General features: G+C 71.9%; 85 protein-coding genes, 2 tRNA genes and 2 riboswitches. Of the genes, 57 read left to right on the forward strand and 30 right to left on the reverse strand.

Annotated elements, in window-relative coordinates; genetic code table 11:
• The 3 genes from KUF83_RS32975 to KUF83_RS32980 all read right to left on the reverse strand — a co-directional run.
• Window positions 1-2,240 (reverse strand): Tex family protein (locus KUF83_RS32975; RefSeq protein ID WP_308403235.1); only part of this gene is annotated, 2,240 nt, incomplete at its 3' end.
• A gap of 155 nt (window positions 2,241-2,395) precedes the next feature.
• Window positions 2,396-2,539, reverse strand: a complete 144-nt coding sequence (locus tag KUF83_RS42205; protein ID WP_308403237.1) for an LPFR motif small protein — start codon at window positions 2,537-2,539, stop codon at window positions 2,396-2,398.
• A 108-nt stretch (window positions 2,540-2,647) separates the two neighbouring features.
• Window positions 2,648-3,514, reverse strand: a complete 867-nt coding sequence (locus KUF83_RS32980; RefSeq protein ID WP_217458687.1) for a hypothetical protein — start codon at window positions 3,512-3,514, stop codon at window positions 2,648-2,650.
• Between the two features lie 175 nt (window positions 3,515-3,689).
• On the opposite strand from KUF83_RS32980, the gene KUF83_RS32985 reads away from it, so the two are divergent.
• Window positions 3,690-4,688: a GlxA family transcriptional regulator gene (locus KUF83_RS32985; RefSeq protein ID WP_217458688.1), complete on the forward strand. Its 999-nt coding sequence runs from the start codon at window positions 3,690-3,692 to the stop codon at window positions 4,686-4,688.
• Window positions 4,689-4,825: 137 nt separating this feature from the next.
• Window positions 4,826-5,461 (forward strand): DJ-1/PfpI family protein, encoded by a 636-nt coding sequence (locus tag KUF83_RS32990; RefSeq protein WP_217458689.1) that lies wholly within the window; start codon window positions 4,826-4,828, stop codon window positions 5,459-5,461.
• Here the strand turns inward: KUF83_RS32990 and KUF83_RS32995 are convergent.
• Complete coding sequence (locus KUF83_RS32995) at window positions 5,448-6,221, reverse strand: enoyl-CoA hydratase/isomerase family protein (protein WP_217458690.1); 774 nt, start codon at window positions 6,219-6,221, stop codon at window positions 5,448-5,450. The two genes, KUF83_RS32990 and KUF83_RS32995, sit on opposite strands and share 14 nt — an antisense overlap.
• An 88-nt stretch (window positions 6,222-6,309) precedes the next feature.
• Between KUF83_RS32995 and KUF83_RS33000 the strand changes: the two genes are divergently transcribed.
• Together KUF83_RS33000 and KUF83_RS33005 are read left to right on the forward strand one after the other, a co-directional pair.
• On the forward strand, window positions 6,310-6,981 hold the full coding sequence (locus tag KUF83_RS33000; protein WP_217458691.1) for an HdeD family acid-resistance protein: 672 nt from the start codon (window positions 6,310-6,312) through the stop codon (window positions 6,979-6,981).
• Between the two features lie 129 nt (window positions 6,982-7,110).
• Entirely contained in the window at window positions 7,111-7,620 is a 510-nt protein-coding gene (locus KUF83_RS33005; protein WP_217458841.1) for an ATP-binding protein, read from the forward strand.
• A gap of 110 nt (window positions 7,621-7,730) precedes the next feature.
• Here the strand turns inward: KUF83_RS33005 and idi are convergent, their stop codons facing one another.
• The 3 genes from idi to galE all read right to left on the reverse strand — a co-directional run bounded on the left by idi (window position 7,731) and on the right by galE (window position 10,730).
• Window positions 7,731-8,324, reverse strand: coding sequence for an isopentenyl-diphosphate Delta-isomerase (gene idi / locus KUF83_RS33010; RefSeq protein WP_217458692.1), 594 nt, complete (start codon window positions 8,322-8,324; stop codon window positions 7,731-7,733).
• Between the two features lie 349 nt (window positions 8,325-8,673).
• Entirely contained in the window at window positions 8,674-9,612 is a 939-nt protein-coding gene (locus tag KUF83_RS33015) for a cation diffusion facilitator family transporter (protein ID WP_217458693.1), read from the reverse strand.
• Window positions 9,613-9,761: 149 nt separating this feature from the next.
• Window positions 9,762-10,730: a UDP-glucose 4-epimerase GalE gene (gene galE, locus KUF83_RS33020; protein WP_217458694.1), complete on the reverse strand. Its 969-nt coding sequence runs from the start codon at window positions 10,728-10,730 to the stop codon at window positions 9,762-9,764.
• A gap of 292 nt (window positions 10,731-11,022) precedes the next feature.
• Here galE and KUF83_RS33025 point away from each other — a divergent pair, with 292 nt between their 5' ends.
• From KUF83_RS33025 to KUF83_RS33115, 20 genes are all read left to right on the forward strand, one after another.
• Window positions 11,023-12,819, forward strand: a complete 1,797-nt coding sequence (locus KUF83_RS33025) for a DUF5941 domain-containing protein (protein WP_217458842.1) — start codon at window positions 11,023-11,025, stop codon at window positions 12,817-12,819.
• Window positions 12,816-13,568: a sugar phosphate nucleotidyltransferase gene (locus KUF83_RS33030; RefSeq protein ID WP_217458695.1), complete on the forward strand. Its 753-nt coding sequence runs from the start codon at window positions 12,816-12,818 to the stop codon at window positions 13,566-13,568. Before KUF83_RS33025 ends, KUF83_RS33030 begins: the two co-directional genes overlap by 4 nt.
• Complete coding sequence (locus KUF83_RS33035; protein ID WP_217458696.1) at window positions 13,556-14,617, forward strand: iron-containing alcohol dehydrogenase family protein; 1,062 nt, start codon at window positions 13,556-13,558, stop codon at window positions 14,615-14,617. Before KUF83_RS33030 ends, KUF83_RS33035 begins: the two co-directional genes overlap by 13 nt.
• On the forward strand, window positions 14,595-15,374 hold the full coding sequence (locus KUF83_RS33040; RefSeq protein ID WP_217458697.1) for a CDP-alcohol phosphatidyltransferase family protein: 780 nt from the start codon (window positions 14,595-14,597) through the stop codon (window positions 15,372-15,374). Before KUF83_RS33035 ends, KUF83_RS33040 begins: the two co-directional genes overlap by 23 nt.
• On the forward strand, window positions 15,371-16,264 hold the full coding sequence (locus tag KUF83_RS33045; RefSeq protein WP_217458698.1) for a glycosyltransferase family 2 protein: 894 nt from the start codon (window positions 15,371-15,373) through the stop codon (window positions 16,262-16,264). Before KUF83_RS33040 ends, KUF83_RS33045 begins: the two co-directional genes overlap by 4 nt.
• Before the next feature lie 98 nt (window positions 16,265-16,362).
• The gene (locus tag KUF83_RS33050) at window positions 16,363-17,298 is read left to right on the forward strand and encodes an ABC transporter permease (protein WP_217458699.1); all 936 of its coding nucleotides are present in this window, start codon (window positions 16,363-16,365) and stop codon (window positions 17,296-17,298) included.
• Window positions 17,291-18,070 carry an ABC transporter ATP-binding protein gene (locus KUF83_RS33055; protein ID WP_217458700.1) on the forward strand — a complete coding sequence of 260 codons (780 nt, stop codon included), beginning with the start codon at window positions 17,291-17,293 and terminating at the stop codon, window positions 18,068-18,070. The genes KUF83_RS33050 and KUF83_RS33055 overlap by 8 nt, the downstream gene beginning before the upstream one ends.
• A gap of 369 nt (window positions 18,071-18,439) precedes the next feature.
• The gene (hpnC, locus tag KUF83_RS33060) at window positions 18,440-19,342 is read left to right on the forward strand and encodes a squalene synthase HpnC (RefSeq protein WP_217458701.1); all 903 of its coding nucleotides are present in this window, start codon (window positions 18,440-18,442) and stop codon (window positions 19,340-19,342) included.
• On the forward strand, window positions 19,339-20,289 hold the full coding sequence (hpnD, locus tag KUF83_RS33065; protein WP_217458702.1) for a presqualene diphosphate synthase HpnD: 951 nt from the start codon (window positions 19,339-19,341) through the stop codon (window positions 20,287-20,289). The genes hpnC and hpnD overlap by 4 nt, the downstream gene beginning before the upstream one ends.
• Window positions 20,289-20,429 carry a DUF6380 family protein gene (locus KUF83_RS43095; protein WP_374106221.1) on the forward strand — a complete coding sequence of 47 codons (141 nt, stop codon included), beginning with the start codon at window positions 20,289-20,291 and terminating at the stop codon, window positions 20,427-20,429. The genes hpnD and KUF83_RS43095 overlap by 1 nt, the downstream gene beginning before the upstream one ends.
• On the forward strand, window positions 20,426-21,850 hold the full coding sequence (gene hpnE / locus KUF83_RS33070) for a hydroxysqualene dehydroxylase HpnE (RefSeq protein ID WP_217458703.1): 1,425 nt from the start codon (window positions 20,426-20,428) through the stop codon (window positions 21,848-21,850). Before KUF83_RS43095 ends, hpnE begins: the two co-directional genes overlap by 4 nt.
• 59 nt (window positions 21,851-21,909) lie before the next feature.
• Complete coding sequence (locus KUF83_RS33075) at window positions 21,910-22,977, forward strand: polyprenyl synthetase family protein (protein ID WP_308403240.1); 1,068 nt, start codon at window positions 21,910-21,912, stop codon at window positions 22,975-22,977.
• Between the two features lie 113 nt (window positions 22,978-23,090).
• Window positions 23,091-25,112, forward strand: a complete 2,022-nt coding sequence (shc, locus tag KUF83_RS33080; RefSeq protein WP_217458704.1) for a squalene--hopene cyclase — start codon at window positions 23,091-23,093, stop codon at window positions 25,110-25,112.
• The gene (locus tag KUF83_RS33085; protein ID WP_217458705.1) at window positions 25,109-25,753 is read left to right on the forward strand and encodes a 1-hydroxy-2-methyl-2-butenyl 4-diphosphate reductase; all 645 of its coding nucleotides are present in this window, start codon (window positions 25,109-25,111) and stop codon (window positions 25,751-25,753) included. Before shc ends, KUF83_RS33085 begins: the two co-directional genes overlap by 4 nt.
• Window positions 25,754-25,758: 5 nt before the next feature.
• Window positions 25,759-26,781: an adenosyl-hopene transferase HpnH gene (gene hpnH, locus KUF83_RS33090; RefSeq protein ID WP_217458706.1), complete on the forward strand. Its 1,023-nt coding sequence runs from the start codon at window positions 25,759-25,761 to the stop codon at window positions 26,779-26,781.
• A gap of 4 nt (window positions 26,782-26,785) precedes the next feature.
• Window positions 26,786-27,970 carry a flavodoxin-dependent (E)-4-hydroxy-3-methylbut-2-enyl-diphosphate synthase gene (ispG, locus tag KUF83_RS33095; RefSeq protein WP_217458707.1) on the forward strand — a complete coding sequence of 395 codons (1,185 nt, stop codon included), beginning with the start codon at window positions 26,786-26,788 and terminating at the stop codon, window positions 27,968-27,970.
• Between the two features lie 27 nt (window positions 27,971-27,997).
• Window positions 27,998-30,040 carry a 1-deoxy-D-xylulose-5-phosphate synthase gene (dxs, locus tag KUF83_RS33100; RefSeq protein WP_217458708.1) on the forward strand — a complete coding sequence of 681 codons (2,043 nt, stop codon included), beginning with the start codon at window positions 27,998-28,000 and terminating at the stop codon, window positions 30,038-30,040.
• Window positions 30,037-31,434 carry an aspartate aminotransferase family protein gene (locus KUF83_RS33105; RefSeq protein WP_217458709.1) on the forward strand — a complete coding sequence of 466 codons (1,398 nt, stop codon included), beginning with the start codon at window positions 30,037-30,039 and terminating at the stop codon, window positions 31,432-31,434. The genes dxs and KUF83_RS33105 overlap by 4 nt, the downstream gene beginning before the upstream one ends.
• 122 nt (window positions 31,435-31,556) lie before the next feature.
• The gene (locus KUF83_RS33110; protein ID WP_217458710.1) at window positions 31,557-32,192 is read left to right on the forward strand and encodes a helix-turn-helix domain-containing protein; all 636 of its coding nucleotides are present in this window, start codon (window positions 31,557-31,559) and stop codon (window positions 32,190-32,192) included.
• Window positions 32,192-32,317 carry a DUF6126 family protein gene (locus tag KUF83_RS33115; protein WP_217458711.1) on the forward strand — a complete coding sequence of 42 codons (126 nt, stop codon included), beginning with the start codon at window positions 32,192-32,194 and terminating at the stop codon, window positions 32,315-32,317. Before KUF83_RS33110 ends, KUF83_RS33115 begins: the two co-directional genes overlap by 1 nt.
• Window positions 32,318-32,345: 28 nt before the next feature.
• Here the strand turns inward: KUF83_RS33115 and KUF83_RS33120 are convergent, their stop codons facing one another.
• A complete protein-coding gene (locus KUF83_RS33120) occupies window positions 32,346-33,143 on the reverse strand; it encodes a tyrosine-protein phosphatase (protein WP_217458712.1) in 798 nt (265 codons plus the stop codon).
• Window positions 33,144-33,311: 168 nt separating this feature from the next.
• Between KUF83_RS33120 and KUF83_RS33125 the strand changes: the two genes are divergently transcribed.
• The 4 genes from KUF83_RS33125 to KUF83_RS33140 all read left to right on the forward strand — a co-directional run bounded on the left by KUF83_RS33125 (window position 33,312) and on the right by KUF83_RS33140 (window position 38,653).
• Window positions 33,312-35,402: an alpha-galactosidase gene (locus KUF83_RS33125; protein ID WP_217458844.1), complete on the forward strand. Its 2,091-nt coding sequence runs from the start codon at window positions 33,312-33,314 to the stop codon at window positions 35,400-35,402.
• Window positions 35,403-35,697: 295 nt separating this feature from the next.
• Window positions 35,698-35,862: riboswitch (cyclic di-AMP (ydaO/yuaA leader) on the forward strand.
• 4 nt (window positions 35,863-35,866) lie between these two features.
• Window positions 35,867-36,784, forward strand: coding sequence for a LysM peptidoglycan-binding domain-containing M23 family metallopeptidase (locus KUF83_RS33130; RefSeq protein ID WP_217458713.1), 918 nt, complete (start codon window positions 35,867-35,869; stop codon window positions 36,782-36,784).
• A gap of 217 nt (window positions 36,785-37,001) precedes the next feature.
• Window positions 37,002-37,721, forward strand: coding sequence for a DUF6250 domain-containing protein (locus KUF83_RS33135; RefSeq protein WP_217458714.1), 720 nt, complete (start codon window positions 37,002-37,004; stop codon window positions 37,719-37,721).
• Between the two features lie 146 nt (window positions 37,722-37,867).
• Complete coding sequence (locus KUF83_RS33140; RefSeq protein ID WP_217458845.1) at window positions 37,868-38,653, forward strand: SGNH/GDSL hydrolase family protein; 786 nt, start codon at window positions 37,868-37,870, stop codon at window positions 38,651-38,653.
• 280 nt (window positions 38,654-38,933) lie between these two features.
• Here KUF83_RS33140 and KUF83_RS33145 read toward each other — a convergent pair whose 3' ends face one another.
• Together KUF83_RS33145 and KUF83_RS33150 are read right to left on the reverse strand one after the other, a co-directional pair.
• Complete coding sequence (locus tag KUF83_RS33145; RefSeq protein WP_217458715.1) at window positions 38,934-39,554, reverse strand: TetR/AcrR family transcriptional regulator; 621 nt, start codon at window positions 39,552-39,554, stop codon at window positions 38,934-38,936.
• A gap of 68 nt (window positions 39,555-39,622) precedes the next feature.
• Complete coding sequence (locus tag KUF83_RS33150) at window positions 39,623-40,786, reverse strand: glutamate dehydrogenase (protein ID WP_217458846.1); 1,164 nt, start codon at window positions 40,784-40,786, stop codon at window positions 39,623-39,625.
• Between the two features lie 314 nt (window positions 40,787-41,100).
• Between KUF83_RS33150 and KUF83_RS33155 the strand changes: the two genes are divergently transcribed.
• The 6 genes from KUF83_RS33155 (at window position 41,101) to KUF83_RS33180 (ending at window position 47,432) form a co-directional block, all read left to right on the forward strand.
• Window positions 41,101-42,315 (forward strand): MBL fold metallo-hydrolase, encoded by a 1,215-nt coding sequence (locus tag KUF83_RS33155; RefSeq protein WP_217458716.1) that lies wholly within the window; start codon window positions 41,101-41,103, stop codon window positions 42,313-42,315.
• A 373-nt stretch (window positions 42,316-42,688) separates the two neighbouring features.
• Window positions 42,689-45,328 carry a sensor histidine kinase KdpD gene (locus KUF83_RS33160; protein ID WP_217458717.1) on the forward strand — a complete coding sequence of 880 codons (2,640 nt, stop codon included), beginning with the start codon at window positions 42,689-42,691 and terminating at the stop codon, window positions 45,326-45,328.
• Between the two features lie 65 nt (window positions 45,329-45,393).
• A complete protein-coding gene (locus tag KUF83_RS33165) occupies window positions 45,394-45,828 on the forward strand; it encodes a roadblock/LC7 domain-containing protein (protein WP_217458718.1) in 435 nt (144 codons plus the stop codon).
• Window positions 45,829-45,830: 2 nt separating this feature from the next.
• Window positions 45,831-46,202, forward strand: a complete 372-nt coding sequence (locus tag KUF83_RS33170) for a DUF742 domain-containing protein (protein ID WP_217458719.1) — start codon at window positions 45,831-45,833, stop codon at window positions 46,200-46,202.
• On the forward strand, window positions 46,180-46,779 hold the full coding sequence (locus KUF83_RS33175) for an ATP/GTP-binding protein (RefSeq protein WP_217458720.1): 600 nt from the start codon (window positions 46,180-46,182) through the stop codon (window positions 46,777-46,779). Before KUF83_RS33170 ends, KUF83_RS33175 begins: the two co-directional genes overlap by 23 nt.
• Window positions 46,776-47,432, forward strand: a complete 657-nt coding sequence (locus KUF83_RS33180; RefSeq protein ID WP_217458721.1) for a GAF domain-containing protein — start codon at window positions 46,776-46,778, stop codon at window positions 47,430-47,432. The genes KUF83_RS33175 and KUF83_RS33180 overlap by 4 nt, the downstream gene beginning before the upstream one ends.
• 90 nt (window positions 47,433-47,522) lie before the next feature.
• On the opposite strand, the gene KUF83_RS33185 is transcribed toward KUF83_RS33180, so the two are convergent.
• Window positions 47,523-49,406 (reverse strand): DUF2264 domain-containing protein, encoded by a 1,884-nt coding sequence (locus tag KUF83_RS33185; RefSeq protein WP_217458722.1) that lies wholly within the window; start codon window positions 49,404-49,406, stop codon window positions 47,523-47,525.
• Between the two features lie 308 nt (window positions 49,407-49,714).
• Between KUF83_RS33185 and tdh the strand changes: the two genes are divergently transcribed.
• The 6 genes from tdh to KUF83_RS33215 all read left to right on the forward strand — a co-directional run bounded on the left by tdh (window position 49,715) and on the right by KUF83_RS33215 (window position 57,264).
• Window positions 49,715-50,743, forward strand: a complete 1,029-nt coding sequence (tdh, locus tag KUF83_RS33190; RefSeq protein ID WP_217458723.1) for an L-threonine 3-dehydrogenase — start codon at window positions 49,715-49,717, stop codon at window positions 50,741-50,743.
• Between the two features lie 10 nt (window positions 50,744-50,753).
• Window positions 50,754-51,953 (forward strand): glycine C-acetyltransferase, encoded by a 1,200-nt coding sequence (locus tag KUF83_RS33195; RefSeq protein WP_217458847.1) that lies wholly within the window; start codon window positions 50,754-50,756, stop codon window positions 51,951-51,953.
• A 96-nt stretch (window positions 51,954-52,049) separates the two neighbouring features.
• On the forward strand, window positions 52,050-52,955 hold the full coding sequence (locus tag KUF83_RS33200) for a LysR family transcriptional regulator (RefSeq protein WP_217458724.1): 906 nt from the start codon (window positions 52,050-52,052) through the stop codon (window positions 52,953-52,955).
• A 210-nt stretch (window positions 52,956-53,165) separates the two neighbouring features.
• Complete coding sequence (locus tag KUF83_RS33205) at window positions 53,166-53,525, forward strand: MmcQ/YjbR family DNA-binding protein (protein WP_217458725.1); 360 nt, start codon at window positions 53,166-53,168, stop codon at window positions 53,523-53,525.
• 120 nt (window positions 53,526-53,645) lie between these two features.
• Window positions 53,646-53,722, forward strand: a tRNA-Pro gene (locus tag KUF83_RS33210).
• Between the two features lie 350 nt (window positions 53,723-54,072).
• Entirely contained in the window at window positions 54,073-57,264 is a 3,192-nt protein-coding gene (locus tag KUF83_RS33215) for a glycoside hydrolase N-terminal domain-containing protein (RefSeq protein WP_217458726.1), read from the forward strand.
• Between the two features lie 147 nt (window positions 57,265-57,411).
• Here the strand turns inward: KUF83_RS33215 and KUF83_RS33220 are convergent, their stop codons facing one another.
• The 5 genes from KUF83_RS33220 to KUF83_RS33240 all read right to left on the reverse strand — a co-directional run bounded on the left by KUF83_RS33220 (window position 57,412) and on the right by KUF83_RS33240 (window position 64,193).
• Window positions 57,412-57,939 (reverse strand): NUDIX hydrolase family protein, encoded by a 528-nt coding sequence (locus KUF83_RS33220; protein WP_217458848.1) that lies wholly within the window; start codon window positions 57,937-57,939, stop codon window positions 57,412-57,414.
• A 139-nt stretch (window positions 57,940-58,078) separates the two neighbouring features.
• Window positions 58,079-59,140, reverse strand: a complete 1,062-nt coding sequence (locus KUF83_RS33225) for an iron-siderophore ABC transporter substrate-binding protein (protein WP_217458727.1) — start codon at window positions 59,138-59,140, stop codon at window positions 58,079-58,081.
• Window positions 59,140-61,011: an ABC transporter ATP-binding protein gene (locus tag KUF83_RS33230; protein WP_217458728.1), complete on the reverse strand. Its 1,872-nt coding sequence runs from the start codon at window positions 61,009-61,011 to the stop codon at window positions 59,140-59,142. The genes KUF83_RS33225 and KUF83_RS33230 overlap by 1 nt, the downstream gene beginning before the upstream one ends.
• Window positions 61,008-62,702, reverse strand: a complete 1,695-nt coding sequence (locus KUF83_RS33235; protein WP_217458729.1) for an ABC transporter ATP-binding protein — start codon at window positions 62,700-62,702, stop codon at window positions 61,008-61,010. Before KUF83_RS33235 ends, KUF83_RS33230 begins: the two co-directional genes overlap by 4 nt.
• Before the next feature lie 153 nt (window positions 62,703-62,855).
• Window positions 62,856-64,193 (reverse strand): lysine N(6)-hydroxylase/L-ornithine N(5)-oxygenase family protein, encoded by a 1,338-nt coding sequence (locus tag KUF83_RS33240; protein ID WP_217458730.1) that lies wholly within the window; start codon window positions 64,191-64,193, stop codon window positions 62,856-62,858.
• A gap of 86 nt (window positions 64,194-64,279) precedes the next feature.
• On the opposite strand from KUF83_RS33240, the gene KUF83_RS33245 reads away from it, so the two are divergent.
• Entirely contained in the window at window positions 64,280-65,227 is a 948-nt protein-coding gene (locus KUF83_RS33245; protein WP_217458731.1) for a methionyl-tRNA formyltransferase, read from the forward strand.
• A gap of 74 nt (window positions 65,228-65,301) precedes the next feature.
• Entirely contained in the window at window positions 65,302-66,129 is an 828-nt protein-coding gene (argB, locus tag KUF83_RS33250; RefSeq protein ID WP_302828576.1) for an acetylglutamate kinase, read from the forward strand.
• Between the two features lie 108 nt (window positions 66,130-66,237).
• Here the strand turns inward: argB and KUF83_RS33255 are convergent, their stop codons facing one another.
• The 3 genes from KUF83_RS33255 to KUF83_RS33265 all read right to left on the reverse strand — a co-directional run bounded on the left by KUF83_RS33255 (window position 66,238) and on the right by KUF83_RS33265 (window position 69,249).
• Window positions 66,238-67,074 (reverse strand): ABC transporter ATP-binding protein, encoded by an 837-nt coding sequence (locus tag KUF83_RS33255; RefSeq protein WP_217458850.1) that lies wholly within the window; start codon window positions 67,072-67,074, stop codon window positions 66,238-66,240.
• A gap of 64 nt (window positions 67,075-67,138) precedes the next feature.
• Entirely contained in the window at window positions 67,139-68,239 is a 1,101-nt protein-coding gene (locus KUF83_RS33260; RefSeq protein WP_374106223.1) for a FecCD family ABC transporter permease, read from the reverse strand.
• Between the two features lie 2 nt (window positions 68,240-68,241).
• Window positions 68,242-69,249: an iron chelate uptake ABC transporter family permease subunit gene (locus KUF83_RS33265; protein ID WP_308403242.1), complete on the reverse strand. Its 1,008-nt coding sequence runs from the start codon at window positions 69,247-69,249 to the stop codon at window positions 68,242-68,244.
• A 125-nt stretch (window positions 69,250-69,374) separates the two neighbouring features.
• Between KUF83_RS33265 and KUF83_RS33270 the strand changes: the two genes are divergently transcribed.
• Genes KUF83_RS33270 through KUF83_RS33285 form a run of 4 tightly spaced genes read left to right on the forward strand, consistent with a single transcriptional unit; the run spans window position 69,375 to window position 90,386 of the window.
• The gene (locus KUF83_RS33270) at window positions 69,375-88,328 is read left to right on the forward strand and encodes a non-ribosomal peptide synthetase (RefSeq protein ID WP_217458732.1); all 18,954 of its coding nucleotides are present in this window, start codon (window positions 69,375-69,377) and stop codon (window positions 88,326-88,328) included.
• A gap of 24 nt (window positions 88,329-88,352) precedes the next feature.
• Window positions 88,353-88,574 carry an MbtH family protein gene (locus KUF83_RS33275; RefSeq protein ID WP_217458733.1) on the forward strand — a complete coding sequence of 74 codons (222 nt, stop codon included), beginning with the start codon at window positions 88,353-88,355 and terminating at the stop codon, window positions 88,572-88,574.
• 10 nt (window positions 88,575-88,584) lie between these two features.
• A complete protein-coding gene (locus KUF83_RS33280) occupies window positions 88,585-90,159 on the forward strand; it encodes an amidohydrolase (RefSeq protein WP_217458734.1) in 1,575 nt (524 codons plus the stop codon).
• On the forward strand, window positions 90,156-90,386 hold the full coding sequence (locus KUF83_RS33285) for a hypothetical protein (protein ID WP_217458735.1): 231 nt from the start codon (window positions 90,156-90,158) through the stop codon (window positions 90,384-90,386). Before KUF83_RS33280 ends, KUF83_RS33285 begins: the two co-directional genes overlap by 4 nt.
• A gap of 65 nt (window positions 90,387-90,451) precedes the next feature.
• Here KUF83_RS33285 and KUF83_RS33290 read toward each other — a convergent pair whose 3' ends face one another.
• The 7 genes from KUF83_RS33290 to KUF83_RS33320 form a co-directional block, all read right to left on the reverse strand.
• A complete protein-coding gene (locus tag KUF83_RS33290) occupies window positions 90,452-91,108 on the reverse strand; it encodes an isochorismatase family protein (protein ID WP_254644727.1) in 657 nt (218 codons plus the stop codon).
• Between the two features lie 260 nt (window positions 91,109-91,368).
• On the reverse strand, window positions 91,369-92,187 hold the full coding sequence (locus KUF83_RS33295) for an SAM-dependent methyltransferase (protein WP_217458736.1): 819 nt from the start codon (window positions 92,185-92,187) through the stop codon (window positions 91,369-91,371).
• Window positions 92,188-92,232: 45 nt separating this feature from the next.
• Window positions 92,233-92,904, reverse strand: a complete 672-nt coding sequence (locus KUF83_RS33300) for an endonuclease (protein ID WP_217458737.1) — start codon at window positions 92,902-92,904, stop codon at window positions 92,233-92,235.
• A complete protein-coding gene (locus KUF83_RS33305; RefSeq protein ID WP_217458738.1) occupies window positions 92,901-93,239 on the reverse strand; it encodes a DUF3140 domain-containing protein in 339 nt (112 codons plus the stop codon). Before KUF83_RS33305 ends, KUF83_RS33300 begins: the two co-directional genes overlap by 4 nt.
• An 88-nt stretch (window positions 93,240-93,327) precedes the next feature.
• Window positions 93,328-93,807: a Dps family protein gene (locus KUF83_RS33310; RefSeq protein WP_217458739.1), complete on the reverse strand. Its 480-nt coding sequence runs from the start codon at window positions 93,805-93,807 to the stop codon at window positions 93,328-93,330.
• The gene (locus tag KUF83_RS33315) at window positions 93,804-94,064 is read right to left on the reverse strand and encodes a WhiB family transcriptional regulator (RefSeq protein WP_217458740.1); all 261 of its coding nucleotides are present in this window, start codon (window positions 94,062-94,064) and stop codon (window positions 93,804-93,806) included. The genes KUF83_RS33310 and KUF83_RS33315 overlap by 4 nt, the downstream gene beginning before the upstream one ends.
• Window positions 94,065-94,108: 44 nt before the next feature.
• Entirely contained in the window at window positions 94,109-94,918 is an 810-nt protein-coding gene (locus KUF83_RS33320) for an alpha/beta hydrolase (protein WP_217458741.1), read from the reverse strand.
• Between the two features lie 152 nt (window positions 94,919-95,070).
• Between KUF83_RS33320 and KUF83_RS33325 the strand changes: the two genes are divergently transcribed.
• The 3 genes from KUF83_RS33325 (at window position 95,071) to KUF83_RS33335 (ending at window position 98,629) form a co-directional block, all read left to right on the forward strand.
• Window positions 95,071-95,844 (forward strand): sulfite exporter TauE/SafE family protein, encoded by a 774-nt coding sequence (locus KUF83_RS33325; RefSeq protein WP_217458742.1) that lies wholly within the window; start codon window positions 95,071-95,073, stop codon window positions 95,842-95,844.
• 136 nt (window positions 95,845-95,980) lie between these two features.
• Window positions 95,981-97,816 carry a glycoside hydrolase family 15 protein gene (locus KUF83_RS33330; protein WP_217458743.1) on the forward strand — a complete coding sequence of 612 codons (1,836 nt, stop codon included), beginning with the start codon at window positions 95,981-95,983 and terminating at the stop codon, window positions 97,814-97,816.
• Between the two features lie 66 nt (window positions 97,817-97,882).
• On the forward strand, window positions 97,883-98,629 hold the full coding sequence (locus KUF83_RS33335; protein WP_217458744.1) for a cobalt-precorrin-6A reductase: 747 nt from the start codon (window positions 97,883-97,885) through the stop codon (window positions 98,627-98,629).
• Between the two features lie 10 nt (window positions 98,630-98,639).
• Here the strand turns inward: KUF83_RS33335 and KUF83_RS33340 are convergent, their stop codons facing one another.
• The 3 genes from KUF83_RS33340 to KUF83_RS33350 all read right to left on the reverse strand — a co-directional run bounded on the left by KUF83_RS33340 (window position 98,640) and on the right by KUF83_RS33350 (window position 102,271).
• The gene (locus KUF83_RS33340; RefSeq protein WP_217458854.1) at window positions 98,640-100,742 is read right to left on the reverse strand and encodes an MDR family MFS transporter; all 2,103 of its coding nucleotides are present in this window, start codon (window positions 100,740-100,742) and stop codon (window positions 98,640-98,642) included.
• Window positions 100,743-100,871: 129 nt separating this feature from the next.
• Window positions 100,872-101,669: a precorrin-6A synthase (deacetylating) gene (gene cobF / locus KUF83_RS33345; protein WP_217458745.1), complete on the reverse strand. Its 798-nt coding sequence runs from the start codon at window positions 101,667-101,669 to the stop codon at window positions 100,872-100,874.
• 86 nt (window positions 101,670-101,755) lie between these two features.
• Window positions 101,756-102,271, reverse strand: a complete 516-nt coding sequence (locus tag KUF83_RS33350) for a DUF309 domain-containing protein (RefSeq protein ID WP_217458746.1) — start codon at window positions 102,269-102,271, stop codon at window positions 101,756-101,758.
• 100 nt (window positions 102,272-102,371) lie between these two features.
• On the opposite strand from KUF83_RS33350, the gene KUF83_RS33355 reads away from it, so the two are divergent.
• Window positions 102,372-102,445 (forward strand) — tRNA-Pro (locus KUF83_RS33355).
• Between the two features lie 56 nt (window positions 102,446-102,501).
• On the opposite strand, the gene KUF83_RS33360 is transcribed toward KUF83_RS33355, so the two are convergent.
• Window positions 102,502-102,867 carry an ankyrin repeat domain-containing protein gene (locus tag KUF83_RS33360; protein WP_217458747.1) on the reverse strand — a complete coding sequence of 122 codons (366 nt, stop codon included), beginning with the start codon at window positions 102,865-102,867 and terminating at the stop codon, window positions 102,502-102,504.
• Between the two features lie 500 nt (window positions 102,868-103,367).
• On the opposite strand from KUF83_RS33360, the gene KUF83_RS33365 reads away from it, so the two are divergent.
• From KUF83_RS33365 to KUF83_RS43100, 7 genes are all read left to right on the forward strand, one after another.
• Window positions 103,368-105,230, forward strand: coding sequence for a hypothetical protein (locus tag KUF83_RS33365; protein WP_217458748.1), 1,863 nt, complete (start codon window positions 103,368-103,370; stop codon window positions 105,228-105,230).
• A gap of 97 nt (window positions 105,231-105,327) precedes the next feature.
• Window positions 105,328-106,725 carry a hypothetical protein gene (locus KUF83_RS33370; protein ID WP_217458749.1) on the forward strand — a complete coding sequence of 466 codons (1,398 nt, stop codon included), beginning with the start codon at window positions 105,328-105,330 and terminating at the stop codon, window positions 106,723-106,725.
• A 36-nt stretch (window positions 106,726-106,761) separates the two neighbouring features.
• Window positions 106,762-109,362 (forward strand): hypothetical protein, encoded by a 2,601-nt coding sequence (locus tag KUF83_RS33375; protein WP_217458750.1) that lies wholly within the window; start codon window positions 106,762-106,764, stop codon window positions 109,360-109,362.
• A 29-nt stretch (window positions 109,363-109,391) separates the two neighbouring features.
• Window positions 109,392-110,969 (forward strand): vWA domain-containing protein, encoded by a 1,578-nt coding sequence (locus tag KUF83_RS33380; protein WP_217458751.1) that lies wholly within the window; start codon window positions 109,392-109,394, stop codon window positions 110,967-110,969.
• 25 nt (window positions 110,970-110,994) lie between these two features.
• The gene (locus KUF83_RS33385) at window positions 110,995-112,965 is read left to right on the forward strand and encodes a PQQ-binding-like beta-propeller repeat protein (protein ID WP_217458752.1); all 1,971 of its coding nucleotides are present in this window, start codon (window positions 110,995-110,997) and stop codon (window positions 112,963-112,965) included.
• A gap of 312 nt (window positions 112,966-113,277) precedes the next feature.
• A riboswitch (cyclic di-AMP (ydaO/yuaA leader) is annotated at window positions 113,278-113,430 on the forward strand.
• A 7-nt stretch (window positions 113,431-113,437) separates the two neighbouring features.
• The gene (locus KUF83_RS42210; RefSeq protein WP_254644728.1) at window positions 113,438-115,024 is read left to right on the forward strand and encodes a C40 family peptidase; all 1,587 of its coding nucleotides are present in this window, start codon (window positions 113,438-113,440) and stop codon (window positions 115,022-115,024) included.
• 201 nt (window positions 115,025-115,225) lie between these two features.
• Entirely contained in the window at window positions 115,226-115,333 is a 108-nt protein-coding gene (locus KUF83_RS43100) for a putative leader peptide (RefSeq protein WP_374106226.1), read from the forward strand.
• Window positions 115,334-115,343 lie beyond the last annotated feature (10 nt).

Below are 115,343 nucleotides of genomic sequence, written 5' to 3' on the forward strand. Positions count from 1 at the left end.
CCGCGCTGGGGGCGCCCGCCGCCGGCCGGCTGGTCCTGCGGAACGGCCTCGTCGTCCAGCCGCAGCGTCAGCGAGATCCGCTTGCGCGGAATGTCGACCTCCATCACCTTCACCTTGACGATGTCGCCGGACTTGACCACGTCCCGGGGGTCCTTGACGAACGTCCTGGACATCGCCGAGACGTGCACCAGACCGTCCTGGTGCACGCCGACGTCCACGAAGGCACCGAAGGCTGCCACGTTCGTGACGACTCCTTCGAGGACCATGCCCGGGGCCAGGTCGGCGATCTTCTCCACGCCGTCCTTGAAGGTCGCCGTCTTGAAGGCGGGCCGCGGGTCGCGCCCCGGCTTCTCCAGCTCCCGCAGGATGTCCGTGACCGTCGGCAGGCCGAACGTCTCGTCCACGAAATCGGTCGGCCTCAGCGAGCGCAGCACCCCGGTGTTCCCGATCAGCGAGGCGACCTCGTTGCCCGCCGTCTTCACCATCCGGCGGACCACGGGGTACGCCTCGGGGTGCACGCTCGACGCGTCCAGCGGGTCCTCGCCGCCGCGGATCCGCAGGAAGCCCGCGCACTGCTCGTACGCCTTGGGCCCGAGCCTGGCCACCTTCTTCAGCGCCGTACGCGACGTGAACGGTCCGTTCGCGTCGCGGTGCGCCACGATGTTCTCGGCGAGCCCGGAGGTGATGCCGGAAACCCGCGAGAGCAGGGGCGCCGAAGCCGTGTTCACGTCCACGCCGACGCCGTTCACACAGTCCTCGACGACCGCGTCGAGGGAGCGCGAGAGCTTCACCTCGGACAGGTCGTGCTGGTACTGGCCGACACCGATCGACTTCGGGTCGATCTTCACCAGCTCGGCGAGCGGGTCCTGGAGGCGGCGCGCGATGGAGACCGCGCCGCGCAGCGACACGTCCATGCCGGGCAGCTCCGCCGACGCGAACGCCGACGCCGAGTACACGGACGCGCCCGCCTCCGACACCATCACCTTCGTGAGCTGCAACTCCGGGTGCTTGGCGATCAGTTCACCGGCGAGCTTGTCCGTCTCGCGGGACGCCGTGCCGTTGCCGATCGCGACCAGCTCGACCGCGTGCTCCTTGGCGAGCCGGGCGAGCTTGGCGACGGCCTCGTCCCACCTGTTCGCCGGGACGTGCGGGTGGATGACGTCCGTGGCGACGACCTTGCCGGTCGCGTCGACCACGGCCACCTTCACACCCGTACGGAAGCCGGGGTCGAGCCCCAGGGTGGCGCGGGTGCCCGCCGGTGCGGCCAGCAGCAGGTCGCGCAGGTTCGTCGCGAAGACGTTGACCGCCTCGTCCTCGGCGGCCGTGCGCAGGCGCAGCCGCAGGTCGATGCCGAGGTGGACGAGCAGGCGGGTGCGCCAGGCCCAACGGACCGTGTCCGTCAGCCACTTGTCCGCCGGACGGCCGCGGTCGGCGATGCCGAAGCGATGCGCGACGATCGCCTCGTACGAGGACGGGCCGGGCTGCTCGGACGGCTCCTCCGGCTCCAGGACGAGGTCGAGGACGTCCTCCTTCTCACCGCGCAGCATCGCGAGGACGCGGTGCGAGGGCAGCTCCTTGAAGGGCTCGGCGAAGTCGAAGTAGTCGGCGAACTTGGCGCCCGCCTCCTCCTTGCCGGCCTTCACCCTGGCGGCCAGCCGGCCGCGCGTCCACATGCGCTCGCGCAGCTCGCCGATCAGGTCGGCGTCCTCCGAGAACCGCTCGGTGAGGATGGCGCGGGCGCCGTCCAGGGCGGCCTGCGGGTCGGCGACGCCCTTGTCCGCGTCGACGAAGGCAGCGGCCGCGGCGAGCGGGTCGACGGAGGCGTCGCCGAGGAGGCCCTCGGCGAGCGGCGCGAGGCCCGCCTCCCGGGCGATCTGCGCCTTCGTGCGCCGCTTCGGCTTGAACGGCAGATAGATGTCCTCCAGCCGCGCCTTGGTCTCCGCGCCGCGGATCGTCGCCGCCAGCTCCTCGGTGAGCTTGCCCTGCTCACGCACCGAGTCGAGGATCGCCGAGCGCCGCTCCTCCAGCTCCCGCAGATAGCGCAGCCGCTCCTCGAGCGTGCGCAGCTGCGCGTCGTCGAGCATCTCGGTCGCTTCCTTGCGGTAGCGGGCGATGAAGGGCACCGTCGAACCGCCGTCGAGCAAGTCGACGGCGGCCTTGACCTGCCGCTCCCGCACGCCGAGCTCCTCGGCGATCCTGCCTTCGATGGACCCTGCGAGGGCTGGCAGCTCTGTCGTCACGATTTCCGTACCGCCTTCTCCACTGAGGTTGCGCGGCAATTGTGGCAGGTGGCACCGACAACGGGGGATCAAGGTCGGCCCGCACCTGCGGAGAGCCGGACACGCGGAGAGCCGGACACGCCCTCGGCGTGTCCGGCTCCCTCAACGGTCTTCGGTCAGGCCCTGCGCGTCCGGCCGCCCCCGCGCGTCGAGCTCGAGGCGCCGCCGAACAGTCGGGCCAGTGCACGGAACGGAAGCGTCACCACTGTGGCGACGGCCCCGCCGATCTGCCGCAACACGTCTGCGATGGCACGGAACACGAGTTACCCCTTTCGTCTCCCGGTCAGTTCGGCCGGGAGACTCACGGGTACCTCGGATCGGCGTTCCGAACCCTGCGGAGTTGTCAGGGTCATTGCGTGAAGGGGCGCTCAGCTCTTGCCGATCATGTCCTCGGGGAACGCTCCGGCGGCCAGTGCCGCCATGACGAGCCCCATGGCCAGCTCGGTGAGGCGCTCGACGCCGGCGGCGCCCAGATGCTCGTAGGGAGCCGCGTCGAGACGGTCCGTGCGCGTCTCGATCTCCTTGCGGAGGGCGAGGCCGGACTCCGTCAACTCGCCCTCGGTGTCGAGCAGTCCGCGCTCCTTGAGGCGGCGGGTGGCCGCGTCCCAGTCCTCGCGGTGCCAGCCGCGGGTGGAGAGGACCCACTTCGGCGCCATGCCCTTTCCGGTGGCGGTGTGGCTCACCAGCGCCTCCAGGGGGTCGAGTTCCGCGTCGAGCAGCACCGCGAGGTGACCGTCGCCGCGGTGCTCGCGCAGCAGGGTGGCAGCGTGCCAGAGCGCGAGGTGCGGCTCGGACGGCACCGGCAGGTCCGCGTGGGCGGCGTACAGCGGGCGGGCGGTCCTGGTGCACGCCTCGGTGGCGCGCAGCGCCAGCTCCGCCGCCTCGGCGACCTCCGCGGAGGCGATCGCCTCGTCGCCGAGCAGCCGCCGCAGGGTCGAGTCCACGACGCGCGCGCGTGCCGCCAGCACCACCTCCGGCGAGGCGGTCCGCCACACCGCGGGCACATGCCGCGCCACCAGTTCGTGGCGGAAGTTGTAGAAGGTGGCCGTCACCGTGCCCGCGCCCACCGGTCCCATGGCCGCCGCGCGCACCGCGAAGTACGCGGCGTTCGGGTCCGTCACGCCGACCTCCGCGAGCTCCTTGCCGAGCTCGGGCGAGAAGTAGTGGGCCGAGTGCAGCGGGTTGAGGACGTTGTGGCATCGGCGTCCGGCACGCTCCGGCAGGGCTGTGGTCATGCCTGCACGTTACCGACTGGTTGGTTTGCGGGGAACCGTCGGGTGCCGACCCGTTCCGGCGCGCGCCCGTGCGGGGCGCGGGTGCCCCCGTACAGCGGGAACCCGGGCGGTGCATGGCAGGAAAGGAGGGTTACTCGTCATTGCGGCCATCACCGCACCCGCGAAGAATCGGCACATGGCGCACCGAACCGTCCTCGTCGTCCTCTTCGACGGCGTCCAGAGCCTTGATGTCACCGGTCCCGTGGAGGTCTTCGTGGGCGCCGACGCCCAGGTCGGCGACCCCGGAGGGACGTACCGCATCCACACCGCCTCCCCGGACGGCACGCCGGTGCGCACCTCCAGCGGCCTCACCCTGGTCCCGGACCACACCCTCGCCGACGCACCGGCGCCGCACACCCTGCTCGTCCCCGGCGGGCCGGGCGCGCGCGATCCCGATCCGCGGGTCGTCGACTGGCTGCGCGAGCACGGCCCGCGCGCCGACCGCCTCGTCTCCGTCTGCACCGGCGCGACCCTGCTCGCCGAGGCGGGCCTCCTGGACGGGCGCCGGGTGACGACCCACTGGGCGTACTGCGCCCGGCTGGCCCGCGACCACCCGGCCGTCGAGGTGGACCCGGACCCCATCTACGTACGCGACGGCCGGGTCGCCACCTCGGCCGGGGTCACCGCCGGAATCGACCTCGCCCTCGCGCTCGTCGAGGAGGACGTCGGCCGCGAGGCCGCCCTCACCGTCGCCCGCCACCTCGTCGTCTTCCTCCGGCGCCCGGGGAACCAGGCCCAGTTCAGCGTCCAGCTGTCCGCGCAGACGGCCCGGCGCGAGCCGCTGCGCGAGGTCCAGCACTGGATCGCCGAGCACCCCGGCGACGACCTGTGCGTCGAGTCCCTGGCGGTTCGCGCCCGCCTGTCGCCCCGCCACTTCGCCCGCGCCTTCCAGGCCGAGACGGGCACGACCCCGGGCCGCTACGTCGACGCCGTCCGGCTCGAACACGCCCGCCGGCTCCTGGAGGACACCACGGACGGCATCGAGCAGATCGCCCGCGCCAGCGGCTACGGCACCCCGGAGGCGATGCGCCGGGCCTTCGTCAAGGCCCTGGGCTCCGCCCCGACGGAGTACCGCCGCCGCTTCCGAACGGCGCCGCTCGGGGAGGCGGACGCCGCCCCACGGACGCCCCGATAGCGCGCGGGGCGCCGACCCGCGCGCCCGCGCCTCACGAACAGCCGCCCGCGCCCCGCGCACAGCCCTCCGAGCACCCGTACGGCACCCACGGACCCGCACACCAGCTGACCCGCTGACCCGCAGAACGAAAGGCACCCATGCGTATCGCCATCGTCCTCTTCGACCGCTTCACAGCCCTTGACGCGGTGGGCCCCTACGAGACCCTCGGCCGTCTCCCCGACTCGGAGACGGTCTTCGTCGCCGAGCAGCGGGGGCCCGTCCGCACCGACACGGGCAACCTCGCCGTCACGGCCGACCGGACCTTCGCCGAGCTCCCGGACCCGGACATCGTGGTGGTACCGGGAGGCCCCGGCCAGACCCCGCAGATGGAGAACGAGGCACTCCTCGACTGGCTGCGCGCGGCCGACGCCACGAGCACCTGGACGACGTCGGTGTGCACCGGCTCGCTGCTGCTCGCGGCGGCCGGACTCCTGGAGGGCCGCCGCGCCACCTCCCACTGGCTGGCCCTCGACCACCTGAAGCACTTCGGCGTCCGGCCGACGGGGGAGCGGGTCGTGACCGACGGCAAGTACGTCACGGCGGCCGGCGTCTCGGCCGGCATCGACATGGGCCTCACCCTGCTCGGCAGGATCGCGGGTGACGAACAGGCCCAGACCGTACAGCTGTTGACGGAGTACGACCCGCAGCCGCCCTACGACGCGGGCTCCCCGGAGAAGGCCCCCGCCCACATTGTCGAGCGGTTCCGCAGGGAGAGCCGCTTCAGCGCGAAGTAGAACCGGGCCCGGACGCGGGCGTGTTCCAGGTGAAGTCGGGACTGCGGCGCTCCAGGAAGGCGGCGACCCCCTCGGCGGTGTCGCCGCCGTCCCGCGCCTGGCGCGCCCAGTACGCGTCCCGGTCGGTACGTCCGTCGGCGAACTCCTTCGCCGCGGCCTGCGTCAGCTGTGAGCGGGAGACGAGAATCCGCGCGAACTCCGCGACCCGCTTGTCCAGTTCACCGCCGGGCAGCACCTCGTCCACCAAGCCGGTGCGCAGTGCGCGCCCCGCGTCGATCAACTCACCCGAGAACAGCAGGTACTTGGCGGTGGCGGGCCCCACCAGGGACACCAGCCGCCGTGTGGAGGAGGCCGCGTAGACGATTCCCAGCTTCGCCGGGGTGATCCCGAACGACGCCTGCTCGTCCGCGAACCGCAGATCGCATGCCGCCGCGAGCTGGCACCCCCCGCCCACGCAGTAGCCGCGTACGGCGGCGAGCGTCGGCTTGGGGAACGCGGCGAGCGCCTCCTCCGCGGCCACGGCCAGCCCCTGCGCCCGGCCTGCCGAACTCCGCAGCGAGGAGATGTCGGCCCCGGCACAGAAGGTCCCGCCCTCACCGGTGAGCACGAGGACCCGTACGGTCCGGTCGGCGGCCAGCGTGTCGAGCAGGGGCGGCAGCGCCCGCCACATGTCCGCCGTCATGGCGTTGCGCTTGGCCGGATGGTGGATGACAACGGTGGCGACCCCGTCGTCGACGCTGTGCAGCAGCTGCGGCTCCATGGCCGGATGCTATCCCTCCATCCCGAACGTACGATCAAGAAGGAGGCGGGTACCCGTGAGGGCGGGGGACAGGTCCGAGGAGGCGCCGATGCCCAAGCCCAGACTCAGGTCCGCACCCGAGTCCGCACCCGAGAACTCCGTACCCGGGAACGACGAGACCGCGAAGCTCAGCCGCAGCTTCGGCTGGCTCGCCGCGCTTGGCGTGATCCTGGTGCTCGCGGGGCTGGTCGGCCTCGTCTACACCGGGGTCGCCACCCTGACGTCGATGCTGCTGTTCGGCTGGCTCCTGCTGATCGGCGGCGTGGTCGGCCTGCTGCACGCGGTGCAGGCCCGTGCCTCCAACTTCTTCTGGCTCGGTGTCGTGGTCGCGGCCCTGAACATCGCGGCCGGCGTCGTGATCATCAGCGAGCCCGAGGCGGCCGCCGAGGCACTGACGATGTTCGCCGCGCTGCTGTTCCTGACCGGCGGTGTCTTCCGTCTGGTCGGCAGCCTGGTGGTACGAGGGCCGCAGTTCGGCTGGTTGCTCGTCCAGGGGGCCTTCGGCCTCCTGCTCGGCATCCTCGTGCTCGCCTCGTGGCCGAGCAGCAGCGAGTACGTCATCGGTACGTTCTTCTCGCTCGCGCTGCTCTTCGACGGTCTCGGCCTGGTGGCGACCGGGTACGGTGGCCGGCGCATCGTCAGTCTCGTCTCGGAGCAAACCCGTACAACCCGAATAGTTCCGGATCCGGCACAGGACGGACAGGAGCAGTCCCACAGCTGACGAGGTCATGCATCCGCGATCAGGAATCGCCGATACTCGCTGACTTCTGTTCAGTTATCCGGTACGAACCAGCGCGTTACCAACACTCGACGTGTGGTGACAATCGAGCGCGAGGGCGGCGACCGGACGATGGACGACCCCGGGCGGGGGCCCGGCCCGGGCCCTGAAGGCGGCGGGGAGAGGCCCCCCGACGGGAGACCACCCGGCCCGCTGCCGTACGAGGGAGTCTGGCGGTTCACCGCTCCCGCCGTCGACGCCTCGGTGCCGCAGGCGCGGCACGCGGTCCGCGACCTGCTGGTCCGCCAGGGCGTACCCGTCTCGGACGACCTCGTCCAGGGACTTCTGCTGATCGTCTCCGAGCTGGTCACCAACGCGGTCCGGCACGCGGCGCTGCTCTCGCCGACGCTCGCCGTCGAGATCGCCGTCGGGGCCGAGTGGGTGCGGATCTCCGTCGAGGACAACCACCCCTACCGCCCGACGGCCCTGGAGGCGGACCACGGCCAGACCGGCGGCCGCGGTCTCCTCCTGGTGCGCGAGGTGACGCGGGAGGCGGGCGGCGTGTGCGACGTGGAACACACGGCGACGGGCGGCAAGGTGATCTGGTCGGCGCTGCCCCTCACCCGCGCACGGATGATCTGAGAGGCCACGAAGGCCTGAGCCGCGCCCCGGCAGGGGCGCGGGACCGCCTCGTAGGGCTCCGCCGCCGGGGTGCGACCGGCCACGACCAGTTCAAGATCACGAACAGGCGTTCACCAGCCCGCGGCGTCCCCGGTCAGCTCCCTGATCGCCGGCCGGGCCGAGTCCAGCACGGTCATGAACCACGCCGAGAACGGGTCCTTCGCGTGCCGCTCCGCCAGCTCGGCCGCGCTCACGAAGGCCGTCGACCCGACCTCCTCGGGGTCCGGCCGCAGAGCCGACTGCACCATCCCGACGAAGAGGTGGTTGAACTCCTGTTCCACCAGCCCCGACTCCGGATCGGGGTGGTTGTACCTGACGGTCCCCGCCTCCGCGAGCAGCGAGGGCGAGACGCCCAGCTCCTCGTACGTCCGGCGCGCGGCCGCCGCGAAGGGCGCCTCGCCGGGATACGGGTGACCGCAGCACGTGTTGGACCAGACCCCGGGGGAGTGGTACTTGCCCAGCGCCCGCTGCTGCAGCAGCAGCCGGCCCCGCTCGTCGAAGAGGAAGACGGAGAACGCCCGGTGCAGCTGCCCGGGCGGCTGATGGGCCGTGAGCTTCTCCGCTGTGCCGATCGTGGTGCCGTCCTCGTCGACCAGTTCGAGCAAGATGGCTTCGGCGGTGCCGTTCGACGAACTGTGCGTCGCGGTGGCAGGAGTGATCGGCATACCCATCCTTCGCATCGGTCTTCGAGCCCCAAGTCTGCCGTACGAAACCGGCACTCCCGGCATCACGCGGAGTCCCGCATGTCCGGTTCCGCCGCGCGGCGGAGCCCGGCAGCACCGCCCCCGTCGGCCCGGTGCCGAAGGGGGACGGACACCCGGTGGTCCCCGCCGTCCCCGGCGCGGGGCCGCCCGGAACAGGGGCTGGGGCCGCCTCGCCCGCCGCACGGAACCGCAGTGGAGAACGGGCCGGACGCCGTAGCCCGACATCGGTGCCCCGCGTCCGCCGACCGGCCTCCCCTGTGCGTGGGGTCTCCACCACCGGGCGTACGCCGCCCCGTCGCCGTCACCCGTCTCAGTGGCAGAGCCGCGCCTCGTGCGCCGCGTGCCCGGCCGGCTCCAGCTGGAAGGTGCAGTGCTCCACGTCGAAGTGGTCGTGCAGGCAGGACCGCAGTTCGTGCAGCACCCGCTCGTGCCCCGCGGTGTCCAGCGCCCCCGGGCCGACGACCACGTGCGCGGAGAGGACCGGCAGGCCCGAGGTGATCGTCCAGGCGTGCAGGTCGTGTACACCCTCGACGCCCGGCACCGCACGGATGTGGGACCGTACCGCCGCCATGTCGACGTCCTTCGGCGCCGCCTCCAGGAGCACCTCCAGCGTCTCCCGCAGCAGCTTCCACGTACGGGGCACGATCATCAGGCCGATGACGATCGAGGCGACCGGGTCGGCGGCCCGCCAGCCGGTGGCCAGCACGACGACCGCGGACACCAGCACCGCCAGGGAACCGAGCGCGTCCGCGGCGACCTCCAGGAATGCGCCGCGCACGTTCAGGCTCTGCTTCTGCCCCCGCACCAGCAGGGAGAGCGAGATCATGTTCGCGACCAGACCGATCAGGCCGAACGCGACCGTCAGCCCGCCCTCGGTCTGCGCCGGGGTCACGAAGCGCTGGAGGGCCTCGTACAGGACGTATCCGCCGACGCCGAGCAGCAGCAGACAGTTCGCCAGAGCGGCGAGGACCTCGGCGCGCGCGTGGCCGAAGGTGCGGTTCGCGGTCGGCGGGCGGCCCGCGAAGCGGATCGCCAGCAGTGCCAGGCCGAGGCCGAGCGCGTCCGTCGCCATGTGCGCCGCGTCCGCGATGAGCGCGAGCGAATTCGCGGCGATCCCGCCGACGGTCTCCACCACCATGACGGTGAGCGTGATCGACAGGGCGACGCGCAGTCTCCCGCGGTACGCCGAGGCCGCCGTGCCCCCGCCGGCGGCGCCGTGCGTGTGTCCGTGACCATGACCGGCCCCCATGAAAACCGCCCTCCGAAACCGCCCCGACCCACTGTCGGCGATCTCCAGTGAACTACGGGTAGGGGGTATACGCAACGCGGTACTGAACACCGTTGTCATGCCATCTGACCTGCGTAAACGATCCGCAGGTCAGAGAGTCGACGCGAGGGTCACGAGTGGTGCAGCCGCCAGCCCTGCCACGCCGAATCGACCATCTCCCGCATCCCGCGCCGGGCGCTCCAGCCGAGCTTCTCGGCGGCCAGCGCGGCCGAGGCGACCGCACGCGGGGCGTCGCCGGGGCGGCGCGGTTCCACGAGTACGGGGCGGGTGTCACCGGTGACCTCGCCGATGAGCGTCAGGAGTTCGCGCACCGAAACGCCCTCACCGCGGCCGATGTTCACCGTCAGGTCGCCCGGGGTGTCCGCCGTGGCCAGCAGGCGGGCCGCCGCGAGATGCGCCTCGGCCAGGTCGGCGACATGGATGTAGTCGCGTACGCACGTGCCGTCCGGCGTCGGATAGTCGTTGCCGAAGATCCGGGGGGCCTCGTCGCGCGTGAGCCGGTCGAAGACCATCGGGACCACGTTGAAGACCCCGGTGTCCGCCAGCTCCGGCGCGGCGGCGCCCGCCACGTTGAAGTAGCGCAGGCACACGGTCCTGATGCCGTGCGCGCGCCCCGCGGCCCGCACCAGCCACTCACCCGCGAGCTTCGTCTCGCCGTAGGGGCTCATCGGGGCGCACGGGGTGTTTTCCGTGATGAGATCCACATCCGGGTTGCCGTAGACGGCCGCGGACGAGGAGAAGACGAACCGCTCGACACCCGCCCCGGCGACCGCGTCGAGGAGCGTGGCGAGTCCGCCGACGTTCTCCTGGTAGTAGCGCGTGGGCTGGGCCACGGACTCGCCGACCTGCTTGCGCGCGGCCAGGTGCACCACACCCGTCACCGCGTGCTCGGCGAGGACCCGCTTCAGCAACTCCCCGTCCAGCGCCGAACCCTGGACGAGCGGGATGCCGCCGGGCAGCCGCGCGGGGACCCCGGCCGAGAGGTCGTCGAGCGCGAGCACGCGCTCCCCGGCCTCGGCCATGGCCCGTGCCACGTGCGCCCCGATGTATCCAGCCCCGCCTGTGATCAGCCATGTCATGGACGCTCACCCTATGCCGGTCCGCCCGCTTCCGAGGGCGCGGGAACTATGCCGTGAATTGCGCCGGAATAGGCCGTGGTTTGTGGGCCGGGCCCCGAATCCACGATGATGATCGCGGCGGACGCGCCGATCAGAACGGGTTGATCGGGCCGTGAACGGGCGGTGAACGGCCGCTTCCCATCATCCGATAGCCTCTGCCGACATGCCGCCCGGCCTTACCAGGCCCGGGGCGTACCCCCACCACGCACATGCCCGGCGTCGCGCACGCCGGAACCCAGAGGAGTGAGTTCGTCTGTCGACCGCCATCCTCACCGGTCAGCCGGTCCCCGGATCGTCGCTCGAGGGCGATCTGCGGTCGCTCGGCTTCGACGTGCGGGTCGCCACCGACGCGGCCGACGCCGAGACGCTCCTCGCCGCCGTCCCCGCGAACCAGCGGGTCGCCGTCGTCGACTCCCGCTTCGTGGGCCACGTCCACGCGCTGCGGCTCGGCCTGACCGACCCCCGCTTCGACGCGGCCGCGATCCCCGGCGCCGTCACCGCCCGCCCCGCGGCCCGGCCGGAGCTGGCCCGGGCGCTGCGCACCGCCTCCGACGACGCGTCGAACGGTTCCGTGGTGGTGGGCATCGTCGCCGACCGCGTCGCGGACGCCCTCGGCACCGATCTGCACCGGCCCGAGCTGGGTGAACTCGTCGCCGAGGTCCCGAGGGACCCACAGGCGCGCAACGAGGCCCGGCAGGCCCTCGCCACCGTCGACGACGAGGCGATCCGGCTGCGCACGGCCGTGAAGTCCCGCGACGGCTTCTTCACCACGTACTGCATCAGCCCGTACTCCCGTTATCTCGCCCGCTGGTGCGCCCGTCGCGGACTCACGCCGAACCAGGTCACCACGGCGTCGCTGATCACCGCGCTGATCGCGGCCGGCTGTGCGGCGACCGGCACCCGGGCCGGCTTCGTCGCCGCGGGCCTGCTGCTCCTCTTCTCCTTCGTCCTCGACTGCACGGACGGCCAGGTCGCCCGCTACTCCCTGCAGTACTCCACGCTCGGAGCCTGGCTCGACGCGACCTTCGACCGCGCCAAGGAGTACGCCTACTACGCGGGCCTCGCCCTCGGCGCGGCCCGGGGCGGCGACGACGTATGGGCGCTGGCCCTCGGCGCGATGGTCCTGCAGACCTGCCGCCACGTCGTCGACTTCTCCTTCAACGAGGCGAACCACGACGCCACCGCCAACACCAGCCCCACCGCCGCGCTCTCCGACAGGCTCGACAGCGTCGGCTGGACGGTCTGGCTGCGCCGGATGATCGTCCTGCCCATCGGTGAGCGCTGGGCGATGATCGCCGTGCTCACCGCGCTGACGACACCCCGCATCACCTTCTACGCCCTGCTCGTCGGATGCGCGCTCGCCGCGACGTACACGACGGCGGGCCGGGTCCTCAGGTCGCTGACCCGCAAGGCGCAGCGCACCGACCGGGCCGCGCAGGCCCTCGCCGACCTGACCGACTCGGGTCCGCTCGCCGAGCTCCTGGCACGCCTCGGACGCGGTGTGCGTCTCGGCGGCCCGGCCGTCGTCGCCCTGGTCGCCGGAGTCCTCGTCGTCCTTGCGTCCTGGCTTTCCCCGTACGGCAGTTGGTGGCCCGTCCTGGGCGCCGGTGTCTACGTCCTGCTGTCGCCCGTGGCCCTCCAGCGGCCGCTGAAGGGCGCCCTGGACTGGCTGGTTCCGCCGTTCTTCCGGGCGGCCGAGTACGGGACCGTCCTGGTACTGGCGGCCAAAGCCGATGTGAACGGCGCCCTTCCAGCGGCTTTCGGCCTGGTGGGTGCGGTCGCCTACCATCATTACGACACGGTGTACCGCATCCGCGGCAACGCCGGCGCGCCTCCGCACTGGCTGGTGCGGGCGATCGGCGGGCACGAAGGCAGGACGCTGCTGGTCACCGTCCTGGCCGCGCTGCTCGCCGCCACAGATTTCAAGGTCGCGCTCACGGCTGTCGCCGTGGCCGTGGCACTGCTGGTGCTCGTCGAGAGCATCAGCTTCTGGGTGACCGCCCACAGGCGCGGCGCACCCGCCGTACACGATGAAGGAGAACCCGCATGATCGGCCTCGTGCTGGCTGCCGGCGCCGGACGGCGTCTGCGCCCCTACACCGACACCCTGCCCAAGGCTCTGGTGCCGGTGGGACCCGAGGGCAACGAGGACAGCATCACCGTGCTCGACCTCACCCTCGGCAACTTCGCCGAGATCGGCCTGACCGAGGTCGCCATCATCGTCGGGTACCGCAAGGAAGCCGTCTACGAGCGCCGCGAGGCGCTGGAGCAGAAGTACGGCGTCAAGATCACCCTGATCGACAACGACAAGGCCGAGGAGTGGAACAACGCCTACTCCCTGTGGTGCGGCCGTGACGCCATCAAGCACTCGGTGATCCTCGCCAACGGCGACACCGTGCACCCGGTCTCCGTCGAGAAGACCCTGCTCGCCGCCCGCGGCGACGGCAAGAAGATCATCCTCGCCCTCGACACGGTGAAGTCCCTCGCCGACGAGGAGATGAAGGTCGTCGTCGGCCCCGAGGGCGGCATGACCAAGATCACCAAGCTGATGGACCCGGCCGAGGCGACCGGTGAGTACATCGGCGTCACCCTGATCGAGGGCGACGCGGCCGACGAGCTCGCCGACGCGCTCAAGACGGTCTTCGAGACCGACCCGCAGCAGTTCTACGAGCACGGCTACCAGGAGCTCGTGAACCGCGGCTTCCGTATCGACGTGGCCCCCATCGGTGACGTCAAGTGGGTCGAGATCGACAACCACGAGGACCTCGCCAAGGGACGTGAGATCGCGTGCCAGTACTGACGAGGCTCATCCCCTCGCCGGTCGTCGTCGACATCCGTCCGGGCGCCCTGGACGACCTCGCGGCGGTCCTCGCGGACCAGCGCATCTCGCACTCGGGCAAGCTGGCCGTCGCGATCAGCGGCGGTTCCGGTGCCAAGCTGCGCGACCGGCTGACCCCGGCGATGCCGGGCGCCGACTGGTTCGAGGTCGGCGGCGGCACCCTGGACGACGCGATCAAGCTCGCCGACGCCATGAAGAAGGGGCGCTACGACGCGGTCGTGGGCCTCGGCGGCGGCAAGATCATCGACTGCGCGAAGTTCGCCGCGGCCCGTATCGGCCTCCCGCTGGTCGCCGTCGCCACGAACCTCTCGCACGACGGTCTGTGCTCGCCTGTCGCGACCCTCGACAACGACGCGGGCCGCGGTTCGTACGGTGTGCCGAACCCGATCGCCGTCGTCATCGACCTCGACGTGATCCGTGAGGCCCCGGTCCGCTTCGTGCGCTCCGGCATCGGCGACGCCCTGTCCAACATCTCCGCGGTCGCGGACTGGGAGCTGGCCAACCGCGAGAAGGGCGAGCAGATCGACGGTCTCGCCGCCGCGATGGCCCGCCAGGCCGGCGAGGCCGTGCTGCGGCACCCGGGCGGCGTCGGCGACGACGGCTTCCTCCAAGTGCTCGCCGAGGGCCTGGTCCTCACCGGCATCTCCATGTCCGTCGCGGGCGACTCCCGCCCGGCGTCCGGCGCCTGCCACGAGATCAACCACGCCTTCGACCTGCTCTTCCCCAAGCGCGCGGCCAGCCACGGCGAGCAGTGCGGCCTGGGCGCGGCCTTCGCGATGCACCTGCGCGGGGCACGCGAGGAGTCGGCGTACATGGCCGAGGTCCTGCGACGCCACGGCCTGCCCGTACTGCCCGAGGAGATCGGCTTCACCGTGGACGAGTTCGTCCAGGTCGTGGAGTTCGCTCCGACGACCCGACCGGGCCGCTACACGATCCTCGAACACCTCGACCTCTCCACCGACCAGATCAGGGACGCATACGCCGACTATGCAAAAGCCATCGGTAGCTGAGCTCCGCCCGGTCGTGCACCCTCCGGGTGTGAAGGACCGGCGGAGCGGCGAGCACTGGGGAGGCCGGCTCTACATGCGCGAGATCTCGCTGCGCATCGACCGGCACCTGGTGAACACGCGGGTCACGCCCAACCAGCTGACCTACGTGATGACCGTCTTCGGCGTGCTCGCCGCGCCGGCCCTGCTGGTGCCGGGGATCCCCGGCGCCCTGCTCGGCGTGCTGATGGTCCAGCTGTACCTGCTCTTCGACTGCGTCGACGGCGAGATCGCCCGCTGGCGCAAGCAGTACTCGATGACCGGCGTGTACGTCGACCGCGTCGCCGCCTACCTGTGCGACGCGGCGGTCCTGGTCGGCTTCGGCCTGCGCGCCGCGGACCTGTGGGGCACCGGGCGGATCGACTGGCTGTGGGCCTTCCTCGGCACCCTGGCCGCCCTCGGCGCCATCCTGATCAAGTCCGAGACGGACCTCGTCGGGGTCGCCCGGCACCAGACCGGCAAGGCGCCCGTCCAGGAGTCGGCGTCCGAGCCGCGCTCCTCCGGCATGGCGCTGGCCCGCCGGGCCGCGGGCGCGCTCAAGTTCCACCGGCTCGTCCTCGGCATCGAGGCGTCCCTGCTGATCCTGGTCCTCGCGGTCCTGGACACGGTCAGGGACGACCTCTTCTTCTCGCGGCTCGGCGTCGCGGTCCTGGCCGGTATCGCCATGCTGCAGACCCTGCTGCACCTCGTGTCCATCCTCGCCTCGAGCAGGCTGAAGTGAGCACGGCCCCGAAGGTCGGCGCGGTGATCATCACCATGGGCAACCGCCCCGACGAACTCCGCGCCCTCCTCGACTCGGTCGCCAAGCAGGACGGCGCCCCGGTCGAGGTGGTCGTGGTCGGCAACGGCTCGCCCGTCCCGGACGTCACCGGGTCCATACCGGGCGTCCGCACGGTCGAACTGCCCGAGAACCTCGGCATCCCCGGCGGCCGCAACGTCGGCATCGAGGCGTTCGGCCCCGGTGGCACCGACGTGGACGTCCTGCTCTTCCTGGACGACGACGGTCTCCTCGCGCACCACGACACCGCCGAGCTCTGCCGGCAGGCGTTCACGGACGACCCGGAGCTCGGCATCATCAGCTTCCGCATCGCCGACCCCGAGACGGGGATCACCCAGCGCCGCCACGTGCCACGGCTGCGCGCCTCCGACCCGATGCGCAGCTCCCGCGTCACCACCTTCCTCGGCGGCGCCAACGCGGTCCGTACGAAGGTGCTCGCCGAGGTCGGCGGACTGCCCGACGAGTTCTTCTACGCCCACGAGGAGACCGACCTCGCCTGGCGGGCCCTCGACGCGGGCTGGATGATCGACTACCGCTCGGACATGGTGCTGTACCACCCCACGACCGCCCCCTCGCGGCACGCGATCTACCACCGGATGGTCGCCCGCAACCGCGTCTGGCTCGCCCGTCGCAACCTGCCCGCCCCGCTGGTCCCCGTCTACCTCGGCGTGTGGATGCTGCTCACCCTCGCCCGCCGCCCTTCCCGCCCCGCCCTGCGGGCCTGGTTCGGCGGTTTCAAGGAGGGCTGGACCAGCCCGTGCGGGCCCCGGCGCCCCATGAAGTGGCGTACGGTATGGCGCCTGACCCGTCTGGGCCGACCACCCGTCATCTGACAAGCTCGATATCTGAGAGCATTCGGGCCGTACCCCGGTCCCTGTCTTTGGCCTACGCCCGACCAGGCCGCGCATCTTGAGGACGAAAGTTTCCACTTGTGAGTGAGACAACGCATGACGGTGGTGTCGCGGTGAGCGCCCGTCCGTCGCCCGATGAAGGGCTCTCCGCGGCGGACCTCGCCGCCAAGTACGGGCTTGCCGTGAGCGGCGCCCGGCCCGGGCTCGTCGAGTACGTCCGCCAGCTCTGGGGACGGCGTCACTTCATCCTCGCCTTCTCGCAGGCGAAGCTCACCGCCCAGTACAGCCAGGCCAAGCTCGGCCAGCTGTGGCAGGTGGCCACGCCGCTGCTGAACGCGGCCGTGTACTTCCTGATCTTCGGCCTCATCCTGAAGGCCGACCGTGGCATGTCCCGAGAGGTCTACATCCCGTTCCTGGTGACGGGTGTGTTCGTCTTCACCTTCACCCAGAGCTCGGTGATGGCGGGCGTGCGCGCGATCTCCGGCAACCTCGGGCTGGTCCGGGCGCTGCACTTCCCGCGTGCCTCGCTGCCGATCTCGTTCTCGCTGCAGCAGCTCCAGCAGCTGCTGTTCTCGATGATCGTGCTGTTCGTCGTGACGATCGCCTTCGGCAGCTACCCGCGGCTGTCCTGGCTGCTGATCCTCCCGGTGCTGGCGCTGCAGTTCCTGTTCAACACCGGCCTCGCGATGATCATGGCCAGGATGGGTTCCAAGACCCCGGACCTCGCGCAGCTCATGCCGTTCGTGATGCGTACGTGGATGTACGCGTCCGGCGTCATGTTCTCCATCCCGGTGATGCTGGAGAAGCACCCGGCCTGGATCGCCGACATCCTCCAGTGGAACCCGGCCGCCATCTACATGGACCTGATGCGCTTCGCGCTGATCGACGGCTACGGCCCCGCGAGCGAGGTGCTGCCGCCTCACGTGTGGGCCGTGGCGGGCGGCTGGGCCGTCCTCGTCGCCGTCGGCGGATTCGTGTACTTCTGGAAGGCTGAGGAGCGGTACGGCCGTGGCTGAGCTGAACACCGGGGACAAGATCCCCACCGTCATCGCGGACGAGCTGCACATCGTCTACCGGGTCAACGGCGCCAAGACCGGCAAGGGCAGCGCGACCGCCGCACTCAGCCGCATAATCAAGCGCGGCGAGGAGCGGGGCGTCCGCAAGGTGCACGCCGTCCGTGGCGTCTCCTTCAACGCCTACCGGGGCGAGGCCATCGGCCTGATCGGCTCCAACGGCTCCGGCAAGTCCACCCTCCTGCGGGCCATCGCGGGGCTGCTCCCCGCCGAGAAGGGGCACGTCTACACCGACGGCCAGCCCTCGCTCCTCGGCGTCAACGCGGCCCTGATGAACGACCTCACGGGCGAACGGAACGTCATCCTCGGCGGGCTCGCCATGGGCATGTCCCGCGAGCAGATCAGGGAGCGCTACCAGGACATCGTCGACTTCTCGGGCATCAACGAGAAGGGCGACTTCATCACCCTGCCGATGCGTACCTACTCCTCCGGCATGGCCGCCCGTCTGCGCTTCTCCATCGCGGCCGCCAAGGACCACGACGTCCTCATGATCGACGAGGCCCTCGCCACCGGCGACCGCAAGTTCCAGAAGCGCTCCGAGGCCCGCATCCGGGAGCTCCGCAAGGAGGCCGGCACGGTGTTCCTCGTCAGTCACAACAACAAGTCGATCCGTGACACCTGCGACCGCGTCCTGTGGCTGGAGCGCGGCGAGCTGCGCCTGGACGGCCCGACCGACGAGGTCATCAAGGAGTACGAGAAGTTCACGGGCAAGTAGCCCGGATCGCCGGAGACAGCGCAGGGCCCCGTCGGAACGTTCCGACGGGGCCCTGCGTCTGCAAAGAATGCGCCAACTCCGGTCGTCCTTAGGAATCTTGACGCCAATCGGTGTGTTCTTGTGATGTGCCGGACACCCCGACGGGTCATGGCGGGTTGTACAACGTAAGCTGTACCGGTGCTGATTCGCGGCAAGTGGGGCGATAATGCGCGACATCCGGCATAGGGTCTGCTGCGCGGACCGCCGGGCGGCGTGTCCGAAATAGTCACCATTGGGTCAGCAGTGTAGAACGGGAGATGTGACGGCAATGGCTACGGAAACTCTCCAGCTCCGCTGTGCGTGCGCCGTCCCCGGTCCGGGTAGCGAGCGGTGACGCCGGCCGGGACGGCGCGCGCCGGCGACCCGGAGCGCACCACCCTCGCCAAGGCCGCGGACGAGAACTTTCCCGTGGCGCCGTTCTTCCTGCCCAGGGCCTGGCGCGACGACCTCATGGCCGTCTACGGATTCGCCCGCCTGGTCGACGACATCGGGGACGGAGACCTGGCCCCCGGCGGTGCCGACGCCCGCCTCCTGGGTGTCTCCCCGGCAGAGGCCGAGGACCGGCTCGTCCTGCTCGACGCCTTCGAGGCGGACCTGCGCAAGGTCTTCGACTCGACTCCCGGCCACCCGCTCCTGCGCCGCCTCCAGCCGACGGTCCGCCGTGCCGGCCTGACCCCCGAGCCCTTCCTCGGCCTGATCGCGGCGAACCGCCAGGACCAGCTCGTCAAGCGGTACGAGACCTACGACGACCTCGTCGCCTACTGCGAGCTGTCCGCCAACCCGGTCGGCCGTCTGGTCCTCTCCGTCACGGGGACCTCGACACCCGAGCGGGTCCGCCGCTCGGACGCGGTCTGTACGGCGCTGCAGATCGTCGAGCACCTCCAGGACGTCGCCGAGGACCTCGGCCGCGACCGTGTCTACCTGCCCGCCGAGGACATGAAGCGTTTTCACGTCCAGGAGGCGGATCTCGCCGCACGAACGGCAGGCGCATCGGTGCGCGCACTGGTTGCATACGAAGCAGAACGCGCCCGGCACCTCCTGAATGAAGGCACCCCCCTCGTGGGTAGCGTCCACGGCAGGCTGAGGCTGCTGCTCGCGGGCTTCGTTGCGGGAGGAAGGGCGGCGATCCGAGCGATCGCCGCCGCCGAATACGACGTACTTCCCGGCCCGCCCAAGCCCGGCAAGATCCAGTTGCTGCGCGAGGTGGGAGTGACTCTGCGAGGAGAGGGGTGATCCGGACCGTGGAGTCGGAACCACACATGTCCGCACCGGTACTCGCCGCTTACGGCTACTGCGAGGCGGTCACCGGGCAGCAGGCCCGCAACTTCGCGTACGGCATCCGGCTGCTGCCGGTGCCCAAGCGCCGCGCCATGTCGGCGCTGTACGCGTTCTCACGGCGCGTCGACGACATCGGTGACGGCGCGCTCGCCCCCGACGTCAAGGCCGCGCGGCTCGAGGAGACCCGGGCGCTGCTCGCCCGCGTCCGCGACCGCTCCGTGGACGAGGACGACACCGACCCCGTCGCCGTAGCCCTTCGCCACACGGCGGACCACTTCCCGGTCCCGCTCGACGGCCTCGACGAACTCATCGACGGAGTCCTGATGGACGTCCGCGGCGAGACCTACGAGACCTGGGACGACCTGAGGATCTACTGCCGCTGCGTCGCCGGGGCCATCGGCCGGCTCTCGCTCGGGGTGTTCGGTACGGAACCGGGGGCGCGCGGAGCCGAGCGGGCGCCGGAGTACGCGGACACGCTCGGGCTGGCGCTGCAACTCACCAACATCCTGAGAGACGTTCGGGAGGACGCCGAGGACGGACGGACCTACCTGCCCGCGGACGACCTCGCGAAGTTCGGCTGCTCGGCCGGGTTCGACGGGGCGCATCCACCGGAGGGCTCCGACTTCGCGGGCCTCGTGCACTTCGAAGTGCGTCGGGCCCGCGCGCTTTTCGCGGAGGGCTACCGGCTGCTGCCGATGCTGGACCGCCGCAGCGGCGCCTGTGTCGCCGCGATGGCCGGCATCTACCGCCGCCTCCTCGACCGCATCGAGCGCGAACCGGAGGCCGTCCTGCGCGGCCGGGTCTCGCTGCCCGGACGCGAGAAGGCGTACGTCGCCGTGCGGGGCCTCTCCGGTCTCGACGCCCGGCACGTCTCCCGCCGCACCGTCAGGAGGCGCGCCTGATGGACGGTCCGGGACAGGACGAGGCAAGTACCGGGAAACGGTGCGCAACCCTCCGGACGGGGACGGCGTCCCTGACTTCAACGGCCGGCCGTGCCCCGTTCCACCGGCACGGCGAGGCCGCGGGGGAAGGTGCACGATGAACGACACGACTCAGGACGAGGAACTCGATGCGGACCCGCCGAGCGGCCCCGCGACGGCCGTGGTGGTCGGCGGGGGGCTCGCGGGGACGACCGCGGCGCTCGCGCTCGCCGACGCGGGAGTGCGGGTGACACTGCTCGAAGGGCGGCCCCGGCTCGGCGGGCTCGCCTTCTCCTTCCAGCGCGCCGGACTCACCGTGGACAACGGCCAGCACGTGTACATGCGCTGCTGCACCGCCTACCGCTGGTTCCTCGACCGCGTCGACGGAGCCGGACTCGCGCCGCTGCAGGACCGTCTCGACGTCCCCGTCCTCGACGCCGAGGGCGAACCGGGACGCAGACTCGGCAGAATCGGCCGCACGGCGCTGCCCGTACCGCTGCATCTGGCGCGCAGCCTCGCCACGTATCCCCATCTGTCGCTCTCGGAGCGCGCCAAGGTCGGTCGTGCCGCACTGGCACTCAAGGGGCTCGACCTCGCCGACCCGGCGCTCGACGCGCAGAACTTCGGCACCTGGCTGGCCGCGCACGGTCAGTCGGAGCGTGCCGTCGAGGCACTGTGGGACCTCGTGGGGGTCGCCACCCTCAACGCGGTGGCCGGCGACGCTTCGCTCGGGCTCGCCGCGATGGTGTTCAAGACCGGTCTGCTCTCCGACCCGGGCGCGGCCGACATCGGCTGGGCACGCGTCCCGCTGGGTGAACTGCACGACCGACTGGCCCGCAAGGCGCTCGACTCCGCGGGCGTCCGTACCGAAGTCCGTACACGCGTCACCTCCATCTCCCAACACGGGAACGGTCGTTGGAGCGTTCAGGTTCCCGGTGAGACGCTCGACGCCGACACGGTCGTGCTCGCCGTACCGCAGCGTGAGGCCCACGACCTGCTGCCCGACGGCGCGCTCGACGCCCCCGAGCGGCTGCTGGAGATCGGGACGGCGCCGATCCTCAACATCCACGTCGTGTACGACCGGAAGGTGCTCGCCCGGCCGTTCTTCGCCGCGCTGGGCTCCCCGGTGCAGTGGGTCTTCGACCGGACCGAGGCGTCCGGGCTCTCGCAGGGCCAGTACCTCGCGCTGTCCCAGTCGGCCGCGCAGGACGAGATCGACGAACCGGTCCCGGTGCTGCGCGAGCGGTATCTGCCGGAGCTGGAGCGGCTGCTGCCCGGCACCCGCGGCGCCGAGGTACGGGACTTCTTCGTCACCCGGGAACGTACGGCGACGTTCGCCCCGGCCCCCGGCGTCGGACGGCTGCGGCCCGGCGCCCGCACCAAGGCAACCGGCCTCTACCTGGCCGGCGCGTGGACCGCCACAGGGTGGCCCGCGACCATGGAGAGTGCGGTCCGCAGCGGCGTGAGCGCGGCCCACGCCGCGCTGAGCGCCCTGGGCCGGCCCCGCGACCACCTCTTCGAGCTCTTCGAGGAGGCGGCGTGACGCTCGACCAGAGCACGGCAGGCTCCCGCACCCCCCGTATCGCAAGTAGAGGAGAGACTGTGCCCACTGTGCCCCCGGCATCCAAGGCTGCCGACGCGGTGGACGTGACCGCGCTCCTGGAGCGCGGCCGGACCCTGGCCACACCGGTACTGCGGGCGGCCATCGACCGCCTCGCACCTCCTATGGACACCGTTGCCGCCTACCACTTCGGCTGGATCGACGCCGAGGGCAACCCCGCCGACGGGGACGGCGGCAAGGCCGTACGTCCCGCCCTCGCCGTCCTGTCCGCCGAGGCGGCCGGCGCGGCCCCCGAGGTGGGCGTGCCGGGCGCGGTCGCCGTCGAACTGGTGCACAACTTCTCACTCCTGCACGACGACCTGATGGACGGCGACGAGCAGCGCCGCCACCGTGACACCGTCTGGAAGGTGCACGGCCCCGCGCAGGCGATCCTCGTCGGCGACGCCCTGTTCGCCCTGGCCAACGAACTGCTCCTGGAACTCGGCACGGTCGAGGCGGGCCGGGCCACGCGCCGCCTGACCACCGCCACGCGCGCGCTGATCGACGGCCAGGCCCAGGACATCTCCTACGAGCACCGCGACCGTGTCAGCGTCGAGGAGTGCCTGGAGATGGAGGGCAACAAGACGGGCGCGCTGCTCGCCTGCGCCTGTTCCATCGGCGCGGTCCTCGGCGGCGCCGACGACCGCACGGCCGACACGCTGGAGAAGTACGGCTACCACCTCGGCCTCGCCTTCCAGGCCGTCGACGACCTGCTCGGCATCTGGGGCGACCCGGTGGCCACCGGCAAGCAGACCTGGAGCGACCTGCGTCAGCGTAAGAAGTCCCTGCCGGTCGTCGCCGCGCTCGCGGCGGGCGGCCCGGCCTCCGCGCGCCTCGGTGAACTCCTCGCCGAGGACGCCAAGAGCAGCGACTTCGAGAACTTCTCCGAGGAGGAGTTCGCCGTGCGCGCCGCGCTCATCGAGGAGGCCGGCGGCCGCGAGTGGACCGCCCAGGAGGCGCGCCGGCAGCACACCGTCGCCATCGAGGCGCTCGACACGATCCATATGCCGGACCAGGTACGGGCCCAGTTCGTGGAGCTCGCCGACTTCGTCGTCGTCCGAAAGAGATGATCACTATCGGTCGAATAAACCTCGCGTAGTCGCCGGCCGGTGCTGCGGGAACACGAGCACCGGCCGACGGCGGACCCACAGCAGAGAACATGCCACTGCACGAAGGGGAAGCCATGACAGCGACGACCGACGGAAGCACCGGGGCCCTGCCGCCCCGCGCTGCCTCGGCCAGCGACATCCGGACCGAATCGACTCCCGCGGCGGCCGGGACAGCCGATATCCCAGACGCCGCCGCGCGCGCGATACAGCGCGCCACCGACTTCCTGCTCGCCACGCAGGACGCCGAGGGCTGGTGGAAGGGCGACCTCGAGACCAACGTCACGATGGACGCCGAAGACCTGCTGCTCCGTCAGTTCCTGGGCATCCACGACGAGAAGACCACGCACGCCGCCGCACTGTTCGTGCGCGGTGAGCAGCGCGAGGACGGCACCTGGGCCTCCTTCTACGGCGGACCGGGCGAACTCTCCACCACCATCGAGGCGTACGTCGCCCTGCGGCTGGCCGGTGACGCGCCGGACGATCCGCACATGGCGAAGGCGTCCGCGTGGATCCGTGCGCGGGGCGGCATCGCCGCGGCCCGGGTCTTCACCCGGATCTGGCTCGCCCTGTTCGGCTGGTGGAAGTGGGACGACCTACCCGAACTGCCCCCGGAGCTCATCTACTTCCCGAAGTGGGTGCCGCTCAACATCTACGACTTCGGCTGCTGGGCCCGGCAGACCATCGTGCCGCTCACCGTCGTCTCGGCGAAGCGCCCGGTACGGCCCGCGCCCTTCGCGCTGGACGAGCTGCACACCGATCACCGTGACCCCAACCCGGTCAAGCCCCTCGCCCCGGTGGCGAGTTGGGACGGGGCCTTCCAACGGCTCGACAGGGCCCTGCACGTCTACCGCAAGGTCGCCCCGCGCCGGCTCCGCAGAGCCGCGATGAACACCGCGGCCCGCTGGATCATCGAGCGTCAGGAGAACGACGGCTGCTGGGGTGGCATCCAGCCGCCCGCCGTGTACTCGATCATCGCCCTGCACCTGCTGGGCTACGACCTCGAACACCCGGTGATGCGCGAGGGGCTGGCGTCCCTCGACCGCTTCACCGTCTGGCGCGAGGACGGGGCCCGGATGATCGAGGCCTGCCAGTCACCGGTCTGGGACACCTGCCTCGCGACCATCGCGCTCGCCGACGCGGGCGTGCCCGCCGATCATCCGCAGCTGGTGAGGGCCGCGGACTGGATGCTCGGAGAGGAGATCGTCCGCCCCGGCGACTGGGCGGTCAAGCGGCCCGGACTCGCGCCCGGAGGCTGGGCGTTCGAGTTCCACAACGACAACTACCCGGACATCGACGACACCGCCGAGGTGGTCCTCGCACTGCGCCGCGTCAGGCACCACGACCCGGAGCGTGTGGAGAAGGCCATCGGGCGCGGGGTGCGCTGGAACCTCGGCATGCAGTCGAAGAACGGCGCGTGGGGCGCCTTCGACGTCGACAACACCAGCCCGTTCCCCAACCGGCTGCCGTTCTGCGACTTCGGCGAGGTCATCGACCCGCCGTCCGCCGACGTCACCGCGCACGTCGTGGAGATGCTCGCCGTCGAAGGGCTGGCCCACGACCCGCGCACCCGCCGCGGTATCGAGTGGCTGCTCGCCGAACAGGAGGCGAACGGCTCCTGGTTCGGCCGCTGGGGCGTCAACTACGTCTATGGGACAGGGTCGGTGGTGCCCGCGCTGATGGCCGCCGGGCTGCCCGCCGCGCATCCCGCGATCCGACGGGCGGTCGCCTGGCTGGAGACCGTGCAGAACGACGACGGCGGCTGGGGCGAGGACCTGCGCTCCTACCACGACGCCGCCGAGTGGAGCGGGCGGGGCGCGTCGACCGCGTCCCAGACCGGGTGGGCGCTGCTGGCGCTGCTCGCGGCCGGGGAGCGGGACTCCAAGGCCACCGAGCGTGGTGTCGCCTGGCTCGCGGAGACCCAGCTGGCGGACGGCTCCTGGGACGAGCCGTACTTCACCGGCACCGGGTTCCCGTGGGACTTCTCGATCAACTACCACCTCTACCGCCAGGTCTTCCCGCTCACCGCGCTCGGCCGGTACGTCAACGGCGAACCCTTCGCCGGTCCGCGCGGCCCGGCAGGCAGGGGGAGCGGATGACCGGCACACCGGCCGCCGCCCCGCTGCTGATCGCCTGCGCGCTCGGCATCGAGCACCTCGCCCTGCGCACCGGCGGCAGCCGCGGCGGTGCCGACGGCCCGGTCACCGTGCTGCGTACGGGCATGGGGCCCAAGGCCGCCGAGCGGGCGGTCGGCCGGGCCCTGGCCGGTCCCTCTCTGCGGGGTGCGGCCGTCCTGGCCACGGGCTTCTGTGCCGGGCTCGCCCCCGGTATGCACCCGGGAGACCTGGTCGTCGCCGAGGAGACCCGGGACCCACGCGGCACCACGCCGTGCGTGGGCGCCGACCTGCTGGTCGAGGAACTGATGCGTGCCGTGCCCGGGCGCACCGTCCACACGGGACCGCTCACCGGTTCCGATCACGTCGTGCGCGGCCAGGAACGGTCGGATCTGCTCGCGACCGGCGCGATCGCGGTCGACATGGAATCGGCGGCCACGCTGCACAGCGCCGTCCGCGCGGGCGTGCGCCCGGTTGCGGCCGTACGGGTGGTCGTGGACGCTCCAGAACATGAACTCGTCCGGATCGGCACGGTGCGCGGTGGAATATCAGCCTTCCGCGTTCTTCGTGCCGTTCTACCCGCTTTCTTCGAATGGCACCGTTCTTTGCTGCTCCCCAGGAGGTGAGCCAGATGGCCATGCCGCTCCGCCAGACCATCAAGGTCGCGACGTATCTCTTCGAACAGAAACTGCGCAAGCGGGAGAAGTTTCCGCTGATCGTCGAGCTTGAGCCGCTCTACGCCTGCAACTTGGCATGCGAGGGCTGCGGCAAGATCCAGCACCCGGCCGGGGTGCTCAAGCAGCGCATGCCGGTGGCCCAGGCCGTCGGGGCGGTGCTGGAGTCCGGGGCGCCGATGGTGTCCATCGCCGGCGGCGAGCCCCTGATGCACCCGAAGATCGACGAGATCGTACGGCAGCTGGTGGCCCGGAAGAAGTACGTCTTCCTGTGCACCAACGCCATGCTGATGCGCAAGAAGATGGACAAGTTCACGCCGTCCCCCTACTTCGCGTTCGCCGTGCACATCGACGGCCTGCGGGAGCGGCACGACGAGTCCGTCGCCAAGGAGGGGGTGTTCGACGAGGCCGTGGAGGCCATCAAGGAGGCCAAGAAGCGCGGCTTCCGGGTGACCACCAACTCGACCTTCTTCAATACCGACACCCCGCAGACGATCATCGAGGTGCTCGACTTCCTCAACGACGACCTCCAGGTCGACGAGATGATGATCTCGCCCGCCTACGCCTACGAGAAGGCGCCCGACCAGGAGCACTTCCTGGGCGTCGAGCAGACCCGTGAACTGTTCAGGAAGGCTTTCGGGGGCGGCAACCGGCGGCGCTGGCGGCTCAACCACTCCCCGCTCTTCCTGGACTTCCTGGAGGGCAAGGTCGACTTCCCGTGCACGGCGTGGGCGATCCCCAACTACTCGCTCTTCGGCTGGCAGAAGCCCTGCTACCTGATGAGCGACGGGTACGTCACGACGTACAGGGAGCTCGTCGAGGACACCGACTGGGACGCGTACGGCCGCGGCAAGGACCCGCGCTGCGCCAACTGCATGGCGCACTGCGGCTACGAGCCGACCGCGGTCCTGGCCACCATGGGTTCCCTCAAGGAGTCCCTGCGGGCCGCCCGCGAGACCGTTTCCGGAAACCGCGGGTGACGACGTGAGCGCCGTCTCCCTGGGCCTGCCCGAGGTGCCGGTCCGGCCGATCGCGGAGCGCCGTGTCTCGCGGCGGATCCAGGTCGGGCCGGTGGCGGTCGGTGGCGGGGCGCCCGTGTCGGTGCAGTCGATGACGACGACGCGTACGTCGGACATCGGCGCCACGCTGCAGCAGATCGCCGAACTCACCGCGTCCGGTTGCCAGATCGTCCGCGTCGCCTGCCCCACGCAGGACGACGCGGACGCGCTCGCCACCATCGCCCGCAAGTCGCAGCTCCCGGTGATCGCGGACATCCACTTCCAGCCGAAGTACGTGTTCGCCGCGATCGAGGCGGGCTGTGCGGCGGTCCGCGTGAACCCCGGCAACATCAAGCAGTTCGACGACAAGGTGAAGGAGATCGCACGGGCCGCGAAGGACCACGGCACGCCGATCCGGATCGGGGTCAACGCCGGCTCGCTCGACCAGCGGCTGATGAAGAAGTACGGCAAGGCGACGCCCGAGGCGCTGGTCGAGTCGGCGCTCTGGGAGGCCTCGCTCTTCGAGGAGCACGACTTCCGGGACATCAAGATCTCGGTCAAGCACAACGACCCGGTCGTGATGGTCAACGCCTACCGGCAACTGGCCGCCCAGTGCGACTACCCCCTGCACCTCGGCGTCACCGAGGCGGGGCCGGCCTTCCAGGGCACGATCAAGTCCGCGGTGGCGTTCGGCGCGCTGCTGAGCGAGGGCATCGGCGACACCATCCGGGTGTCCCTGAGCGCGCCGCCCGCCGAGGAGTGCAAGGTCGGCATGCAGATCCTGGAGTCCCTGGGACTGCGGCAGCGGCGGCTGGAGATCGTGTCGTGTCCGTCCTGCGGGCGCGCCCAGGTCGACGTCTACAAGCTCGCCGACGAGGTCACGGCCGGACTGGAGGGCATGGAAGTGCCCCTGCGGGTCGCGGTCATGGGCTGCGTCGTCAACGGGCCGGGCGAGGCGCGGGAGGCGGACCTGGGGGTCGCCTCCGGCAACGGCAAGGGGCAGATCTTCGTCAAGGGCGAGGTCATCCGGACGGTGCCCGAGTCGAAGATCGTGGAGACCCTCATCGACGAGGCGATGAAGATCGCCGCACAGATGGAGGCGGACGGCGTCGCGTCAGGCGAGCCGGAGGTCACGGTGCCGGGGCAGCCCTCCGTCACCGCGAGTCAGTAGCAGCACGGACCGAGAGGGGGCCCGAGCGTGACAATTCTGGAGAGCATCCGGGGACCACGCGACCTGAAGGCGCTGTCCGAGACGGAGATAGGTCAACTGGGCGACGAGATCCGGGAGTTCCTGGTGCACGCGGTCGCCAGGACCGGCGGTCATCTGGGGCCCAACCTGGGGGTGGTGGAACTGTCCATCGCGCTCCACCGGGTCTTCGAGTCGCCCGTCGACCGCATTCTGTGGGACACCGGCCACCAGAGCTACGTACACAAACTCCTGACGGGGCGTCAGGACTTCTCCAAGCTGCGGGGCAAGGGCGGCCTCTCCGGCTACCCGTCCCGTGCGGAGTCCGAGCACGACGTCATCGAGAACAGCCACGCGTCCACCGTGCTCGGCTGGGCCGACGGACTCGCCAAGGCCCGCCAGGTGCAGGGGGAGAAGGGGCACGTCGTCGCGGTCATCGGCGACGGCGCGCTCACCGGCGGCATGGCGTGGGAGGCGTTGAACAACATCGCCGCGGCCAAGGACCGGCCGCTGATCATCGTCGTCAACGACAACGAACGCTCGTACGCGCCGACCATCGGCGGTCTCGCGAACCACCTGGCGACGCTGCGGACAACCGACAGCTACGAGAAGGTGCTGGCCTGGGGCAAGGACGTCCTGCTGGGCATGCCCGTCGTCGGCGGCACCCTCTACGAGTCCCTGCACGGCGCGAAGAAGGGGTTCAAGGACGCGTTCGCGCCGCAGGGCATGTTCGAGGACCTGGGGCTGAAGTACGTCGGGCCGATCGACGGGCACGACGTGGGCGCGGTCGAGTCGGCGCTGCGGCGCGCGAAGCGCTTCCACGGGCCCGTACTCATCCACTGCCTGACGGAGAAGGGGCGTGGATACGAGCCGGCCGTCGCCCACGAGGAGGACCACTTCCACACCGTCGGCGTGATGGACCCGCTCACCTGCGAGCCGCTCGCGCCCTCCAACGGCCCCTCCTGGACCTCGGTGTTCGGCGACGAGATCGTCCGTATCGGAGAGGAACGCGCGGATGTCGTGGCGATCACCGCGGCCATGCTGCATCCGGTGGGCCTCGGGAAGTTCGCGGAGAGGTTCCCCGACCGGGTGTGGGACGTCGGTATCGCCGAGCAGCACGCCGCGGTGTCCGCGGCCGGGCTCGCGACGGGCGGACTGCATCCGGTCGTCGCGGTGTACGCGACCTTCCTCAACCGGGCCTTCGACCAGCTCCTCATGGATGTCGCGCTGCACCGCTGCGGGGTGACCTTCGTGCTGGACCGGGCGGGGGTCACGGGGGTCGACGGAGCGTCGCACAACGGCATGTGGGACCTGTCCGTCCTCCAGGTCGTGCCGGGGCTCCGGATCGCCGCGCCGCGTGACGCCGACCAGTTGCGCGCCCAACTGCGCGAGGCGGTCGCCGTGGACGACGCCCCCACGCTGATCCGCTTCCCCAAGGAGTCGGTGGGGCCCGCGGTGCCCGCGGTCGACCGAGTGGGCGGTGTGGACGTGCTGCACCGCGGTGAGCGGCCCGACGTCCTCCTCGTCGCCGTGGGAGTGATGGCCCCGGTGTGTCTGCGGGCGGCCGAACTCCTGGAGGCCCGGGGCATCGGCTGCACGGTGGTCGACCCGCGCTGGGTCAAGCCCGTGGACCCCGCGCTGCCCGGCCTCGCCGCCGGCCACCGCATGGTCGCCGTCGTCGAGGACAACAGCCGCGCCTCCGGAGTGGGCGCGGCGGTCGCGCTCGCCCTGGGTGACGCCGAAGTCGACGTGCCGATACGGCGGTTCGGCATCCCCGAGCAGTTCCTCGCGCACGCCAAGCGGGGCGAGGTGCTGGCCGACATCGGTCTGACGCCCGTCGAGATCGCGGGCCGGATCGGCGCGAGCCTGGCCACACGGGAGGCGCGCGCGGGGGCCACGGACGCCGAACCGGCGGTCACGGCGCGGACCCCCGGCGAGCAGGCCGCCGACAAACGCGTGCGGAAGGCGCAGGCCGGCGGGCAGCGCACTTCGAAGCGGCAGGCGGCCGGGAAACCGGTGGCCGGGAAACAGGCGCCCAAGGAGAAACACGAATGACCACCAGTGAGCCCCAGGAGTTCGACCTCGGCGGTCTTCTCGCCGAGCGCGGAGCCGAGCGCTACGAGCTGCATGCGAAGCACCTGAACCACCAACTGCCGCGCATGCTGCACACCATCGGCTTCGACAGGGTCTACGAGCGGGCCGAGGGCGCGTACTTCTGGGACGCGGACGGCAACGACTACCTGGACATGCTCGCCGGGTTCGGGGTGATGGGACTCGGCCGCCACCACCCGGTCGTCCGCAAGGCGCTGCACGACGTCCTCGACGCCCAGCTCGCCGACCTGACCCGCTTCGACTGCCAGCCGCTGCCCGGGCTGCTGGCGGAGAAGCTGCTCACGCACAGCCCGCACCTGGACCGGGTGTTCTTCGGCAACAGCGGTACGGAGGCCGTCGAGACCGCGCTGAAGTTCGCCCGGTACGCCACCGGCAGGCCGAGGGTCCTGTACTGCCCGCACGCCTTCCACGGCCTCACCACGGGGTCCCTGTCCGTGAACGGCGAGGACGGCTTCCGGGACGGCTTCGCCCCGCTGCTGCCCGACACGGCGGTCCCGCTCGGCGATCTCGACGCCCTGGCACGGGAGTTGAAGAAGGGTGACGTCGCCGCCCTGATCGTGGAGCCGATCCAGGGCAAGGGCGTCCACGAGTCCCCGCCGGGCTATCTGCGCGCCGCCCAGGAACTGCTGCACCGGCACAAGGCGCTGCTCATCGCCGACGAGGTGCAGACGGGGCTGGGCCGGACCGGCGACTTCTACGCCTACCAGCACGACGAGGGCGTCGAACCGGACCTGGTGTGCGTGGCCAAGGCACTGTCCGGCGGCTATGTGCCGGTCGGGGCCACCCTCGGCAAGGACTGGATCTTCAAGAAGGTCTACTCGTCCATGGACCGAGTCCTCGTGCACTCCGCGAGCTTCGGGTCCAACGCGCAGGCCATGGCGGCCGGCCTCGCCGTGCTGTCGGTCATGGAGAACGAGCAGATCGTGGCGAACGCCCGTGCCACGGGGGAGCAGCTGAAGTCCCGGCTCGCGGCGCTCGTCGACAAGTACGAGCTGCTGAGCGACGTACGCGGCCGTGGGCTGATGATCGGCATCGAGTTCGGCCGGCCGCGATCACTGAAGCTGCGCAGCCGGTGGACGATGCTGCAGGCCGCGCGCAAGGGGCTGTTCGCGCAGATGGTGGTCGTGCCGCTGCTGCAGCGGCACCGCATCCTCACCCAGGTCTCCGGCGACCATCTGGAGGTGATCAAGCTGATCCCGCCGCTGGTCTTCGGTGAACGGGACGTCGACCGGTTCCTGGACGCCTTCACCGCCGTGATGGACGACGCGCACAGCGGGGGCGGGCTCATGTGGGACTTCGGGAAGACGCTGGTCAAGCAGGCGGTTGCCAACAGGTAGACCCTGGCAGCGGTACCGGGGCCGTCGGCCGCGCGAGGGCGGGGCCGACGGGCTCCCGGGCGTCTTTTGCCTCTGAGGCAAGGAATTTGTCTCCGAGGCAAGCCTGCGGCTCAATGGACCACATGAACCCTGACAAGGGTACGAGCCCTTCCGAGCCGACGGCAGCCGGGGAGAAGCTGCCCGCCGTCGCCCCCCAGCTGCGGGCGCTGCGGCGCCGCGCGACGCTCACCCTGGAGTCCGCTGCCCGGGCCGCCGGGCTCTCGCCCGCCCACCTCTCCCGGCTGGAGACCGGGCAGCGCCAGCCCTCGCTGCCGATGCTGCTCGCCCTGGCCCGCATCTACGGCACCACCGTCTCGGACCTGCTCGGGGAGACGGTCACCGAGCGGGACGCCGTCGTGCGCTCCGCGGACATGGAGCCCACCCGGGCCGGCGGCTGGACGTACTGGCCGGCCGGTGCCGCCGGACGCGGCATGCAGTCCCTGCGCGTGCACGTGCCCCACGGGTCGCAGGGCGACATCGTGCGCGTCCACCCCGGTGAGGAGTGGCTGTACGTCCTCCAGGGGCGGCTGCGGCTGCGGCTCGCGGACACCACCCACATCCTCGAACCCGGCGACAGCGCTCACTTCGACTCACTGACCCCTCACCGGATCGCCGCCGAGGACCGGGACGGCGCCGACCTGCTCTTCGTACACACCCTGCTGCAGAGCCCGACGGCCGCCCTGTGCCTCGGACCGACGACGAACCGAGGAGAGGCCTGATGAAGGACATCGAGGAGAAGTTCCCGCGCGCGCTGTGGGTGCGGCTCATCATCTACGTGGCCGTCGGGCACGTCTTCGCCGCCTTCGTCTACCTGCTGTTCTCCCTCGGAGCCCAGGGGCAGTAGCGATCACCGGACCGGGGGCCCGGCCGGGTCAGTCGAGGAACCGGTTCCGCAGCCGCTCCCTGATCTCGGGCGTCACGCCGAGCGCCTGCTCCAGGTACGCGTCGGTGCTGCCCCAGGTCTCCTCGATCGTCTCGAAGGCCGCGGCCAGATACTCGGCACGTGCGTCGAAGAGCGGGCTGAGCAGCTCCATGACCTCGGGGGTGTACGCCGAGGCGGAGGAGCCGCTGCGGCTGACGCGGTAGCGGCGGTGCGCCGCGTTCGACTCCAGGTAGTCCGTCACGACGGCCTCGCGCTCGACACCCACGGCGAGGAGCGTCAAGGCGACGGAGAGGCCGGCCCGGTCCTTGCCCGCCGCGCAGTGCAGCAGGGCCGGGACGCTGTCCTCGGCCAGTGAGTGCAGCACCTGACGGAGCTCGCTCGTGCGCTCCTTGACGATCGTGCGGTAGGACCCGATCATGCGGTCCGCCCCCCTGCCGTCCGCGAGCAGCTGCCGCAGCTGGTCCAGGTCCCCGTCACGGACCATCGCCCAGAACTCGGCGCCGTCGGCGGGGTCCGTCAGCGGCAGGTTCACATTGCGCACCCCGGGCAGCTCGACGTCGGCGCCCTCCAGCTTCTGGTCCGCCGCATTGCGGAAGTCGAAGATCGTGTGCAGGTCCAGGGAGGCGAGGAACGCGGCGTCCGACGCCGTGGCGTGCGCGAGGTGGCCGCTGCGGAACAGTCGCCCGTACGCCACCCGCCGGCCGTCGACCGTCGGCAGGCCGCCCACGTCGCGGAAGTTGCGCACTCCAGCCAGCTCGGGCTCGGTCGACGGGACCTGCTGCGTCACGGGGACTCCTCCCATCCGCCGCCGACGCGGCTCGTCGGCGAGATGCGTGTCCGACGATACGACATTGGTTCGTAGGCCAATGAGTTGTCCACAGACGTTGCCGGAAAGGCACGCGGACCCTGATGATGTTGGGGCTTGAGCGTGCCTGTTCGAATATGTGAGGGCTTGATGGTAGAGATCGGCGCAGACGGCCGTACGTGGCTTCTTTCGGGACCCACGAGCAGCTACGGCCTGCGGCTCGGTGACGAGGACGAGCTGCTTCATCTGCACTGGGGCCCGCGGATCGGGCTCGCCGACGCGGAGGCGCTCGCCGCGGGCCCCGGACCGGAGTACTGGCCCTTCGAGGCCACCCTCGACGGCCATGAGGAGTACCCGGTCGAGGGCGGCCCCCGTTTCGTCCGGCCCGCGCTCTCCGTGCGTACGCAGGACCGGCGCGGCACCGAGTGGCGGTTCGAGGGGCACGAGACCGGCGGGGTCGAGGGCGACGAGCTGCGGCTGCGGTTCTCCGACTGCGGACTCGGCATCACGCTGCACTACCGGATGCGTGCCGGGACCGACGTCGTCGAGCGGTGGGTGACCCTCGCCAACGAGGGACCCGCGCTGGAGGTGCTGCGCGCCGACTCCGCCACCTGGACGCTCCCGCAGCAGGACGGGTGGCGGCTGTCCCAGCTGCACGGCCGGTGGGCGGCCGAGTCCCGGCTGGTGCGCTCCGAGCTCACCTACGGCGAGAAGGTCATCGGCAGCCGGCGGGGGCACACCGGGCATCAGCACCTGCCGTGGGTCGCGCTGGACGCGGACGGCACGGCGACCGAGGAGCTGGGCGAGGTCTACGGATGCGCGCTCGCCTGGTCGGGGACGTGGCGGATCGCGGTGGCCCAGCTGCCGGACGCGCGCGTGCAGATCACCGGCGGGGCCGGATACGACGACTCCGGCCTGCTGCGGCTGGAGCCGGGGGAGAGCTTCGTCACGCCGGTCTTCGCGGGGCTGTGGAGCGACGGCGGCTTCGGCGGGGCGAGCCGCGCCTGGCATGCCTACCAGCGGGCCCATGTGATCCCGGACGCGGACCAGGACCGGCCGGTGCTCTACAACTCCTGGGAGGCCACCGAGTTCGACATCTCCGAGGAGCAGCAGGGGGCCCTCGCGCGGCGGGCCGCCGCGATGGGGGTCGAGCTGTTCGTGGTCGACGACGGCTGGTTCGGGACGCGCACCAGCGACCGGGCCGGGCTCGGCGACTGGACGCCCAACCCGGACCGCTTCCCGGCCGGCCTCAAGCCCCTCGCCGACGAGGTGCACGCGCTCGGGATGCGCTTCGGGATCTGGGTCGAGCCGGAGATGGTCAACCCGGACAGTGAGCTGTACCGCGCGCACCCGGACTGGGTGCAGTTCCACCCGGGACGAAAGAGGACGGAACTGCGCAATCAGCTCGTCCTGAACCTCGCCCGCGAGGATGTCCAGGAGTACCTGTGGGAGCAGCTCGACACGTTGCTGTCCAGCGCCCCGATCGAGTACGTGAAGTGGGACTTCAACCGCTGCTTCACCGATGCCGGATGGCCCGGCGAGGCGTACCCGCAGCGCCTCTGGGTGGATCATGTGCACGCCCTCTACGGCCTGTTGGACCGGTTGCGGGCGGCCCATCCGGGGGTGGCCTTCGAGTCCTGCTCGGGCGGCGGCGGCCGGATCGACCTCGGGATCATGGCGCGTACGGACCAGGTGTGGACCTCGGACAACACGGACCCCCTCGACCGGCTGGCCATCCAGCACGGCTTCAGCCAGGTGCATCCCGCGCGGGCCATGGCCGCCTGGGTCACCGACAGTCCGAACACGCAGCTCAACGGTCGTGTCAGCTCGTTGCGCTTCCGGTTCGTGAGCGCGATGGCCGGGGTGCTCGGGGTCGGTGGCGACCTCACGCGGTGGAGCGACGACGAGCTGGCCGAGGCGCGGGGCTGGGTGGAGCTCTACAAGGAGATCCGGCCCGTCGTGCAGGGCGGTGACCTGCACCGGCTGCGGGCGCCGCAGGGCGGCATGAGTGCGGTCCAGTACGTCCGTGACGGCGAGACCGTCGTCCTCGCGTGGCTCCAGGCGCAGCACTACGGCGAGCCCGTCCCGCCGGTGCGCCTGCGGGGCCTCGACCCGGCGGCTTCGTACGAATGCCTCGAAACGGGCGAAGTCCACCGAGGTGCGGTGCTGTTGCATCACGGGTTGCGGACGGGGCTGCGTGGTGACCTTGATGCGGCAGTTATCCGGCTGCGTCGCAAGTGACTGTTGTGTCCGCATTGGAGCCTTAGTTCCAACTCGCTCTGGAATAAAGGCTCCTGGAGCGGTTCCCCGTGAGCAGCGTCATATTCGTGACGTTCCGCTGTCGCCATGTTCACGCAATGCACGTGTGCTTTCAGGGGTTTAACGGACGGGTGAGGTCCCGTACTGACTCAGGGTGACCGTCATTTCGGGCACGGATCAAGAGAACGGGGCACACAGGAAACCCCCAAGGTTGTTTCCGCGTCTTCATGTCGCTTACGTTCACCTCCAATCCGGACGGACGCCCAATCCTGCCACCGCCCGGAATCCGCTCACTCACCCGTACATGGCAGGAGCGGGGGACCCACAGGTACAACGCCTGTTCCGGTCTCCGGAACGGCTAGGGGTTAAGTCGTGCGCAAGCACGGCCGGGCATCTCCAGCTCGCACCCGACAGCTCACCTCGCAGGCGCCGGAGAGGAATTCGCCATGCCCGCGAAGGGTAAGCACCGCCGTCCCAAGTCCCAGCGTTTCTCCCGCTCCATCGCCGCCGCCGGCACCGGGGGCGCCGCACTCGCCATCCCGCTGTTCGGAGCCGCCGGAGCGCACGCCGCGACCCCGCAGTCCGCCGCCGAGTCCGTCTCGAGCGCCTCGGACATCGCAAGCAAGGCCGCGGATTCCGCGCCGGCCGCCGACCGGAAGGCCGAGACCAAGAAGGTCGCGACCAAGACGTACGCCGTGCGTGCGGGCGACTCCCTTTCGAAGATCGCCGACACGCAGGACGTCGGCGGCGGCTGGAAGAAGCTGTACGAGGACAACCGCAAGGCGATAGGCGGCGACCCGGCGCTCATCCACCCGGGCCTGAAGCTCACGCTCGGCGGGAAGGCCGCGGCCGCCACCCCCAGCGCGGACGCACCCGCCTCCAAGACCAAGACCACCCAGTCCGCCGCCAAGAAGCAGGCGGCGCCCAAGGCGGCGGCACCCAAGGCGGCCACCACCTCCGGCTTCGCGATGCCGGTCGCGGGCGCCACGGTCGGTACCCCGTACAAGATGTCGGGCAGCATGTGGTCCAGCGGCTACCACACCGGTGTCGACTTCGTGGTTCCCACCGGCACCTCGCTCAAGGCCGTCGGCGCGGGCACGGTCGTCTCCGCCGGATGGGGCGGCGCGTACGGCAACCAGGTCGTCCTCAGGCTCGACGACGGCCGCTACGCCCAGTACGCCCACCTGTCCTCCCTCTCCGTCTCGGCCGGGCAGACCGTGACCGGGGGCCAGCAGGTCGGCCTCTCCGGCGCGACGGGCAACGTGACCGGCCCGCACCTGCACTTCGAGATCCGCACCACCCCGGACTACGGCTCGGACGTGGACCCGCTGGCGTACCTGCGCGCCAAGGGCGTCTCGGTCTGACGCCCGGCCCGCCTCCGCGGGCCCGTACCGCCCGGCTCGTCTCCGAAGGCCGGACCCTGTGATCCCCGGGGTCCGGCCTTCGGTGTGCCCGGCTTCCGGGGTCGGCTTGTTGCGGTCCTGTGGCGTGGCCGAGCGACCTCTCGACAAGGGCGTACCGGTGCGGACACAGTGATCTCCGCAAACGCTTTCTGCGACCGCGACGCCCGAAGGAGCCGCCATGACGACCACCCGCAGAGCGTTCGGGGCCCTGGCCGCGGGCGCCGGGCTCGCGGCGCTCGCCCCCGGAGGGCCGGCGAGTGCGTCGTCCCGCCACCGCCCGGGCCGGCTCATCGCCCGCGACGACTTCCGGCACGGTCTCTCCCAGTGGGCGACCGAGCTCCAGGACGGCGGCACGGTCACCGCCGCGCGGGGCGTCCTGAACATCGACGTGCCGAGCGGTGCGACGGTCTGGTTCAGGCGCGCTCTGCGAGGGCCGTACGTCATCGGGTACACCGCCACGGCGATCTCCGCGGGCGGGGCCAACGACCGGGTCTCGGACCTCAACAACTTCTGGAACGCCACCGACGCACGCTCACCCGACGACCTCTTCGCCACGCCCCGGGGCGGCGCGCTCGCCGAGTACGACCACCTCAGGACGTACTACGCCGGGTACGGCGCGAACGGCAACACCACGACCAGGCTGCGTCGCTACGTGGGCGAGGCGGGCGTACGGCCGCTGATCCTCGACTACACGGAACCCCTGCTCACGGCGAACCGGCCCAACAGGGTCCGGATCGTCTCGGACGGCTCGACGGTCCAGTGGTGGAACAACGGGCGGCTCGTCTTCGACCACGACGACCCGGAGCCGTACACGCGAGGGCACTTCGCCTTCCGGACCGTGTGGAGTCACTTCGCGATCACGGACTTCCGGGTCAGCGAGCTGCGGCAACACCCCTGATCCGTCCCCGTATTCCGGGATTGACCAACACTTGACGAGTGGCCTATCTCACCGCCCGTCAACCCTTTCCTACGGTCGCGTAGCTCACACGCGAAGGTGAATCATGGGCCGATGTGGCAGACGATTCGAAGAATGACAACAGATCAGTGATCGGGTCGTACGTGGCGGTGGGGGACAGCTTCACCGAGGGCGTCGGCGACCCCGGCCCGGACGGCTCCTTCGTGGGCTGGGCCGACCGGTTCGCGGTACTTCTCGCGGACCGGCGGCCCGAGGGCGAGTTCGACTACACCAACCTCGCGGTCCGCGGGAAACTGCTCGACCAGATCGTCGAGCACCAGCTGCGGCGGGCCAAGGAGCTCGCGCCGGACATGGTCTCCTTCTGTGCGGGAGGCAACGACATCATCCGGCCCGGCACCGACCCCGACGAGGTCGCGGAGCGCTTCGAACGCGCTGTCGCGGACCTCACGTCGGCCGTCGGCACGGTCCTCGTGACGACCGGCTTCGACACCCGTGACGTACCCGTACTCAGGCACATGCGCGGCAAGATCGCCACGTACAACCTCCATATCCGGGCCATCGCCGACCGGTACGGCTGTCCCGTGCTCGACCTGTGGTCCCTCAGGACCATCCAGGACCGGCGGGCCTGGGACGGCGACCGGCTCCACCTGTCGCCCGAGGGGCACACCAGGGTCGCCCTGCGCGCCGGTCAGGTCCTCGGCCTGGAGGTGCCCGCGGACCCGGACCAGCCGTGGCCGACGCTGCCGCCGCGCGGCACGCTGGAGATGCGGCGGGACAACATCCAGTGGGCACGCGAGTACCTCGTGCCGTGGATCGGCCGGCGGCTGCGCGGGGAGTCCTCCGGCGACCATGTGGTGGCGAAGGGAAGTCTGTCGCCGGGCGACATCAAGTTGTGGATCGAAGCGGTCGCCTGAAGGCCCGGAGGGCTGTGGGAACGGCGAGCACGGCGAGGGCTGCGCGGCCTCAGGGGTCGGGGAGCCCTTCGGCGGGCTCCCGGACACGGCAGAACGGGGCGGGGGCGAACCGGACACGACGGGTCGGCGGGTCGATGGGTCGGTGGCTCGCAGGTCCGAGGGTGCCCCGGGCCTCCCGGTCGATGGTGCGGGGCGGCCCCGGCCGCCCCTCGCCCTCCCGCGCGCCGACCGCCTTTTGCGCGGGGTCTGTCGTCCGCCCGCGCGCCCGCGTTACGTCGTCTCAGGCGCCCGGTGTCGTCAACGCCGCGCGCTCCAGGCCCAGTTCGCGGGCCAGTGCCTCGTCCACCCACTGCTGGGTCCGGGTACGGGAGACCGCGCCCGAGTACGCCGTCATCTGGACGGCGAGCCCGTCCAGCAGGGCGGTGAGGCGCAGCGCCGTGCCCGTCGGGTCCGGGCAGTGGAACTCGCCCGCCGCCACGCCCTCCGCGATCACCTCGGCGAGCGCGGCCTTCCACTGCCGGTCCAGATCACGGGTGACGTCCCGCAGGGCGGGCTCGCGCAGCGCCACCGCCCAGCCCTCGATCCACAGGCGCCACCCCTTGGCCTGCCCGGTCGGCGCGTACCAGCGGACGGCGGCCCGCAGCCGCCGCAGCGCCGTCGTCCGGCGCCCGAGCAGCTTGCGCAGATGGGCGAGGTCGTCCTCGGCCGCGTACGTGAACGCGGCGGCGACCAGCTTCTCCTTCGTCGAGAAGTGATAGAGCACCAGCGCGTTGCTCACCCCGAGCGCGGTCGCCACGTCGGCGATCCGCACCGCGGACACACCGCGTGCCTCGATCTGCTGGATGGCGGCCCGCAGTAACTCCTCACGCCGCGCCGCCACGCTCAACCGGACTCTTGCCACCGGGCAACCCTATTGCGTGGCCGGGGGCCGCGCCGTCGGAGGGTCGGATACCGGCCGCGTCCGGACCGTCACCGGTACCAGCCGAACCGCTCGGCGATCACCGGGAGCCGGTCCGCGACGATCGCGTGCGCGGCCGCCCGCGGTGTCGTCCCGTCGGCCTCCGCGCGGGCGAGGGTCCGGTCGATCAGAGCACGCATCGAACGCCGTGTGTACGCGAACGCCTCGTCCGCGTCGGCCCCGATGTCACCGAAGAGCGTCCACCACCACCAGGCGTTGGTCCCGGAGTTGACCACGACGTCCGGCAGCACGGTGACCCCCCGCGCGGCGAGCAGTTCCTCCGCCTCGGGCAGGACGGGCATGTTGGCCGCCTCGACGATCCAACGCGCCGTGATCCGGCTCTGGTTGGCCGCGTCGACGCAGTACGAGACCGCCGCCGGCACCAGCACGTCGGCCTCCGCCGACAGCCAGGCCTCGCCGGGCAGTTCACGGTCGGCGGGACGCAGGGCCGAGCGGTCGACGGTGCCGTACGTGTCACGGGCGGCGAGCAGCGCGTCCACGTCCAGCCCGTCGGGGTTGGCGATCGTGCCCTTCACGTCGGCGACCGCCACGACGCTCAGTCCCGCGCGCGCAAGGAACCGTGCCGTGGCCCCGCCCATCGTGCCGAACCCCTGCACGGCGACCCGCGTCCCCGCGTACGGGACCCCGGCCCGGTCCAGCGCCGCGAGCGCCGACTCGGCCACGCCGCAGCCGCCGACCAGCTCGTCCAGCCCGATGCCGTCCAGCTCGACCGCGAACGCGTCCGCCAGCCTCCGCCGGGCCGCGTCCTCGTCGTCGAGCAGCGGATACACGGCCTGGACGGACGACACGAGTCCCGCCTCCACGGCGGCCCGGTCGACCAGGTCCTGGGTCAGGCCGAGGTCCTCCCCGGTGGTCCAGTGATTCTCGATGTAGGGGCGCATGGCCCGCAGATAGCGCACGAGCAGCCCGTACGCCTCCGGGTCCTGCGGGTCGCAGTCGATCCCGCCCTTGGCGCCGCCCAGCGGGACATAGCGTCCGTCGGGGTTGTAGTGCAGGGCCTCCTTCATGGTCATTCCCCGGGCCAGCGCCGCGACCTCCTCCAGCGTGCATCCCGCCCGCATGCGCAGACCGCCGCTGGAGACACCGCGCACCAGCCGGTCCACGACCAGGTGACCCTGTCGGCCGGTGACGTGGTCGGTCCAGGTGAGCGACATCAGGGGAACGCTGTCCGGGGCGGTCACGGGTCTCCTCGGGAACAGGAAGGGGCGTCGGAGCGTTTGACCGACGTGGAACCGGGCGCACCAGTGTCCCGGTGCCGGCCCGGCAACTCGCTACTGAATGATCGGTCAGTATCGAAAGCGCCGGGCGCCTCTGTCAACGCGCTGCACGGCTCGTCGGCGCGGGTGACGTCGTCCGCGGATGTCTTTTGCCGTGCCCGGCGCGGACACCGCACCGTCGCCCGCCCGACCCGGCGCTGTCGGAGACGGCGACCATAATGGAAATCCAGACCGATCCACCTGGAGGTGCCGTGACCGGCTCCCGTTCCCTGAGCTCCGGGCTCCGTGCTCTGCGCCCTGCCGCGTTCGGCGCGGATCCGAGTGGTGAGCGCATGGAGCGCATCCGCAGATCGCCGAACTTCGCGGACGGTGTCTTCCGCAATCCCGAGGGCGCTCCCCGTCCGGACGGCGCCATGCTCGAGTTCGCGAAGGCCTTCTTCCGTAAGGAGGAGCGCGTCCGCCGGGCCCCGGCCGGAGTCGTGCCGGTGCACGCCACGACTCTCGCCGACCTCGCCCGGCCCCCGGCCGACGGACTGCGGCTGACGTGGATGGGCCACTCCAGCGTGCTCGCCGAGATCGACGGGCACCGGGTGCTCTTCGACCCCGTCTGGGGCGAGAGGTGCTCCCCCTTCGCGTTCGCCGGGCCCAAGCGGCTGCATCCCGCGCCCCTGCCGCTGGCGGCGCTCGGCCCGGTCGACGTGGTGGTCATCTCCCACGACCACTACGACCACCTCGACCTGCCCACGATCAAGGCCCTGGCCGGCACGGACACGGTGTTCGCGGTGCCCCTGGGCGTCGGCGCCCACCTGGAGCACTGGGGCGTCCCGGCGGACCGGCTGCGCGAGCTGGACTGGAACGAGACGACGAAGGTCGGCGGAATCTCCCTGACCGCCACACCGGCCCGCCACTTCTGCGGCCGCGGCCTGCGCAACACGCAGCACACCCTCTGGGCCTCCTGGGTGGTCGCGGGCGACCAGCACCGGATCTACCACAGCGGCGACACCGGATACTTCACCGGCTTCAAGGACATCGGTGCCGAGTACGGTCCCTTCGACGCCACGATGATCCAGATCGGCGCGTACAGCGAATTCTGGCCCGACATCCACATGACGCCCGAGGAGGGCATGCGTGCCCACCTCGACCTGCAGGGCGGACGGCCCACCGGTGTGATGCTGCCGATCCACTGGGCCACGTTCAATCTGGCGACGCACCCCTGGGCCGAGCCGGGCGAGGGTACGGTCGCCGCCGCGCGGGCGGTCGGTGCCCGGGTCGCGCTGCCCCGCCCCGGTGAACCCTTCGAACCCACGGCCGAAAGCGTCCCGTCCGAGCCCTGGTGGCGAGGTGTCGCCCTGCCTCCCCTCGACGGCTGGCCCGCCGTGGAGGGGGCGGTGCACGACACGCCGCGTGACAAGGCGCCGGACAGGGCGGACGACTCCGGAGACCCGGAATCCGTCCCCACCGGGTGACATGGATGTGTGCGAAGGCGATCGGCGAGGGCCGAGGAGCGACTTGCTCCTCGGCCCTCGCCGATTTTTGCTGACCGCTTCTGACCAGGTCTGATCGGATCGAGGGGCCAGGGGGGCGTGCGTACGAGGGGCTTATCGGTCTGTCGTACGAACGCTCATACCAGAGCGGGACGTCGGCCGTCGGACTTTGTCAACTGCCCACCGCACCTGATGCGGTGGCGACTACTGTGAGTGTCCGCTGAGCGACAGAGGGCCGATTTCTTCGGCTCTCTCGACCGGCGCGAGCGACGGCGCATGCCCCAGTCGGCGCATGCCCCGGTCGCAGACCCGGGGGAGCCCCCACAAGCCCCGACACACCAGTACGAGGACGTCGATGTCTCACCTTCGCGCACCGGCCGCCCGCGCAGACCGCCGCGAGGGCGGACGGCACGGACGACCGGTCGCCCGCTCCACCCCGGCGCTGCCCGAGACGCACATACGCTCCCAGCTGCTCCGTCTCGCGATCCTGCCGCCCATCGCGGTGGCCCTCAGCGCGAGCGCCGCAGTGCTCTTCACCGTCCGTACGACCGCCGCACGCCCCGGCCCCACCCTGTGGATCGTGCTCGGCGGAGCCGTCGCGGTCGCTCTCGCGGGCATCGTGATCGCCACCGTTGCCGCCGACCGGGCCTCCCGGTCCGTTCACGACCGCATCGGGGCCCTGCGCCGCGCCAGCGTTCGCGGCCAGGCCGATCTGAGCACCCTCGTCGAGACACTGCGACGCGGTGACGCGCCGCCCGCCCGCCGGCCGCACGGCCGGCCCGCCCAGGACGCCGACGACTTCGATCTGCTGGCCGAGGACATGGCCTCCGCCCACGACAGTGCGGTCACCGCGGTCGTCCAGGCCTCCCAGCTCTCCAGTCACGCGGGCAGCGAGCAGAAGGTGGAGGTCTTCGTCAACCTCGCCCGGCGGCTGCAGTCCCTCGTGCACCGCGAGATCTCGATCCTCGACGAGCTCGAGAACGAGATCGAGGACCCGGACCTGCTCAAGGGCCTCTTCCACGTCGACCACCTCGCCACCCGCATCCGGCGCCATGCCGAGAACCTCGCGGTGCTCGGTGGCGCCGTCTCGCGTCGGCAGTGGAGCAACCCCGTCTCCATGACCGAGGTGCTGCGGTCCGCGACCGCCGAGGTCGAGCAGTACTCACGGGTCAAGCTCGTCCCGCCGATCGACGGCACCGTGCGCGGGCACGCCGTCGCCGACGTGATCCATCTGCTGGCCGAACTCGTGGAGAACGCGACGGTGTTCTCGGCCCCGCACACCCAGGTGCTGCTGCGGGCCAACGTGGTCACGTCCGGACTCGCCGTCGAGGTGGAGGACCGCGGGCTGGGCATGCCGCTGGCCGAGCAGCACAAGATGAACGCGCTGCTCGCCGACCCCGACCAGGTGAACGTCGCGAGCCTTTTGCAGGACGGCCGGATCGGTCTGTTCGTGGTCTCGCAGCTCGCACGGCGGCACGGAATCGCGGTGCGGTTGCAGACCAACATCTACGGTGGCGTGCAGGCCGTGCTCGTGGTGCCGCAGGCGCTGCTCGGAGCTCCGGAGGAGCAGCAGCCGGGGGCGGGGCGGCAATCCGGTGGCGTCGCACCGGCGGGAGCGGCCTCGACGGCCGGAGCGTTGGGCCCCGGTGCTCCTGCCTCCGGTGCTCTTGGCGCCGGCCCCGGCGTCCCGGGCGCCCGGAGCGGCGTGGGGCACGGGGCGGTCACGCAGGGCGCCGGGGGACAGGGCGGTCCGGGACGTGGCGCGGCGGCTCACGGTGCCGTCGCACCTGGGACCCCACCCCATGGCATCCCGGCCCATGGGACGACTCCCGCACACGGCATCGCCGCACATGGCACTCCCGCACATGGGGTCCCCACACATGGGACCCCTGCACATGGGACGCCTGCACACGGGACGCCTGAACCCGAGGCGCTCGCCCATGGAACCGTCGGCCGCGGGACCGCCGCTCATGGGACTCCCGCTCATGGGACGCCCACACATATGACAGCCGCCTCGCATGGCATGTCGGCACAGGGAACGTACGCGCATGACCTGGGCAGCCATGGCGTGGCTGGTCTGGACACCCCAGCGAACGGGACTCCCCTGCACGGGACTCCGGTCCATGGGACTCCGGCCCACGGTGTCCCCGTACACGGCACCCCGGCGCACGGCACTCCGTTGCACGGCACCCCCGCGCACGGCACTCCGCTGCACGGAGCCCCGGTGCGGGGCACGACGGCGCAAGGGACACCTGCCCCCGGCACGCCGAACCGCGTGCCGGGCGTCGTGCCCGGCGACTCGCGCGACGCATCGCTCGACGCATCGCGTGTGCCGGGCCGGGAGACCGCGAGCCACCCGTCGCACGAGGCGAGGACCGCCGTGCCCGCGCAGCCGCGGCGGGACGGTACGCCGGTCGGGATGACGGTCGTCAACGGGGGAGGAGGCCCGGCCCCGCTCCCGGTGCGCGGTGCCGAGTCGAGGCCCAACCCCTCCGAGGCCGTCCCCGGCATCCGGCCGGACGACAGGCGGGCCGTCGCCGAGAACACGGTCGCACCGCCCGTCCCGCGCAACGGCGTGGTGCGCGGCACCATGGGCAGGCCCCAACTGCCCAAGCGGCGCGCCCAGGAACACATCGTGCCCGAACTGCGCGGCGGACCCGCGCCCCGACAGGACTCCGAGTTCGTCGTGGGCCACGACCCAGGGCTGATGGCTGCCTTCCAGCGTGGCATCGGGCTGGCCGAGGCCCAGAACAGGGACGAGTTCCAGTACGGGGAAGAGGCCCCGTACAGGGACGACGGGTCCATGGGGTCGGCCCACATGGAGCTCGCCCCCATGGATTCCCCGCGGACGGAGCCCGCCCGTATGGACGCCACGCCCCTCGGCGAGACGCACCCAGAGCACGAACCACCCGAGGCGCCCGCCCCGCGCGAGAGCGCGCCCGCGCCCGGTCATGACCTCACCGCCCGGCACGACGGGAGCACACCAGCCGGATGAACCACGCCACCCCCACCCACACCTCCGCTCCCGCAGACCTTCGTACTTCAAGGAGTCGATCCCCCATGGCGAGCGATGCGCCGACCGGCCATGCGTCCGATCTCGACTGGCTGATGAGCGGCCTGGTGCAACGCGTACCGCACACCAGAAGCGCGGTGCTGCTCTCCTGCGACGGTCTCGTGAAGTCGGTGCACGGCCTCGACCCCGACAGCGCCGACCACATGGCGGCCCTGGCCTCCGGGCTCTATTCCCTGGGGCGCAGCGCGGGCGTCCGCTTCGGTGACGGCGGCGACGTACGCCAGGTCGTCGTCGAGCTGGACTCCACGCTGCTGTTCGTGTCCACCGCCGGTTCCGGCACCTGCCTGGCCGTGCTCGCCGGACGCGACGCCGACGCGGCCGTCCTCGGCTACGAGATGGCGATGCTGGTCAAGAGCGTCCGCCCCTACCTGATGACCGCGCCGAGGCAGCACACCGGTCAGCCGTCGGCGATGAGGCCTTGAACGTGGCCGCGGCCGGCGACGGCCCCTGGCTCGATGGCGCGGCCGGACGCCTGGTGCGTCCCTACCAGGTCAGCAACGGCCGGACCCGGCCGAGCACCGCGCTCGACCTCCTGTCACAGGTCATGGCCACCGGTGTCACCCCCCTCGGTTACCTCGGCCCCGAGCACAGTCAGGCACTCGAACTGTGCCGGGACCCCGTCTCGGTGGCCGAGGTCGCCGCACATCTGAAGCTGCCGGCAGCGGTGACCAAGGTGCTGCTGTCCGACCTCGTCGACTGCGGGGCCCTGTCCACGAAGCCCCCGACGTTCCACCACAACCCCACTGACCGGTCTCTTCTGGAGGCAGTGCTCGATGGACTACGACGACAGCTCTGACCCTTTCCCCACCGCGTTGAAGATCCTGGTGGCGGGAGGCTTCGGGGTGGGCAAGACCACCTTCGTGGGCGCGGTCAGCGAGATCGCGCCGCTCAGCACGGAGGAACTGCTGACCACGGTCAGCGCCGCGACCGACAATCTCGACGGCATCGAGAACAAGGTCGAGACGACCGTCGCGATGGACTTCGGGCGCATCACCCTCGACCCGGAACACGTGCTGTACCTGTTCGGCACGCCCGGGCAGGAGCGGTTCTGGTTCATGTGGGACGAACTCTCCGAAGGCGCGCTCGGCGCGGTCGTCCTCGCCGACACCCGCCGCCTGGAGGACTGTTTCGCCGCGGTCGACTTCTTCGAACAGCGCGGCCTCGGTTTCATCGTCGCCGTCAACGAGTTCGACGGCGGCTTCCGCTACGACCCGGAAGAGGTGCGGGCCGCCATCGACCTCGACCCGGACGTGCCCGTGGTCCGCTGCGACGCCCGGATCTCCAGCTCGGGTGTGCAGACCCTGCTCACCCTCGTCCGGCACCTGCTCGCCCACGCGCCTTCGCACGCACCCAGCCACGGAGCCCACACATGACGTACGACCCGCCGCGCCCGGCCGGTCGCCTGCTGCTCACCCCCGAGGACAAGGAGGCCCCCGCCAGGACGCGCCGGCTGCGCGTACTGGGCCTGGGTGAACACCCGGAGCCCTCCCTCGACGCCTTCGCACGGCGGCTGGCCGAGCTGGCCGGGGCGCCGTACGCGCTGGTCAACTTCATCGGTGAGGAACGGCAGTTCTTCGCCGGGCTGCACACCCGGCCCGGCAGCGGCGGCGGCGCCGACCCGGCACGGCCACCGGCCGGAGCCGTCGCCCCCACGGAGCCCACGGGGGCCGGGGGAACCACAGGGGCCGTGGGAGTGGCGAGCGGCACGGTGGGCGCGGTGTTCGGAGCGGGCCGCCGCATGGCCCGCGACTACGGGTTCTGCCCCCATGTGGTGGTGCGCCGCAAGGCGTTGGTCCTGGAGGACGTCCGCGACTACCCCCGCTTCGCCGGGAACCCGGTCGTCGACGAGTTCGGCATCCGCTCCTATCTCGGCGCCCCGCTCATCGACCGGACCGGCATCGCCCTCGGCACCGTCTGCGTCACCGACGTGGAGCCCAGGCCGTGGGGGAGGTCCGGCCTGGACACGATCAAGGCGATGGCGGCGGAACTGGTCGAGCAGATCGAGCTGCGGGAGGGCGGGTTCTGAGCAGGGCCCGTCCATGAGTGTGTTGGCGCCACATGATCCGTACGTGACCCGTGGCTCCCAAGACACGGATCACGGGGCATGCGGCATGGGTCATACGGAGACGGTGTCACCCTCGGGGAACGTGATCCGGACCTCCGTTCCGTCGACCTCGCAGGACACGGACTCGCGCAGGGCCTGGGGGTGCACGGAGTCGCGGGTCAGCACGAGCAGCGTGACGTACACACCGGTGCCGCCCGGGTGGCCCGCCGCGCACCGGAGGTACGGCGTGGCCGAGTGGGGGCCGAAGGCGTTGGCCTCGACCTCGCGTGCGATGCCCGTGTCCTCGTCCCAGCCGTGCAGCGCGACGACGGCACTGGTCAGCCCGCCGTCCGTGCGGGCCACCGCCCAGCCATGGCCCCGTTCCGCGGTGGGCCGGGTCTCGGCCGCGACCGCATAACCGCCCTCCCGGACCGTCAGAGCGGACGCCGCGAGCACCCGGTGCACGCGTATCTCCCAGGGGCCGCGCAGCACGCTCGTCGTCTCGACCGGGAACTCCTGCTCACCGCCGGGCAGTCGGGCGTCGTAGCGGGAGGCCGCCGTCCGTCCCGAGCAGTGCAACGGCACGATGGTGCGTCTGCGTGACGCGACGCCGTCCGGGGTCACCAGTGCGAGATGCCCGTCGACGGTCCGTTCCCACGCGTGCGCCCCCGCCTCGGGCGCCGTCGCCGTCGAGTAGGCGAACTTGGCGGAGTGCGGATCGTCCTCGGCGGGCCCGGTCGGCGCGTTGTGGTCGCTGCCGTGGTTGACCAGGCGCACGATGCCGTCGTGCTGCGTACCGTGCAGCAGCCAGCCGGGGGCCGGGAGCGCGGTGTACTGGTCCGACTCCTCGACCGGCAGGGGCAGTTCGCGTGCCGTCCACACCGGATGCTCCGGAGGGAGCAGCAGGCCGAGGAACCCCATGCTCGACCAGTACGGCGACGCCGGTCCCGAGTGCGGCCGGGTCACCGGCAGGAACGTTTCGTACCAGCCGAGCGGCAGCAAGCCCCGCTCGTCGGGCACCCCGCGCTCCACGAAGTGCCGTACCGTCCCGGACGCCAGCCGCCGGGTGAGACCCGGAGCAAGTGGCGTACAGCCCGCGACGGCGCCCATCCACACCGGAGCGGCGGTGGCGAAACGGTACGTCAGGGAGCGGCCGTGGTGCACGGGAGCACCGTCCCCGCCGAAGAACTGCGGGTAGACAGTGAGGAACTCGGCGAGCCGTTCCCGGTGGACCCGGCCGCGGTCGCCCGCCTCGCCACCGGTCATCCGGCTCCACAGCAGCGGGTACAGATGCAGGGCCCAGCCGTTGTGGTAGTCGAACGTCCGGCCCTCACCGTCGCTGTACCAGCCGTCGCCCGCGTACCAGTCCTCCAGACGGTCGAGCCCAGCGTCGATGTCGTCCTGCCGGTACGGCGCGCCGACCGAGGCGAGGAACTGCTCGGCCACCACCTGGTGCAGGCGCCCCTGGTCGTCCCATGTGCGGCGGCCCACGAGACCCCACAGCCAGTCCACGACGCGCTCCCGCGTCCCGGTGTCGAGGCGGTTCCAGATCCAGGGACGGGTCTCGTGCAGGGCGACGGCGATCAGGGCGGCCTCGGCCATCTGCTGGGAGCAGTCGGTGAGTTCGGGCCAGGCCTCGCCGCTGTCGCGGTCGGTGCCCGTTGCGAGACCCCGCGCGTAGCGTTCCATGAGGCGGGGATCGACATCGCCCTGTGCCCCGGCGATCCGGAAGGCGGCCAGCAGGAACGACCGCGCGAACCCTTCCAGGCCGTCCGGCACCACGCCCGACCAGGAGGTCCGGCCGGGCAGCCGGTACTGCGCGAAACCCGGCGTCGCATACGGGACCAGGGCCTCCAGCTGCCGGTCGGCGAGTGCCTCCCAGTGCGCCCGTGCCCAGCCGGTGTGCGGCGACAGGACGTGGTCGGTGGGTGGCAGGGGCACGTGCGGTGCGGGCATGGCGGGCTTCTGACTCCTCGGTCGCCGGGTGCGTTCGCAGCTTTCCGCAGAGAGATACGGCCGGCAGGCGCAGAGAGATCAATCAACTCGTATGCGTACGTGAAGAATCCGGTCCGCGCGCACCGCGTCCCCAGCCCTCTCGCGGGATCCGTCGTCCGGTGTGAAGGAAAGCTGCGGCGGCGCTTAAGAAATCCTCGATGGACCCCGGGCACCGGCGTACGGCAGATTGCTGGGCGAATCCACTCCTCTCCCCGGTGCGGGCGTCCTTCGGCGTGCCCGGATCCGGGACCTCACCCACGGGAGCCCCGTTGAAGGCGCTGGTCAAGGAGAAGGCGGAGCCGGGGCTTCGGCTCATGGACGTCCCGGAGCCGGCCGTCGGCCCCGGCGACGTGCTGATCAAGGTCCTCAGGACCGGGATCTGCGGCACCGACCTGCACATCCGCAACTGGGACGGCTGGGCGCAGCAGACCATCAAGGCCCCCCTCGTGCTCGGGCACGAGTTCGTCGGCGAGGTCGTGGAGACGGGCCGTGGCGTCGCCGACATCGCCGTGGGCGACCGGGTCAGCGGCGAGGGCCACCTCGTCTGCGGGAAGTGCCGCAACTGTCAGGCCGGCCGGCGCCACCTGTGCCGTGCGACGGTCGGGCTCGGCGTCGGCCGTGACGGCGCGTTCGCCGAGTTCGTCGCGCTGCCCGCCTCCAACGTCTGGGTGCACCGCGTCCCCGTCGACCTCGACGTCGCCGCGATCTTCGACCCGTTCGGCAACGCCGTGCACACCGCGCTGTCGTTCCCGCTGGTCGGGGAGGACGTACTGATCACCGGGGCGGGTCCCATCGGCCTGATGGCGGCCGCCGTCGCCCGGCACGCGGGTGCCCGGAACGTCGTCGTCACCGACGTCAGCGAGGACCGCCTGGAGCTGGCGCGCAAGGTCGGCGCCAGTCTCGCGCTGAACGTCGCCGAGTCGAGCATCGCCGACGGTCAGCGGGCGCTCGGGCTGCGCGAGGGCTTCGACATCGGTCTGGAGATGTCCGGCAACCCGGTCGCCGTGCGGGACATGCTGGCCAACATGACGCACGGCGGCAGGATCGCCATGCTCGGACTGCCGTCCGAGGAGTTCGCCGTCGACTGGTCCCGGATCGTCACCTCCATGATCACGATCAAGGGCATCTACGGCCGCGAGATGTTCGAGACCTGGTACGCGATGTCGGTGCTCCTGGAGGGCGGCCTCGACCTCGCGCCCGTCATCACCGGCCGCTACGGCCACCGCGACTTCGAGGCGGCCTTCGCCGACGCGGCGAGCGGCCGCGGTGGCAAGGTCATCCTCGACTGGACTCTCTAAGGAACTGATGATGTTCGACTCCGTACGCGACGACCTCCGCACCACCCTCGACGAGATCCGCGCCGCGGGACTGCACAAGCCCGAGCGCGTCATCGGCACCCCGCAGTCCGCGACCGTGAACGTCACCGCGGGCGGCCGCCCCGGTGAGGTCCTCAACTTCTGCGCCAACAACTACCTCGGCCTCGCCGACCACCCCGAGGTCGTCGCCGCCGCCCACGAGGCGCTCGACCGCTGGGGCTACGGCATGGCGTCCGTGCGCTTCATCTGCGGTACGCAGGAGGTGCACAAGGAGTTGGAGCAGCGCCTCTCCGCGTTCCTCGGCCAGGAGGACACGATCCTCTACTCGTCGTGCTTCGACGCCAACGGCGGAGTCTTCGAGACCCTGCTCGGCGCGGAGGACGCGGTGATCTCCGACGCCCTCAACCACGCGTCGATCATCGACGGCATCCGGCTGTCGAAGGCCCGCCGTTTCCGGTACGCGAACCGTGATCTCGCCGACCTGGAACAGCAGTTGAAGGAGGCGTCGGGCGCCCGCCGCAGGCTGGTCGTCACCGACGGCGTCTTCTCCATGGACGGGTACGTGGCCCCGCTGCGCGAGATCTGCGACCTCGCCGACCGCTACGACGCGATGGTGATGGTCGACGACTCGCACGCCGTCGGCTTCGTCGGCCCGGGCGGCCGGGGCACCCCCGAGCTGCACGGCGTCATGGACCGTGTCGACATCATCACGGGCACCCTCGGCAAGGCCCTCGGCGGTGCCTCGGGCGGTTACGTCGCCGCCCGGGCCGAGATCGTCGCGCTGCTGCGCCAGCGCTCACGTCCGTACCTGTTCTCGAACACCCTGGCCCCGGTGATCGCCGCCGCCTCGCTCAAGGTCCTCGACCTGCTGGAGTCGGCGGACGACCTGCGGGAGCGGCTCGCCGCGAACACCGCGCTGTTCCGCTCCCGGATGGCCGACGAGGGCTTCGACATCCTTCCCGGCGACCACGCCATCGCCCCGGTGATGATCGGGGACGCGACCGTCGCCGGGCGGATGGCGGAGCTCCTCCTGGAACGCGGTGTGTACGTGATCGGCTTCTCGTACCCGGTGGTGCCGCAGGACCGGGCCCGGATCCGTGTGCAGCTGTCCGCCGCGCACTCGACGGACGACGTGAACCGGGCCGTGGACGCCTTCGTGGCTGCCCGGGCGGAGCTGGAGGCGGGAGCCTGAACCGCACGGGGGAGGGCAGGCCGGGCCCGGCGGGAGGGCCCGGGCGGAGCGGGAGGTCAGGGCCGCACGGACCGAACCTCTGAGAGAATCGGTCACATGATCGAAGCGCGGCGGCTCCACATCCTTCGTGCGGTGGCGGACCACCGTACGGTGACGGCCGCTGCCGCCGCGCTCTACCTCACGCCCTCCGCGGTCTCCCAGCAGCTGACGGCCCTGGAGCAGGAGACGGGACACCGCCTGGTCGAGCGCGGCGCCCGGGGCGTACGGCTGACGCCCGCGGGCGAGATCCTGCTCAGCCACACCAACACGGTCCTCGCGCAGCTGGAGCGGGCCGAGGCGGAGCTCGCCGCGTACAGCTCGGGTTCGGCCGGCACGGTCACCGTCGCCTCCTTCGCGACCGGCATCGGCCTCGTCGTCGCACCCGCCGTGGTCCGGCTCGCGCGGACCGCGCCCGGCATCCGCCTCCGGGTCCAGGACGCCGAGGGCGACGCCAGCCTGCCGATGGTGCTCGACCGGCAGGTCGACGTGGCGGTCGCGGTCGAGTACCGGGGAGCACCGGACGCCGACGACCCCCGCCTCGCGCACGTCTCGCTGTACGCCGAGCCGTTCGACGCCGTCGTGCCGGAGATCCATCGCCTCGCCGACCGTACGGAGGTGCCGCTCGCCGAGCTGGCGAAGGATCCGTGGATCGGCCCGTATCCGGGAAACCCCTGCCACGACGTGGTGGTCCTGGCCTGCGAGCACGCCGGTTTCCAGCCCCGGCTCGAACACTCCTCGGACGACTTCCGGGCGGTCGTCGCGCTCGCGTCGGCGGACGCGGGGGTCGCCCTGGTGCCGCGCTCGGCCCTGCGCGGCATGGATCTCACCGGCGTGGTCGTGCGTCCCGTCGACGGCGTCGCCCCCACACGCCGCGTCTTCGCCGCGGTACGCAGGGGGGCCGAGACCCACCCGCTGATCCTGCCGGTCCTGGAGGCGCTGGCGGAGGTGGCACCCGAGGGCTGAGGCCCCGGGAAGGCCCGGGCCGGTCCGTCCGCGCGTGAGTGGGGCCGAGACCGGGCCCGTACCGCCTTCCACGGGCGACCCCGACCCCTGTCCCCGGTAAGTGCCCGACGGCGGCCGGGGCTTCGGGCCGGTGCCCGGCCACTGACGGGCAGCAGACGGAACCCGCTCCCAGCAGGGCGGTTGTCAGCGGCATTGGCTACGGTGCCTTCCATGCAGGATGCCGAAGACGTACGCCGAATCTGTCTCTCTCTGCCGGACACGACGGAGAAGATCGCCTGGAGCATGCCCACCTTCAGGGTGGCGGGGAAGATGTTCGCGACCCTGCCCGAGGAGGAGACGTCCATGGCCGTGCGCTGCCCGAAGGCCGAGCGCGGCGAGCTGGTCCTCGCGGAGCCCGAGAAGTTCTGGGTCGCCGATCACGAGGCCGGCTCCGCCTGGGTGCGGGTGCGGCTCGCGGTCCTCGCGGACGCGGACGAGCTGCGTGACATCCTCGCGGACTCCTGGCGGCAGGCGGCACCGACCCGGCTGCTGGAGTCCTACCCGGATCTGGGAGTCCCGGTCGCCGACTGAGCGGGCCCGGCCGGGCCGGGCGGTGATCGCGGGACAAAAGGAGTGCGCGACCACCGACCCGAGTGCGGTATTGTTTCGGTGCGCGTTCAGCCAGGGGAAACCCCAGGTCACAACGGGCAACGGGACGTGGCGCAGCTTGGTAGCGCACTTGACTGGGGGTCAAGGGGTCGCAGGTTCAAATCCTGTCGTCCCGACCAGCTTCATCGCAGGTCGGAGGCCGTTCTCTCCTTATGGGGAGGCGGCCTTTCGTATGTCCCGTCACATGTCTGACCGTATGTCCGGAAGGCTGCCGCGGTGAGCGGCGGCGGGGCGCGTCTCCGCTCCGCCCGCTCCGCCCGCACCGCCCCACCGCCGCACCGCCGCACCGCCGCGCGGCCGTGCGCGGCCCGACCGGGGAATCGGGCAGCGACAGCGTCGGACGACTCAGTGACGCACACCTCTAGACATCCGATCTATTCTCCGGCGACGATGATCGCGCCCTCGGCAGGTGTCGATGTGCTGCCACTTCCCCTGTGAAAGAGCCGATGAATCGGCCGGGAGTCTCACCGTGATCAACGAACCCCCACCGCAGCGACGAAGCCTCCTCAAGTTCGGTGGCGCCCTCGCCCTCGCCCCGCTGGCCGCGCAGCTGACCGGCGGTGTCCCCGCGGGACAGGCCGCGGCCGCGGGGACCGGCGCGTCGGCCGGCGTCCAGTGGCCGACCCTGTCGCGCAAGGCACTGAAGTACTCCGTGCCCGCCACGGACTGGGAGTCGCAGGCCCTGCCGATAGGCAACGGCCGTCTCGGCGCCATGCTCTTCGCCGACCCCGACGAGGAGCGCATCCAGTTCAACGAACAGAGTCTGTGGGGCGGGGTCAACAACTACGACAACGCCCTCGCGGGCAAGCCGGACAGCGACTTCGACACCGGCATGACCGGCTTCGGCTCGTACCGCAACTTCGGTGACCTCGTCGTCACCTTCGCTCCCCGCGCGAGGCCCGAGGTCACGGCACCGGGAGGCCCGTACAACAGCTCCCCGTCGGAGGGCGTCGACAAGACGTACGACGGAGCACCGAGCACCAAGTGGTGCATCGAGGGGCCCGGTTCGAAGGTGCAGTGGCAGGTCGAACTCCCCGAACCGGTGTCCGTCGCCTCGTACCGTCTGACGAGTGCCAACGACGTGCCGCAGCGCGACCCGCAGGAGTGGACGCTCTTCGGTTCCGCCGACGGCGCCACCTGGACCACGCTGGACAGGCGCACTCTGGACGCGCCCTTCGAAAGCCGTTTCCAGACCAAGGAGTTCACCTCTGCCGAGTCCGGCGCCTACCGCTTCTACCGGTTCGACTTCGTCCCCGAGGCAGGCGTCAGTCATTTCCAGTTGAGCGAGGTCGGGCTGTCCGGCGTCGACCTCGGCGGGGGCGGCTCGACGTACCTGTCGTCGCCGAGCGGGCACTCCGGGGGATCCCGTACCCAAGGCATCTCCAGTTCGGTGGACCGTGATCCGGCCACGGTCTGGCGGGTCGACGCCCCCGCCCCGGAGGTCGTCTGGCAGGCCGACCTGCCCCGCGCGGCCGTCGTCACCTCGTACGCGCTGACAGCGGCCCCGGACCGACCCCGGGACGACCCCCGCCGATGGGTGCTGGAGGCCTCGCAGGACGGGCACGCCTGGACCACCCTCGACACGCAGGACCCCGGCGCGCCCTTCGCCGACCGCGGCAGCACCCGGACCTTCCGGATCACCAACACGACGGCCTACCGCGCCTACCGGCTCACCCTGACCCCGGGCGCCTCCCCGGCCGGCTTCCAGATCGCGGAGATCGCGCTGGCAGGCACGGGTTTCGACACGCGTACGCGGCGGACGGTCGTCGACTACCGGCGCAGCCTCGACTTCGTGAACGGCCTCCACGTCACCCGCTTCGGAGCGCCGGGACAGCGCGTCCTGCGCGAGGCCTTCGCCGGCCGGTCCGCGGACGTCATGGTCTTCCGGTACACGTCGGAAGACGCCCGGGGGCTCTCCGGAGCGATCTCGCTGACGTCGGCACAGGAGAAGGCCCCGACGGCCGTCGACGCCGGCGCCGGGCGGATCGCCTTCAGCGGTGTCATGGGCAACGGGCTCAAGCACGCGTGCACCGTCCGGGCCGTACACACCGACGGCGACCTCCGCGCCGACGGGACGCTCCTGCGGTTCAGCGGCTGTACGACCCTGACCCTGTTCCTGGACGCCCGCACCGACTACAAGCTCGACGCCGCCGCCGGGTGGCGCGGAGCCGATCCGGAACCGGTCGTCGCCAGGACGCTCCGCAAGGCGGCCGCCCGGCCCTACGGCAGGCTGCGCGACGAGCACACCGCCGAGACGCGCGCCCTCATGAACCGTGTCTCGGTCACCTGGGGCACCTCCGCCGCCGCCGTGGTCGCCCTGCCGACCAGCGCCCGGCTGGAGCGCTACGCGGCGGGCGGCCAGGACCCGACACTCGAGCAGACGATGTTCGACTACGGCCGGTACCTGCTGATCAGTAGCTCCCGCCCCAACGGCCTGCCCGCCAACCTCCAGGGTCTGTGGAACGACAGCAACCAGCCGGCGTGGGCCTCCGACTACCACACCAACATCAACGTCCAGATGAACTACTGGGGAGCCGAGACGACGAACCTGTCGGAGTGCCACGAGGCACTCGTCCGGTTCGTCGAGCAGGTGGCGGTGCCCAGCCGCGTGGCGACCCGCAACGCCTTCGGCAAGGACACCCGCGGCTGGACCGCCCGCACCAGCCAGAGCATCTTCGGCGGCAACTCGTGGGAGTGGAACACCGTCGCCAGCGCCTGGTACGCGCAACACCTGTACGAACACTGGGCGTTCACCCAGGACCTGCACTACCTCCGCACCGTCGCCCACCCGATGATCAAGGAGATCTGCGAGTTCTGGGAGGACCACCTCAAGGAGCGCGAGGACGGACTCCTCGTCGCACCGAACGGCTGGTCCCCCGAGCACGGGCCGCGCGAGGACGGCGTCATGTACGACCAGCAGATCATCTGGGACCTGTTCCAGAACTACCTCGACTGCGAGGCGGTGCTCAAGGCGGATCCCGCCTACCGGAAGAAGATCGCGGACATGCAGGCGCGCCTCGCACCGAACAGGATCGGCAAGTGGGGTCAGCTGCAGGAGTGGCAGGAGGACCTGGACAGCCCCACCGACATCCACCGCCACACCTCGCACCTCTTTGCGGTCTACCCGGGCCGCCAGATCACCCCCGGGACACCCGACTTCGCGGCCGCCGCCCTCGTCTCGCTCAAGGCACGGTGCGGTGAGAAGGAAGGCGTTCCGTTCACGGCCGCGACCGTGTCCGGGGACAGCCGCCGCTCGTGGACCTGGCCCTGGCGGGCCGCCCTCTTCGCCCGCCTCGGCGACGGGCAGCGGGCCCAGATCATGCTGCGCGGGCTGCTGACCTACAACACGCTGCCCAACATGTTCGGCAACCATCCGCCCTTCCAGATGGACGGCAACTTCGGCATCACGGGCGCCGTCGCGGAGATGCTCCTGCAGAGCCACGACGGCGTCGTCCACCTGCTCCCCGCCCTGCCGGACGGCTGGAAGGCCGGGGGATCCTTCACCGGGCTCCGGGCCCGTGGCGGCTACGAGGTCGACTGCGCTTGGCGGGACGGGAAGGTCACGTCCTACCGGATCGTCGCCGACCGGGCGCGGAACCGGAGAAGCGTCACCGTGCGGCTGAACGGCGCCGACAGGAAGGTGAAGCCGGTCAAGCCCTGACCACGGCACCGGATCACTGCCGCAGCAGCCCGACCGACGGCCGCCCGCGGCTGCGGCCCGGCCGGAACCGGATGCGTCGCGGCCCGAGGACGTCCTCGGGCCGCGACGCATCCGGTTCCGGCCGGACAGGCCGCGGTCCCGCCAGGCTCAGGACAAGCAGCCCACATGCGCGAGGGCCTGCCGGAGCAGGGCGCCGTGGCCGCCCGGCATCTCGTTCAGGACCATGGGGGACGAAGCCTCCTCGGGACTGAACCAGACCAGGTCCAGGGCGTCCTGGCGGGGGCGGCAGTCGCCGGTCACCGGGACGATGTAGGCGAGGGACACCGCGTGCTGGCGCGGGTCGTGGAACGGCGTGGCGCCGAGGGTCGGGAAGTACTCGGCGACGGTGAAGGGCTGCAGCGAGGTCGGGACCCGGGGCAGTGCCACCGGCCCGAGGTCCTTCTCCAGGTGCCGCAGCAGGGCGTCCCGTACCCGCTCGTGATGGAGTACCCGGCCGGAGACGAGCGCACGGCTGACCGCCCCGCCCGACCCCATGCGGAGCAGCAGTCCGATGCGGGTGACTTCGCCGTTGTCGTCGACGCGCACGGGCACGGCCTCGACGTACAGGATCGGCATGCGGGCGCGCGCCTGCTCCAGTTCGTCGTGACTCAGCCAGCCGGGCGTGGTTTCGGTCATGTCAGACATTGGTTGATCATACTTTCAGCGTCTGGTGTCGCGAGCGTGTCGCCCGACACAACGGGGTACGGGGTCACGGATCCTCCGTGACCCCGGCCCTTGTATCCGCTGGTGCCTGCCGCAACCGCGGGGACGCGCCTCAGGAGGTCGGCTCGGTCACCTTCGTGGCGGTGTCGCCGTCGACGGCCGCGGCCAGCTGGGGCACCAGGCGCTCCAGCATGTACGGCAGGCTCAGGACCGAGACGAACGAGACGGAGTTGCCGTAGTCGCTGGACTCCTTGACGAAGACCTCGCGCCCCTGCTTCGCCACGTCCAGGTCCGCGTAGAGCGCGTTCTTGTGGAGCTTGGCCTCGTCCTTCGCCGTGTCGGTGACGATCCACACGATGGCGTCGGTGTCCAGCAGGTCGGTGCGCTCCTTGCTGATGTTGGCGCCGAACTCGTCACCGATGACCTTGTCGAGGTCCTTCGGCAGCTTGAAGCCGAGGTCCGTCAGCACGCGCGAGCGCGAGTCCTGGCTGCCGAAGACGAAGGTCCCCTCGTACGGAGTGGCCATCACGCCGGTCGACTCGGCGAACTCCGGATTGGCCTTGGCCGCCGTCGTGAAGTCGGTCTCGACGTCCTTGACCAGGCTCTTCGCCTTGGACTCCTGGCCGAGCGCCTTGCCGATGATCTCGGTCTGCTGCTGCCACGGGACGCCGAAGTCGTTGAACTCCTTCGGCTGGGCCACCACCGGGGCGAACTTCGACAGGGTCGTGTACTGGTCCTTGGTCAGACCGCCGTAGACCGCGAGGATCAGGTCCGGCCGGAGCGCGGCGATCTTCTCCGTCTGCGGACCCGTGCCGGTGTCCTTGAGTACGGTCGGGGCCTTTGCGCTGCCCAGCTTGTCGGCGGCCCAGGGGCCGATGGCGCCCTTGTAGCCGCCGAGCCACTCGGTGGTCCCGACGGGCACCTTGCCGAGGGCGAGGACGGCGTCCTGGTCGGTCAGGCCGACCGTGACGATCCGCTTCGGCTCGGACTTGACGGTGGTGCTGCCGTACTTGTGGGCGAGCGTCACCGGGAAGGCGCTGCCGGTGGCCGCGGGCTTGTCCGGCGTCGCGGCGTCGGAGTCGTCCTCGGAGCCGCAGGCCGCTGCGGTGGTGAACAGGAGGAGCGCGGAGGCGAGCGCCGCGACGAGGCGTGCGCCTCTGGAGGAGCCGGGCATCAGTGGTCCTTCACGATGGTGGTGTCAGGGCTGTGATCGTGCGTGGGGGTCTGGTCGGCCGTGGTGCGGGTGCCGGACCACGCCTCCCACAGGGAGGCGTAGGGGCCGGCCGCAGCGCACAGCTCGTCGTGGGTGCCGCTCTCCACGATCCGGCCGGCGTCCATGACGACGATCCGGTCCGCGGTGGCGGCCTGCGTGAGGCGGTGCGCGACGACGAGCGCGGTGCGGCCCTCGACCGCCCGGTCCGCCGCCTGCTCCAGGAGGCGGGCTCCCGTGCTGCCGGCCTCGGCCGTCGCCTCGTCCAGCACGGCCACCGGCGGATCCGCCAACACCAGGCGTGCCAGGGCGAGTTGCTGGACCTGTGCGGAGGTGAGGCGGTGCCCGCCGTCGCCGACGACCGTGTCCAGGCCGTCCGGCAGGGCAGCGGCCCAGTCGAGGGCGTCCACCGCGGCCAGCGCGGCGCGCAGCTCGTCGTCCGTGGCGTCGGCCCGCGCGAGCCGCAGATCGTCCGCCAGAGGTCCGGCGAACACGTGCGTCTCCTGGGTGACCAGTGCGACCGGCAGGCGGTCCCCGGACGTTCCGGCGCCGCCCGTCACCCGTATCGAGCCGGACGTCGGCCGGTGCACCCCCGCGATGAGCTTGGCCAGCGTGGTCTTGCCCGCTCCGCTCACACCGACCAGGGCCACCCGCTCACCCGCCCGGAGCGTGAGGTCCACGTCGTTCAGGACGGGACGGCCCGGCTCGTACGCGTGGTGGACGCCGGTCACGGTGACGCTGCCGCCCGACGCCGCCCGCGCACCGGACTCCGGGGCGGGCCGCGCCGGCTCGGGCACCGGCTGGTCGGCGACGCCGACCAGCCGGGCGAGCGCGGCGGTCGCGGACTGCGCGTCGTCGAGGAGTACGAGGGCCGAGTTCACCGGCGTGAACAGGCTGTGGAAGTAGAGGGCCGCCGCGGTCGCGGTGCCGATGGACACGGACCCGCCCCGCACCAGCAGGAACCCGGTGACGAGAACGGCCGCGAGTCCCGCGTACTCGGCCACGTGCAGCCGGTTGTAGAAGTTCAGCACCAGCCGGACGCCGCGCAGCGTCAGCTCGACCGCCGCCGACGAACGCCGGGTCACCCGCGCGGTGTGCTCCTCCTCCAGCCGGAACGCCCGGACGGTACCGGCGCCCGCGATGGTGTCCAGCAACTGCTGCTGCTGGGCCCCGGTGGCGATGCGCTGCTCGGCGTAGAGCGGCACGGCGTTGCGTACGTACCAGCGGGCGGTGGAGGCCTGGACGGGCACCGCGACGAGCGCCGCGAGGAAGAACCGCCAGTCCAGCGCGGCCATCGCGACCAGCGTCAGCGCGATGGCCAGCAGGGACCGGGCCAGTTCGGGCAGGGCGCCGCGCACCGCCTCGCCCACCACCGAGACGTCCCGGGTGACCCGCGCGGTGAGGTCACCGGCCCCGGCCTTCTCCACCTGTTCCAGGGGCAGTCGCAGGGCCTTCTCCACGAACCGCTCGCGCAGCTGCGCCAGTACGGTCTCGCCGAGCCGGGACACCAGCGACAGGCCCGCCACGGTCGCCGCGCCCTGGGCGAGGGCGACCAGGACCAGCAGGACGACCGGCAGGGTGATGCTGCCCGGCGGGCGGTGGTCGGCGACCAGGTCCACGATGCGGCCCAGCAGCGGCTGCACCAGCAGGCCGACGGCGGTGGCCACCACCATCATGGCGAAGCCGCCGAGCGCCAGGCGGCGGTGCGGGCGCACCAGTTCGCGTACGGCGGCCCGGGTACGGGCCTGTGTCGCGGTGGGCAGCAGCTCACGACCGGGGGCCTCGTGCCGCTCGCCCGGGGTGTCCGGTGTCCGCTCGTGGGAGATGTCGCTCATGCCAGCACCGCTGCTCGGTAGGTCTCGTGACGGGCTATCAGGTCGGCGTGGGGGGCCGTGTCGGTGACCCGGCCGTCGTCGAGCAGCACCACCCGGTCGGTCACGGAGAGCAGTGCCGGGCTGGTGGTCACGAGGACCGTGGTGCGGCCCTTGCGGACCTCGCGAAGACCGGCGGCGATGCCGGCCTCGGTCACCGCGTCGACCGCCGTGGTCGGGTCGTGCACCACCAGGACGGGCCGGTCGGCCGCCAGGGCGCGGGCGAGGGCGACGCGTTGGCGCTGGCCGCCGGAGAGCGAGCGGCCGCGCTCACTGACCGCCGTGTCCTCGCCCTCGGGCAGGGTCTGTGCGACCTGGGCCACCCCGGCCGCCGTCATGGCGGGCTCGGGGTCGCCCGAAGCGGGGGCGGCGGCCGTGACGTTGTTCCGGACGGTGCCCTCGAAGAGGTCCGCGTCGTGCTCGGCGACCAGCAGCGCCGTACGCATCTCGGCCGGGTCGAGGTCGCGTAGGGACACGCCGTCCAGTTCCACCGTGCCGGTGTCGGGGTCGGCCTGCCGTGCCAGGCAGCGCAGCAGGTCGGTGGCGTGGGCGGGATCGGTCGCGACCACGCCCAGCAGTTCGCCGGGTGCGATGTCCAGGTCCACCTCGCGCAGCCCGCCATGGCTGACGCCGCTCAGACGCACCGCGCCGCGCACCGGTTGGGGCAGGCCGCGGTCGCCGGCCGTGACGCCGTGCGGCGTCGCCAGGACCTCCGCGACCCGTCCGGCCGAGGCCCGGCCCTGGGCGAGTTCGGCGTTGACCCAGGCGAGCACCTCGAGGGGGCCCACCAGGAACAGCGCGAGGCCGACCGCCGACACCAACTGGCCCAGGCTGATGCTTCCTTCGGCGGCGAGCCGTCCACCGACCAGCGCGACGACGGCGATCAGACAGCCGGTGAGGGACAGCACCATGCCGCTCTGGAAGGCCTGGGCGCGGGCGGCCTTCAAGGTGGCCCGCAGGGAGTCCCGGCTGGTGGTGCGGTAGCGGGCGATGGCCGCCGACTCGCCGCCGATGCCCTTGAGGATCCTCAGGCCGGCCACCAGGTCGGCGGCGACGGCGGAGGCGTGTGCCGCGCGCTCCTGCTCGGCCTCGCTGCGGGTCTCCAGGGGCTTGCTCAGCAGATGCCCGAGCCACAGCAGCACGGGCGTGCCCAGCAGGACGACGAGGCCGAGCAGGACCGAGGTGCGCAGCAGGACGAAGGCGCAGGTGAGAATGCCGGCCAGGGACGCGATGCCGTACATCACCGCGGTGTTGACGCCGCCGACCCGCTTGGCGTCCTCGGTCGCGGTGTTGGCGAGCGCCCCGGGCAGCCGGCCGTCCTCGGCGCCGCCGCCTGGGTGCAGCACCCGCCGTACGAGAGCGATGCGCAGGGCGTGTTCGGAGCGGACGGCCGACCGGTCGCCCGCCCAGGCGCCGAAGCGGAAGGACAGTGCCAGCGCGACGTACACCACGGCGAGCACGCCGAGCCACAGGAACAGGGCGCCGGTGTCGGAGCCGGTGACGGCCCGGTCGATCACCACGCCGATCAGAACCGGAACCAGGGCTTCCCCGACTTGGTGCCCGGAAGCGAGCAGCGCGCCGAGGGTGACGTCCCGGCGTTGCTCTCTGACCGACTCCCGCAGGACATCACGCCCCGACGGATATGTAGGACCCACCCGCTACCCCTCCGGGATCGGACGAAGAAAACTTAGGTGAGGCTACTCTAAGTTGCTGGTCATTGCCCAGTGAGGGCGCAGGGTGCCGGAGCCTCCCGTACGGGTGTGACGGCACGAGGATCCGTGACGTCACACCCGGTCCGGACGGCCTCCTCAGCCGGTGCGCACGGCGAGGTCGTTCGCGCGGTGCGTGAGCAGGGACTCGAGGATCTCGCCGGACCGGACGGCCGTGGTGGACAGCAGGGTCGAGGTGAGCCCGTGCGTGTGCTCGGTCGCGCCCTGCAGGTAGATGCCCGCCGAGACGTCGGGGGTGAGTTCGACACGGTGGTCGCGACCCACGCGTACGGCGTCCTTGTCGTCCCGCAGGCAGAGTTTCGCGGTTCTCCCCAGGAGGGTGTCGATGTCTCTGGGGCGGTAGCCGGTCGCGTGCACGAGCAGGTCCGCGGAGAGCACCTCCCGTTCCCCGGTGGGCAGGTACTCGACGGTGACCTCCAGGTGGTCGTCGAAGCTGCGTACGTCCCGGATGCGGGACACGTTGCGCAGCAGCAGCCGCTCGCGCCCCTGGACCTTCTCGCGGTACATCGTCGCGTACAGCGACTCGATGAGATCCATGTCGACCACCGAGTAGTTGGTGCTGCGGTGGTAGTCGACCAGGGACTGTTTCACTGCCGGCGTGGACCGGAAGTAGACGTCCACGGCCTCCGGGTCGAAGATCCGGTTGGCGAACGGGCTGTCGTCGGCGGGCGTGTACCCGTACTTGGCGAAGATCGCGCAGATCTCCGCCTCGGGGAAGGACCGGTGCAGGTAGTCGAGCGCCTCGGCGCCGCTCTGTCCCGCGCCCAGCACCAGGACACGGCCCACCGCCTTGCCGGAGCCGTTCAGCTCACGGACACGCGGAACGAGCTGGCTGTTGTGCCAGATGCGGTCCGACAGGTCCGTTCCCGGCGGCAGGTGCGGCTCCAGGCCGACGGCCACCGAGATGTTCCGGGCCCGCCGGGTGACGGTCCGCTCGGGAGCGCCGGGAACGCGGCTGACGACGTCCAGCCAGCGGACCTCGCCGTCCGGTCCCGTCACCGGGTCGACGGACACGACCTCGTCGGAGTAGTCGACGAGGTGGGCCACCCGGGCGGCGGCCCACTCGAAGTACTCGTGGAACTCGATGCGCAGCGGGAACAGCGTCTTCGCGTTGAGGAAGTCCACCATCCTGCCCCGCTCCCGCAGGAAGCACAGGAAGCTGAAGTCGCTGGTCGGGTTGCGCATGGTGACCAGGTCCTTGAGAAAGGACACCTGCATCGTGGCGTCTTCGATGAGCATGCCCCGGTGCCAGCCGAACGACGGCTGGCGCTCCAGGAATCCCGCGCGGATCCGGTCCTCCGGAGCGGCTTGGGCGTTGTGTTCCTCAATCGCAATGGCCAGTGCGAGATTTGACGGCCCAAACCCTATACCGAGCACGTCAAGGACGGCGTCCGGTTCGTCGTGCAGTGCGTTCACCGCAACTTTTCCTTCCCCTAGGCGCCACTGATGTTAAATAAGGTTAGCCTTACCTTGCAATGGTGTGTTCTAAGGGAGGATCGAGTATGCGGGTCGTCATGTTCGGCTATCAGACCTGGGGGCATCGCACCCTTCAGGCTCTGCTGGAGTCCGACCACGAGGTGGTGTTGGCGGTGACCCACCCCAAGAGCGACCACGTGTACGAGAAGATCTGGGACGACTCGGTGGCCGACCTGGCCGAGAAGCACGGCGTGCCGGTGCTGCTGCGCAACCGGCCCGACGACCCCGAGCTCCTCGCCGCCCTGAAGGACGCCGCTCCGGACCTGATCGTCGCGAACAACTGGCGGACCGTGCTGCCCCCGGAGGTCTTCGGCCTCCCGCCCCACGGCACGCTCAACATCCACGACTCGCTGCTCCCGGCGTACGCGGGCTTCTCCCCGCTGATCTGGGCACTGATCAACGGCGAGCGGGAGGTCGGTGTCACCGCGCACCGGATGAACGCCGAACTGGACGCCGGGGACGTGCTGCTGCAGCGGGCCGTGCCGGTCGGCGCGGCCGACACCGTCACCGACCTGTTCCACCGCACGGTCGACCTGATCGCCCCGGTCGTCAACGAGTCGCTCGACCTCATCGCCTCGGGCCGCGCCCAGTGGATACCGCAGGACCGCGAGCGGGCCAGCTTCTTCCACAAGCGGTCCCTGGAGGACAGCCGCATCGACTGGACCTGGCCGGCCGAGGACATCGAGCGGCTCGTACGGGCCCAGTGCGACCCGTATCCCAACGCCTTCACCCACCACCGCGGGCAGCGGCTCAGGATCGTCGAGTCCGCGGTGTCGAAGGGCTGTTACGGCGGCACCCCGGGGCGGATCTTCATCCGGGAGGGCGACGGCGTGGTCGTCGTCGCCGGAGCGGAGGCGAGGAACGGACGGCTGCGCGGGCTGGTCGTCAGGCGTGTGCGCACCGAGGACGGGACGGAGCACGCCGCGACCGACTACTTCCGCACGATGGGCGGCTACCTCACGGCCCGCCCGTGAGCGGCACGGCAGTGAGCGGCACGGCAGTGGCCGAGACCGCCTCCGTCCCCGGCCTCGCCGACCGTCCCGCCTCGCTGGAGGCCCTGCGCGGGCGCACGGTCGTCGTCAAGTACGGCGGCCACGCGATGACCGACGACACGCTCCGGCGGGCCTTCGCCCAGGACGTGCTCACCCTGCGCGGTGCGGGCGTCAGGCCGGTCGTGGTGCACGGCGGCGGTCCGCAGATCGGCGCCCACCTGGACCGGCTGGGCCTCAAGTCCGCCTTCCTGAACGGGCTTCGGGTCACCACTCCCGAGACCATGGAGGTCGTACGGATGGTGCTGTCCGGCAAGGTCCAGAAGGACCTGGTCGGACTGCTGAACGAGCACGGGCCGCACGCGGTCGGCCTCAGCGGCGAGGACGGGCACACGCTCACGGCCGTCAAGCGGTACGCCGACGTCGCCGGTGAGCGCGTGGACATCGGGCTGGTCGGGGACGTGGCGCGGGTCAACACCGCCGTCGTACGGCTCCTGCTGGACAGCGGCCACATCCCGGTGGTCTCCTCCGTCGGCCGGGGCGACGACGGGCAGGTCTACAACGTCAACGCGGACACGGCGGCCGGCGCGCTGGCCGCCGCGCTCGGGACGCGGGCCCTGGTCGTCCTCACCGACGTGCCGGGGCTGTACGCCGACTGGCCGCAGAGCGAGCGGGTCGTCGACCGGATCGGCGCGGGGGAGCTGGAGCGGCTGCTGCCGGGGCTCAACGGCGGTATGGGGCCCAAGATGGAGGCCTGCCTGAGGGCCGTCAGGGGCGGCGTGGAGATGGCCCGGGTCCTCGACGGGCGCGCACCGCACGCGCTGCTCGACGGGCTGCTCGGCGGCGTCGGAACCGGCACGACGATCGTCCGGGACGCCTGCGGCTGAGCTGAGCGGTCGTACTTCCGTCGTCCGTCGTCGTCCGCAGGTGCGTCGTGGCCGGGCGCGCTGTTCCCCGCGCCCCTCCGGGGGCGCGGGGGCGGCCCCCCGGGTTCCTCAGTCCGCCGTCGGCAGCGCCGGTTCCAGGGCCGGGGCCCCGTGGTGGCGGCCCATCGGGATGACCAGGGGGGTGTGACTGACCGGGTCCATCGTGATCCGGCAGGTCAGGTCGAAGACGTCCTCGACGGTCTCGGCGGTGATGACCTCGGCCGGGCTCCCCTCGGCGACGATCTTCCCGGACTTCATGGCCACGACGTGATCGGCGTACCGGCAGGCCTGGTTGAGGTCGTGGAGCACCATTACGACAGTGCGGTTCTCGCGCCGGTTGAGGTCGGTGACCAGGTCCAGGACGTCGATCTGGTGGGCCAGGTCGAGATACGTCGTCGGCTCGTCCAGCAGCAGTACGGGCGTGCCCTGGGCCACCGCCATGGCGATCCAGGCGCGCTGCCGCTGGCCGCCGGAGAGTTCGTCGACGGGCCGGTCCGCCAGGTCGGTCATGTTGGTGGCGGCCAGGGCCTGGTGCACGGCCTGCTCGTCCGCCTTCGACCACTGCCGCCACCAGGTCTGGTGCGGGGAACGCCCGCGGTTGACCAGGTCCATGACGGTCAGCCCCTCGGGCGCGACCGGGCTCTGCGGCAGGATGCCCAGCCGCTGGGCGAGCTCCCTGCTCGGGATGGACTGCAGGGTCCGGCCGTCCAGGTGGACGGCCCCTTCCTTGGGCGCGAGCAGCCGGGCCAGGGCGCGCAACAGCGTGGACTTGCCGCACGCGTTGGCGCCGACGATGGCCGTGATCCGGCCGGGCGGGACCGCCAGGTCGAGACCGTCGACCACCAGCCGGTTGTCGTACGCCAGACGCAGCCCGCTCGCCCGCAGGTCGGGGTCGGGGGTCGCCACGGGGCCGGGGGGCACGGAGCCGTCCGGTACGCGTTCGGTCGACAGGGAATCAGCCGACATGGGATCAACCTCCTGAACCCGCGCGGTTGGCGCGGACGAGCAGCCAGAGCAGGACCGGTGCGCCGAGCACACCCGTGACGATTCCGACCGGCAGTTCCGTGCCGGAGACGAGCGTGCGGGCGATGAGATCGCCGCCGAGGACCACGAGCGCCCCGGTCAGTCCGGAGGCGACGGTCGGCGGCCAGGCCGTGCGGGCCAGCCGTTGCGCGATCTGCGGAGCGGCGAGCGCAACGAAGGCCACCGGTCCCGCGGACGCGGTGGCGAACGCGATCAGGCCGACGCCGGTGAGCAGGATGGCCAGGCGTACCGGCTGTACGCGCGTACCGAGGCCGGTGGCCACGTCGTCGCCGAGCTGGAGCGTGCGCAGCAGCCGGCCGAGGAGCAGGGCCGTCGGCAGCAGCACGGCCAGCGCGACGGCGAGCGGGCCGACCTGTTCCCACGTACGGCCGTTGAGGTTGCCGACGAGCCAGCCGAGGGCGGCCTGTGCCTGGAAGCGGCCACCCTTGGCCACGAGGTAGTCGGTGGCGCTCGTGCAGATCCAGGCCACGCCGATGCCGACCAGGATGATGCGGTAGCCGGTGGTGCCGCGCCGCCAGGCCAGCGCGTAGACGGTCAGGGCCGTGACCAGCGCGCCGAGCAGTCCGAGGGCCTGGGTGCCGAGGCCGCCGTCCCAGCCGAGCACGATGCCCGCGACCACGGCGGTGCCGGCGCCCTGGGTGAGGCCGATCATGTCGGGGCTGGCCAGCGGATTGCGTGTCATGGTCTGGAACAGCGCGCCCGAGACGCCGAAGGCGATCCCGGCCAGCAGCCCGACCAGGGCGCGGGGCAGGCGCAGTTCCTCCACCACGAGGACCGTGCCGGGGTCGCCGGAGCCGACCAGGGCCCGTACGACGTCGGTGAAGCCGATCGGGTAGTCGCCGGTCGTCAGGCCCCAGCAGAACAGCAGGAAGGTGCCCGCGGCGAGGAACGCGCACAGGAGGACCAGCCGAGGGCGGAAGACGCCGGAGACGGGCGGCAGGGCCAGGCGGTAGGTGCGGAGCCGGGCGGCCCCGGCCGAACGGCCGGAGTCGGTGGCGGACTTCGGTGCGGTTTTCGTGTTCGGCACGCTCACACCTCCGCCAGATTGCGCCGACGGACCATCGCGATGAAGAACGGGCCGCCGATGAAGGCGACCAGGACGCCCGCCTGGATCTCGGTGGGCCGGGCGACGAGGCGTCCCAGGATGTCCGCGGAGAGCAGCAGGATGGGCGCGAGCACCGCCGACAGGGGCAGCAGCCAGCGCTGGTCGGGGCCGATGCCCGCCGACTGGGCGAGCACGCGGGCGACATGGGGGACCACCAGGCCGATGAAGACGACCGGACCGATGACGGCGACCGCGGCCCCCGTCAGCAGCGTGATCGCGGCGACGCCCGCGAGGCGGACCAGACCGAGGCGCCGGCCGAGCGAGGCCGCGACGTCGTCGCCGAGGGCCAGGCTGTTCAGGGCGGGTGCGCAGGCCAGTGCCAGTGCCGCGCCGAGGGCGAGGAAGGGCAGCACCCGCCACACCACGCCGTCGTCGGCGTCCGCGAGCGATCCGGCGGACCAGAACCGGAACTTGTTGAGCGCGTCCACGTCGGTCAGCACGATGGCCTGGGTGAACGACCACAGCATCGAGGTGACGGCGATCCCGGCGAGCGCCAGCTTCACCGGGGTCATCCCGGACCGCCCGAGACCGCCCAGCAGATAGACGGCCACCGTGGCGACCAGCGCCCCGCCGAACGCGAACCACACATATCCGTACAGCGAGTTGATGCCGAGCACACCGACGGCCAGCACGATGGCGAAGGAGGCGCCGGCGCTGACGCCCAGCACGCCGGGGTCGGCCAGCGGGTTGCGGGTGAGGGCCTGCATCAGCGCTCCGGCCAGCCCGAGGGCCGCGCCCGCCGTGAGGCCGAGCGCGGTGCGAGGCATGCGTGCCGACCACACGACGTTGTCCACGAAGCGGCTCGGCGCGTCACCGAACAGGGCCCGGATCACCTGGTCCGGCGGGACGTTGGCCGCGCCCAGGGCAAGTGACATCAGGCACAGGACGGCCAGGACGGTACCCAGCAGCGTCACGAGAAGGACAGGGCGCACCCTCTTGCCCGTCACCTTGCGGTCTCCAACGGCCAGCTCCCTTAGGTTAGGCAGGCCTTAATCGTAGTGGGGAATGCTGAGTCCGCCGAGACTGGGCCTTTTGGTTAGGTAATCCTTACCTTAGTATGACCTGCGGTCCTCCGGCTGAGCCGGTTCCGCACACTCTGGAGGCACGGTCAGCTGTGTCCGGTTTCGAAACGCGTGTGTCCGGCGTCGACGACGGTGACGTGACGGCGTACTGGCATCGACGGCTCGACCCCCTCCCTCAGGAGGCGGTCCTGCCCGTCGACTTCCCGTACCCGCTCACGCCCGGCGGAGCGCCGCGCGCGATCAGTCGCACGCTGGGCGTGCGCGCCGACGAGGTCACCCTCCTGTCGGCGTTCGTGGCGCTGCTGCACCGCTACGGCGGCGCGCACGACATCACCGTCGGCCACGGCGGACTGCCCCTCCGGGTGGCTGTCGACGGCGGAACCGGTTTCGCGGAGCTGGTCCGGCGGGTGTCCGAGGCGTGCGCGGAGGCCGAGGCCCACCAGGTCGAACTGTCCACGCTGGCCGCCCGGTTGCGGCCGGAGCCCACCCGTGGCGGCGGCCTGCTGTTCAACACGGCCTTCGGGACGGCGGACATCGGCGTGCCCGCCGGAGCCCCCGGCACCGCGTCCGAGGGCTCCCTCGACCTCGCGCTCGAAGTCCACGCGGGTGACGTCCGGGTGACGTACCGGCCGGACCTGTTCCAGGACGCGACCGCGCACCGGACGGCGGGCCACTACGCCACGCTGCTGGCCGACGGCCTCGCCCGGCCGCACACCCCGGTCGGTGAACTGGAGCTGCTGGACGCCGAGGAGCGTCACCTCGTCCTCACCGAGTGGAACGACACCGGTCACGAGGTCCCCCTGCGGACCTGGCCGGAGATGTTCGCGGACCAGGTCCGCAGGCGGCCCGACGAGGTCGCCCTCGTCTTCGAGGACACCCGGCTGACCTACGCCGAGTTGGACGAACGCGCCGACCGGCTGGCCCACGCCCTCGTCGCGCGCGGCGCCGGACCCGAACGCGTGGTGGCCCTGGCGGTGCCCCGCTCGGCCGAACTGATCGTCGCCGAGGTCGCCGTACTGAAGTCCGGCGCCGCCTACCTGCCGGTGGACACCGACTATCCCGCCGACCGCATCTCCTACATGCTGGCCGACGCGCGACCCGCCTGCCTGGTCACCACCGCCGAGGTCGCGGCGGACATCCCGCCCTGCGAGGGCATGGACGTCGTGGTGCTGGACGCGCCCGAGACCGTACGGGAACTGGCCGGGCGCCGGCCCGGGGCGCCCGACCTCGGCTCCCTGTCCGTCGGCAACGCCGCCTACGTCATCTACACCTCCGGCTCCACCGGCCGCCCCAAGGGCGTGGTGCTCTCCCACGCGGGCGTCGCCAAACTGGTCGCCACCCAGACCGAACGCTTCGGGATCGGACCGCACAGCCGGGTCCTCCAGTTCGCCTCACCGAGCTTCGACGTGGCGTTCTGGGACCTGTGCCTCGGGCTGCTCTCCGGCGGCCGGCTCGTCGTCGTACCGGCCGAACTGCGGGTGCCGGGCGCGCCGCTCGCCGACTACGCCCACGCCAACGGCATCACTTTCATGATCCTCCCGCCGGCCCTGCTCGCCGCGATGCCCGAGGACGTCGAACTGCCGCCCGCGACCCTGCTCGCCGGCACCGAGCGGGTCTCGCCCGAACTGGTCGGGCGGTACGCGCGCGGCCGCATGATGTTCAACGCGTACGGCCCCACCGAGGCGACCACCAACTCCACCCTCGGCCTGTGCGACCCCGACACCCCCGCCGGCACGATCGTGCCGATCGGCGTCCCCGACCCCGGCACCCGGGCCTATGTGCTCGACGCCCGGCTGAGGCCCGTACCGGCCGGCGTCCCGGGTGAGCTGTACCTCGGCGGCGCAGGCCTCGCCCGGGGATACCTGGGCCGGCCCGACCTGACGGCCGAGCGGTTCGTCGCCGACCCGTTCGGCGCGCCCGGCGAACGGCTGTACCGCACCGGCGACCTGGTCCGCTGGAAGGCCGACGGGAGACTGGAGTTCCTCGGCCGTGCCGACTCCCAGGTGAAGATCCGCGGTTTCCGCATCGAACCCGGCGAGATCGAGTCCGTGCTGCGTGCCCACCCCGGCGTGGAGCAGGCCGCGGTCCTGGTCCGGGAGGACCGCCCCGGCGACCGCCGGCTCGCCGCCTACGTGGTCCCCTCGCTGGACGCGGACCAGGACTTCGGGGAGCAGGTCCAGGAGTGGAAGGACCTCCACGAGCTGCTCTACGCGGCGGCCGGATCCGAAGGCGGACGGGACGGGGCCGCGGGCCCGGACGACGGCTCGGCGGGCTTCCGCGAGAACTTCGCCGGCTGGAACAGCATGTACGACGGCCTGCCCATCCCCGTGGCGGAGATGCGGGAGTGGCGCGAGGCCACCGTCGCCCGCATCGAGGAGCTCACGCCGCGCCGGGTGCTGGAGATCGGCGTCGGCAGCGGCCTGATCCTGTCCCGGATCGCCCCCGGCTGCGAGACGTACTGGGGCACCGACCTCTCCGAGGAGGCGGTGCGGGCCCTGCGCGCCCAGGTCGACGCGGTGCCGGAGCTGGCCGGTCGCGTACACCTGAGCGCCCGTCCCGCGCACGACACCTCCGGGCTGCCCAGAGCCCACTTCGACACGATCGTCCTCAACTCCGTCGCCCAGTACTTCCCCGGCGCCGACTACCTCACCGACGTGATCGCCGCCGCCGCCGAACTGCTCGCCCCCGGGGGACGGCTGTTCGTCGGTGACGTGCGCAACGCCCGTCTGCTGCGCTGCCTGCGCGCCGCCGTGGAGACGCGCCGTGCCGCCGACCCGGGGGACAAGCAGGCCCTGCGGGCCGCCGTGGAGCGGTCGGTCGCCTGGGAGGGCGAACTGCTGCTGGATCCCGACTACTTCGCCGCCCTCGACGGCTTCGACGCCGACATCCGGGTCAAGCGGGGCGGGCATCACAACGAGCTGACCCGCTACCGCTACGACGTGGTGCTGCGCAAGCGGACCCAGGAGCTCCTGCCGGTCGACGGCGACGAGATCACCTGGGCCGACCTGGGCGGCGGCGACGACCTCACCGGCGCCCCGAGCGGCCTGGACGCCCTCGACGCCCTGCTCGCCGGGCGTCCGGCGCCGCTGCGGGTCACCGGTCTGCCCAACGCCCGCCTCACCGAGGACCTGGCGGCGCTGTCCGCCCTCGACGACAGCAGCCGCACCGCGGCCCCGGCCGACGCGCCGGACCCGGAAGCCCTCCACGCGCTCGCCGCCCGGCACGGCCTCGAAGTGGCCGTCACCTGGAACGGGACCGCCGACGACGGCAGCCTCGACGTGGTGTTCGGCCCCGGCGACGCCGGGCTCGCGACGCCGGGCCGGCTGTACCGCCCCTCGGGCACCGTCCCGCCCGCCAACCGTCCCGCGCCCTTCCGCGACGTGAACTCCCTGATGAAGGCCCTGCGTTCGTACGCGGCCGACCACCTCCCGGAGTACATGGTCCCGTCCGCGGTCGTCCCCCTGGACCGCCTCCCGGTCACCCCCAGCGGCAAACTCGACGGCGCCGCCCTCCCGGTGCCCGACTACGGGGCCCTGAGCTCCGGCCGCCCGCCGCGCGACGCCCGCGAGGAAGTGCTCTGCGCGGCCTACGCCGAGGTGCTCGGCCTGCGCTCCGCGACCATCGACGACGACTTCTTCGCTCTCGGCGGCGACAGCATCACCGCCATCCGACTGCTCATCCACGCCCGCAGGGCCGGACTGCGGCTCAGCTCCCGCGACGTCTTCCGCCACCGCACGGTCGCGGCCCTCGCGGCGGCCGCGGGCATACGGACCGACGAGGACACCGGCGCACGCGGCCCCGGCGAGGAGAAGCCGCTCGTGCGGCTCACCGACACCGAACTCGCTTCGCTCCAGGGCGAGTTCCCGGTCGCCGTGCAAGAGCTGCTGCCGCTGAGCCCGCTCCAGGAGGGCTTCTACTTCCACTCCCTCGTCGACGGCGCGGACCGTGACGCCTATGTGGTCCAGCAGGCCCTCGAACTGTCCGGCCCCGTCGACGCCGAGGCACTGCGCCGGGCCGCCCAGCGCGTCCTGGACCGGCACGCCCCGCTGCGGGCCTGCTTCCGCCCGCTCGCCGACGGCCGCCCCGTACAGATCATCGCCGAGGGGCTGGAACTGCCCTGGCGCGAGGTGGATCTCCCGGCGCAGGGCGGACACGTCACCGAGGACCGTCTGCGGCTCGTCGCCGACGCGGTCGCCGCCGAGGAGCGTGACCGCCGCTTCGACCTGGCCAGGCCGCCCCTGATGCGCTGCGCGTACCTGCGGCTCGGCGAGGACCGCGGCCGGCTGCTCCTGACGTTCCATCACAGTGTCGCCGACGGCTGGTCGTTGCCCGTCCTGCACCGCGAACTGATGGCCCTGTACGGCGAGAACCCCGCCCCGCTGCCCGAGGTCGCCCCGTATCGCTCGTACCTGCGCGGCCTGGCCGCCGCCGACCGCGACGCCGCTCGCGAGACCTGGCGCGGCGCGCTCGCCGGGATCGAGGAGCCCACCCGCCTGGTCGAGGCGCCCGCCGACGGCACACCGATCACCCCCGCCCAGGTCCGCGTCGAGCTGTCCGAGCAGGTCACCGCCCGGCTGTCGGCCCGCGCACGCGAACTCGGCGTGACCCTCGGAACGGTCGTCCAGAGCGCCTGGGGTCTGCTGATCGGACGACTGACGGGCCGTCAGGACGTCGTGTTCGGCACCACCGTCTCCGGCCGCGACGCCGAGGTCGAGGGCATCGAGTCCATGGTCGGGCTGTTCATCAACACCCTGCCCACCCGCTTCCGCTGGGAGCCCTCGGACACCCTCGCCGAGCTCCTCGGGCGACTCCAGGACGAGCAGGCCGCGCTGCTGGACCACCAGCACCTCGGTCTCGCCGAGATCCAGCGCGCCGCCGGGCTCGCGGGCGGCGGGGAGCTGTTCGACACCCTGGTCGTCTTCGAGAACTATCCCGCCGCCACCGGCCTCGCCGACCCCTCGGGCCAGGTCCGGGTCACGGGCCACGAGTTCCACGACGCCGTCCACTACCCGCTCGCCCTCATCGTCAAGCCGGGCCGCCGCCTCGACCTGCGCCTGAAGCACCACGCCCAGCGCCTCGACGCCGAGGCGGTGCGCCGTATCGCCGACCGCCTCACCCGGATCCTGCACGCCCTGGCCGCGGACCCCGGGCAGCCGGCCGCCGCCCTGGAGCTGCTCTCCGAGGCGGAACTCGCCCACTCCCACCCGGCCGGCGAACACCGGGAGGTCCCCGGAACCACCCTCGCCGCGGCCTTCGACGCCCAGGCCGCCCGTACCCCGCACGCCACCGCGGTCGTATTCGAGGACGAGAGCCTCAGCTACGGCGAACTCGACGCCCGAGCCGAGGAGCTGGCGCGAAGGCTCCGCACGAGGGGCGCCGGTCCCGGCGTCGTCGTCGCGGTCGCCGTACCGCGCTCGGCCGACCTCATGACCGCCCTCCTCGGTGTGCTCAAGTCCGGCGCCGCCTACCTCCCCGTCGACGTGGACTACCCCGCGGACCGCGTGGCCCACATGCTCACCGACTCCGGAGCGACGACGGTCGTCACCACCGGCGGCACCGCCGGCCGGCTGCCCGAAGTACCCGGCCTGACACACCTGTTGGTGGACCCGGCGGCCAACGAAGAGGCCGACGCCGGTGTTCCCGCAGGCGCCCCCGTACCGGCAGGTCCCGACGACCCCGCGTACCTGATCTACACCTCCGGCTCCACCGGCCTGCCCAAGGGCGTCGTCGTCACGCACCGCGCCATCGTCAACCGCCTGGCCTGGATGCAGGGCGAGTACCGGCTGGCCGCCGACGACCGGGTGCTGCAGAAGACCCCGGCCAGCTTCGACGTCAGCGTGTGGGAGTTCTTCTGGGCGCTGTGCGAGGGCGCCGCGGTGGTGCTCGCCCGCCCGGACGGACACCGCGACCCGGCCTACCTCGCCGGCCTGATCCGCGAACAGGGCGTCACCACCCTGCACTTCGTGCCGTCGATGCTCGAAGCCTTCCTGCAGTCCGAGGACATCACCGCCGATCCCGCGTGGGCCGCCTCACTGCGACGCGTCTTCAGCAGCGGCGAGGCCCTGCCCGGCGCCGCGTCAGCCCGCTGGCACGACCTCACCGGGGTCCCGCTGCACAACCTGTACGGCCCCACCGAGGCAGCCGTCGACGTCACCTACCACCGGTTCGACCCCGCTGCCGCGTCCGGCACCACCGTGCCCATCGGCCGGCCGGTGTGGAACACGGGCCTGCGCGTCCTGGACTCCTGCCTGCGTCCGGTGCCCGAAGGGGCCCCCGGCGAGCTGTATCTGACGGGAGTTCAGCTGGCCCGCGGCTACCACGCCAGGCCGGGACTGACCGCCGAGCGGTTCGTCGCCGACCCGTACGGCGGGCCCGGCGAGCGCATGTACCGCACCGGTGACCTCGTACGCCGTCGCGCCGACGGCGTCGTCGAGTACCTGGGCCGCACCGACCGCCAGGTCAAGATCCGCGGCAACCGCATCGAACTCGGCGAGATCGAGGCCGCGTTGGCACGCGAGGCGTCCGTCGCGCAGGCCGCCGTCACCGTCACGGGCGGCGCGCTGGTCGCCTACGTGGTCCCCGCCCGCGACGCACACCCCGGGCCCGCCGGCCTCCAGGCCGCCCTCGGGGCGTCGCTGCCCGCCCCCATGGTGCCCGCCGCCTACGTCGTCCTGGACGCCCTCCCGCTGACCCCCAGCGGCAAGCTCGACCGGGCCGCGCTGCCCGCCCCGCAGGCGATACGGGCCGAGGCACGCGCCCCGCGCGACGAGCGTGAACGCGCGCTCACCGAGATCTTCGCCGCGGTACTGGGGCTCGACGAGGTCGGCATCGACGACGACTTCTTCATGCTCGGCGGCGACAGCATCACCTCGATCGGCGTCTCCAGCCGCGCCCGGCGGGCGGGCCTGGACCTCAACCCCCGTGACGTCTTCGAGCACCGCACACCCGCGGCCCTGGCCGCCGGGGCCGCCCCGGTCGCCGAGACACGCGCCCTGCGCTCCGACTTCCGCCTCACCGCCGAGGAGACCGAGCGCGTCCACCGCCTCAGCCCCGGCCCCGTGGACGACATCTGGCCGCTGGCCCCCCTCCAGGAGGGCCTGTTCTTCCACTCCACGTACGACGACGGCGCCCTGGACGTCTACACCGTCCACGAGTCGTTCGACATCGCCACCCCGCTCGACACGGACCGGCTGCGCACCGCCGTACGGGCGCTGCTGGACCGCACCCCCAGCCTGCGCGCCGGGTTCACCAGCGAAGGCCTGCGCCAGCCGGTGCAGTTCATCGTCCGCGACCCGGAGATCCCGCTCGAAGAGATCGACCTCTCTGGGCTGCCCACCGCGGAACAGGACGTCCGGCTCAGGGAGTTGACGGACGCGGAACGCTCCCGCCGCTTCGACCTGACCCGTCCGCTGCTCTTCCGCATACTCGTCGTCCGCCTCGGTGACGAGCGCGGTGACCGGCTGATCGTCGGCCGCCACCTGCTCCTGTGGGACGGCTGGTCCGCGTGGCTCTTCCTCGACCAGCTCTTCGCCCTGTACGCGTCCGGCGGTGACGCGAGCGGCCTGGCCGCACCCGGCTCCTACCGCGACTACCTGACCTGGCTGGAGGTCCAGGACACGGCAGTCGCCACCGCCGCCTGGCGCACCGCGCTCGCGGGACTCGACGAACCCACCCTTCTCGCCGCCACCGACCAGGGCCTGGAACCGGACATCCCGGAGAGCCTCGACGCCTTCGTCCCTGACGAGGTGGGCACACGGCTGCGCGACATCGGCCGCCGCCACGGACTGACCCTCAACACGATCCTCAACGCGGCCTGGGGGCTGACCCTGGCGAGCGCGACCGGCCGCACCGACGTCGTCTTCGGCACCACCGTCGCCGGCCGGCCGAGCGAGGTGCCGGAGATCGAGAACGTCATCGGCATGTTCCTCAACACCGTCCCCGCCCGCATCGCCTACGACCCGGCCGAACCCGTACTCGCACTGCTGCGCCGCGTCCAGGACGAACGGCTGGCCGTCATGCCGTACGAGTACCTGGGCCTCGGCGTGCTGCAGGCGGAGACCGGGCACCGACGGCTGTTCGACACCCTCTTCGTGCTGCGCAACAGCGACACCGAGGACCGCCTCGCCGAGCTGAGCGACAAGCACGGGGCCACCGCCGTCGCCAACGTCGACGCGACGCACTACCCCGTCAACCTCGTCGTCACCCCGGGACGCAGCATCCAGGTCACCCTGACCCACCGGGCCGACGTCATCGCGCGCCCGCAGGCCCAGGAACTCCTCGACCGGTTCACACTGCTCCTGGCGCGGCTCACCCACGACCTCGACGCCCCCGTGGGACGCCTCGACCCGCAACTGCCCGCCGAACGGGCCGAGTCGGAGCGCGAGCGGGCCGCCGGCCGGGTGCCGGACCCCGAGGACACCATCGCCGACCTGCTGGCGGCACAGGCGGCCGCCACCCCCGACACCACCGCGCTGGTCTTCGGCGACGAGACCCTCACCTACGCCCAGCTCGACGCCCGCATCAACCGCATGGCACGTCTGCTGCTCGCCCGCGGCGCGGCGCCCGAGCAGGTCGTCGCGCTCGGGCTGCCCCGCTCCCTCGACATGGTCGTCGCGCTCTTCGCCGTGCTGCGCACGGGCGCCGCCTATCTGCCGCTGGAGCTGGACTACCCGGACGACCGGCTCGTATCGATGCTCCAGGACGCCCGGCCCGCGCTGCTGCTGTCCACCGAGGCCGTCTCCGCGCGGCTGGCGGCGGCCGACACGCCGCGCGCCCTGCTGGACGACCCGGCCCTCGCGGCGGAACTGGCGGCGCTGCCCGGTCACCTGGAGCGGCAGGTCTTCAGCCTGGAGCACCCGGCCTACGTCATCTACACGTCCGGGTCCACCGGCCGGCCCAAGGGTGTCGTCACGCCGTACCGCGGCCTGACCAACATGCAGCTCAACCACCAGCGGGAGATCTTCGAACCGGCCATCGCCTCGGCCGGCGGACGCGGGCTGCGCATCGCGCACACGGTCTCGTTCGCCTTCGACATGTCCTGGGAGGAGCTGCTGTGGCTCGTCGAGGGCCACGAGGTGCACATCTGCGACGAGGAGCTGCGGCGCGACGCCGACGCCCTGGTCGCCTACTGCGAGACCCACCGCGTCGACGTCATCAACGTGACGCCGACCTACGCCCATCTGCTCATCGAGCAGGGCCTGTTGGAGGGGCACCGGCCGCCGCTGGTGCTGCTCGGCGGCGAGGCCGTGTCGGAGACGGTGTGGAACCGGCTCCGTGACACCGAGGGCACCTACGGCTACAACCTCTACGGACCGACCGAGTACACGATCAACACCCTCGGCGGCGGCACCCTCGACAGCGCCACACCGACCGTCGGCCGTCCGATCCGCGGGACCCGCGCCCACATTCTGGACGCCTGGCTGCGGCCCGTGCCCGACGGCGTGCCGGGCGAGCTCTACATCGCGGGCATCGGCCTGGCCCGCGGCTATCTCGGCCGGCCGGCCCTGACCGCCGAGCGGTTCGTCGCCGACCCCTTCGGTGAACCCGGCGAGCGGATGTACCGCACCGGCGACCTGGTGCGCCGCCGCCCCGACGGCAACCTCGACTTCCTCGGCCGCACCGACGACCAGGTCAAGATCCGCGGCTACCGCGTGGAGCTGGGCGAGATCGAGACCGCCCTCTCCCGGCACCCGCAGGTCGCGCACGCCGCCGTCGTCGTCCGCGACGAACGCCTCGTCGGCTACGTCGTCCCGGCCCCGCTCACGGGTGACGACCGCGACGGCGCCGAGCGCGAGCAGGTCGGCGAATGGCAGGAGATCTACTCCGACGAGTACGAGGAGATCAGCACCGCCGTCTTCACCGAGGACTACGCCGGCTGGGACTCCTCGTACGACGGACAGCCCATCCCGTTCGAGGAGATGCGGGAGTGGCGCGAGGCCACCGTCGCGCGGATCCGCTCGCTGAAGCCGCGCAGGATCCTGGAGATCGGTGTGGGCTCCGGTCTGCTGCTGTCCAGGCTCGCGCCCGGGGCGGAGGCCTACTGGGCGACCGACTTCGCCGCCCCGGTCATCCGCAAGATCGGCGAAGAGCTGGCCCAGGACCCCGAACTGGCCGCGCGGGTCACCCTGCGCGCCCAGCCCGCCGACGACCTGACCGGCCTGCCCGCCGACGGCTACTTCGACACCATCGTCATCAACTCCGTCATCCAGTACTTCCCGAGCATCGACTACCTGACGTCGGTGATCGCGGGAGCGATGGAACTCCTGGCGCCGGGCGGCGCGCTGTTCGTCGGTGACGTGCGCAACCTGCGCCTCGCCCGGACGTTCCAGACGGAGATCCAGCAGGCCAGGGGAGTCACGGAGGAGGGCCTGGAGCGGGCCGTCGAACGCGGCCTGCGCCTGGAGAAGGAACTCCTCGTCGACCCCGACTACTTCACCACCCTGGGGCACCGCGTCGACCTGCGCACCAAGCGCGCCCGCCACCACAACGAACTCACCCGCCACCGCTACGACGCCGTCCTGTATGCCGGTGACGCGGACCTCGACCTCGACCGGGTCCCGTCGGTCGGTTTCGCCGGCGACCTCGACCTGGCGGACCTCGTCCGTGCGGTCACCCCGCTGCGGTTCACCGGCATCCCCGACGCCCGCGTCGGAGCCGCCGGGGGAGTGGACCCGGAGACCCTGCACGACCTGGGCGCCGAGCTCGGATGCCGCGTCCTGACGACCTGGTCCCGCGAACCCGGCACGTACGACGCCGTGTTCGTCGCCGACACGCACACCGGTACCGGCGTCGGTGCCGGCTCGGAGCACGGTCCCGGGCGTACCGCCGGGCTGTACCTGCCGGGCGGCGGCGAGGCTCCGTACGCCAACGAACCCACCGCGGCGCGCGGCGCGAACAGCCTGGTCCGGCGCCTGCGCGACGACCTCCTGCAGCATCTGCCCGACTACATGGTCCCGGCCGCGTTCGTCACCCTCGACCGGCTGCCCATGAACGACAACGGCAAGCTGGACGTGCGGGCCCTGCCCGACGCCGAGCCGGTCGTCGCCCTCGGCAGCGGACGGGGTCCGCGCACCCCGCAGGAGGAGGTGCTCTGCAGGCTCTTCGCCGAGGTGCTGGGTCTGCCCGAAGTCGGCGCGGAGGACGGCTTCTTCGACCTGGGCGGCCACTCCCTGCTCGCCACCCGGCTGATCAGCCGGGCCCGCACCGAACTGGGCGCCGAGCTGGCGATCCGCGACCTCTTCGAGGCGCCCACGCCCGAACTCCTCGCGGCCCGCGCGGACGGCGGGCGCCCCGCCCGCCCGGCCGTCGCCCCTGCCGACCGCAGGCCCGAGCGCATCCCGCTCTCGGCGGCCCAGCGTCGGCTGTGGCTGGTGGAGCAGATCACCGGCAGTGGCGTCGCGTACAACTTCCCGCTCGTCTTCCGGCTGCGCGGCGACCTCGACCTGGACGCGCTCCGGGCCGCCCTGCGGGACGTCGCAGGCCGGCACGAGGCCCTGCGCACGGTGTTCCGTACACACGACGGCGAGCCGTACCAGCACATCGTGCCGGCGGCCGAGGCGGCACCCGGTCTCACCGTGACGGACTGCGCCGAGGAAGCCCTGGACACCCTGATCGGGACGGCCCAGCGCCGCCCCTTCGACCTCGACCGTGAACTCCCGCTGCGCTGCGAGGTGTTCCGCGTCGGTCCGGCCGACCACGTGGTCGCCGTGGTGCTGCACCACATCACCACCGACGAGTGGTCCGACCGGCCGTTCCTCGCCGACCTGAACCGCGCGTACGCGGCGCGGACGGCGGGTGAGGAGCCCGGCTGGGCACCGCTGCCGGTGCAGTACGCCGACTACACGCTGTGGCAGGACGCCCTCCTCGGCCAGGTCGGCGAACGTCAACTCGCCCACTGGACCGAGGCGTTGGCGGGCCTTCCCGAGGAACTGCCGCTGCCGCTCGACCGCCCCCGCCCGGACGCGCCGACCGGACAGGGCGGCAAGGTACGCCTCGAACTGCCCGCCGGCACCGGCCGGGCGCTCCGCGACCTGTCCGCCGCCACCGGCACCAGCATGTTCATGCTGTTCCAGGCCGCCACCGCGGCTCTTCTGCACCGGCTCGGCTCGGGTGACGACATCCCGCTCGGCGCGCCCATCGCGGGCCGCACGGACGACGCGCTCGACGAACTGGTCGGCTTCTTCGTCAACACTCTCGTCCTGCGCACCGACCTGAGCGGTGAGCCCACCTTCCGCGAACTCCTCGGCCGCGTACGGGAATCGGCCCTGGAGGCGTTCGAGCACCAGGACCTGCCCTTCGACCAGGTGGTGGAGGCCCTCAACCCGGCGCGGGTGGCCGGCCGCAACCCGCTCTTCCAGGTCATGCTCGGCTACCACTACCGGCCGGACGGCGACCCCGACGTGTTCGGCATGCCCACCGAGTGGTCCGACATGGACACCGGCAGGGCCAAGTTCGACCTGCACTTCACCTTCGTGGACGAGGCGGACCGCCTGGTCCTGCTCCTCGACTACGCGACCGACCTGTGCGGCGAACGGACGGCGCGAGGCCTCGCCGGACGCCTGGTCCGCGTACTGGAACAGGCGTCGGCCGAACCGGACGCCCCTGTACGGGAGGTGGACGTCCTCGAGGAGTCCGAGCGGACTCTCGTGCTCGCCGACTGGAACGACACGGCCCACGCGACGGCCCCGGCCACCCTCCCCGAGCTGTTCCGCGCCCAGGTGGGCCGTACGCCCGACGCGCCGGCCCTGGTCTTCGGTGAGGAGCGGCTGACCTACGCGCAGCTGGACGCACGCGTCGAGCACACCGCGCGGGTGCTGGCCGGGATGGGCGTGGCCCCCGAAACGACGGTGGCCGTGGCGCTGCCCCGTTCGGTCGACCTGGTGGTGGCCCTGCTGGCGGTGCACCGCGCGGGCGGCGCGTATCTCCCGCTGGACGCCGACTACCCGGCGGAGCGCCTGGAGTTCATGCTGGCGGACGCCCGCCCGGTGTGTGTGATCCGGGACGCCCTGCCGGACGGCGAAGAGGGCCAACTGCCGGACACGTACGACCCGTCGAGCCCGGCCTACGTCATCTACACCTCCGGCTCGACCGGCCGCCCCAAGGGTGTCGTCGTGCCGCACGCGGGCATCGCCAACCGCCTGCTGTGGATGCAGGACGCGTACGGCCTCACCGGTGAGGACCGGGTGCTGCAGAAGACCCCGTCCAGCTTCGACGTGTCCGTGTGGGAGTTCTTCTGGCCGCTGATCACCGGAGCGGCCCTCGTGGTCGCGCGGCCGGAGGGCCAAAAGGACCCCCGCTACCTCGCCGGGCTGATCCAGCGGCAGGCCGTCACCACCGCGCACTTCGTGCCCTCGATGCTCCAGCTGTTCCTGGAGGAACCGGCAGCTGCCGGGTGCACCGGCCTGCGCCGCGTGATGTGCAGTGGAGAGGCACTCCCGGCCGCGCTCGCGGGCCGCTTCCACCGGACGCTGGCCGGCGTCGAACTGCACAACCTGTACGGGCCGACGGAGGCGTCCGTCGACGTGACCGCCGTCCAGGTGCGCCCCGGCACCACGTCCGTGCCCATCGGACGCCCGGTGTGGAACACCCGCGTCTACGTTCTGGACTCCGCGCTGCGGCCGGTACCCCCGGGTGTGCAGGGCGAGTTGTACCTCGCGGGCGCCCAGCTCGCCCGCGGCTATCTCGACCGCGCCGCCCTGACCGCCGAGCGGTTCGTCGCCGACCCGTTCGGCGGACCCGGTGAGCGCATGTACCGCACGGGCGACCTCGCCCGCTGGACGTCCGACGGCACGGTCGAGTACCTGGGCCGGACCGACGACCAGGTCAAGATCCGCGGCTTCCGGGTCGAACTCGGCGAGATCGAGGCCGTACTCGCACGCCATGCGAGCGTCGCCCACGCCGTCGTCGTCCCGCACGGCCAGCGGCTCGTGGCCTACGTGGTCCCGGCCGCGGGACACGTCACCGACCGTGCCGTCCTGCGCGGGCACACCGCCGTCGAGCTGCCCGAGCACATGGTCCCCGCGGCGTTCGTGGCGCTGGACGCCCTGCCGCTCACCCCCAACGGCAAGCTCGACCGCAGGTCACTGCCCGCACCCGACTTCGCCGCCGAGACCACCGAGACCCTGCCGCGCACGCCGCGCGAGGAGATCCTCTGCGGCCTGTTCGCCGACGTACTCGGACTGGAACGGGTCGGTCTCCACGACGACTTCTTCGCCCTCGGCGGGCACTCCCTCGTGGCCATGCGCCTGGCCGCCCGCGTCCGGGCGGTGCTCGGCGCGGAGGTGTCGCTGCGCACGGTCTTCGAGGCGCCGACCGTCGCCCGTCTCGCCGAGGCCCTCAGGGACGGGAGCGGCACCGCGCTGCCCGTCCTCGCGCCCGCGGACCGGCCCGGGCGGCTCCCGCTCTCCTTCGCCCAGCAGCGGCTGTGGGTGCTGTACCGGGTCGAGGGTGCCAGTCCCACGTACAACATCCCGCTCGCCTGGCGGCTCACCGGGCGGCTCGACGCCGACGCGCTGCAGCTGGCCGTCGACGACCTGGTCGCCCGCCACGAACCGCTGCGCACCGTCTTCCCGGAGGAGGACGGGCGTGCGTACCAGCTGATCCTGGACCCGGCACAGGCCGGGATCGAGGTGCGGACCGCCGTCGCCGGTGACGAGGACGAGCTGGCCGACCGGCTGGCCGAGGCGGCCGGGTACGGCTTCGAGCTGGACCGGGAAGCACCGCTGCGCGTACACCTCTTGCGCACCGCCGAGGACGAGCACGTCCTGCTGCTCGTGCTCCACCACATCGCGGGCGACGAGTGGTCCGACCGGCCGCTCACCCGCGACCTCTTTGCCGCCTACGAGGCGCGTGCGGCGGGCCGGGCACCGGAGCGGGCGCCACTGCCGGTCCAGTACGCCGACTACAGCCTGTGGCAGCGTGCGGTGCTCGGCGACGAGAAGGACCCGCAGAGTCTCGCCTTCCGTCAACTCGCCTTCTGGAAGCGGGCGTTGGAGGGGCTGCCCGAGGAGCTCGGGCTGCCCGTCGACCGGCCGCGCCCGCTGGAGGCCACCTACCGGGGCGGCGCGGTCGACCTGGCCCTGGACCCGGAACTGACGGCGCGGCTGCGTGAGCTGGCCCGGTCGGGCAACGTCAGCATGTTCATGATCGTCCAGTCGGCGGTGGCGGCACTGCTGACCCGGCTGGGCGCCGGCACGGACATCCCGCTCGGCAGCCCGATCGCCGGGCGCACCGAAGAGGTGCTGGAGGACCTGGTCGGGTTCTTCCTCAACACCCTGGTGCTGCGCACCGACACCTCCGGCGACCCCGCGTTCCGCGAACTGCTCGCCCGGGTGCGGGAGACCGACCTGGCCGCCTTCGACCACCAGGACGTGCCGTTCGAGCGGGTCGTGGACGTGCTCAACCCCGCCCGTTCGCTGTCCCGGCACCCGCTGTTCCAGGTCATGGTCGTCTACCTCGCCGCAGGCGGTGACGCGGACGTCCTCGCCGGGCTCGGCTCGCGACGGGAGGACGTCGGCGCGACCGGCGCCAAGTTCGACCTCTCCTTCGACTTCGTGGAACGGGACGGCGGCGACGGCGTCGACGGTGTCCTGGAGTACAGCACCGACCTCTTCGACCACGCGAGCGCCGAGGCGATCGGCGAACGGCTCGTCCGGCTGCTGCGGGCCGTGGCCGACGCCCCCGACACCCCGATCAGCCGCATCGACATCCTCGGTGACGCGGAGCGCCGGCGGATCCTCACCGAGTGGAACGCGCGTCCCCTGCTCGCCGAACCGACCACCGTGCCGGCTCTCTTCGAGCGGCAGGCCGCGCTCTCACCGGACGCGCCCGCCATCGCGTCCGACGGCATCAGGCTGACGTTCGCCCAGCTCAACGCCAAGGCCAACCGGCTCGCCCGGCTGCTCGTCGCCCAGGGCGCAGGCCCGGAGCGGCTGGTCGCGCTGGCCCTGCCCCGCACCGCCCGCACCCTGCTGGCCATCCTGGCGGTGCACAAGGCGGGCGCCGCCTACCTGCCGCTCGACCCGGACGCCCCGGCCGGCCATCTGCGCGACACGCTGGAGGACGCCCGCCCGGTCCTGACGCTCACCACACGGCAGATCGCGCCGCTGCTCCCCGCGGACGGCCCTCCGGTCCTGGAGCTGGACGCCGAGGGAACGTGCGAAGTGCTCGCCGAGCACGGCGCCACGGACCTCGCCGACACCGACCGCATCGCGCCGCTGACCCCGCGCCACCCGGCGTACGTCATCTACACCTCCGGGTCCACCGGCCGCCCCAAGGGCGTCGTCGTCACCCACGAGTCGGTCGGCAACCTCTTCCACAGCCACCGCGAGACGCTGTACGCGCCCGCCAAGGCGGCCACCGGCCGGACACATCTGCGGGCCGGACACGCCTGGGCGTTCTCCTTCGACGCCTCCTGGCAGCCGCAGCTGTGGCTGCTGGACGGCCACTGCGTCCACGTCGTCTCCGACGAGACCCGCCGCGACCCGGACCTCCTTGCCGCGGCCGTCGTCGAGCACGGCTTCGACTTCCTGGAGGTCACGCCGTCGTTCTTCGCGCAGATGGCCGGGACGGGCCTCGTCCGGGACGACGGCAGCTGCCCCCTCGCGGTCGTCGGTGTCGGCGGCGAGGCGGTGCCGGCCGCCCTGTGGGACCGGCTCGGACGGCTGAACGGCACCGAGGCGTTCAACCTGTACGGGCCCACCGAGTCCACCGTCGACGCGCTCGTGGCACGGGTCCGCGACAGCGACCGGCCGCTCGTCGGCCGCCCGGTCGCGGGCACCCGGGCGTACGTCCTCGACGACCGCCTGCAACCCGTACCGCCCGGTGTGACGGGCGAGCTGTACCTGGCCGGCGGCGGGCTCGCACGCGGCTACCTGGGCCGTCCCGCGCTCACGGCCGAGCGGTTCGTCGCCGACCCGTTCGGCGGGCCGGGCTCCCGGCTCTACCGCACCGGCGACCTCGCCCGCTGGACCGCCGACGGGTACCTCGACTACCTGGGCCGGGCCGACGACCAGGTCAAGATCCGCGGCTTCCGCATCGAACCCGGCGAGATCGAGTCCGTGCTGGCCGCCCACCCGGACGTCGCCCAGAGCGTGGTGACGGTCCGTCAGGACGGCGCACGCAAACTGCTCGTGGCGTACGCGGTCCCCGTGGCCGGGGCGCTGCCCGACCCCGGACGGCTGCGCGCCCACGTCGGCGCGCACCTGCCCGACCACATGGTCCCGGCCGCCGTGGTGCTCCTGGACCGGCTCCCGGAGCTCGCCAACGGGAAGCTGGACCGGGCCGCCCTGCCCGCGCCGGACTTCTCCGCGCTCTCCACCGGCCGGGCTCCCGGCACCGAGCTGGAGAAGACGCTGTGCGCCGTGTTCGCCGACGTGCTCGGTCTCGACGAGGTCGGCGTCGACGACGACTTCTTCACCCTCGGCGGCGACAGCATCATGGCGATGCAACTCGTCAGCAGGGCCCGCGCGGCGGACGTGCGGATCACGCCGCGCCTGGTGCTCCGGCACCGCACGGTCGCCTCTCTCGCGGAAGTGGCGACCACCGCCGGGGCCGCCGGCGCCCGCCCGGTGGACGAGGGCACCGGCATCGTGCCGCTGACCCCGGTCATGCACTGGCTGCGTGAACTGGGCGGCGCGTTCAAGGGCTACCACCAGGCGGCCCTGGTCCAGACGCCCGCCGCGCTGGACCGGCCGAAACTCACGGCCGTACTGCGGGCCCTCGCGGACCGGCACGCCATGCTCCGCGGCACGCTGGTCCGCTCCGGCGCCGACGACTGGACCATCGCGGTGCCGCCCGCCGGCGCCGTGGACACCGGGACCTGGATCGAGCGGGTCGACGTCCGTGGACTGGACGCCGAGGCGCTGCGGACGGCCGTCGCGGACGGCGCCCACGCCGCCCGCGCGGCGCTCGACCCGGACGCCGGTGTCATGGTCAGGGCCGTGTGGTTCGACGCGGGCACCGAGCCCGGGAGGCTGCTCCTGATGGCGCACCACCTGGTGACCGACGGCGTGTCCTGGCGGATCCTGCTGCCCGACCTGGAGACCGCCTGGCGGGCCGTCGAGGCGGGGCGCCCGGCGGAGCTGTCGCCGGTCGACACGTCCTTCCGTACCTGGGCGCGCAAGCTCGAGGAGCTGGCCCAGGACCCCGCCCGGGAGGCCGAACTGCCGTACTGGACCGGCGTGCTGGAAGGCGCCGCGCCCCTGCCGCTGAAGAGTCCGCTCGACCCGGTCCGCGACACCGCCGGCACCGTACGGCGGCTGGAGCTGCGCCTTCCCGCCGAGTGCACGGGACCGCTGCTGTCCGCGGTGCCCTCCGCTTTCACCGCGAACGTCAACGACGTCCTGCTCGCCGGCCTCGGACTGGCCGTGGCCGACTGGCGGCGGCGTCACGACGGCGGCGCCGGCGGGCCGGTCCTGGTCGACCTGGAGAGCCACGGGCGCGACGAGGAGGTGGCGGCGGACGTCGACCTGTCCCGTACGGTCGGCTGGTTCACCAGTATCTTCCCCGTCCTCCTGGACCCCGGCCCCGTCGACCTGGACGCGGCGCTGGAGGGCGGCCCGGCCGTCGAGGAGGCGCTCGACCGCACGCGGCGGCACCTCGCCTCGCTGCCCGCGGGCGGTGTCGGTTACGGCATGCTCCGCCACCTCAACCCCCGTACGGCACCGGTCCTTGCGGGCTTCGAGGCGCCGCCGATCGAGTTCAACTACCTCGGCCGCTTCGGCATCCCCGAGGCCACGGACTGGTCGTACGCCCCCGAGGAGGACGTCTCGGACATCGGCGCCGAGCCGGACATGCGGGAAGGACACGCGCTGGGCATCAACGTCGTGACCGAGGACCGCGCCGACGGACCGGTCCTGGCCGCCCACTGGTCCTGGCCGGAGGCGGTCCTGGACGAGGATGCGGTCCGCGACCTTGCGGAGACCTGGTTCCGCGCACTGAAGGCCCTGGTCGCCCGCGCGGCGTCCCGCGCACAGCACGACCCCCGCTGAGACAAGGAAAGTTGGAGGAACGTCATGAGCACCAACCCGTTCGAGAACCCCGAGGGCACCTACTCCGTGCTCGTCAACGACGAGGGCCAGCACAGTCTGTGGCCCGACTTCGTGGACGTGCCGGCCGGCTGGACCGTCGTGCACGGCCCGGCCCCCCGCCAGGAGTGCCTGGACCACATCGAGACCCACTGGACCGACATGCGCCCCAAGAGCCTGGTGGACCGGATGGCGGAACAGAGCGGCTGAGGCACCACCGATGCTCTCCACGAGACTGACCAACGCGCACATCCTCACCATGGACCCGGACCGTCCGGTCGCCCGCGAACTGGGCATCTGGCGGGGCCGGATCGTGGGCCTGGACGAGGAGGTCGCCGGGCTGCCCGCCCGCCGGGTGGTCGACCTGCAGGGCGCCACCGTGCTGCCCGGCTTCATCGACAGCCATGTGCACCTGGCCTGGACCGGACTCAGGGCGGGCACACCGACCGTGGCGCCGTGCACATCGGTCGACGACGTCCTGGCCGCCGTGGCAGCGGCGGCGGCGCGCACACCGGAGGGCGCCTGGACGCAGCTCGCCGGGTACGACCAGCGGGGCCTCGGCCGCCATCTGACCGCCGCCGAGCTGGACAAGGTCAGCGCGGGGCGCAAGGTGTTCCTGATGCACGACTCCGGGCACGGCTGCATGGTCAACACGGCAGTCCTCGACCTGCTGCCCGCCGAACTGGCACGTGGGGAGGGCTTCCTCGCCGAGGGCGCCATGGGGGCCGCGCGGGCGCTGCGACTGCCCTACTCCCAGCAGGAGTTGGCGGCAGCGATCGGACGGGCCGCGCGTACCTGCCTGGCCGAAGGCGTGACGGCCTGCGCCGAGGCCGGCATCGGCGGCGTCATGTTCGGGCACAGCCCGGTCGAGCTGGGCGCGTACCAACTCGCCCAGGAACAAGGCCTGTTGCCTCTGCGTGTGCAGCTCATGGTGTCCGCGGACCGGCTGCGCCCGGTCGGTGCGCACCAGGACGACGGCATCCCCCGGGCCCTCGACCTCGGCCTGCGGACGGGGTTCGGTGACGACCGGCTCTCCGTCGGCGCGCTGAAGATCTACACCGACGGCGGCATGATGGCCCGTACCGCCGCACTGAGCCGTCCCTACGAAGGGCTCGACCACGCGGGCCAGTTGCAGGACGACCCCGAACAGCTCACGGACACGATCGTCGACGGGCATCTCGCGGGCTGGCAGCTCGCCGTCCACGCCATCGGCGACCGGGCGGCCGACGTGGCCCTGGACGCCCTGGAGCGGGCGCAGCGCCTCCGTCCACGGCCGGATGCCCGGCACCGGATCGAGCATGCGGGCCTCATCCGGCCCGACCAGCTGGACCGCTTCGCGCGACTGGGCGTGGCGGCCGTGGTCCAGCCGAACTTCCTGCGGTACTTCGGCGACGACTACGCGGCGATCATGGGTGAGGAGCGTGCGCCCTGGCTCTACCGGGGGCGGGGGTTCCTCGATCGCGGCGTCACACTCGTCGGCAGCTCCGACCGGCCCGTCACGGACGGGTCGCCGCTCCGGGCCGTCCAGTTCATGGTCGAGCGGGCCTCCGTGTCGGGGCAGGTCATCGGCCCGGACGAGGGTGTCACGGTGGACGAGGCGCTGCGCGCGTACACCGTGGCCGGTGCCTTCGCCTGTCACTGGGAGGACAGCGTGGGAAGCCTCGCGCCGGGCAAGCGCGCCGATCTGGTCGTGCTGGGCGACGACCCGCGGAGCGTCGAGGTCTCGCGCATCGGCGACATCGACGTGGTCGCGACGTTCGTCGACGGCCGGGAGACCGAGGGGGCCGCGCTGTGAGCACACGCACGGACGCCGCCGAGCCCTACGCCCATCTGTGGCGGGGGCCGGCGTACCCGCACCGGTGGGTGCTCTGGGACACCGCGGGGGACGTCCTGGTGTTCGACCGGGACGGGAACTGCCCGGTGGACATCGACGACGACGTCGTACGGTGCGAGGTCCTGCGCCGGATGCGCGAGGCGGGCGTGCCGGAGAGCGACGACTATCCGGGGCGCCCCTGCGGCTGAACGCCGGTCTGCCCGCGCGCCCTTCCCGGCCCGGCCGCTCGTGCGGAAGTCCGGGCGGGGGGCCGTCACATGCTCTGTGCCGCCCTGCCGTGCAGGAGATGACGGATCAGTTCGTTGGTGGTGCAGACGACACCGGTACGAGCGATCCACCGCAGCGCCATGGAGTGGTCCTCGGCGGAGAGGTCGGCCACCGCGTCGGCCACGACGAACGGCTGGATGTCGTGCATGAAGGCGTCCGCCGCCGTGAGCAGTATGCCGAGGTGCGCCCGCACTCCGCAGAGGATCAGCTGGTCGCGTCCCTCGGAGCGCAGCAGCCTGCCGAGATGGCTGCGGAGGAAGGCGTTGTGGCGCACGTTGACCAGCAGGTGTTCTCCCACCCGTGGCGTGAGCGACGGGACGACCGCCGAGTTCGCGCCCGGCTCCGGGCCGTCGGCCGGGACCCAGCTGTCGGTCAACGGGCCCTGCCCGCCAGGCCGTTCGGCCGGTTCGGTGCTGAAGACGATCGGCATACCGAGGGTGCCCGCGAGTTCGCGCAGGGTCGCGATGTTGTCGATCAGTTCCACGACGGGGGAGCAGTCGGGCGGGAAGGCCTGGACGAAGTGGTTCTGCATGTCGTGCACCAGCAGAGCGGCCCGTGCCGGGTCGATCGTCCAGGGCGGGCCGGACGCGGGGACCGCTGAACGGTCAGGCATGGAGTAGGAGTTGACGACTGGTACGACCATGGGCGGACTCCTCCCTGACGGCGTGGGCGTCCGAGCCCCGTCCAGGTAAGTTAGCTTAGCCTAAGCTAACTTACCTGACGGTGTGTCGTCAGGCGCTCGATCCGGCCGTGCACGGGCGCCGCCACGACGAGGCACTCTTCACCGCTTTCCGTCGCGCCACGGCGGCGCCCACGGCGTCAACCTCGCGGCGGACGGGGAGTGCCCTTCGGTGAGGTGAGCAACAGGGGCGGTCCCCGCCCGGCGGGGCGGGCGGGCGCGTCTCAGGAGACCTTGCGTGCCACGCCTCCGTACAGCGACACCGGAGCGTCTCCCGGGGGAGTGTCCTCGTCCACCGCGAGGTCCGGGCGCCACCGGGTCAGCGAGACGACCCCGGGATCGACGAGTTCGAGGCCCTCGAAGAAGCGGACGACACCCGCGAGCGGGCGTGGCACGAGCGACAGACCGCCCGCCGCGTACATCTGGACGCCGCGCGCGACGGCCTCCGGTTCGAAGTCCGCCGTCATCATCGACAGGGCCACGTAGCTTCCGGCGGGCAGCGCGTTCACCAGGTCGCTCACCAAGTCGTACGCCCCCGACTCGTCGGGGACGAAGTGCAGCAGCGCCACCAGCGACAGGGCGATGGGGCTCTCGAAGTCCAGTACGCGTGAGGCCTGTTCGAGGATGGCGCCCGTGTCCCGCGCGTCCGCCTGGATGTACTCGGTCATGCCCTCGTCGGTGCCACGCAGCAGCGCGCCCGCGTGGGCCAGCACGATGGGGTCGTTGTCGACGTACACGATGCGCGCGTCGGGCGCCGTGGCCTGCGCGATCTGGTGGAGATTGGGCTCGGTGGGAATGCCCGTGCCGATGTCGAGGTACTGGCGGACACCCGCCTCCTGGGCGAGCCAGCGGGTGGCGCGGTGCATGAAATAGCGGTTGCTGCGGGCCGTGTGCGCGGCGTTCTCGTCGAACCCCGTTATCTGCCGGCCCAGTTCCTCGTCGACCGGGTAGTTGTCCTTCCCGCCGAGGAGCCAGTCGTACACCCGTGCTGGATGGGGCCTGCTGGTGTCGATCCGTCGGAGGGGGGACTCGGTCCCGGTCATGCTGTGCTCCTCTGCTCGGCCTGGTGTGCGAGCAGTCTGGCACCTTCACCCGGCGCGGGAGCGCGGTTTTCGTGTCTGCCGCAGACAGTCCTCCACCACGGCCCTGTCGAGCGCCGCCCGCGCCAACGCGGCGGCCAGGACTGCGGGTTCGGTGTCCCCGGCGAGTTCCACCAGCCGGTCCGGCTGCTCGGACAGCCCCAGACGGGCCGCGCCCTGCAGGGCCTTCGCGTCGAGGTGGGGCGAGACCTCGGGCCAGACCCGCTGCACCTCGCGCAGGAAGATGTCCACACCCGCGGGGCCCAGGCCAGGCATCTCCCGCAGCAGGCCCCGGAGTTCGCCCCGGTCGCCGCCCGCCGCCTCCCGCATCCGGCGCAGATCCCCTCCCCACCGGGTCAGCAACAGCTCGGCGCCTTCGCCCAGTTGGGTCGCCGTGCGCTCGTCGTAGCGCCGGTAGCCACCCCGGCCCAGCGCGTCCACCCGCTCCTGCCGGCCGGCTTCGGCCATCCGGCGCGGATCGCGCAGCCCGGCCTCGTGCAGGGCGCGGCTGGTCGCGAGGGCGACGGAACCGCGGATCCGTGCGCTGAGGAGACAGGCCATGACCAGCGTCCGGTACAGCGGCTGCGGTGTGTTCCGCAGCCGGATGCCCGCCTCCTCGGCGAACGTGCGACCGTGCCCGGCGACCAGGGCCTCCAGCACCCTCTCCGCCTCGGCGGTCATGCCGGCGGCTTGAGCGGATCGTGGCCCAGCGTCATCAGCCGATGCCGGCGGCGGGACGCCTCGGCCTCAAGCCCGTGCTCCTGGTCCGTCTCGGCCGTGACGGTGTCCACGACCTCGTACATCACGTCGAGATCGTCGTCGGTGAGATCGGTGCGGCGCTTCTGCAGAATGGCCAGGACATGCTCGCCGGTGGGGGAGCCCGCGTGCTCGGGCACCGGCACCGACTCCTCGGCCGCGTCGCTCACCCGCAGCCAGGCGGCCAGCTCCTGCGAGGTCATGTTCACCGCGCGGTGGAACTCGTCCCACAGCGCGTCGAGTTCGAGGGCGTCGGCCATGACGGGCCCCTTTCGTCCGTGCGCGTCCTGTCCGTTCGTGTCCGTCCGTGTCCGTCGTGCGAGCGCGTCGCTCGCGCGCTCACGGACGTCAGGTGCGCGGCCAGTTCTCGGCCTGGAACATCCAGCGGTGCTTCTCCAGCTCCGCGGTGAGACCGATCAGCAGGTCCTGGGTGACGGGGTCGGCCTCCTCCGTGGCGCCGATCCGCTCCCGCAGGCGTCCCACGACCGTCTCCAGCGCCTCGACGATGACACCGACAACCTCGGTGTCCTGGACCCAGCCCTCCTTCGGGCCCTGCGGCGCGGCCGTCGCCGCGACGGTCTCGGGGCGGCCGTCGGGCGGCACACCGAGCGCCGCCGAGCGCTCGGCCACGGTGTCGGCGTACGAACGGACCGTGGTGACGAGCTCGTCCAGCTGCAGATGGATCGAGCGGAACCTCGGGCCCACGATGTTCCAGTGGGCCTGCTTGCCGATGAGGGAGAGGCCGAGCAGGTCCACGAGGGTGCTCTGCAGGGCTTCCCCGACCACCTGGCGCGCCGAGTCGGACAGGGTGCTCTTGACCACGGTCATGCGGCACTTCTCCTTGGTGTCTGCGGGTGGCGGGTCGTACGGAGCAGCACGGCGCGTTCCTCCTCGCCCGTCCCGCCCCAGACGCCGGAGGTCTGGCCGGTGGCGAGAGCCCAGTCGAGACAGGGACCGGCCACCGCGCAACGGGCACAGACCCGCTTGGCGGCGGTGGTGTCCCGCAACGCGGGGCCGACCGTGCCCACGGGGAAGAACAGTTCGGGGTCCTCGTCCACGCAGGCCGCTCTCCGCAACCACTCCATGCGGCCCCGGGTGCCCCGAGCGGATCCGTGGAAACACCCGCATTTCAGGACGGGAGCACACCGTCCACGAAGCGCGTCACGTCCGCGAGGACCGTGTCCCTGTGCGTCTCGTTGAACACCTCGTGCTGGGCGCCCGCGTACACGCGCTCGCTCCACTTGGCGCCGCGCAGCTCCTCCACGCCCGCCCGGCTGGCGGGCAGCGGCACGATCCGGTCGTCGTCCCCGTGCAGCCACAGCAGCGGAAGCGCGCCGATGTCGCCGCTCCTGGAGATGGTCTCCAGCGTGCGGACGAAGGCCTCCAGCGTGGGGCGCTTGAACGGCCCGTGCCACACGAGGGGATCCGCCGCGTACGCCAGGCCGACCGCCGGATCGCGCGAGAGTGCCGTCGGGTCGATGGGGACCTCGGGCAGCGGATCGAGCGCGAGCAGCTGATGGAGCGCCTCCCAGCGGCCGATCACCGGCCCGGACAGGACGAGCGCGGCCAGCCCCTCTCCGTACCGCTGGGCGTACCGTGCGGCGACGAGGCCGCCCATGGAGTGGCCGATCAGCACGAGGGGCACCCCGGGGTACGCCGCCCGGGCGAGCAGCTCCACCGCGCGGACGTCGCTCACCACGTCCTCGAAGTCCTCGATCAGCACCCGCTCGCCCGCCGACCTCCCGTGCCCCATGTGGTCGGGCCCGAACACGGCCGCACCGTGCCCGCGCAGCACGTCCGCGACGTACTCGTAGCGGCCGACGTGCTCCCCGTAGCCGTGGACCAGCAGTGCCACGTACCGCGGCCGTTCCCGTGGCCACTCACGTACGGTGATGCTGCTCCGGGTGCCCGTGAGGGTGTGCTCGCGGGAGTCGGCCATGGGTCCTCCGTCGGCGTCGGCGAGGCTTCGGGGACGATCTTCCCAGGGGACGCGGAGGGGGTCCAGGGCGCGACACCGGCGACGGTGGCAGGGGCCACCTGTCGAGACGCTCCTGACGCGGCCGGATACGTGGGCATAGCATCGGCCCTCGCATGAACACCATGACGCTCTGGCACATCGCCCCCTGGGAGTTCGCCGCCCTCGCCGCCGCGGCCCTGCTCGTCGGTTTCTCGAAGACCGCCGTGAGCGGGGCCAACACGGTCAGCCTCGCCATCTTCGCGGCGGTCCTGCCCGCCAAGGCGTCCACGGGGGTCCTGCTGCCCATCCTGATCGTCGGCGACGTCCTCGCCGTGCTCACCTACCGGCGCCACGCGCACTGGCCGACGCTGTGGAAGCTGTTCCCGGCGGTCGCCGCGGGAGTGGTCGTCGGCACGGTGTTCCTGATGTGGGCCGACGACGCGATGGTGAGGATGTCGATCGGCGCCATCCTCCTGCTGATGGCCGGCGTCACCGTGTGGCGCCGACGGAAGTCCGACGCGGACGAGGAACCCGACTCGGTGGCCACGCGGACCGGCCGGATCAAGGCCCGCTCCTACGGGGTTCTGGGCGGCTTCACCACGATGGTCGCCAACGCGGGCGGCCCGGTGATGTCGATGTATCTCCTGTCGGCGGGCTTCCGCAAACTCGGCTTCCTGGGCACCTCCGCCTTCTTCTTCCTGATCGTCAACGTCTCCAAGATCCCCTTCAGCGTCGGCCTCGGTCTCATCGACGGCCACTCGCTGCTGCTGGACGCGGCCCTCGTGGCCTTCGTCGTGCCGGGCGCCCTCCTCGGCAAGTGGGCCGTCGACCGGATCAACCAGCGGCTCTTCGAGCGGCTGGTCATCGCGGCGACCGTGCTGGGCGGGGTCCAGCTGCTCCTGCGCTGACGCCCGGCGTGTCCGGCCGGCGGAGGCGGGCAAGCGGACGCAATGCGGCCGTTTGTCGTTTTCGTCGCGCCCCGGGCCCACCGCACCTAGGCTGGAGACGTCAAAAGCGCGTTCTCGGGGCAGGGAGGCTGCGGTCATGTCCGAGGCGTCCGCCCACCAGGATCCACCGGCATCAGCCGGCTATCTGCCGATCGCCGACCACGGCCTGATCGGAGATCTGCGCAGCGTGGCCCTGGTCGGCACCAACGGCACGATCGACTGGTACTGCTGCCCGTCCTTCGACGCGCCCAGTGTCTTCGCGTCGATCCTCGACGCGGACAAAGGCGGATCGTTCGAGCTGGCGGCCGCCGTGCCGGCCCGGACCAGGCAGTTCTACTTCCCGGACACCAACGTCCTGGTCACCCGCTTCTTCACCGAGGACGGCGTGGGCGAGGTCCAGGACTTCATGCCGGTGGACGGCGACGCGACCGAACCGGACCGGCACCGGCTGATCCGGCGCGTGCTGTGCGTCCGCGGCTCGATCCCGTTCCGTGCGCGCGTGGCCCCCCGCTTCGACTACGCGGCGCAGCCGCACACCGCGCGGCTGCACGACGACATGGTCGTCTTCGAGTCCGCGCACCTCTCCCTCGCGCTGACCGCCACCGAGCCCCTCGAATGCGACGGCCGCGACGCGACGGTCGGCTTCAAGCTCCAGGAGGGCGAGTCGGCGGTGTTCGCCCTCGACCAGGTCAGCGGCGACATCGAACCCCGCTGCTGCCCACGCGCGGAGGCGGAGGAACTGTTCGCCGCCACCGTGGCGTTCTGGCGGCAGTGGCTGACCGCGTCCCACTACCGCGGCCGCTGGCGGGAGATGGTGCACCGCTCCGCACTGACCCTCAAACTGCTCACCTACGCACCGACCGGCGCGATCGTGGCCGCCGCCACGACCAGCCTGCCCGAACAGCTCGGCGGCGAGCGCAACTGGGACTACCGCTACGTGTGGGTACGCGACGCGGCCTTCTGCGTGTACGCCCTGCTGAGGCTCGGCTTCACCAGCGAGGCCGAGTCGTTCATGGGCTTCGCCGCCAGGCACATCAGCCCCGGCGACGGACGCCCCTCGGGCCCCCTGCAGATCATGTACGGCATCGACGGCCGCACCGACCTGACCGAGCGGGAGCTGCCCCACCTGGAGGGTCATCAGGGCTCCGCCCCCGTCCGGATCGGCAACGCGGCGGCCGACCAGCTCCAACTCGACATCTACGGCGCCCTCATCGACTCGGTCTACCTCTACGACAAGTGGGCCCAGCCGATCTCCAGCGACCAGTGGGACGACATCTGCGCGCTGGTCGACTGGGTGTGCGAGCACTGGGACCAGCCCGACGAGGGCGTCTGGGAGACCCGCGGAGGGCGCAAGAACTTCCTCTACTCCCGGCTCATGTGCTGGGTGGCGATCGAGCGGGCCATCAGGCTGGCCACCCGCCGCGGACTGCCCGCGGACATCGTGTACTGGCGCGGCGCCCGCGACACGATCTACCGGCGGATCATGAAACGCTGCTGGTCACCGAAGCGGCAGGCGTTCGTCCAGCACGAGGACGACGACGTCCTGGACGCCGCGGTGCTGATGATGCCCCTGGCCAAGTTCATCTCGCCCACCGATCCGAAGTGGCTCTCCACGCTCGACGCGCTCACCGAGGACCTGGTGTCCGACTCCCTGGTCTACCGCTACGACCCGAAGGCCAGCCCCGACGGCCTGCGCGGCGAGGAGGGCACCTTCTCGATCTGCTCCTTCTGGTACGTCGAGGCGCTGACCCGGGCCGGACGGCTCGACGAGGCGCGGCTGGCCTTCGAGAAGATGCTCACCTACGCCAACCACCTCGGCCTGTACGCCGAGGAGATCAGCCACACCGGCGAACAACAGGGCAACTTCCCGCAGGCCTTCACCCATCTCGCGCTCATCAGCGCCGCGTTCAACCTCGACCGTGCCCTGGGCTGACGGCGTCCGGCGGAGGCGCCGCCCCGCCCCCGCCCGACCCGCCCTGCGGCCCGTAGGCTCGACGTCATGTCCCCGCACGTGCTGGTCCTCGGCGGCACCACCGAGGCGCGTGAACTGGCCGCCGCCCTCGCCGCCGTACCCGGCGTGCGCGTGACCACCTCCCTCGCGGGGCGCGTGTCCAGGCCGGGGGACCTCGACGGCGAGGTACGCGTCGGCGGGTTCGGCGGGGCGGAAGGCCTCGCGCGGTGGCTGCGCGCCGAGCAGGTCGACGCCCTCGTCGACGCGACGCACCCCTTCGCGGCGGGTATCACGGCGAACGCCGCACGGGCCGCCGCGGCCACCGGTGTCCCGGCCGTCGTCCTGCGCCGCCCGGGCTGGCGACCGGCGCCCGGCGACCGCTGGCACCCCGCGGCCTCCCTCACCGAAGCCGCCGCCCTGCTGCCGCCCCTCGGCGACCGGGTCTTCCTCACCACGGGCCGTCTGGGCCTCGCTGCCTTCGCCCACCTGCACCGGCCGCACTTCCTCGTACGCTCGGTGGAGCCCCCGGACCCGCCGATGCCGGCCCGTACGCAGGTCCTGCTGGCCCGGGGCCCGTTCACCGTGGAGTCCGAGACGGCTCTCCTCCAAGAGCACCGCATCGACGTGCTCGTCACCAAGGACAGCGGCGGTGGCGCCACCGCGGCCAAGCTGACGGCCGCCCGCGCGCTGGGGCTCCCGGTCGTGGTCGTACGCCGCCCCGCACTGCCGGACGGGGCACGGGCCGAGCCGGACGTGCCGTCGGTACTGGCGCGGCTGGGCTTCCCGATGCCGTAGAGCCGGGGGCCTACCGGCTCTTCGTCGCCACCGCCGGCGCCTTGGTGAGGGCCTTGGGGAGCGAGCCCGCCGAGGTGTCGTGGGTCAGGTCCTCGACCAGCAGGCGTTTGGCGATGGTGTCGACGGCGGCGCGGAGGTCCTCGCCCGAGGGGCGGCCGAGGTCCTGCTCGACGCGGTCGGCCAGCCAGTCGGCCCACGCCTCGCTGATGACCCGGGCCTCGCGCGCGCCGGCCTCCGTGTGCGAGAAGAGGGTGCCCTCGCGGGTGAGGTAGCCCTCTTCGACCATCCGCTGGAAGACCGGCACGAGGACCTCGGGGGGCATGTGGCGGCGGGCGGCGATCAGGGTGAGGCCGGCGTGGCCGACCATCCGGGTGAACAGCTCGACCTGCATCACGGCCCAGGCGCCCGCGATGTCCAGCCGGGTGTCGGCCCCGGTGACGAGCCGGCGCATGGTGTCGAGGCTCGTACCGCCGATGATCTTTCCGACCGTGGCCTCCAGCCGCTGCCGGCTGTCGGCCGCGGACGGGGTCGCGAAACCCTCGCCCATGTCGGTGGACCCCATCCGTGCGCTGTCACGCAGCTGCACCTGCTTGAGGAACAGGGCGACGAGGAACCCGAGCAGTGCCACGGGCACCGTCCACAGGAAGACCGTCCGGAGCGTCTCGGCGTACGCCTCGACGAGCGGCGCGGCGGTCCCCGGTGGCAGTCTGTGCAGCCCTTCCGGACTGGTGGCCGCCCCGGTGAGGGCCGCGGGATCGGTCCCGCTCGTGCGGGCCGCGGCCGCCACGCCGTCCGCCAGGTTCGACTGCAGGGTGTTGGCGTAGATCGTTCCGAAGACGGCGGTGCCGAACGCACTGCCCAGCGTCCGGAAGAAGGTGACGCCCGAGGTCGCCGTACCCAGGTCGGTGTAGTCGACGGTGTTCTGCACGGCGATGGTGAGGACCTGCATGCACAGGCCGATCCCCGTACCGAGCACGAACATGTAGAGCGAGGAGAGCCAGGTGCTGGTGTCGCTGCCCATCCGGGACAGCAGGTAGAGGCCGACCGCCATCACCAGGGAGCCGACGATGGGGAAGACACGGTAGTGACCGGTCTTGCTGACCACGTTGCCGCTGAAGACCGACGCGATGAGCAGGCCGACGACCATGGGCAGCGTGCGTACGCCCGAGACCGTCGCCGAGTCGCCGTCCACGTACTGCAGGAAGGTCGGCAGGAACGTCATCGCGCCGAGCATCGCGAAGCCCACGATGAAGCTGAGGACCGAGCAGACGGTGAAGACGGGGTTGGCGAACAGCCGCATCGGCAGCATGGGCTGGGCCGCGCGGGTCTCCACCCGGCAGAAGGCGGCGAGGGCGACGACACCTCCCGCGAACAGGCCGATGATGACGGGCGAGCTCCAGGCGTACTCGTTGCCGCCCCAGCTCGTCGCCAGGATCAGGGCGCTGGCGCCGACCGCCACGAGGGCGATGCCGAGGTAGTCGATGACCGGCCGGGACGGCGACTTCACCACCGGGATCGTGCGGGCCGCGGCCACCACGACGAGAATCGCGATGGGCACGTTGACGTAGAACGCCCAGCGCCAGGTGAGATGGTCGGTGAAGAGGCCGCCGAGCAGAGGGCCGATCACGGTCGCGACGCCGAACACCGCGCCGATGGCCCCCTGGTACTTGCCGCGCTCCCGGAGCGGGATCACGTCGGCGATCAGGGCCATCGCGGTCACCATCAGACCGCCCGCGCCGATCCCCTGCACGGCCCGCCAGGTGATCAGCAGCGTCATGTTCGAGGAGAGGCCGCACAGGAACGAGCCGGTGATGAAGATGATCGCCGATGCCTGGAAGACGATCTTGCGGCCGAACAGGTCGCCGAACTTGCCGACCAGCACCGTGGCGACGGTCTCCGCCAGCAGGTAACTGGTGACCACCCACGACATGTGCTCCGCGCCGCCGAGGTCCGACACGATCGTCGGCAGCGCCGTGCCCACGATCGTCTGGTCCAGCGCGGCCAGCAGCATCCCCAGCATGATCGTCACGAAGACGACGTTGCGGCGGCGCTTGTCCAGCACGGGAGGCTGCGCGGCGGCTGCCTCGGCGGCGGGCGGGCCGGCGGTGTCCATGGTCGTCACACCCGTCAGCTTCACATCGGCCGGTGGGGTGTGCATGCGGGGCAGTCCGCACGGGGCGCGGGCCGCCGCCGAGGACGTCAAGGAGAGGCGAAGACACCTCCCCCGGGACGTGCTCCCCGTTCAGTCCGAGCCGGAGACGTCCTGGCCCCGCGGGTGCCTGCGCAGCAAGTACGTGTCCATGATCCAGCCCTTGCGTTCGCGGGCCTGCGCGCGGAGCTCGGCGATGCGGGGAGCCGTCTCCGCCAGAGGGCCGGAGGCGAGGATCTCGTCCGGGGTGCCCAGATACGCACCCCAGTAGATGTCGATGTCCTGGTCGCCGTCCGCGTACCGCTGGAACGTCTGGTGGGCGTCCAGCATCACGACCACGTCGTCGACGCCCTCGGGGAAACCCTCGGCGAGCCGGCGGCCCGTGGTGATCTGGACGGGCCGTGCCACGCGGTTGAGCCCGGTGCGATGGCGGGCCACCAGGGACGAGACGCTGCTGATCCCCGGCACCACGTCGTAGTCGAACGCGACCTCGCCCCGGTCGAGGATCTCCTCCAGGATGCCCAACGTGCTGTCGTACAGAGAGGGGTCGCCCCAGACGAGGAACGCGCCGCTCTCGTCCTCGCCGAGCTCCTCGGCGATCAGCCGCTCGTAGATGGCGGCGCGTGCGCTGCGCCAGTCCCCGACGGCGGGGGAGTAGCCCGCGCCCCCGGCGGCGCGGTCACGCTCGGGGTCGCGCGCCTCCACCGTCCGGTACGCCCCCTCCGTCAGGTGCGCGTCGAGGATGTCGTGGCGCAGCTGGACGAGGTCCGACTTCAGCTCGCCCTTGTCCAGGATGAAGAACACGTCCGTGCTCCTCAGTGCCTTGACGGCCTGCAGAGTCAGTTGGTCCGGGTCGCCCGAGCCGATGCCGATGACATGAATCTTTCGCACGCCCCGAGTCTGCCGCACGCCGCCGCGGGCCCGGTCACCGCACCCGCCTCACCCACGCGCAGACGGGCCGCACACCGCCCGGCGACTCATCGGGACACGTCCCCGCGCAACCGTGGCGCCCACGTCCGCGCGTCCACCGCCGCGTGGTCCCGCTCCACGACGTCCGCCAACTCGCGGGCCCAGGCGGCGAGTTCACCCAGCGCCAGCCCGTACGGACGGGACGTGCCGGAGCCGGCGGCCCACTCCTCGACCGCGCCGGCCCCACGACGCAGCAACCGCGCACCGCCCGTCACGTTCCCCCTGGCCGCGTGCGTGAGCCCCACCGCGAGCTGGGCGAGCCCGCGCCACAGCGCCCGCTCCTCGTCGGGCCCCGACTTCCAGGCGTCCTCGAAGACCTCGTGCGCGTGGAACGGCTTGCCCGCCGCCAGCAGCGCCTGCGCCTCGGTGACCGTCTCCCCGGGTGCGCGCACCACCCCCTCGGGCTGCCGCTCCACCCCGTCCACCCCGTACGGCAGGGGCCGTCCGAGTCCGTCCCGGGGCCGCGCGTTGCGCGCCCGCCCCTCCGTGTCCCGGTCCCGCTCGTCGTCAGAAGTGCTGCTCATGCACCGATTGTCCCTCGCCCCCCGCCGTCTTCGAAGGAGCCCCGGGTGTGGGGTAAGGTTCAGTTCGCGCGATCACGCGGTTCACCGCGGCGAGGCGCATCGGGACGTGGCGCAGCTTGGTAGCGCACTTGACTGGGGGTCAAGGGGTCGCAGGTTCAAATCCTGTCGTCCCGACTGGAGACAGTCGCAAGGCGGGGCCGGTTTCGGAGAAATCCGAAACCGGCCCTTGGTCATTCTTGGGGACCGACTGAGGGCCGGCGTCCTTTGTTGCTGGCGGCTCGCCAGTTGATGTGGGCCCGCAGCAAATTCACCGCCAGGCCGTGACCGTACTGGACGGCCATGTCCAGCGGAGTGCGACCGTCTGGATCCGCGAGCTCCGGATCAGCGCCGAAGGCCAGCAGCACAGCAGTGAGGTGAATCGTCAGCGGCTCACCGCTCTGCAGTGAGCCGTCGCCCTCGGCATCGATGGCGTGCGTCAGCAGTGTCATGTTGCTGAACACCTCGTCGGGATGCGTGCCGTCGGCCAGCAACCGGGCCAGGATCTCCGCATTGTCGTGCTCGACCGCATCATGGGCGGGCGTCCAGTAGTCACTCACCAAAACATTCAACCGCCACCACGCACGGTCTGCCAGCGACTATCTCCACAGTCGATCACCGCATCGGCTGTCTACTCGGCGAGTTGGGATGGCGCCGCCGCCACCGAAGAAACTCGAACGGATGCACGTTGTTCGATGTCCCAGGCGATCGCACCCAGTCGTCACCGATCAACTGTCAACGCGTAATCGACACGATGAGAATTTATATGGATGTAGATCTGTATCATTTCTCTCCCTTTCATTCATTGGCCAATCGACCATGCGTCGGCGGCAAAAGAAGCTCGCGAATTAAGGTGACGTCCGCTCAGCGAGCGATAATGTGAAACCGCAACCGGACTGGGGAGTCCGAGTTCGCGATCAGTCATGACGCCCGTCAACGACGGGAATTCGCATGCCTGATGCACGTGCAACAGCGGTCGGCCGCCCATTCGCACTCCGGGGGCGGAGGCCGTATCGGGGGGTGAGGAACAGTGCAGTCGAACAATGGGGTTGTTTCCGGCGTGGCCGACCTGCAGGCCATGCTCCGTGTCGCGGACCTGCTGGGCGGCGGGCCCGTCGCGTGCGGTGCGGAGACAAGCGGCGACAGCGGCGGCAACGGGCCTGCGCCGCCGGACCGGCACGAGACGGCGCAGCAGCTGTCCCCCGCCGGTCCGGTGCCAGCCCCCGGAGCCTGGCGTGCCGCCTGGGCGGCCGTACTCGCCGAAGAACGCGTCGACCGACGTGCGGCCGGCCTCGGCTGGGTCCTCACCCGCCTCGCCTCCGGCGCCTCTCCGGCCGTCGACGTCCTGGAGATCGGATGCGAGCGACTGCGTCTGAGCCGGCTGACATGCGGATCGGGCGACAGCGGTCCGCAGACCGTGTCGCTCGCCGAGCGGCCGTGGAGCGAACTGCCCTCCGTAGCGGCCGTGTTGCCCCCGGAGCGGACCCGACGGCTTCTCCTGCTCGCGGGCACCGACCGCGACACGCCGGCCGGACACGGGACCGCGAGCCACACCTCGTTGCAAGAAGTCCTCCACACCGCGGCGAGCGGCTTCCTCCGGTCGGCGTACCGCGACGAGACGGTGCCGCTCGTCCTCGCCGTACGGGCCGCCGGCTGGCAGCCGCTGGAGCGGACGGCCGAAGCCCTGCAGACCACTTCCCACGCGCAGCTGTGCCTACGGCTGCCCGCGTATTGGCCCGTGGCCCCCGACGACCTGTCGGCCGAACTGCCGCTGCCCGCCACCCTGTGGCTCGCCGCCGCCCACCTGGACGGCCCGTCAGGAACGGTGGGGCTGGTGCGCCGGCCCCTGTTCCCCGCCGGCAGCCGTGCGGGCGAGCGCAGGGCGACCGGCCCGGTCGTCCAGGTCCCGGTCAGCGCTCCCCCGCCGGGCGCCGCCACCGGGGAGAGCGTCGCCGCCGTCGTCCACGCCACCGCCGAGGAACCGGCCGACCGGTGGCGTCCGGTGCGCCTGGACCGGCTCGTCCTGCCGCCGGGCTCGACCACCACCCTGCGGTACTCCCTGCGCACCGGTCACCGACTGGAACTGGACTGCGAGAGCCACCACGCGCCCGAGAGCACCGACTGGGCCGACCTGGCCGCCACGACCGCCCGGCAGCTCTCCCAGCCCTACCCGGTGGATCTGCTGCTCGCCGTGGAGGTCGCCGGACCGCAGGCCGACGGCGGCACCGTGGGGGAGGAGCGTCTGCAGGAAGCCGCGGCCGTGGTCACCGCCGTACAGGACGCGCTCGCCGACGAAGACACCCTCAGAGTGGGGCTGATCGGCTACCGCGACCACGACCCGCTGCACCGGCCGGGCGACCACGACCCCATAGTCCACCGGGTGGGCATGTGCACGGCCGCGGACGCGGCACGGGTACTGGCCTCCTGGCGCCCCTACCCACTGCGGCACGACTTCGCCACCGGCCTCGAACATCTGCCCGGTGAGATCCATGCCTGGCGCCGTCTGTGGCGAACCGACAGCCACCGGGTCCTGTTGACGATCGGATCCCGCCCTCCGTACCCGCACGTCCGACCGCCCCGTGTGGTCCAGCGCGGCGCGCCCGTGCGCATCTGCCCCGACCGGCTGGACTGGCAGAGCGAACTGCGGGCGGCACGCCACTACGAAGACATCGTCTGCCTGGCAGTGGTGGACGAACCGGCCTGGATGGACGACCTGCAGGGCGAGCCCCATCTCGTGAGCTGGGCCCACCGCGCCTGGCACGCCTTCGGTGCCGAAGGGCGCTTCAGCGCGGGCCACGACCCCAAACGGATCGCCTCCGCCGTCACCGCGCCGGCGCTGTGCCCGCCGCACCACGGCGCACCGATCCGTCTGGTCGTCGCCGACGACCCAGCCGGGGACTGGCGGCACGCCGCGGCCGACTGACAGCGGTCGCCGGTACCCGGTGCGCGCGTCAGGCGCGGACCGCACCACCCCTCGCGCGGCGAACGACGTCCGCCGCCCCTCAACCGGGAGCACCATCATGGCCGACGACACCACCCCAGCCCAGCCCGGCGGCGACGGCGAGCCCGACCAGGTGAAGGAGGACAGCCAGGTCGAAGGGCCCTTCGCGGTCTGGGACCGTTCCACCCACATCGGCGGCCGCGCCGCCCTTCCTCCGCCGCCCGACGCTCCACCGACCGGCGCGGCCCAGGCCGGCGGCTCCACACCCGCCCCCGGGACCCCAGCCCTCAACGGCACGAAGGACCGGGCACGGCCGTCCCTCGCGCCCCTGCCCCTGTCCGCACCCGAAGGGAACAACCTGCCCAGAGTCTTCCTGGAGAAGGCCGACGAGCAGGAACCGCCCTCGCCCGCCCCCAAGCCCACCAAGAAGGAACGCAAGGCGGCCGCGGAACAACAGCGGGCCCAGGCGGCGGGACCGCAGCCCCAGGACCGGGCCGCCGTACCCGAGTCGACGGTCACGCTCTGGGGCGGCATGGAGAGCGGTAAGTCCACGCTGCTGGCAGCACTGTCGAAGGCCCGCCACGACCCGGTGTACGGCAAGTGGAACATCTGGCCCGAGGACCACGTCTCGCGCAAGTTCCTGGGCGACCTGGGCCACATCCTGTACCGCGAACGCCGGTTTCCCCCCTCCACCCTCACCGAGCAGCGGCCCGTGCGCTTCACCCTGGCCGGGGACCTCAGCGACACACCCCTGGCCCGGGCGGGCCGCAAGTGGTGGCGGCGGGGCACCCCGGCCGAGCCTCAGCCGACCGAGTTCAAGGTCACCGTCCGGGACATGCCCGGGGAGGCGTTCGACCCGCATTCGCAGACCGGCAGCCAGCACGAGGCCAAGCTCATCAAGGACCTGGCCGAGTCGCGGGCCATGGTCTACGTCGTCGACCCGGTGCGGGAGTGCCAGGTCAACAGCGACGACCTGGGGGCCAACGCCGACGCCCGCCAGAACGCCGACTTCTTCACCGAGGTCCTGGCCGGTGTCCTCACCGAGACCAACATGCAGGGCGTGCGGCAGGGCAACCGCCTGCCGCACCGGATCGCGGTGTGCCTGGCCAAGTTCGACGACGACCGGGTCTTCCGTTTCGCCTGCGCCCAGGGCAACGTCCGCCTCAACCCGCGCACCGGTCAACCCGAAGTGGCCGACGCCAAGCGGCTGTTCGACGGGCTGTGCGAGTCCTTCCCCAAAGGCAGCCTGCGGGAGATCCAGCAGCAGATCGAGTCCTTCTTCGCCCCGGAGAACGTCGGCTACTTCGTGTGCTCCGCCATCGGCTTCTGGGTCGACCCCGAGCGGGGCTTCGACTTCGAGAACCCCTACCTGATCAACCAGGTGGAAGACAGCGTGCGGTTCGTCGCGGCCCCCCAGCCCATCAACATCCTCGAACCGTTCCTTTTCCTGCGGGGCTACGGCCTCGTGCAGTCCTGATCCGGACTTCGCCACCACCCGAGGAGAGGAAACGCCATGGAACCGGGGCTGATCGCCGAATGGGCCGTGTGGGGCAAGGAGCCCGGCACCAACGGCGGCTACCAGGTGCTCGCCGCCCACCCGCCCGACCGCAGCGCCGACTTCAACAGCGCCATCCACCACTGGTCACCCGGCACACCGACCCGTGGCGAGCAGCTGCCGTGGATCACCATCGGCTCCACCACCCAGCCGGACGGCACCCCCACCATCGGCGTCTTCCTGCTGGACACCACCGACGCCCTCGACCACGCCAACCGCCCGATCTACCGCATCACCCACCTCGCCTTCCGCTACGACGACGTCCACGCGGCCGGACTGGGCTGGCGTGCCCTCGCCGGGGCCGCCCTGGACGCGGCGCCCCAGCTGGCCGAGCCGGGCGCCGGACCGGCCGTCCTGCCCTTCTGCAACGGCGACCAGTTGCTCACCAGGATCGGCCACCTGGTCACCCCCCGGGTCTCCGACGGCCCGCTGTGGCTTGCAGCCGCCGCGGCCCATCTCCTGGACGGCACCCTGGTCGTCACAGGTGCCCGCGGCTGGCAGCCCCTGGAGCTGCTGCTCGTGCTCGACACCGTGGCGGCGCTGCTGCCCTTCGGCATGCGCGCCACCGTGTCCGCCGCCACCTGCACCAGCTCAGGGTCCGACGTCCCCATGCGCCTGTACTGGGGAAACACCGCCGACCCCGGCCAAACCTGCCTCGCGTGGGGTCAGAAGGAACCGGACCTCGACGCCCTGTCCCCCGAGGCACGCTCCTACCACGACCTGCTCATCCGCAGCTGGACCGAGTACGGAGGCGAGCGGGTGCTGCAGCACCTGGCCGACGCCCGGGCGCCTTTGGACATCGCCGACCCCTCCGCGCACGTCCGCGCCCGCGAGGTCCTGGCCGCGCTCAACCCCGCACTCGCCGTCGCCCAGGAGCTCCGCGAAGGCCACGAGGTGACCAGCGAGCGGATCGACCTGGCCTTGAGCGAGCAGGAGATCGACGCCGACTCCCTCTCCGTCCTCACCACCCGCAAACTCGAGGACCCCTCCTTCGACCTGGCTGTCCTGGCCTCCCACATGGCCGACCCGGACACCGCCGACCAGTACCGCACCAAACTGATCAACGACCTCCTCGACAACAACACCGACGTCGCCCGCGGCAACTTCGAAAGCATGCGCGCCGCCCTGCGGGACACCAGGGAGGGCCTGCACCCTCTGGACGGTGCGCTCGCCTGCGTCATCGAGGACATCAGGGCCGACCACGTACAGAACACGTCCGACCCGGTGGTCGAACGGCTCCTGCCGGTCGTGGCCCCGTTCACCCCCGGCACCATGACCCTCACGCAGGCCCAGCTGCGTACCGTCCCCGGCCTCGCGGGCCGACTCGTTCAGGCCCTGTACGAGAGGGCGGACCCGGCCGCGAGGCTCCACGCCTGGCTCGAGTGGCTGTGCGAAGGACCCGGCCAGGAGATCGCCGGCCATCCCGAACTGCCCCTGCTGCTCGACCTGTTGAATTCGGGCACCGTTCCGTCCGGCGTCCACCGCAAATGGGCGGCCAAGCATCCGGAAGGCGCCGCGCGACTGCTCGAAGCCGCGATGGTCTGCGGTCGCGCCGACCACCTGCTCCAACCGGACTTCTTCCACGGCCTCCTCGACACCGCGCTCCGTGCGAGGCCGAGCACCACCGGACAGGCGGCACGAACGCCACTCACCCGAACACTGACACGACGGCCCGCCACGGTACGCCCGGAGACCGCGGCACGCTGGGACGTGCTGTGCGCGCTCCACGGCCTGCCGCCCTCGGGCTTCACCACCGCCGTCGAGACCGTGCCGGGGCCCGGCACGCCCCACCCGGCCGGCCGGGTGGACACCTACCTCACCACCTTGTACGCGGCACTCGATCCACGGCCCGTACGCCCCGACGCCCCGTCGATCGTCCAGCACCTGCTGGCCGGGGTCCTCGCGGTGGATCCCGACAGCGGCGAGGGGCCGGGTCCGGCCGCCCGTCTTCTGACCTCACGCATCCTGGACGGGTCCGGCCCCTCCGCGCAGATCGTCGCCGACGCGGTGCAGCGACTGGCCACCGAGGCGCCGCACTGGAACGAGACACGGGAAGACCGCGAGTGGCTCCAGCGGATCGCCGAGCGGGTGCCAGAGCTGCGGTCCGCCCTCGCCCTGCGGGAGGTGTACGGGGTCGCGTCGCAGCTTTCGGGCACGCCCCAGGACTGCGAGACGCTCGCCGCCCAGGCGTACGCGGCCCGCCGCTCCGGAGTAGAGAGCAACGGCATCTGTGCCGCCGTGGAGGCCTGGGCGCTGCGCGGCCGGACCGGCGAGCGGGTCCTGCGCTTCCTCGACGCCTACCTCATGCAATGGGCCCACTACGTCGGCGACGGCCATGCCCTGGAGGAACGCGAGGACGTCGAACGCGCCCTCGCCCGGAACGGACACGACAGCCCGGTGCTGCGGCACTACTGCGACCACGCCATCCGAGAACTGAACAACCGCAAGTCCGCGACATCCCGAGAGATCCAGCAACTCCAGGAGAAGAAGCGGCGCTTCGAGCACGAGATCGAACGGCTCCGCAGACTCGCGACCTCCGCAGGCCGCACCCGCATCTGAACCACGCACCACCCAGGGGGACACACCTCATGTCACTGATCCGGGCAACAGCCCACCGTACGCTGCTGATTGTCCTCGCGGCCCTGCTCGCGCTGGCCGGCCAGGCTCCCGCCACGGCGGCGGACCCTCCCGCGTCCCGGGACGACATCTTCCGCTCGCTCAAGGTCGACGACGTCCCCGCGGCGTACGTCGTGCTCGTCGACGTCTCCAGTTCCATGCAGGACGAGGGACCCGACGGCACCCCCCTCTACACCACGGTCAAACGCCGCCTCGGTGACTTTCTCGACTCCCTGACCGCCGCCGACCAGGTGGCCGTCATCACCTTCGGCCGGGCGACCAGCGTCGTCCACCCCATGTCCCGGGCAGACCGGACCGACGAGCTGATCGACCGCGAACTGCCCAGGAGCGCCCAGGAGTCGGCGAGCGACCACGGCGCCGCCCTGGACGCCGCAGCCGACCAGCTCGACCGCAGCAAGGCCCCCGTCGGCGCCGTCCTGATGCTCACCGACGGCGCCGTCAACGCACCCGGCAGTCCCTACGCCAAGCTCGGCAGCCCCGCCTGGAAGCGGTTGCAGGACCGCTACGACACGCTGGACGCGGACCGCAGGATCATGGGTTACGGCCTTCCGCTCGCCGAGGGCACCGGCGTGTCCGAGGTCCTCGGCAGTGCCTTCGGCACCCCGCGCATCCTGCCGGTCGACCCGGAGGCCCTCGGCTCGCAGCTCAGTGCCGCCAAGGACCAGGTCCGCACCCAGAAGGCGGTCAGCCTGCTGCGCTCCGACCGGGGCGCAGCCGTCACCGTCTCGGTCGCAGGCAAGGACGTACACCGTGCCGGTTCCGGACACGTCACCGTGTCGGCCGGTGACACCACCGGCGAACGAAGCCGGACCCTCGACATCACCCTGCGATCCACGGCCGGGCACGTGCCGCTCACCGTTCGGCTGACGGGCACCGGCGACGCCACGATCACCACGCCCGGCGGCCCCATCACCCTCCGGCCGGGGCAGCGGAAGACGGTCCGAGCGACCCTGACCTGGCATCAGGAACCCCGCTTCAGCCTGTTTCCGGTCTCACACGACTACGCGAGCCAGGCGGCACTGCGCGCCCAGGTGACCTCTCCCTGGACCTCCACGATCCGCGGCTCCCTGGCGGAGGGCTCGTTCGCCACCGGCAAGCCCGTGGTCTCCGAACTCGACGTACGGGGCAGCGTCCCCGGCCGGACACCGGGCTGGCTCTACCCCCTCGTCCTGCTCGTCCTGCTGCTCGGCGCCGCAGCCTGGTGGCGCCGCCACAAGGAGCTGCATCCCGAACTCTCCGGCTTCCTCGTCGTCACCGACCTGCGCACCGGCCAGCGCCAGAGCATCCCGCTCCGCGGCCGGGAGGTCGACCAGGACACCGACGCCGGACAGGTACGCGCCCGCATCGCCGTGCGTGGCCGGCAGGAGCGCGGCCGTCTGGTCCTCGTCCTGACCTGCGAGCGGGAGGCGGCGCGTCCCGGCGGGGCACAGCTGCGCGACACCGGAACCTGTGAGCTCGGCAAGTCGACGGTGCTGTGCGGCATCGGTATCTCGCACGAGACGACCTCCGAGACAGCCGTCCTGCAGTGATCCGCCCGCACGAAAGGAGGCCGACATGGTGACGCCCCTGGATCCGCAAGGCGACCCGTCCGAGGCCGCGGGCTTCCGGCTGGTGGGACGACTGGGGGACGGCGGCTTCGGCACGGTCTACCTCGGCCGGCGCCGAAGTGAGGGCCACGGCCCGGACACGTTGGCCGCGGTGAAGCTCCTCAAGAGCCAGTTCACCGAGGACGCCCAGCACATGCAGCGTTTCCACCAGGAGAGCAAGGCACTGGAGCGATGCCGGGGTGCCCGGATCCCCGAGTTGCTGGCCTTCGACTTCGCATCGGGCCGGCGGCCCACCCTGGCCTCCCGGTTCATTCCCGGGCTGTCGCTGCACCGCATCATGGACGCACACGGCGGCCCGTTGCCCCCGGACTTCGTGCGCACCGTGGCCGCGGAGCTCGTCGACACCCTCACCACCGCACACCACAAGGGACTCCTGCACCGGGACCTGCACCCGGGAAACATCCTGCTCACCCCGGACGGGCCGTGGATCATCGACTTCGGGCTGACCCGGATCCGCGGCCAGCAGGTCACCCTCACGCTGGACATGGTCATCGGCCACCCGCACTTCTGTGCACCCGAACAGATCCAGGGACTGGCCAGGACCGGACACGCCACCGACGTGTTCGGCATCGGCGCCCTCATCTTCTACGCCCTCACCAATCAGCCGCCCTACACCCTGGAGAACGACTCCCGAGCCATGCTCGTGCGCCGCATCACCGGCGCTGCTCCCGACCTGTCCGGCCTGCCCGACGACCCCATCGGCCGGCTCGTCCGTGCCTGCCTGGCGGAGGATCCGGCCGACCGGCCCCGACTGGAGGAGGTCGCGGCGAGCCTCGGCCAACCCGGCGCGCTGCGACTGCCCGCAGACGTCAACCGCGCCCTCGCCGCCCATCGTGCACAGCTGGGGGACGTCCTGTCCGGGACGGGCGACACCGCCGACCTCACCGTGCCGTTCCGGCCCGGACGGCGCAGCTGGAGCACCGAGGTCGGCGACTGGCCGCACAGTGTCGTGGCCACCGAGGACGGCGTCGTGGTCACCGCCGACCGCGGCGGCACCGTGCGCTGGCTGGACGCCGCCACAGGCGAGGAGAAGACCCGCCGGACCGGCTTCACAGCCCCCGTTCACCTGTGCGCCGACGGGGATGTACTGCTGGTGTACGACTCCGGTGACCGGCTGGAGTCCTGGAGCACCCGCGACCACCGCCAGTGGTGGTCGGCTCCTCCGGGCACCCTCAGCCGCGCCCGGGTGCTGCTGCGCGGGCAGAGCGTGTTCCTCGGGGACACGGACGGCATCCTGCGTCACTTCGACGCGATCACGCGCCGCATGTGGTGGCAGAGCGCACCCCTGGCGGACGCCTCGGGTGTCCCGGCCTCACCCGTCGCCGTCGGTCCGCACCAGCTGTACCTGCTCGCCGCGCACGGACTCGACCTCCACTGCGTGGACGACGAGCACGGCGCACCGGTCTGGAAGGCACCTGCCCGGCTTCCGGCACCGGTGCTCGCGCCGCCGTTGCCGCTGGATGAGCACCTGCTTCTCGCGGACAGCCGGGGCTCCCTGCGATGTCTTGCCGCGGCCGACGGCTCCACCGTCTGGGAGACACGACTCGGAGCCCCCGTGGTCACCTCGCCCATCCGCGTGCAGGACACCGTGGTCACAGCGGACACGGCAGGCGCCGTGCACTGTCACGACGTGGCGACCGGGGACCTCGTGTGGCAGGGGCGACACGGCCGACGGGAGGAGTTCTTCACCCTGTGCACGGACGGTACGGCGGTCTACGCGGGCGGCTGGAGCGGCCGGTTGCAGCTGCTGGACGCGGCGGACGGTACCTCGCTGCAGAGCATCGACCTGGGCGGCCAGATCCTGGCGACTGCCTGCGCGCCCGGTGGCCGCAGTGTGCACGCCGCCTCGTCGTCGGGAGCCCTGCATGCTCTCCCCTGCGTCCCGGGACCAGGCATGGACGGCTCCTTGACCCGGTGAGTGACCTTCCGTGCGTGGGGTCGAGGGGCGCGGCGGGCGTCGCCCGGGAGGCTCGGGTACGGACCGTGAACGTCCGGGCGCGGTCCCCGAGTTCGGCGCCCCGGCATGCCGACTCCTGTCGCGCCGGGTGACGGAGTGGTCGCAGCGAGATGGTCAACCCGGGAATGTCTCCTTCGGGTACGACGAAGGTCACATTTACATATCGGACACTTCGCACATCAATCTTCACACGAGACACACATGTTGGTTAAGTTGACTGTCAGGTCGTACGACTCCCTCCGGTGAACCTCGCCGGGTCGCGCGACCTCCGCCGCATCCGGCACGCCCATGCGGCAGCCGGGATCCAGTCGACTTTGGGGTGCATCGGCCCAACTGCCCAGCGGGCAGAGGCCGTAGGGCATGCCTTCCGGAACAGTCCGCCCGGACCCGAACAGCCGACCCGGCAGGCGGAGCACCGAAGGAGTTGTCTCCCATGGCGCCGGAACGAACGCCGCGCACCGGAGGCCCCGGCCTCCCCGGCATGTCCCGGTCCGCCCTCGTGAAGGCGGCCCCCACTTCCGTGGACCAGTTCTCCCCGGCCGGCAGTGCCGTGCCCGCCCAGAGAAGCGACGAGCCGAGCCGCGAGGAGGTCCAGCAGCGGATCACCAACCTCTACGACCGGGTCGAGAGCGCCAGCGGGAACTTCAACGCGACGCGCGCGATGGCCGCGGTGAAGGGGGAGACCGTCAGGCCGAAGGCCGAGAGCCGAGGCGGGCGGGCCACCGCTGCCGCCGCCCCTCTGACGGACGTCGCGAAGCAGTGGTTCGACGTGGGACGCGCGCAGTTGGGCCCGGCTTTCCCCGCGGTGCTCCCGCCGGACCGCGGGCAGAGCGGTACCCCGTCCGCCGGTTCGGGAGGACGCCCGGCGGGCGGAGCGGGCGGCCGAGGACGTGAGGCGGCCGACAAGCCCGTCCTGGAGCTGACCGCAGGTCCGACCGCCGGAGCCGGCGCCGGGCCCGTGGCCGAACTGACCGCGGGGCCTTCGACGGGGGCCCTCCCCGCGCTGCCCGCCGTTCCGGCGCCGCGGCAGGAGGCCGGCAGTGCCCCGTCCACGCCGGCCGCCGGACCGACGCAGGCGTCGTTGAAGGCGTCCAAGCAGCGGATGCAGCGGAAGATCGGACAGGCCCGGGAGCTGTTGTCCGGGCACGTCGCCCGGCAGGCCGCCCCGATCGCGGCGATCGAGTCCCGGCCGGCCGAAGCGGCCTGGCGCCCCGCCGAGGAGCAACTCCTCCCCGGCACCGGGGAAACCCCGTGGCAGCAGGCGCCCACCGCTTTCGGAACCGGTCAGTACACCGGCGGTGAGCTGTACGTCGGCACGGACACGCGCGTGGGCACCGACATGCGTGCCGGCACGGACATGTACACCGGTGCAGGCACGTACACGGGTGCAGGCACGTACACCGGTGCCGGTGTCGCCGCCGACCAGTACCTCGGCGGCGACATGTACCTCGGCACGGACCGGTACGCCGGCACGGACATGTACACCGACACCGGCGCCTACCCCGGCGCGGGCACGTACGCCGGCACGGGCACGTACTCCGACACCGGCACGTATCCCGGCTTGAGCCTGTACGCCGACACGGGTGCGCCCCTCGGCACGGGGAGCGCCCTCGGCACCGGTGTGCCCCTCGGTGTGCAGGGCGTGTCCGACGCCGGGTACGGCGGAAAGGCCGCCAGGGCCGTCGACTTCGCGCGCGCACAGATCGGCAAGCCCTGCGTCTGGGGTGCGACCGGGCCCGACTCGTACGACTGCTCCAGCCTCACCCAGGCCGCCTGGCGGGCCGCCGGAGTCGCGCTCCCGCGTTCCGTCCACGACCAGGCGACGGCCGGCACGGCGGTGCCCGTCACCGACATGCGGATCGGGGACCTGGTCCTCTTCCACGGCCACGTCGGCCACATCGGCCTCTACACCGGCAACGGCATGATGATCCACGCCCCGAGCCCGGGGGCGGCCATCCGCGAGGAGTCGGTCTACTGGGCGGGGGAGTCGGCGATCCACGGCGCGGTACGGCCCGCCTGAGTCCGTACCGCGAAGCGGCCGGGAGGAAGAACGGCGGGCCTGCCTGCCGACAGCAACTCCCGGCCGCCGGAAGAAAAACGGCGGCAGTACTGTTGTGTGCGTCGACGAGCGGAGCCCGGTCACGGGACCGCCGACGAGGCCGCCCCGACCCGGGTCCGCCGAACCGTGAGGACGGAGGTGACGCACGTGCGACCGAATACCGTGCCCCGCCTCCATGTCCCGAAGCTCGCCCCACGGCGTCGCGTACGCCTCTACTCCCGGCCGCACATCGACCTGTTGCGCTTCGCCGGCGCGCTCTGTCGCCCCTGACCCGTACCCC

The sequence above is a fragment of the Streptomyces sp. BV286 genome (assembly GCF_019090165.1).
Lineage (GTDB): Bacteria > Actinomycetota > Actinomycetes > Streptomycetales > Streptomycetaceae > Streptomyces.

What these genes read in the sequence shown, in the direction of transcription:
- KUF83_RS32980 (WP_217458687.1), bottom strand. Translation starts at nt 3,514, where the DNA reads ATGACCACAGCCCTGCCGGAGCGTGCCGGACGCCGATGCCACAACGTC.
- KUF83_RS32985 (WP_217458688.1), top strand. Translation starts at nt 3,690, where the DNA reads ATGGCGCACCGAACCGTCCTCGTCGTCCTCTTCGACGGCGTCCAGAGC.
- KUF83_RS32990 (WP_217458689.1), top strand. Translation starts at nt 4,826, where the DNA reads ATGCGTATCGCCATCGTCCTCTTCGACCGCTTCACAGCCCTTGACGCG.
- KUF83_RS32995 (WP_217458690.1), bottom strand. Translation starts at nt 6,221, where the DNA reads ATGGAGCCGCAGCTGCTGCACAGCGTCGACGACGGGGTCGCCACCGTT.
- KUF83_RS33000 (WP_217458691.1), top strand. Translation starts at nt 6,310, where the DNA reads ATGCCCAAGCCCAGACTCAGGTCCGCACCCGAGTCCGCACCCGAGAAC.
- KUF83_RS33005 (WP_217458841.1), top strand. Translation starts at nt 7,111, where the DNA reads ATGGACGACCCCGGGCGGGGGCCCGGCCCGGGCCCTGAAGGCGGCGGG.
- idi (WP_217458692.1), bottom strand. Translation starts at nt 8,324, where the DNA reads ATGCCGATCACTCCTGCCACCGCGACGCACAGTTCGTCGAACGGCACC.
- KUF83_RS33015 (WP_217458693.1), bottom strand. Translation starts at nt 9,612, where the DNA reads ATGGGGGCCGGTCATGGTCACGGACACACGCACGGCGCCGCCGGCGGG.
- galE (WP_217458694.1), bottom strand. Translation starts at nt 10,730, where the DNA reads ATGACATGGCTGATCACAGGCGGGGCTGGATACATCGGGGCGCACGTG.
- KUF83_RS33030 (WP_217458695.1), top strand. Translation starts at nt 12,816, where the DNA reads ATGATCGGCCTCGTGCTGGCTGCCGGCGCCGGACGGCGTCTGCGCCCC.
- KUF83_RS33040 (WP_217458697.1), top strand. Translation starts at nt 14,595, where the DNA reads ATGCAAAAGCCATCGGTAGCTGAGCTCCGCCCGGTCGTGCACCCTCCG.
- KUF83_RS43095 (WP_374106221.1), top strand. Translation starts at nt 20,289, where the DNA reads ATGGACGGTCCGGGACAGGACGAGGCAAGTACCGGGAAACGGTGCGCA.
- hpnE (WP_217458703.1), top strand. Translation starts at nt 20,426, where the DNA reads ATGAACGACACGACTCAGGACGAGGAACTCGATGCGGACCCGCCGAGC.
- shc (WP_217458704.1), top strand. Translation starts at nt 23,091, where the DNA reads ATGACAGCGACGACCGACGGAAGCACCGGGGCCCTGCCGCCCCGCGCT.
- KUF83_RS33085 (WP_217458705.1), top strand. Translation starts at nt 25,109, where the DNA reads ATGACCGGCACACCGGCCGCCGCCCCGCTGCTGATCGCCTGCGCGCTC.
- hpnH (WP_217458706.1), top strand. Translation starts at nt 25,759, where the DNA reads ATGGCCATGCCGCTCCGCCAGACCATCAAGGTCGCGACGTATCTCTTC.
- KUF83_RS33105 (WP_217458709.1), top strand. Translation starts at nt 30,037, where the DNA reads ATGACCACCAGTGAGCCCCAGGAGTTCGACCTCGGCGGTCTTCTCGCC.
- KUF83_RS33110 (WP_217458710.1), top strand. Translation starts at nt 31,557, where the DNA reads ATGAACCCTGACAAGGGTACGAGCCCTTCCGAGCCGACGGCAGCCGGG.
- KUF83_RS33115 (WP_217458711.1), top strand. Translation starts at nt 32,192, where the DNA reads ATGAAGGACATCGAGGAGAAGTTCCCGCGCGCGCTGTGGGTGCGGCTC.
- KUF83_RS33125 (WP_217458844.1), top strand. Translation starts at nt 33,312, where the DNA reads ATGGTAGAGATCGGCGCAGACGGCCGTACGTGGCTTCTTTCGGGACCC.
- KUF83_RS33130 (WP_217458713.1), top strand. Translation starts at nt 35,867, where the DNA reads ATGCCCGCGAAGGGTAAGCACCGCCGTCCCAAGTCCCAGCGTTTCTCC.
- KUF83_RS33135 (WP_217458714.1), top strand. Translation starts at nt 37,002, where the DNA reads ATGACGACCACCCGCAGAGCGTTCGGGGCCCTGGCCGCGGGCGCCGGG.
- KUF83_RS33150 (WP_217458846.1), bottom strand. Translation starts at nt 40,786, where the DNA reads ATGTCGCTCACCTGGACCGACCACGTCACCGGCCGACAGGGTCACCTG.
- KUF83_RS33160 (WP_217458717.1), top strand. Translation starts at nt 42,689, where the DNA reads ATGTCTCACCTTCGCGCACCGGCCGCCCGCGCAGACCGCCGCGAGGGC.
- KUF83_RS33165 (WP_217458718.1), top strand. Translation starts at nt 45,394, where the DNA reads ATGGCGAGCGATGCGCCGACCGGCCATGCGTCCGATCTCGACTGGCTG.
- KUF83_RS33175 (WP_217458720.1), top strand. Translation starts at nt 46,180, where the DNA reads ATGGACTACGACGACAGCTCTGACCCTTTCCCCACCGCGTTGAAGATC.
- KUF83_RS33180 (WP_217458721.1), top strand. Translation starts at nt 46,776, where the DNA reads ATGACGTACGACCCGCCGCGCCCGGCCGGTCGCCTGCTGCTCACCCCC.
- KUF83_RS33185 (WP_217458722.1), bottom strand. Translation starts at nt 49,406, where the DNA reads ATGCCCGCACCGCACGTGCCCCTGCCACCCACCGACCACGTCCTGTCG.
- KUF83_RS33195 (WP_217458847.1), top strand. Translation starts at nt 50,754, where the DNA reads ATGTTCGACTCCGTACGCGACGACCTCCGCACCACCCTCGACGAGATC.
- KUF83_RS33200 (WP_217458724.1), top strand. Translation starts at nt 52,050, where the DNA reads ATGATCGAAGCGCGGCGGCTCCACATCCTTCGTGCGGTGGCGGACCAC.
- KUF83_RS33205 (WP_217458725.1), top strand. Translation starts at nt 53,166, where the DNA reads ATGCAGGATGCCGAAGACGTACGCCGAATCTGTCTCTCTCTGCCGGAC.
- KUF83_RS33220 (WP_217458848.1), bottom strand. Translation starts at nt 57,939, where the DNA reads ATGACCGAAACCACGCCCGGCTGGCTGAGTCACGACGAACTGGAGCAG.
- KUF83_RS33225 (WP_217458727.1), bottom strand. Translation starts at nt 59,140, where the DNA reads ATGCCCGGCTCCTCCAGAGGCGCACGCCTCGTCGCGGCGCTCGCCTCC.
- KUF83_RS33230 (WP_217458728.1), bottom strand. Translation starts at nt 61,011, where the DNA reads ATGAGCGACATCTCCCACGAGCGGACACCGGACACCCCGGGCGAGCGG.
- KUF83_RS33245 (WP_217458731.1), top strand. Translation starts at nt 64,280, where the DNA reads ATGCGGGTCGTCATGTTCGGCTATCAGACCTGGGGGCATCGCACCCTT.
- KUF83_RS33270 (WP_217458732.1), top strand. Translation starts at nt 69,375, where the DNA reads ATGACCTGCGGTCCTCCGGCTGAGCCGGTTCCGCACACTCTGGAGGCA.
- KUF83_RS33275 (WP_217458733.1), top strand. Translation starts at nt 88,353, where the DNA reads ATGAGCACCAACCCGTTCGAGAACCCCGAGGGCACCTACTCCGTGCTC.
- KUF83_RS33280 (WP_217458734.1), top strand. Translation starts at nt 88,585, where the DNA reads ATGCTCTCCACGAGACTGACCAACGCGCACATCCTCACCATGGACCCG.
- KUF83_RS33290 (WP_254644727.1), bottom strand. Translation starts at nt 91,108, where the DNA reads ATGGTCGTACCAGTCGTCAACTCCTACTCCATGCCTGACCGTTCAGCG.
- KUF83_RS33295 (WP_217458736.1), bottom strand. Translation starts at nt 92,187, where the DNA reads ATGACCGGGACCGAGTCCCCCCTCCGACGGATCGACACCAGCAGGCCC.
- KUF83_RS33300 (WP_217458737.1), bottom strand. Translation starts at nt 92,904, where the DNA reads ATGACCGCCGAGGCGGAGAGGGTGCTGGAGGCCCTGGTCGCCGGGCAC.
- KUF83_RS33305 (WP_217458738.1), bottom strand. Translation starts at nt 93,239, where the DNA reads ATGGCCGACGCCCTCGAACTCGACGCGCTGTGGGACGAGTTCCACCGC.
- KUF83_RS33310 (WP_217458739.1), bottom strand. Translation starts at nt 93,807, where the DNA reads ATGACCGTGGTCAAGAGCACCCTGTCCGACTCGGCGCGCCAGGTGGTC.
- KUF83_RS33315 (WP_217458740.1), bottom strand. Translation starts at nt 94,064, where the DNA reads ATGGAGTGGTTGCGGAGAGCGGCCTGCGTGGACGAGGACCCCGAACTG.
- KUF83_RS33320 (WP_217458741.1), bottom strand. Translation starts at nt 94,918, where the DNA reads ATGGCCGACTCCCGCGAGCACACCCTCACGGGCACCCGGAGCAGCATC.
- KUF83_RS33325 (WP_217458742.1), top strand. Translation starts at nt 95,071, where the DNA reads ATGAACACCATGACGCTCTGGCACATCGCCCCCTGGGAGTTCGCCGCC.
- KUF83_RS33330 (WP_217458743.1), top strand. Translation starts at nt 95,981, where the DNA reads ATGTCCGAGGCGTCCGCCCACCAGGATCCACCGGCATCAGCCGGCTAT.
- KUF83_RS33335 (WP_217458744.1), top strand. Translation starts at nt 97,883, where the DNA reads ATGTCCCCGCACGTGCTGGTCCTCGGCGGCACCACCGAGGCGCGTGAA.
- KUF83_RS33340 (WP_217458854.1), bottom strand. Translation starts at nt 100,742, where the DNA reads ATGGACACCGCCGGCCCGCCCGCCGCCGAGGCAGCCGCCGCGCAGCCT.
- KUF83_RS33350 (WP_217458746.1), bottom strand. Translation starts at nt 102,271, where the DNA reads ATGAGCAGCACTTCTGACGACGAGCGGGACCGGGACACGGAGGGGCGG.
- KUF83_RS33370 (WP_217458749.1), top strand. Translation starts at nt 105,328, where the DNA reads ATGGCCGACGACACCACCCCAGCCCAGCCCGGCGGCGACGGCGAGCCC.
- KUF83_RS33375 (WP_217458750.1), top strand. Translation starts at nt 106,762, where the DNA reads ATGGAACCGGGGCTGATCGCCGAATGGGCCGTGTGGGGCAAGGAGCCC.
- KUF83_RS33380 (WP_217458751.1), top strand. Translation starts at nt 109,392, where the DNA reads ATGTCACTGATCCGGGCAACAGCCCACCGTACGCTGCTGATTGTCCTC.
- KUF83_RS33385 (WP_217458752.1), top strand. Translation starts at nt 110,995, where the DNA reads ATGGTGACGCCCCTGGATCCGCAAGGCGACCCGTCCGAGGCCGCGGGC.
- KUF83_RS42210 (WP_254644728.1), top strand. Translation starts at nt 113,438, where the DNA reads ATGGCGCCGGAACGAACGCCGCGCACCGGAGGCCCCGGCCTCCCCGGC.